Genomic DNA, 115343 nt, shown 5'->3' on the forward strand with positions numbered 1-115343 from the left:
TATTCACTTTGAGTAGACCCCTGTCTATTGCTACCTGTAAATTGTTTTGTATAGTATCTTTGGATAAAAAAGTTTGCCTTTCAAATAGATCAAAGCTGAAACCATCTCGTAAGCGAAGGGTGTTGAGCATAAACTCATAGACTAAATCATCCTGACTGACAACATTTGAATCTTTTATAAAGTTATCTGCCTGTGAATATATTTTGGGATGTTTGTGTTTCCAAGTTCTTTTGATCTCCTTGGTTTGAAGATTTGTAATCTTGCTATGAGCTCCAGCGCCAATACCAATGTAGTCACCAAAGTTCCAATAGTTTGAGTTATGAATAGATCTTAAATTATCTTTTGCATAAGCTGAGATCTCATATTGATAGTATCCAGCTTGTTGGAGTAATTTTTTACCAGTGATTTCAATTTGCTCTAAAGTTTCCTCATCTGGTAACTTTGGAGGTTTTGCTGCAAAAAGGGTGTTTGGTTCTATGGTTAGCTGATACCAAGATATATGTGTCGGTTGCATTGCTATGGCTTGAGAAATGTCAAAAATACCATCCTCAAAGCTTTGATTTGGAAGCCCGTGCATTATATCAATATTGAAATTTGAGATTCTTGAATTCTTAATCTCTTCGATGGTTGTGTAAACATTGTCACAATTATGAATTCTGCCTAGTAACTGTAGCTTTTTATTTTGAAAGCTTTGTACACCAACTGAGATACGGCTTATACCAATATTTGCATAGTCTGAAATAGATCCACGTTCGACAGTACCAGGATTCATTTCAAGAGTTATTTCGCAATTGGGATTAAGCTTTGAATTATCTTTTATGTGTTGTAAAACTTTACCAAGATAATCCGCTTTGAAAAGTGAAGGTGTCCCGCCCCCTATGAAAATACTTATAACTTCTCTATCTTGTAGATCAGTTAGATGAGTATCAAAGTCGGCAATTAGTTTTTTGTAATAATCCTGTGAGAGATATGTATCATCTTTGATTGCATGGGAGTTAAAATCACAGTAAGGGCATTTACGTACACACCAGGGAAAGTGTATATATATTCCTATTTGCTTGTTTATATTAAACATCTTATGCCTTAAAGATGAGAAATTTACTAACGACAAAAGTATATACTGCGACTAATCCCATCGTTATAAATAGTGCAAGTAAATATTGTATATGTAGAAGATGAAGCAACACATAATATATGCCTTCATTGAGAGCTAAACCTATCATGACATTAATGAAAAATTGTGTGGCAGCCTTTTTATGTGATTGAGTTGTTGTGGAGAATGTCAAAAATCTATGTCCAAAATAGCTGACATTAAAAGCAATAAGGAATGCAAAAAAATTTGCGACCATAGGCTTAAAAATATCAAGTTCAACAAGCAACCATACAATAACAAAGTTAGTTATTGATGCTAATATACCTATAATTATGAAATAAGATAGTTGTTTTTTTAACATTAGTTTGTGGAGTTTTATAGTAGTTGTTTATATTATAACTATTAAAGAGAATTTTATAAGGGAAAGTTAGATGGAAATAATTAAATATCAATTGGGAATTGTTGAAGGCTTACCATCATCTGCTTTATATATGATGTTTAGTATCAATAAAGATAATGATGTTAAGTTTGGATTAAAGGTATTACAAAAGTTTGTCGATGGTAAGAGTGTAGTTGCTGGATTTGGTAAAGATCTTTTGCAAATGTTTGATCTTCCTAGTGATGATAATTTCAAAAGAGCTAAATTTAATAATGAAAGAATGTCAGATAATGATGGTTATGACTTAGTACTTTGGCTAAGAGGAGATGATCGAGGAGAGCTATTTCATAATGCATTAAATATTAGAAAAGCATTACAGGATTTCTTTACTGTAGAAAAAATAGTGTCTAGCTATACCTATCATGGCAAGTATGATTTATCAGGATTTGAAGATGGTATTGAGAATCCTAAGGGTGAAGAGGTTGTTCCAGCATCAGTAATACCAGAAGGTAAGTTAGAGGGGTCGAGTTTTTGGGTTCTTCAACAATGGTTGCATGACTTTGATTGGTTAAATAATGCAAGTCAATCAGCTAAAGAAGAGTGTATAGGTAGGTCTTTGGATGATTCTCATCAATTTAAGGATTTGAAAGACTTCGCTCATGTTAAGAGATCTGCCAAAGAAAACTTTGATCCAGAAGCAGAGTTGCTAAGAAGATCAATGCCTTGGTCAGATGATAATCTAAATGGAGGGTTTATGTTCTCTGCGTTTGCATTATCATTTAGATCATTTAATTTACAGATGGGTAATATGCTCGGTGGTAGTGATGGTATTGTTGACGGAGTCTTTAAATTTTCTAAGATTATTGAGACAAGCTATTTGTGGTGTCCACCTTTCAAAAAAGCTAGGCTTGATATTTCATTATTAAAGTGATGCAAAATAGCTGAAAGATTATATTTTATATACAAATACTCATTAACAGGTTAAAATATACGCGTGTTATGCAAAAATTAATTAGTATCTACGGAGGTTAAAGCATGTCTGATATTAAAAATATCACTAAGCTACAGATAGAGGAAAAAGGAAAGAAATACTCTCTGTATAGCTTAAAGAAACTTTCTCAAGAGCTTGGTAAAGATGTAACTCGTCTTCCTTACTCTATCAGAGTATTACTTGAAAACCAACTAAGAAATATAGATGGATATAAAGTAAAAGAAGATGATATGCATAAGGTTTTAGATTGGGATGCTAAAGCTAGCTCAAGACCTGAAATTCCACATATGCCAGCTAGAGTAGTGATGCAAGACTTCACAGGTGTGCCAGCTGTAGTTGATTTGGCAGCGATGAGAAAAGCTATCAAAGATGCTGGTGGCGATGCTGACAAGATTAATCCTCTTGTAGATACAGCTATGGTAATTGACCACTCTGTACAAGTTGATTACTATGGAACAAAAACAGCTTTAGCACAAAACGTTGCTAAAGAATTTGAAAGAAATGGTGAAAGATATAGTTTACTTAAGTGGGCTCAGAAAGCATTTGATGATTTCATAGTTGTACCACCGGGAATGGGTATTATTCACCAAGTAAACCTTGAGTATCTTGCAAAGGGCGCATTAGTAAAAAATATTGATGGTGAAGATGTTATTTACCCAGATACATTAGTGGGTACAGACTCACATACTACTATGATCAACGGTGTTGGTGTAGTAGGTTGGGGTGTAGGCGGTATTGAAGCTGAAGCTGTTATGCTTGGCCAACCATATTACATGGTTTTACCAGATGTGGTAGGTGTTAAGCTTACTGGTAAACTAAAAACTGGTGTTACAGCAACAGATTTAGTACTTGAGATTACTGAAGTACTTAGAAAGCACGGTGTTGTTGGTAAATTCGTTGAGTACTATGGTGAAGGCTTAGAGAGTTTATCTCTACCAGATAGAGCGACTATCGCAAACATGGCTCCAGAGTATGGTGCTACTATTGGTTTCTTCCCTGTTGATGAAGTTACATTAGACTTCTTTAACAATACAAACCGTAGCGAACTTGTTGATGCTGCGCGTGATATGTATAAAGAGCAATTGTTATTTAGAGAAAATCCAGCAGAAGAGCCTGAATACTCTAGTATTGTAGAAATTAATTTATCAGAAGTTGAATCTAACCTTGCTGGTCCTAAGCGTCCGCAAGATAGAGTTGCTTTCCATGATATGAAAAAATCATTTGAAGAAGCCTTAGTTCACGAGCAAGGTTTGCATGGCTATGGTTTGACTGAAGAAGAGCTTCATAAGTCAGCAGAAGTTAAAGGCATCGGTGAAAGAATTACTCATGGTTCGCTAGCTATTGCTGCAATTACATCGTGTACTAACACTTCTAACCCTTCATTATTAATCGGTGCAGGGTTGTTGGCTAAGAAAGCAAATGAAAAAGGTCTTAAAGTAAAGCCATTTGTTAAGACATCTTTAGCACCTGGCTCTCAGGTTGTTACTCAATACCTTGAAAAAGCTAATTTATTGCCAGAGCTTGAGAACTTGGGCTTCAACCTTGTTGGTTACGGTTGTACTACTTGTATTGGTAACTCAGGTCCTCTGGATGAGCCTGTAGTAGATGCGATTAATGAAGCGGATTTGGTTGTAGCTTCTGTAAGTTCTGGTAACCGTAACTTTGAAGGTCGTATTAACCCACATGTTAAAGCTAACTATCTGGCTTCTCCTATTCATGTTGTTGCTTACGCTTTAGCCGGCACAGTTGACTTTGATCCAGTTGAAGATGCTATTGGAACAGATACTGAAGGTAATAATGTTTACTTAGCAGATATTTGGCCAAGTACAGAAGAGATCGCTGCGATTCAATCTGATGTAATCAACTCTGCAATGTTTGAAAAAGCTTATGCTACAGTACTTGATGGAACAGCTGATTGGCAAAAACTTGATGCTCCTGAAGGTAAGCTTTATGAGTTTGATAGTTCTTCGACTTATATCCAATGTCCAAACTTCTTTGAGAAGTTTGCAGAGGGTAATGATGACTTAGATATCAAAGGTGCAAGAACTCTACTTATGTTAGGTGATTCTGTAACTACAGACCATATTTCGCCTGCTGGTGCAATTCCAGAAGAGTATCCTGCTGGACAATATCTAAAATCTCATGGTGTTGAGAAAAAAGACTTTAACTCTTATGGTTCACGTCGTGGAAACCATGAAGTTATGATGAGAGGTACTTTTGCAAATATTCGTATTCGTAATTTACTTCTTGATGGCGTAGAAGGTGGATATACTAAGTATCATCTTGATGGCTCTCAACAGTATGTATTTGACGCAGCTATGAAATATAAGGAAAAAGATATTCCTTTAGTAATTTTGGCTGGTAAAGAGTATGGTACTGGCTCATCACGTGACTGGGCTGCTAAAGGTACATTCTTGTTAGGTGTTAAGGCTGTTATAGCTGAGAGCTACGAAAGAATTCATAGATCTAACCTTGTGGGTATGGGTGTACTACCTCTTGAGTACGTCGATGGTCAAAATGCTAAAACTCTTGGTTTGGATGGTTCAGAAATGTTTAATATCAAGAATTTAAACAATATCAAGCCTCGCCAAAGAGTAGTTGTAGAAGCAGTACATCCAAAAACAGCGCATACTACAACATTTGAAGCATTGGCTCGTCTAGATGCAGATGTTGATGTTGATTACTTGAAGAATGGCGGTATTTTACAAACAGTTCTTAAAGATATCATGAAACAAAAAAAAAAATCTAGTTCAGTAAATACTGATACTAATACTTGTTCTGGAGATTCTTCAGAGTTTTCTTGCCCATTTTCAAAGATGGCTAATTTCTTTAAAAAACTATTCAAATAATTTATCTCTGAAAATTATTTAGTTCTCTATTTTTTTTATTCTTTAATAGTGATAAAGTTTCATTATCACTATTAATTTTATTTTTATTATATGATAAGAAAACTACTAACTCTTTGTGTGCAAAAGAAAGCATCAGATTTGCACCTATCATCTGGGTGTAAAGCCAAGTATAGAATCGATGGCGACTTGATTGATATCGAAACATCTCCAGTATTAAATGATAAGATGATTTCACAAATGCTCTTGGAGATTATGACAGATGATCAAAAAGATGAGCTTATAGAAACTTATGAGTGTGATTTTTCGATCGATGATAAAGATAATGATGCAAGATTCAGGGTTAATGCTTTTTTTCATAATCGTGGCTATGGTGCGGTATTTCGTCGTTTAGAAAATACGATCCCTACTCTAGATCAGTTTGGGGCACCGCGTATACTTAAAGACGTACAAGCTAAGCAAGGAGGATTAATTCTTGTTACAGGACCTACAGGTTCGGGTAAAAGTAGTACCTTGGCTGCATTGGTTAATGAGATAAATCAAAAAGAAGACTCTCATATTTTGACTATTGAAGATCCTGTTGAATTTGTGCATACAAGTCAAAGAGCTCTAGTTAATCAACGTGAAGTCAAAAGAGATACTAGAAGCTTTAATGCCGCTTTGAAATCAGCACTAAGGGAAGATCCCGATTGTATCCTTGTTGGGGAAATGCGTGATTTAGAAACTATACGTTTGGCTCTTGAGGCAGCTGAAACTGGTCACTTGGTACTAGGAACATTACATACAATGTCAGCAATCAAAACAGTGGATAGGGTAATATCGGTATTTCCACCAGCTGAGCAGGAATTAGTCCGTAATATGTTAGCAGAATCATTGCAAATAGTTATATCTCAGCGTCTACTTAAGCGAAAAGGTGGAGGTCGTGTTGCTGCATATGAAGTTCTTATATCTAATACAGGTATCAGAAATATGATAAAAGAAAATAAGCTTTCTCAAATCTACACAGCACTACAAACTGGAACAGCAAAAGGTATGGCTACTATGGAGCAAAGTATTGAGAATCTTCTTAAAGCCGGAACAATAACTCCTGAAGAAGCAGCTAAATATATAATAGTAAGATAAAATATTCTTTTGGATAGGATTTATACCAATCCCAACACAAACTCATACATTCTCGCTTTGTATTCCACATCTATTTTATAGCTTTCAATATTTGCTAATAGCCTAGATTATCTACACATTGGAAACTTAAATTAGGCATAAACTACCTTGCGATATTAATATAAATTTATATTGGAATTAGTACTAGAGATTTGTTTAATTTGATTTGCCAGCATATAGGCACTAGTAAATGCTGATTCAACACGCCCCTTTATACACCAGTCACCACATATGGATATATTTTGGTTTGTATCAATAAAGTAACCAGCTGTATTTTGTTTACCTATATTTGCATAACGCCAAGCATGCAGTGTTCTATAGTCTGGCTTATTTAGATCTACAGCTAATACTTCTTTGGCTCTATCAAAAATTGTTTCTAGGATTTGTTCTCGATCGTAATCAATATATTGATTAGCCCATTTATTTGCAGAGTGTATAACTAAGCAGTTATGAGTATTGCGATCAGGTTTCGAGTTGTTGAGAGATATCCAACTAATTATCTCGTCATGTACTAGAGCAGCATCAAAATTCAGATTAATCTCTTTATCATAGCCAAGCATTAGTGAAAAGCAGCTATCCATTTTTATTGAGCTAATTTGGTTATAGAAAGAAGTATTTTGAGGTAGTAAATCTTTAAGTTGGTCTGATGGGATGGCAAAGATAATCCAGTCAAAGCATCCTAGAAATTGGTTGTTATCATCTTTAACAATCCATAGCCTATCTTCTTTAGTGATTGAGCCAACCCTTGTGTTTAGAGAGATATCTAGACCTTGAGCTAAGTATTGCGCTACAGAATTCATTCTAGGAGAGCCAACATAATGTTTATATTCATTATCCCAAGATTTTTGATTTATTATTTCAGAGTTTTTGATTTCAACAAAATTAGCTTGCCAATTTTTTATTATACCTTGATCTATCATTGGCTTAAGGAACTCTTTAAATTCAAAGGATTTAGCAGTAAAATATTGAGCTCCATGATCAAAATAGTAAGGGTCAGCATATCTTGTTGACATTCTGCCACTAACTCCACGAGATTTCTCAAAAATAGTTATTTCTACCGAATCTTTTAGAATATTTGCAGCGGTCAATCCAGCAAGACCTGCACCGATTATTGCTATCTTCATATAAGAATCCAAGAAATTGTTAGTGAAACAACAACACATAGTGTTATTGGTAGTCTTATATATTTGAAATATTTTGTACTAATAAGATTTAATTTTAAGAAGTAGTAATCGACTTTAAGTAATACTAGAAATTCTGCTATAAGTAATAATATAAAATTTTTGGGATCTAAGTTTAGATATCCAAACCAAATAATTATTGCATTTAAATTACTAGTAAGCTGTATAAATATTTTTGTAGAGCTGGGTTCTAAATTAATTTGTCTTCCCCAATGGGTTCCAGCTATAAATGATGCAATAACCACTCCATATAGTGAGATAGCTTTAATTATATTGCCAAATATTAAAAAGTCGTTATAACCAAGTATTAGACAGAGTGAGAAGAAAACAAAAGGTATTAAGCCAAAATATGCGAGATAAATATCTAGATTTTTATAGCTTTTCAAATTAGTTCTCCTAGTAACTTAGTTTTTCTTTGGTCTTTCCTCTGAAGATATAATAAGCATAGCTGGTGTATAGCAACAGTAATGGGATCATAATTACAGCTGGAATTAGCGTAAATAGTAATGTGGTATCACTAGCTTGTGCTTGAGTGTATGTAATGTGATAAGGGATAATATATGGAAATATTAGTGCCAACATACTTGTATATGTAAAGACAAATATTGCTACAGCTGACCAATATGGTAAAGCATGATTTTTAGCATCTATCACTTTGATAAGAACTAAGAAACTTATAATGGTAAGTACAAAAAGTGCACCAAGAACAGTCATTTTATAGAAGCTATCTAAAGGTAGTTTGGTATATATAGGAGTAATTGCTCCAATAATTAACATTAATATCGCAAGTACTATACTACATGATTTAGCTAGTCTTTTAGCCTTATCAAAAAGCTCTCCTTCAGTCTTAAGTATAAGACGAGTTGCGCCAAGTAAACTATAACCAAATACCAAAGCAATACCAGTAAGTATAGAAAAGCCAGCACCATAAAAAGTACTATGCGGGAAACCTACTATCAATTCTCCAACTATGTAGCCTTGCAGAAAAGTTGCCGTCAATGAAGATATAAAGAAAAGTTTATCCCAGTTTTTGATACCTTTATGAGATTTTAGTCTAAACTCAAAGCAAATACCTCTGAAGAGTATCATAACTACTAAAAGTATCGCAGATAAGTAAATCTTAGGGAATATGTAAGCAAATGCGATAGGAAACATCCCATAAAAGCATGCTAAAGCAAAAACTAGCCATGTTTGGTTACCATCCCAAGTCGGTAGTAATATACTCACTGCGATATCTTTTTGATGATCATCAAAAAATGGAAATAGTGACCCCATGCCTAGAGCAAATCCATCTAATACAATATACAGTAGTAGAGCAAAAGCAATTATAAATAACCAAATTAATCCTAAGTCCATAATTATTCCTCCTCGCCTGTAGTCTTCTCAACTGATTGGAAGTATGAGTAAGGCATTCTTTCTTCACCACCAGTACTTGGACCACCATTTATAATTCTAAATAAGTATCTAAAATAGAAGAATCCAAATATAACGAAGTAAACAATGATTATTGCTGCTAATGAGCTAAACACTTGCCAGAAGTTAATGTCACTGACAGAATATTCAGTCCTTAGTATGTTATATACAGTCCAAGGTTGTCTTCCGAATTCTGCAGTGAACCATCCTGTGATGATAGCAACAAAACCTAGTGGTGTAGTTAATGTACAAAGTCTTAGGAACCATTTTGAAGTTTGCAGTTTTTTTCTAGCTAAGAGTATAGTTCCTACCACACCCATAAGTATCATCAGTGTACCAATACCTACCATGATTCTAAAGCTGTAGAATACCACAGCAACTACTGGTCTATCTTTCTCCGGAACAGATTTTAGACCTATTAATTCTCCATCTAATTCATGAGTATTTATCAAAGAAGCAAGCTTAGGAATCTCTATAGAGAATAAGTTCTTTTCTTGTGATTCGCTTGGATATGCAAAGACTACAAAAGGAGCACCTTTTTGTGTATCCCAAACCCCTTCTATAGCTGCTGTTTTGAGTGGTTGATGTTCATGTACTTCTCTACCTACATCATCGCCTACTGCAAGCTGGCCTACACTCAGGATTAAAATCGAAACTATTGAAAATTTGATGCATGTCTTAGCAAAGCTATGATGTTTATCCTTGATAATGTAATAAGCACTAACACCTAATATGACCATTAGAGTACTTAGGTATGCCGCCATAAGCATATGGATATATCTTGGAATCACAGAAGGATTAAAAATGACATGATACCAACTATAAACTTCAAACTTACCATTGATATAGTTAACGCCATCAGGAGTTTGCATCCAAGAATTAGCTGATAATATCCAAAAAGCTGATAACGTCACACCAGCAAATATCGTGAAATTAGCTAGAAAATGAACATATTTGTTAATTCTACCCCAACCAAAAATCATAATACCTAGTGCTCCAGCCTCTATGAAGAAAGCTGTAAGGACTTCGTAGGTGAAGAGTGATCCAAGTACAGGACCTACTTTTTCGGCGAATCCAGCCCAGTTGGCACCGAACTGGAATTCCATGACAATTCCTGATACAACGCCCATACCAAATGTGAGGGCAAATACTTTGGTCCAAAATTTAACAATAGATAAGTATTTATCATTTTTGGTAATTAGCCATAGCGCTTCAAAGATCATCAGGAATGTCGATAATCCTATACTGAAGGCTGGAAACAAAATATGAAAGCTCACTGTAAAGGCGAACTGTATTCTTGATAGTATTTCGACCCAGTACATAGAAGAACCTCTGTGTTTTTATTGTTGTCAAAACTAGCTAGATTATATCTTGCTAGTAGCTTTTATTATGATTTTTAGCTGTAAGGCTAATATACTTAGAATCTCACAATAGCTTGATATTCTCAAGTAACGATAATCTAGATTAAGAAATTGTAATGTTACTTAGCCATATTTTGTAAATATAATAATAGATATAATCTAAGATTTGAGGATATCTTATGAAAATATTAATAGCAGGTGGATCTGGGTTTGTAGGTAGAGAGCTATCAAAGCAATTGAGCTCTAAACATAGATTGACTCTACTTACTAGATCGCAAAAGTCTAAAATTGGATATTATGATGACTTATTAACTTGGTCTGAGCTTGATGAGATTGAGATATCTGAGTTTGATATTGTTATAAACTTGTGTGGGTATAATATTGGTCAGAAGCGTTGGAGTAACCCAGTCAAAAACAAAATTATATCCAGTCGTATTGAACCGACTACTAGATTAGTTGAGTTAATAGGTAATAAGAATATTTGGCTAATTAATGCTAGTGCAATTGGATATTATAATTTCTCTGATATACCTCAAGATGAAGATAAGCATGATAGAAAGTTTGATAATTTAACTTTTGGCCAACAGGTTGTTGATAGTTGGGAGAAGTGTTTGATAGAGTCTCAACTAACTAGATATACAATTATGCGCTTTGGAGTGGTTATTGGTAATGGCGGTGTCCTCGAAAAAATGATTCTGCCTGCCAAATTTGGCTTTTTGACAATGTTTGGTAAAGGACATAATTATATGACTTGGATAAGTGTCCATGATTTATCGAGAGCCGTTGAGTTTATTATAGACAATAAGTTAGATAAAAAAGAAGTCTATAATCTGACATCGCCTGAAGCTTGCCAGCATAGACAGTTGATAGAGCTTCTAGGTAAGTATCTAGCTAAAAAACGTATAATTAAGATTCCAAGCGTAATGGTTAAGCTAATGTTTGGTCAGATGGGTGACGAGCTTTTATTATCTAGCCAAAATATAAAACCAACAAAGTTACAAAGCAAAGGTTTTGAGTTTGATGACCCTGAGATCTCAAAGGCTCTAGAAAGATATATTTAATCCTCTTGTTTATGCTCAATAGGGATTTTCACTGTAACAGTTATACCTTTACCATCAGTATTATTCTGTGCAAATATCTTACCATCATGGAGTCTTACGATTTCAGAAACTATTGCTAATCCAAGTCCACTTCCTTCTTCACCTGTACCTGTTTCTCGATAGAATCTATCAAAAATACGTTCGATATTTTCAGGAGGTACACCTATACCATTATCTTTAATTTCAACAACGATATTATCATCCTTTTGGAAAGAGTGTATCTCAACGAGTCCACCATCGGGAGTATATTTAATAGCATTAGATATCAAGTTTTTGAACATTATTCCTAATAGATATTCATTACTATAACAATATAACTGCTCTTGTGAAGGGTAGAAGGCAATCTCTATATTTTTTTCGATGGCTTTAATGGCATTGTCAGCAATAAATGTCTCAAGAACAGTATTTATCATAAGTTTTTTACCAAATGTAATTTGTTCATTTGGCTGGATTCTACTTAATGTTAATAATTGATCAATAATATGAGAGTATCTATTTGTTGAGCTTTTGATTCTCTCTAGCTTTTGTTTGATTTCATTTATATCATCAGAAGCAAGTGCTATTTCTACCAAGGTTTTGACTCCAGCAATTGGAGTCTTAAGTTCATGCGCAGCATCCCCTGAGAATCGTTTTTCTCTTTCTAAAGTTGCATGGAATTTTTCTATTAAGGAGTTGATTTGTTCAACGATAGATTTTATCTCAAAAGGTATGATATCTTCATTAAGTTTTTCATTTTTGCGAGGATTAATCTTTGCTACACGTTTGTTTATCCTTTCTAATGGATCGAGAGCTGTTTTTAATATATAGTAAATAAATCCAATAAGAATTATATAAATCGATGCTAGAAGTATTGCAAATTTAAAGATAATTTGACGAGAGAGTTTATCTTTATCTGCATTATTTACAAATACGGTTATTACATCGCCATTGTCAGTTCTTAGCGTATAAGTATACCAATGTTTTTGAGCACCATCATTATCAGTATAAATCCACTCAAAGCCTGTTGTAGAAGTAATCCCATCATAGTTTTTATGGAATGATGGTAGATTTGATGTTTTTAAAAGTAACTTCTTATGCTTTCTGTCATAAACAATAAAGCCAACGCTTTCATTATAGTTTTTAATATTTAAAAATGACGATGATATTTTATTAACGATCATATCTGTAGTATTTTCATCATCTTCTAAAGGATATATCTTTAGGACAGTTTCAATAACTTGAGCAGCTGTCTTAAGTTGATAGTTAAAAAGAGAGTTATTCTGATGCTTAACTTGATAGAAACTAAAAATAGATATAACAAGCATAAAAATAGCAAAGAAACTTGCGAAAGAAACTACAAGAAAACTTAAAATAGAGCTTTCTTTTTTATTCTTAAAAAACATGCTAAACAGAAATTTAAACATTCAGTAAAATAATTATAATCAATTTTGAATTTTATTATTAGTTTTATAATTGTTATAATCGAATATTATTTATAGATAATAGCGATATGGTTTTATTGGATAGCATAAATAAAGTAGTTGAGCCTTTTTATACTAAGTATTATGAGGCAGCTACTCTATATTTCTACACTAAGGAAGATTTGAAGTTTGACTTAGTCATTACATGTCCTCATGCAGAGTTAGGTAAAGACTTTATTGAGTTAGACTTTCCTGCTATTGGACAGCTTATTAAACTCAATAAAGAAGAGTTGGACGACTTTTTAGCAATAGAATGTGATTTTGGTACACATGAGCTTGCTCAAGCAATAGCACAAAGACTGTATTCTGAGTATGGGCTATATACCCTTATCGCTGAGCCTTCTTTTCCTCGCTCTATACTTGATGCAGGAAGACTATATCCAAACTGTATAAGAAATATTATTGACTATGAACAGCATATTGAGCTAAAACAAGAGTTAATGAAGCTATTTGATAAATACATGCAGAAATTATGTCATATAGTAGCTGTTGCCAAGACCTACAATGCAGTTGCAATAGATTTACATACGATGTCTAGCTATTCGCCAAATGTAGTACAAGAAAGGTATTCAGAGGCTGTTATAGAAACCCCAGAGACATTAAAAAGATATATAGAGCTATATAAAAATGCTCACAAAGAGGGTGAAAAAAGAGTTACAGAACTCTTTACGGGAGATGCTCGCAATGGGATATTTGCCTCCAAAGACTTGATTGAATCTCTATCTCATGAATTAAAGCAAATTGGTATTGATGTAGAGTATGACAAGCCGTATATATTAGCGGAGCATTTGGTGGCACATTATCTTGTGTGTGAGCTTGAGGCAGTTTGTATCGATATACCAAAAGATCTGCTGTCTAAAACAACAACTGCTGATGGGCATTATGATATAGCTAATTTGGAAGTAGATCGACATAAATTAGCATCGATGGCGGACGCATTTGCTAAAGCTGTAGCGTATAAGCGGCAGAAACAACTAATAGGAGCTTAAAATATGGCAATAAAAAAGACAAATGCTGTCTCTGAGAGAATATGGGGTAAAAAAGCTATTCATATACCTAATACAACAGATATATATGGCGCAGATTTAGTAAGTTCATTTGTAAATAAATATGTTACACGTACATTATGTTTGCTTGCAAAAGATCACAAAATTATCCTACCTAAAAAGACACAGAGTGAAGTTGAGAAAATTGTTAGTTATTTTAATAATATTGGTCTTACGTATATAACTATGGATAACTTTATATTCTTAGATAAGTTGATGGAGCATTATAGATTATCTACTATAGTTATGAACTATGCTGATCAGATTCCTGAGTTTAGTGATTCTGAATATACACATATTGTGCCATTTACAGCAGCTACTGCAATCGAATTGATCGGAATCAAGCACAATAAAAACTATGGATTATCAGAAGCATTATCACAGTTTTTGAATGATAAATCATTCCTTAGACAAATGTTACACGATAAGGGAATATTGGTTCCTAGTGTTAATATTGTATCTACTATTAGTGATGATGATTATGTGAAAAGAGCGTTAGAAATATATCGTGATTATGAGAACAAAGGTATCTATGAATGTGCTGTAATTATGCCTCGAGCTTGTTCTGGGTATGGTATCCATAGATTTGAAAGCGAGAAAGAATTAAGAGATATCCTAAAGCTTATGCATAGAGTCGAAGTGTTTATGATTGACCCGTGGCTTGATAATTTAGGTTCTCCAGCATTCCAAGTGAGTATTGCAGACAAAAAAGAGGATGATGTTTGCTTGGGGCTAAGTGATCAAATGCTTGATGGTCAGACACATCTAGGTAATAAATATAAGTCAAAGTTTAGTGAGGAACCAGCTGTTATAGAACTTTGTGATCAAATGACAGAAATTCTTCGTGATATGGGTGCTAGAGGGGTGGTAGGTGTTGATCTTCTTATTCGTGAAATTAATGGTCAAATAGTTCCTTATGTACTAGAAGTTAATGCTAGACAAACAGGCGCAATATATGCTGGCTTCTTGGCTTATGAATTACGCAGTGGTGAGCATAAGCCTTGGGTTGGACATAATAATGTACTTGTCCCTAAAGGTTCTACTATAGATGATTATTATCAGTATCTTAAAGATAATGGTATTGACTATACTTATGGTGATAGTGAAGGTGTAATTATAACTTGTATTGGCAATCTTGATTTAAATAACAAAGTTATGATTTTGGTGCTTGCTGATACTGATGAACGTCTTAATGAGATTCTTAACATAGCAACATCTTTTGAATAAATATCTTTATTATCTCTATATCTTATTTATAATCTTAACTATCTTTTACAAAATTTGGTGAGAGCTTTGAATAAAATACCAATAGGGGTTAGCAGCTGTTTAGTAGGCAATAATGTTCGATATAATGGCGGTAATTGTCATAAATCATATATTACTGGCATATATGCTGAGTATTTTGATTATAAGATAGTATGTCCTGAGGTTGCTGCAGGTTTAGGTGTTCCAAGACCTACTTTGTTTTTAGTTGAAGATATTCAGAAAAGTATTTTATCCGTAAAAACTAATAAGACTAATAATGATGTTACAGATAAAATACAGAAAGCTGTCGATATGCTTATATCAAAGCTTGATAATGTTTATGGCTTTATCTTGAAGGCAAAATCCCCAAGTTGTGGAGTTGAGACAGCACGAGTTTTTGACGAAAATCATGGTTATACAGGCATAAAAGCAGATGGTCTTTTTGTTAGGGCATTGAGAGAGTATGATCCTCTTTTGCCGATTGAAGATGATGGTAAATTAACAGATAGAACATTACGAGATCACTTCCTGCGTAAGGTATTTTGTTACCATAGTCTTAAAACTGAGTTTATGGCTTGTTCTAATATTACTCAAATGATGGAATACCATTCAAAGCATAAAGTGTTATTGCGTATGCACAATAACAAAGTCAAGAAAGAACTTGGTAATATGCTCTCAGAAGCAGGCAATAAAGTTAATATTGAGACTATTAAATACAGGTATATAGAACTTTTTATGCAAGCAATAGCTAAGCCAGCTAAAAGAGGGGCCCACTATATGGCACTTCAGAATGTTCTTAGAGAAATAAATAAAAAAATTTCCAAGGCGCAAAGACAGTATTTACAGGAATTACTCAATAAATATCGTGATTGTAAGATTTCTTGGGAAGTACCTGTTAGTGTAATAAGAATGTATCTAATAGAGTTAGATATACCCTATCTAGAGAAGCAGAGCTACTTAAACCCGTATCCAGAAAATTTAAATTATATAGAAGATTAAAGAGCTATTATATTAGTGATTAAGATCAGCATCTATTTCTTTAGGAATAATCATAGCGATTGGAAGACAAGCTAATAAAAATACTATTACCATATCAAGAGCATTTTGATAACTTGTAATTGTGTATATTGAAGTTGAGTCTCCAATAAGTGTCCCAAAATGAGTAAGTATATATCCTACTAATGGTAGTAATATGATAGGTATAAAATTATTTATCATATTTACACCAGCTGTTGCAGAACCAGCGGTCCCTTTTGGAGATATTATTTTAGCTATACCAAATGTAACCGCTTGAGGTCCAGCTGCAGCACCAAGTAAGAAGTATAACAGAGTGAATACTGATAAATTCATAGGGATATACAGAATGATAGCTAAAATAACAGCAAGAGATACTATGCTCAGAATCAGCATACGACGATATCTATTTGTTAGCGAAGCTACAATCGCTGCTATTGTGAAGCCTACCGCAGCACCAATAAATAATACACCATTGATATGAGACGCAGTTTCTTGGTCAAGACCAAATTTAGCTTGGATTAGACCAACACCCCACAAAGAGCCTAGAACATTAATTGGTATAAATAATACAGCACCAATTATGCTTGCTGACCAAAATTTTGTATTGCAGAAGATTTTAAAAACTTTAGCGATAGTTTCTTTAAAGTTAGCTTCACTTAAGTGAGTAAATTTCTGAACATGTTTTGGATTATCACGAATAAATAGAACTATTAGAAGTAATATTCCAACACCAATATATGTAAACACAGAATTACCTTCTTTCCATCCTAATTCGGAAACTAAGCTAGATAACATGGTATCAGTGACTAAACCACCTAAGATTCCAACAACAGTAGCAAAACCTATAAATGTTGAAAAAAGTCTTTCTGGTAGCCACATTGCAGCCATTTTAGCGGCACCAATAAATCCAAAAGCAGAGCCTATACCCATAAATATTCTACCAATATAAGCAATTTCATAATCATTTGTCGCAGAAAATAAGTAGTTACCAAGAACACAGAATGCTGTAGCAATACTAATTACTACTTTACGATTATACTTGTCTAAAAGCACACCTGCGGGAATTTGCATTATCGTATAAGATATAAAGTATGCTGAGGATAACATTCCAAGTTGTGTGTGGCTGATACCAAAATCACGAATTAAGTCATCTCCCATTACACCGGGAGCTGCTCTAATAAAAAAGTCATAACTATAATTAAGAGTCGCGATTAAACATATTACCCATGCTAAAGTAGCCAGTAGTTTGGTTTGAGGAAGGTGACTTTTGCTCATTTTGGAAATTTTATAAATTTGAACATAATTTTTAGTCTATCAAAAAAAATATAAATTTACTAATAACAAAAGATGTTATTAAGTAATTATTCTGAAAGATTGTCGATGATTTTTTGTTGTTCAGATTCAGTTTTCACAGCAATAGATTTATCACTAGCGATATACATATATACCACAGGAAGTACAAATAGAGAGAAAATTGCTCCTATTACCAGTCCACTAGAAATAACTACACCTATACAGTTTCTACTGATAGCACCGGCACCTGAGGATGTTACTAATGGGATGACACCCACAACCATTGCTGATACTGTCATCAAAATAGGTCTTAGACGCTGTGATGATGATGTTACAATAGCATCATATTTATTCATTCGTTCATGTTTTTGTAAATGATTGGCAAACTCAACAACCATGATACCTTGTTTTGATATTAGACCAATCAATGTTACAAGCCCTAGTTGGGTATATATATTAAGTGATGCCCATCCAGCACCCATATACTGACCAACATATAAAGGTATTAGTGCACCAGATATAGCCATTGGTATAGTAACTAAGATTACTAGAGAATCTCTAAAGCTCTCAAATTGAGCAGATAATGCTAAGAAAATAAGTACAATTGCAAACGCAAAAGCTACCATCATAGTATTGCCATTCTCAATATATTGACGAGCAGAGCCTGAGAAGTTAAACGAGAATCCTTCCGGCAACTCACTTCTAACTACATTTTTAACATAGTCAATAGCTTGACCTTGAGTTACTCCTGGAGCCATAACTGCTGAAATTGTTGATGCATTGAGCTGTTGGAATGTATTTAAAGTGAGAGGTTGGCCCTCAGTTTTGAAAGATACTAGTGCAGATAAAGGAAGTTCTGAATTAAACAAATCACTAGCTTCATCTGAACGGATGTATATATTACCTAACTGCTCTTGAGTTAACATTTCATTACGAGCTAATTGAGGGATTACTTGGAAGCTATATCCCTTTAGGAAGAAATAGTTAATATATCCTCCAGCATAAGAGTAACCTAATGTTTTGGCAATATCTGACATGGTAATACCCAATATCCCAGCTTTTTCACGATCAATACTAATATCAACAACAGGGTTATCAAATTTAAGATCGCTTTGAGCGAATACAAATAATCCGCTTTTCATCATCTTATCTATTACTTTGTTGGTAATTTCATTAATAGCTTCATAGTCATTAACACTTTGAATAACTAAGGATAATGGAGCTCCTCTAGGTATCCCTGGTAGAGCTGGAGTCTGATATGTGTAGGTTTGAATACCTGGTAGTTCTGTAACTTTAGCTTGAGCTATCTGAGCAGCTTTTTGTTGAGATATTTCTCTTTTATCCCATGGTTGCATAATAAAGCCACCGAAGATTACATTTGAGCCCATTACACCATTAAGAATAAAAGTATCTTGCTTACCAGGTACTTCATCTAATGTGCTAGCTAATTTTGTACCAAAAGTTTCTAGATAGTTGATATTTGCAGAAGATGGCGCTTGTCCCATAATTCCTAAGAAGCCCATGTCCTCATTGGGAGCTAGTTCTGATTTAATTCCTTTGCCCATTATAAAACAGCTAGCTAGTACAATAAGCCCTACAATAGCTATTGCTGGCTTGATATCCAAGACAAACTCTAAAGTTGCTTTATACTTTGCAGTTAAAGCTGTAAAAAGTTTATCAATGAATTTAACTAGTTTTGTGCTCATCATTTCTCTATTTAGGATTTTAGAGCATAGCATCGGTGAGAGTGTATAGGCAACTATACCAGATATTACAACTGCACCAGCAAGTGAATATGCAAACTCGGTAAATAGTTGCCCTGTGAAGCCACCCATCATACCGATAGGAGCATATACTACGACTAGGGTTAGAGTCATCAATATAACAGGGTTGGCTATCTCTCTAGCTCCCTTGATAGCAGCTGCAAAAGGCTCCATTCCTTCTTCAATATGTCTATAGATATTTTCTAGTACAACGATAGCGTCATCAACTACAAGACCGATAGCAAGAATCATGGATAGAAGGGTTAGAAGATTGATTGAAAAGCCCATAAGCGACATTAAAAAGAATGATCCAATAATTGAAAGAGGAATTGCAACAACTGGAACTATAATCGCTCTAAATGATCCTAAAAATAAAAACATTACTACAGATACAATTATCACAGCTTCGAATAATGTGTGTAGAACTTCTTCAATAGAAACTTCAATATATGTAGTACTGTTGTATGCAATATTTACATCTAGACCATTTGGTAAAGCAGCTTTAATATTTGGTAGCTCTTCAACTAGTCTATCAACTACATCTAGAGGGTTTTCCTCAGGGGAGACTACAGCACCTGCTAGGACAGCATTTTTGCCATCAAAATATACTGAAGAATCGTAGTCTTGAGCACCAAGCTCAACTTTCGCAACATCCTTGAGTCGTACTACCTGTTTATCACTTTTTTTGATAATTAAGTTTCTATACTCTTGAGCTGTAGACATACTTGTTTCAGGATTAAGTGTATAGTTTAAGTATGGTCCTTGTATTTGACCACCTGCTGAAACTAAACTGTTTGAACCTATCGCTGTTGCTAATTCTGTAGGGGTAATTCCATATTCTGCCATGCGAGTTTTATTTGGATAAATACGCATTGCATAAGGCTTATTACCCCAAACATCAACAGATGAAAGTCCTCCTTGAGCAAGAAGTTTAGGTGTCAGCTCAGAGTTAATATATGCAGATATCTCAGAAGTATTCATGGTCTTACTTGTGAAAGCTAGAATCAATGAAGGGAAGTTATCTGCAGGATTTAATTTAATAGCAGGAGAATAAGCATCTTGAGGAAGTTGGTTAAGTACAGAGTTTACATTCTGGACTACTTCTGAAAGTACATCATTAGTATTTTGGCCAAGCTTTACATATACCGTAATTGTACTTGTACCTAGTGCTGATGATGATGTCATATAATCAATACCTTTAGAGGAGCCTACAGCCGCCTCTATCGGTCTAGTTACAAAAGCTTGGATTGTAGCAGGGTTTGCACCTGGATAGGCTGTTGTAACTGTAATAGTAGCACTATCTATGTATGGATATTGTCTAACTTGTAATTGAAAGAATGAACCAACTCCTACAACAATAATCATAAAGCTTATTGAAAGAGATAGAACAGGTCTTCTAATAAAGAGATCAATTAAACGCATTACTGGATTCCCTGATTATATATGTTATTGTCAATCTTTACACTATTGTTCAGTATTGCATCCATTCCTTTACGCACCTTGTTTTGTCCTGACGTAATAATTGTAGTACCAGGCTCCAAGCCTTTAACAAGAGCTAAGTTGTTTCTAGTTTCTAAGACTTCAACATTAGCTTGACCTACTTTGTATAATGTTTTGTCAGTATTAACAGTTTTCATACCACCATCAGCAGTTGACGTATACGATGCCATAACAGGTTTACCATCTTTCATAACAGGTTCAAGTGTAAATACTGACTGACCATACAGGCTATATGAAACAGCATTTCTAGGAATTACAATAGAGTCTTTCTTAACAGGTAGACTAACATGAACGGTTAAAAACATTCCTGGGACGATTTTGTGGTGTGAGTTTTGGTATGTTGCCTGAACAGTTATGGATCTATTTGAATCATTAATAAAAGAGTTTATAGCTGTTATCTTCGCAGTAAATGTTTCTCCTGGGTATGAGTCAGAATAGAAGTTAATTTCTTGTCCAACGCTAATCATACTAACTTTGTTTTGTGGTACAGGGAATGTGACAAATATAGGATCAATTTTGGTAAGTGTAGCAGCATTATCACCGTTGTTGAAATATTGACCTAAGCTTATGTTTCTAATACCTATCTTGCCGTCGAATGGTGCTCTAATCTCTTTGAAGCCAATTTGAGATTCTATATTTTGAACTTGTGCTAATGCTGATAAGTAATCAGCGTTAGCCTTGTCAGCAGATTCTTTTGAAGTTGCTCTTTGTTCTACAAGTTTGTTATAACGATCTTTTGTGATTTTAGCAAGTTTAAGATTTGATAATGCTTCCTCTAAGCTTGCTTTTAATTGGCTAGTATCTAGTTTAAATAGAAGATCTCCTTTTTTAACTTCTTGACCACTTTTGAAGTTAATTTCACTCACGATTCCACCAGATTGAGAAGATATCTCTGTAGATTGAATAGCTTGCGCTTCACCAATAGTGTTTATAACTTGTTTCCAATCAGTTTTTTCCACAACTGAAGATGTTACCGCGACAGGTTGAGGCACATATGAAGCCATACCTTTTTTTATCATACTTTGGATAAATTCAGCAAAACCAAAAATAGCTCCAAAAAGTACCAGTGTTGCTACCACAACTGCTATTGATGCAGTACGTTTGTTTTTAAGTAAAGAAAGCTTCGTCTTAATGTAGTTGATTTGGAAAATAAAGTAGACAATTGCTAGTGATATTCCGAGCTTACCTAGTATAAGCCAAGCTACAACAATAGTCGCCAGTACAAAAATCGAGTAGTTTTTCTTACTAGAGTTAATTTTCTCTTTAAGGTCTAAAAAAGTTTTTTTAAAATCCACTGTTATATCCCATTATTTTTTAAATATTCTTACAAATAAACTGACACAATTCATGACTAATAAGCAAATGAAAAATATTAAACTATATACAGCCAAACTAATACCAGAGATTTCTTCAGCAATACTAGTACAACTACTGACGGTTCCTGTTAATGATTTTGTAGCATCAATTAGGAAAGGGTTGCTAATAGCGCCACAGCCTGTAGGGTCATCAGATATTGTTGAGGAGAAGTACTGTAAATAAGCTTGATCAGCAGCTATATAGCAGCCTACAGCAATAATCAAGATAATTACTGTTTGCACTATTGTACTGAATCCTTTTGAACTATTTTTGATCAGCCCTAGAATGCTGAATATCATTATACAAAGTACACATAGCTGCTGTATCAAGCACATAGGACATGGTTTCCATCCTAAGCCAATTATTGTAAATACGACCGTGATTAAGGCAAAAAAACAAACAATAATGTTAAGTAAAAAAATATGTCTAAATATAAATCTCATTATTAAATTTTCTAAATTCAAAGAAATTTTTGTAATTGTATCATAGATTTAATTGCTTTTTTATAATATCCATATAAAGGGTCTCAATGGCGTTTGCTAAATTTTCTTTTGGTACTGTTGTTATTAATGTCTCGATATTTGTTGTATTTATAATATTTAGAGCACTTTTAAATTGTTTGATGATCGTATGAGAGAATCTTGAATTATCTATTTCTGAATATTTTTCAAAAATGTCTATAGCGTTTTGTTGTAGCTTTTTATCTCTTAAGAGATTTGCTCTTTTTATTATTTTAAGAGCAGTTTCTGCATTGATGCTCTTAAATTCAATAATTTTTCTTATAGCTGAAGTGGCAATTAGAAGTTTGAGTTGCTTATTAGTTAGTAATAACTCTAGTTTTAAGTTGTTTATTGTATCATCTTCTAGGTTTAACAAGCATAGGCATATTTTCTCTTCATTTGATGAATTTAGGTATGTTTTTTTTCTGAAGAAATTCTTATTTGGGATTGCATTTAAAGATTTTTTAATACTTGGGAATATTATTCTTAATGAGTCAAACTCATCTAATGTCTCAAAAAAAATTTTTGGATTTCTAAGAGCTTTGATAAATTCTATATGCAAGCGCTCCTTGGTTAGGTAGTTTAGTTCTCCTGATTTAATAATTGATTTGATTATGTTTATTGTTTCATCAGCAATTGAAAAATTAAAAGCACTAAGTTGGACTTTGAAGCGAGCTAATCTAACTACACGTAAAGGATCTTCAATAAATGCTTCTGATGTGTGTCGAAGTATTCTATTTTTAATATCATTTTGACCATTAAAAGGGTCGATTATATTATTGTTTTTATCTATTGCCATAGAGTTGATGGTCAAGTCTCTGCGTTTTAAGTCTTCTTCTAAAGTGATGTTGCTTGAAAAATTAACTTCAAAACCATGATAGCCTTTAGCTATTTTTTTTTCTGATCTAGCTAAGGCATACTCTTCTTTAGTTTCTGGGTGTAAAAAGACTGGAAAACTAGATAGTATTTTTGTGAAGCCAGCTTTGATCATTTGAGTTTCTGTAGCACCAACCACCACCCAGTCTCTGTCTTTTGGTGCTATACCAAGCAATATATCTCTAACAGCACCACCAACTAAATAAAATTCCATAGCCAAATAAACATCTTTCTGTTTGCTTTATGTTAACAGAAAAAAGTGTATAATTATTTGTTATTCGCGTTGGTTTTTTAACGGCTTCTTATATTTTATGGCAAATTTAATTGACAAAATTGATCTTAAATCCCAAAGTTCCGGCAATCTAAGTGGAGAAATGGTGAATAAAGAAAAAGTGGGGACTCTTTATAAAAGATTACTGCTTCAGGTTAAGCACTTATGGTATTTTCTAGTTATCGCAGCAATAGGTAGTATATTTTTTTCAGCTGCAGATGCTTCGATGATATATCTGATCAATCCGATATTGAATTATGGTTTTGGCCCTGGTGGCGATATTACTAAGCAAAGTGCTAGTATACTTATGCTTATGGGTGTTGGTATGGTTGGCTTACTAGCTTTGAGGTCTGTCGGGTCATTTTTGTCTCAATACTTTATAGGGTCTTTGGGGCAAAAAGTTGTTTATAAGTTTAGAAAAGATATCTATAAGAGATTTATGAATCTGCCTGCTAGTTTCTTTGATAAGCATTCTTCAGGTCAGATTATCTCAAGGCTTCTATATAATGTTGATCAAGTTACAGAGGCTACTTCAACTGCTATTATTACAGTTGTACAAGATGGTACTTTTGTTATAGGTTTAATAATAGTGATGGTGGTATCAAGTTGGCAGCTGTCATTATTTCTAATAATTATAGGACCATTTTTGGGATTATTTATCTCCATAATAAATAAGAAATTTAGATCTTTAAGTAGAAATACTCAATCATCAATGGGGAATGTGACTCATATTGCTGAAGAAACCATAAGGAATTATAAAGAAATTAGAATCTTTGGAGCGCAACAAAAACAGCAGAATAAGTTTTTCAAAAATCTTGATTATACTTACTCTCAGCAAATTAGAACAATTGCATTGGATGCTCTAACGTCTCCGGTTATACAGATTATTGCTTCACTAGTTCTTGCTTTTTCATTATTTACAATAGCAATTTTTGGGACTAATGAGGGTGGTAGCTCATCTTGGTTAACTGCTGGCTCTTTTGCATCATTCTTCGCTGCTGCTGCTGCCATTCTAAAACCAATTAAGAATCTTACTAAGGTTAACGTGGTTATACAAAAGGCAGTAGCTGCTACAGAGGATATATTCTATATTTTAGATTATCCATCTGAAAAAGAGACGGGCAAGAAAGAGATTGAGAAAGTTAGTGGCAAAGTAACGATAAAAGATGTTAGTTTTGCATTTGCAGATCATAAGGTTCTTAATGGTGTAAGTACAGAGATTGAGGCTGGAGAAACAGTTGCTTTTGTTGGTAAATCAGGGAGTGGTAAAACAACGCTTACGAGTATTATTTCGAGATTTTATACTCAACAGCAAGGTCAAGTATTATTGGATAATATTGATATAAGAGATTTGACTTTAGAAAACTTAAGATCGCACCTGTCTATGGTTTCACAAAATGTTCACTTATTTGATGATACTGTATTTAATAATATAGCATTTGGACTTTCAAGAGATGTTTCTGAAGAAGAGGTCGTAGATGCTCTTAAAAGAGCTAATGCTTATGAGTTTGTTCAAGAGCTTTCTGATGGTATTCATACTAATATTGGTAATAATGGTTCTAAATTGTCAGGCGGTCAACGTCAGAGATTATCAATTGCTAGAGCTCTATTGAAAAATGCTCCAGTGCTAATATTTGATGAGGCAACAAGTGCGCTTGATAATGAGTCCGAAAGAGTGGTTCAACAAGCATTAGAAAGCTTGACTAAATCTTGTACTACTATAGTTATTGCTCATAGATTAAGCACGGTAGAGAATGCTGATAAGATTGTAGTAATGGATGATGGCAAAATAGTTGAAAGTGGTAAGCATGAAGAGCTTCTGGCGAAAGGTGGACTTTATACTAGGCTATATCAATCAGGACTTCAGTAATACTAATGATAGATAACATTTGGTATAAACCTCAGCTAGGGATACTTAGTTATATTTTAAGTCCTATCGCTTTTATTTTCTCAAAAATTGCTCATAATCGTAAAATTAGGCTACAGAATAATCAATATAAGTCAAAAATTCCTGTAATTATAGTAGGTAATATTTCCGTCGGTGGAACAGGTAAAACTCCTGTAGTGAGGATGTTTGCTAATCAATACCTAGAGCAAGGTAAGAAGCCGGTTATAATCAGTCGTGGCTATGGTGCTAAGGCAGAAAAATATCCTTTTGAAGTCGACTCAAAGACACCTGCAAGTGTATGTGGTGATGAACCGGCAATGTTATTTGATGCATTAGGCGGTAAGGTGCCAATAGTAATATCTCCACACAGGGTTGATTCTGTTAAATATGTTGAAAAGAATTATCATGATGCTGATGTTATTATATCTGATGATGGTTTGCAGCATTATAAACTAGCTAGAACTAAAGAGGTGGTAGTAGTTGATGCTAGTAGGATGTTTGGCAATGGATTATGTCTGCCAGCTGGACCTCTCAGAGAACCGGTAGAAAGACTAAAATCGGTCGATCAAATAATCGCTATAGGTAATCTTGATGACCAAAACTATAGTGAGTTATTAAATTATAATTCTAATATTGTCAGAGCTAAAATCAAGGCGATAAAATTTGTAAATCTTGTAACAAAACAAAGCATATCTATAGATAGTTTCTATGGTAAATCAATAGATGCTGTTGCTGGTATTGGTAACCCTGATAAATTTTTTAGCTCGCTGGATGAGCTTGGAGTGAATATCTACCATGAGCATATCTTCAGAGATCATCATAAATATACGCCTAAGGATTTTGAACATTTTGATCCTGAACAGATAGTTATTATGACTTATAAGGATGCCATTAAATGTAAAGATTTTGCCAAGAGTAATTGGTGGTATCTTGATATAGCCTTAGAGTTTTGTTGATTATTCTGTTAAGCTGAAAATTTGCCACTAGAATGGAAGTCTAGAGTATAAATCAGTTTGATATACCAAAGCATATATATTACTATTAACCTGATAAAAAAGTAGCTACAAAATCTATGAAAAAAATTGTTTTAGTTGATGGGTCATCGTATCTTTTTAGGGCATATCATGCCTTACCAAACCTTACTAATAGTCAAGGTGAGCCAACAGGGGCTATTATAGGTGTGATTAATATGCTTAAGAAGTTGCCTGCTATGTATGATACCGAGTATGTTGCAGTAGTCTTTGACCCTAAAGGTAAGAATTTTCGTCATGAGATGTATCCTGAGTATAAAGCAAATCGTAAAGCGATGGATGATGAGCTAAGGGTGCAAATCCAGCCATTACATCAAATTATCGAGAATATGGGCTTTCCATTGATAATAAAAGATGGTGTTGAAGCAGATGATGTAATAGGGACATTGGCAAGAGATCTTGAGCAGCAAGGTTATGATGTCATTATATCTACTGGCGATAAAGATATGGCACAGTTAGTTACGGATAATGTGGTTCTTTATGATTCTATGAAAAACGTAACTACTGATTTCGCAGGGGTATTGGAAAAATATCAAATTAGACCGGATCAAATTATAGATTATTTAGCCTTGATGGGAGATTCTTCAGATAATATCCCTGGTATACCTAAGGTTGGACCTAAGACTGCAATTAAGTGGTTGCAAGAGTATCAAGACATTGAAGGTATAATTGCTAATCAGGATAAAATAACAGGAAAGGTAGGTGAAAACTTACGCAATAATATCGAGCTACTCAAATTATCTTATAAATTAGCGACTATAAAGTGCGATGTGGAGCTTAATCTATCTATAGAAGACTTAAAGTGTAAAAATGCAAATAAAGAGTATCTATATGAGGTATTTACACGTTATGAATTTAAATCTTTACTTAAAGATTTAAGTATTCAATCTTCAGTAAAATTAACAAAACCGCAAGCTGATAATATAGATATTGACTATAAGATAGTTGCGACAAAAGAACAACTTGATGATTTGGTCAAAGAGTTAAAAAATAGCAGTAGTTTTGCTTTTGATACAGAAACAGATTCACTGAATACTTATGAAGCTAATCTTGTTGGTTTATCATTTTGTGCAAAAGAGGGTCGAGCTTATTATATTCCTTTGCAGCATAGATACCTTGGAGTTCCACAGCAATTAGAACTAGAGATTGTTTTAGATAGTTTAAAACCTGTTTTCGTGGATTCTCAAAAGTCTAAAGTTGCCCACAATTTTAAATTTGATGAAAAAATTTTGTCAAAATATGGAGTTAAGATAGTTAATCAAGTTAATGATACTATGATTATGGCATATGTGCTAAAAAGTAGTGGTAAACATGATATGGATAGCTTATCAAAAGAGCACTTAGGTATTGAACCAATTGCATATACGACATTAGCTGGAACTGGTCGTAATCAGTTGACATTAGATCAAATAGATATAGAAAAAGTGGCTAAATATGCTGCTGAAGATGCTGATATTACATTTAGACTTTATAATCATTTCTTGAAAATGCTAAAGGATGATGAAGTCTTATATAGTCTATATTCTAATGTTGAAATGCCATTGACTATTATTCTTAATAATATGGAAAAAGTTGGTGTTAAGATAGATGCTGCTAAACTTATAGAGCAGAGTGCTAATCTTGAAGACTCTATCAAAGAGCTTGAGATTAAGTGTTATGATCTTGCTGGTCAAGAATTCAATTTATCTTCTCCAGTGCAGTTAAGAGAAATTTTGTTTGATAAAATGGGTCTTCCTCCTGTCAAAAAGACAGCTAAAGGTCAGGCTTCAACATCTGAAGAGGTTCTGGTTCAATTAGCCGAAGAGTATGAAATAGCAGCCTTAATAATGAAGTATCGCCACCTATCAAAGCTAAAAAATACTTATACAGATAAATTGCCGAAAATGCTTGATGTGAATGGCCGAGTTCATACTTCGTACAACCAAACAGGAACTGTAACTGGTAGATTGTCTTCATCAGATCCAAATTTACAAAATATTCCTATTAAAAGTCCCGAAGGGCGTAAGATAAGACAAGCATTTATCGCAGAACAAGAATTTTGTGTAGTTGCTGCAGACTATTCCCAAATTGAATTAAGAATTATGGCGCATTTGTCAAAGGATAAAAATCTTTTGAAAGCTTTTAATCAAGGTTTAGATATTCATAGCGCTACTGCGGCTGAGGTTTTAGGTATAAGTCTTGATATGGTTACTAGTGAACAAAGAAGAAGAGCTAAAGCAATAAACTTTGGACTTATTTATGGAATGAGTGCTTTTGGATTAGCTAAACAATTAGAAATACCACGAGGAGAAGCTCAGGAGTATATCGATGTTTATTTTAATCGTTATCCAAGTGTAAAAGAGTACATGACAACAGCTAAAGAATTTGCAAAGCAAAATGGTTATGTTGAAACTATCTTAGGAAGAAGATTATACTTGCCAGATATTAGCTCTAAAAATGTAATCCAAAGAAATGCTGCTGAAAGAGCGGCAATTAATGCTCCAATGCAAGGTACGGCTGCAGATATCATCAAAAAAGCTATGATAGATGTTAACACAATGATTTTGCAAGAGTATAATGATGATATAAAAATGGTTATGCAAGTTCATGATGAGCTGGTGTTTGAAGTTAGAAAAGCCAAGCTTAATGAAATAACTACAAAAATAAAAAGTATAATGGAGACATCTGTAAAACTAGATGTTCCTCTAGAGGTAAATGTCGACTCTGGTGAGAGTTGGGATCAAGCACATTAGGTATATTAATTATAGGGTGTTTTATGTTGCTAGTAATGGATGTGGGAAATTCTCACATACACATTGGTGTTTTTGAGGGTGAGAATATAATTTCTCAGATTAGATATGCAACTTCATCAGTAGATTCGACGTCGGATCAGATTGGTGTATTTCTTAGACAAGCGTTAAGAGAGAACTCGGTTGATTTAAGTAAGATCAAAGGGTGTGCGATATCTTCAGTAGTTCCTCATTTGAATTATTCTTTAGGTTCTGCTGTTATAAAATATTTTGGTATGAAGCCATTTTTTATTAGTATGGAAACAACTGATCTTGATATGACAGCTGTTGAGGCTCATCAAGTCGGGGCTGATAGGATAGCTAGTTGTATCGGCGCTATAGCAGATTATCCGAATAAGGATTTATTAATTATTGACTTAGGTACGGCAACAACATTTGATTTGGTGACTAAAGATAAGAAATATCTGAGTGGCTCAATTATGCCGGGAGTTAAACTTTCTTTGAATGCTTTGTGTCAAGGAGCTTCACAGTTATCGTCAATAACTATTGTCAAACCAGAAGTTGCTATAGGTTATGATACGAAAACTAATATTCGCTCAGGCTTGTATTATGGTCATTTAGGAGCTTTAAGAGAGCTTAAAACTAGAAGTTTAAAAGAATTTGGGGTACCCGTTTACACTATAGCAACAGGTGGATTTGCTGGGTTGTTTAAAGATGAGGGAATCTTTGATGAGATATCCCCAGATTTAATTCTGCGTGGGATTAGAATTGCATTCCTAGAGAATAACAAAAAAGGTGTTTAGTGATATGTTAAAGAATAAAAAAGCGGTCATTTTATTATTTGATTCATTTGGTATAGGGCAAGCACCTGATGCTGCTGATTTTGGCGATGAGGGATCAGATACTTTGGGTCATATTGTTGATTACTTTACTAATAATGGTATGAGTATTAAACTACCAAATTTAGCAAAAAAAGGGTTGTTGAAAGCTGCTGAATACAATAGATGTAAAGAATTTAGTCAACAAGTTGGTCATGTAGATGTTATTGAAAATGCAAAGTATGGCTATTGTGCTGAGGTTAGCAAAGGTAAGGATACACCAAGCGGTCACTGGGAGCTAGCTGGTGTGCCTGTTATGTTTGATTGGTATTATTTTACAAATAAAGGTGATCAGGGTTATTTTGACAAAGAGTTTATTGATGAATGGGTTGAAAGAGCTGGACTTACAGATGGTTTTATAGATGCTGGGCACGCATCAGGAACAGAAGTTCTAAAAGAGCATGGTTGTGAGAGTTGTGTTACTAAGAAGCCTATTGTTTATACGTCTGCAGATAGTGTTTTTCAGGTAGCTGCTCATGAAGATTATTATGGTTTAGATAAATTATTGAATATCTGCAAAATAGCTAGAGAAATTCTTGATGAGATGGGAATGAAAGTTGGTAGGGTTATTGCTCGTCCATTTATTGGGGAGTCTGCCGATGAATATACTCGTACTGGTAATCGTAAAGACTTTTCAATATTGCCACCAGCACCAACATTACTTGATAAGTTAACTAATCAAGGTGGTAAAGTTGTTTCAATAGGTAAAATCGCTGATATTTATGCTAATCAAGGTATATCTAAGAAAGTAAAAGCAACTGGGTTAGAAGAGTTATTCGATAATACGATTAGAGAGTATGAATCAGCAAAAGAAAATACATTAGTGTTTACAAACTTTGTAGACTTAGATTCAAGCTATGGTCATCGTAGAGATCCTAAAGGATATGGTAAAGCATTAGAGTATTTAGATTCAAGGATCCCTGACTTAGATGCTAAGTTAGATGAAGATACTATTGTTATACTGGCAGCAGACCATGGTTGTGATCCAACTGCACCAGGGTCAGATCATACAAGAGAATGTGTGCCGTTTTTATTATGGGGCAAAAATATCGAAGCAGAGTTCATTGGAGCAAGAGATACGTTTGCGGATATTGGTCAAACAATTGCCGATTATATGGGTATAGAGCCTCTAGACTATGGTAAGTCAATATTTGGAGCTAATAATGACAACTAAACAGAAGATAGTATCATTAATGGACTTGACTCAGTTAGGTGAGAGTGACACTGACGCTGATATCGTTAAGCTATGCGCAAAAGCTAAAAATTCTTTAGGTGAAGTTGCTGCAATATGTGTTTATAAACAATTTGTCCCTGTAGTTAAAAAAACTTTAGGTAGTGATTTCAAAGTTGCAACTGTAATTAATTTCCCTAAGGGGAATAGCTCAGTTGAAGAAGTTATCTCAGAAGCTAAAGAAGCGATATCATTAGGAGCAGATGAGATTGATTTAGTAATTGATTATAATGAATATATCCAAAAAGGTCATTCACAACAATCATGTGATATGATCGAGAAAGTCAAAAATGTATGCCAAGATCGCATCTTGAAAGTCATAATTGAATCTGGCGAATTGAATGAAGATAACTTAATCAGTAAAGCAAGCCATGATGCGATAGTAAATGGAGCTAATTTTGTCAAAACATCTACAGGCAAAACTCCAAATGGAGCGAGCCTAGAAGCAGCAAAAGTGATTTTAGAGACTATAGAAAACTCTGGGTATGAGGTTGGTTTTAAAGCTTCTGGTGGTATTAGAGATGAAGCTCAGGCCTTAGGATATATTAAACTAGCGGAAGAGATTATGTCTAAGAATTATGTAGTAGCAGATACTTTTAGATTCGGAGTTAGTGGTTTGCTCGATAATCTTTTAAATGGAGAAATTGGTAGTGGCTACTAGGATATTGTTTTTTATATTGGGTATTATTGTTGTTTTTATATTGGCATATATATGGAGTAGTGATAGAAAAAAAATCAGATACAAAAATCTAGTAGTTATTTTGGTCGTACAAATAGCTCTTGGTTTTTTTATGCTTGAATCTGAAGTAGGTATAAAGGTTGTTGGTTTTATTGCTGATGGTTTTGAGAATTTACTTAATTATGCTCATGAAGGGTCAGCATTTATTTTTGGTGATCTTACTGATATGTCTAAAAATGGTTTCATCTTCTTTTTCAATGTGGGAATGCCTATTGTTCTAGTATCTTCACTGATTGGTATTTTACAATACTTTAAAATACTACCTCTTGTCATTAAGGGCATAGGTTGGATTCTATCAAAAGTTACAGGTATGGGTAAGTTAGAATCATTTAATGCGGTTAGCTCACTAGCAGTTGGACAATCAGAGAATTTTATTAATTACAAAAAAATTATTGGCCACCTTCCTTCAAATGTATTGTATACAATGTCTGCAACGGCGATGTCTACAGTATCTTTAGCAGTTGCAGGTGCTTATATGTCATTATTAGATCCTAAGTATGTATGTGTTGCGCTGGTAATGAATATGTTTGGTACTTTCTTTGTGTTAAACATTATTAATCCCTATGAAGCTTCCGAAGAGTTTAGTTATGATAAATTGCATGAAGAATTTGAAGAAGAGAAGCAAGGCTTCTTTGAGATGCTTGCCGAGTACATATTAGATGGTTTTAAGGTTGCAGTTATTGTTTCAGCAATGCTTATTGGTTTTATTGCTTTAATTGCGATGTTAAATGCGATATTTAGTAGTCTATTTGGTCTAAGTTTTCAGGATTTGTTGGGCTATTTGTTTTATCCTATGGCTTGGATACTTAATATTAATGGTGATGAGTTGCACGCAGCAGGACAGCTTATGGGTACTAAAATGGTAACTAATGAGTTTGTGGCGATGCAGATGATGAGTACACAGTCACAGCAATTTACAGAGCACACTAAAGCGGTTATATCAGTATTTTTGGTTTCCTTTGCAAACTTTAGTTCAATTGGGATAATAATAGGAGCGATTCAAGCACTAAGTAAAGAAGCATCAGTTAAAGTCTCGAAGTTTAGCCTAAAAATTCTTTATGGGGCAGTGTTGGTGAGTTTTTTATCAGCATGTGTAGTTGGATTAATAGTATAAAGGTAACGTTGTGATCTCAAGAATTTTATTCTTCGTTCTTGGAGTGGGAGTTGTTTTTTTATTAGCTTTTATTTGTAGCTCAGATAGAAAAGCTATTAAATATCGCTCTTTATTTATAATAATGACTGTACAACTAGTGATGTGTGTGATTCTGTTAGAAACGCGCTTTGGTATTGTCATTATGAATGGTTTTGCCAATGTTTTTGATTTTTTAATCGATAAATCTCAAGTAGGTGTAAGATTTGTTTTTGGCAATATTGATACTAATGAGAATAATGGTTTTGTTTTATTCTTAAATGTTTTGATGCCAATAGTTTTTATTTCTGCGCTTATTGGGATATTACAGTACCTTAAGATTTTACCTTTAGTCATTAGAGGAGTTGGATTTTTATTATCTAAGGTTAGTGGCATGGGTAAGTTAGAATCATTTAATGCTGTAAGTTCAATATCACTTGGTCAAGCAGAGAATTTCTTAGCATATAAAAATATTATTGGGCATCTATCACCAAATGTTTTGTATACAATGGCAGCTACGGCAATGTCGACAGTATCTTTGTCGATATTAGGATCATATATGACTATGATAGATGCAAAATATGTATGTGTAGCAATTATTATGAATATGCTAAGCACTTTTTTTGTACTGCATATCATAAATCCTTATGATTACAAAAAAGAATCTAGTTATGAAGAATTAGAAGTTGATTATGATACAGACAGTAAAAGAGCTTTTTTTGTAGTATTAGGTGAATACATTCTCGATGGTTTTAAAATAGCTGTTGTAGTTGCGGCAATTTTAATTGGTTTTATGGCTCTAATAGCAACACTAAATTCAGTTTTTGAAAGTATATTAGGTATTTCATTCCAAAACTTACTAGGTTATTTGTTTTATCCATTTGCATGGGTTCTACATATTCCTGCAAGTGAGCTTTTATTCGCTGGAAAGGTGATGGGTACAAAACTAGTGTCAAATGAGTTTGTGGCGATGTTGATGGTTAAAGATAATATGGTTAATTTATCATTACATACTCAAGCGGTTATTTCTGTATTTCTAGTATCTTTTGCAAACTTTAGTTCGATTGGAATAGTTGTTGGTACAATATATTCTTTGAATAAAAAGTCTGGAGAGATAGTTGGGGCTTTTGGTTTAAAAATGTTGTATGGAGCTACTCTAGTCAGCTTTCTATCAGCAGTGATTGTTGGATTGTTTATATAAAAAGATATGTCAAAATTTATAGTTATAGAAGGTCTTGATGGTGCTGGCAAAAGTACGGCTATTGGTTTTATTAAGAAATATTTAGATTCTAAATCTTTAGCAGCAGTATATACACGTGAACCAGGTGGTACTAAAGTGGCTGAAGAATTAAGAAGTATAGTTCTACATAATGATTATGATGAAGAGATTCATCCGGATAGTGAGCTACTGATGATTTATGCTGGAAGAATACAGCATTATAGAAATCTTATAGCCCCAGCTCTAACTAAGGGAGTTAATGTTGTATCAGATAGGTTCTATTGGTCTAGCATTGCTTATCAAGGAGGAGGGCGAGAACTTGGTTTTGATAAGTTAAATGTTCTTAATGAGACATTCTTAAAAGATTGTCAGCCTGATTTAATAATATATTTAGATATTGATCCTGCTATTGGATTGGCTAGAGCAGGTAAAGTAGGCTCTCCTGATAGAATTGAGAAAGCTGGTTTAGCATTCTTTGATAGAACAAGAGCTGTTTTCAAAAGCTTAGTAGCAGTAAATCATAATGCATATGAAATTGATGCTTCTCAGTCTATAGATGTTATCGAAAAAGAAATCTACGCCATCTTAGATAAATATTTTTAGTTTTAAATAAAAATATTTCTAGTAAAATCTCTGTTAGTTTTATTTATGTAAGAAAATATAAGTTATGAATGATATTTTAAAAGAAATTGCAAAAAGAAGAACTTTTGCAATTATTTCTCACCCAGATGCTGGTAAAACAACTATTACTGAAAAAATGCTTTTATTTGGAAATGCTATTAAAACAGCAGGAACAGTAAAAGCTAAAAAAAGTGGCGTTCATGCAACATCTGACTGGATGGAGATGGAAAAAGAAAGAGGGATTTCAATTACGACATCAGTCATGCAGTTTCCCTACAATGGTAAAGTTGTAAATTTACTTGATACACCAGGGCATGAGGATTTTTCGGAGGATACTTATCGTACATTAACGGCAGTAGATTCTGCTTTGATGGTTGTAGATGCTGTTAAAGGTGTAGAGGATCGAACAATCAAGCTTATGAATGTTTGTCGTCTTCGAGATACACCGATAGTAACATTTATGAATAAGTTTGACCGAGATACAAGAGATCCTTTGGAGCTTCTTGATGAGGTTGAAGATATTATGAAAATTAAGTGTGCGCCGATGAATTGGCCAATAGGTATGGGTAAATTTTTTAAAGGTGTATATGACTTATATAATGATGAAGTTACCCTTTTTGAAGGTGGACATGGTCATGAAATTCACCCTTACAAGAAAATTAAAGGTCTAGCTAATGCCAAAGATCAAATTGGTGCAGATCTGTTTGATGATTTAGAAATGGAAATAGATTTGGTTCGTGGTGCTAGTCATGAATTTGATCAAGAAGCTTTTTTAAAGGGAGAGTTAACACCGGTTTATTTTGGTACAGCATTGGCAAATTTTGGTGTGAAAGAGATGATGGATGGTTTTACAACTTATGCACCAGAACCTCAGCCACGTGAGACAAATGAAAGGCTTGTAAATACAGATGAGAATAAGTTAACAGGCTTTGTCTTTAAGATACAAGCGAATATGGATGATAAGCACCGTGATAGAATAGCCTTTTTTAGAATTTGTTCTGGAAAGTATGAGAAAGGCATGAAAATCTATCATGAGCGAACTGGTAAAATGATGCAGGTTTCGAAAGCTTTAACATTTATGGCCGGCGAACGTGAGCAAGTTGAAGAGGGTTATGCTGGAGATATTATTGGTTTGCATAACCATGGTAGTATACAGATAGGTGATAGTTTTACTCAAGGAGAGAAGCTTAAATTTAAAGGTATCCCAAACTTTGCGCCTGAAATTTTTAAGAGGGTTAAATTGAATGATCCTCTTAAGATGAAAGCCTTACAAAAAGGGTTGGTACAACTTTCCGAAGAGGGAGCGACGCAAGTCTTCAAACCAATGATTTCTAATGACTTAGTTCTAGGGGCGGTAGGTGTATTGCAGTTTGACGTGGTTGCACAGCGTCTTGCTTCTGAATATAACGTTAAGTGTTCTTATGAAGGTGTTAATGTTTCTTTAGCTCGCTGGATCTTTTGTGATGATGAGAAAAAGCTTAATGATTTTAAGAAAAAATATGAAGTTAATTTGTCATACGATGGTGCTGGGTATCTTACATATCTTGCTCCAACGGGAGTTAACTTGCATTTAGCTCAAGATAAAAATCCTGATATTATATTTAGTGCTACAAGAGAGCATTAGAATCATATACTTTTTAAGTAGAAAAAATGTGCTATAATTTTCAAGTATTTATTCATTATTTTATTAGGGTGCTAGATGTTTAAGGGTATCAATAGGGTTATTGCTGTTGGATGTGCATTAGCTATGGCAGTGCCAGTTTTTGCTATGGAAATATATACAGTCAAGTCAAATGACTATCTATATAAGATAGCCAAAAGTCATTCAATAAATGGTGTAAGTACTTCGGAATTAACAGATGCAATCAAGGGTATAAATAAATCAGAGATTCCAGGGATTGTCGATAATAGAATTAAAGTTGGTGATAAACTAGCGATTCCTACTACAAAAGGCGAAGTAGAGGACGGTCTAACATTAACAAGAAATCAGATGATTCAAGGCTCGTATAATCAACCTTCTTCTGTGTCAACTACGCCTAAGCTTGGTGATCAAACAATGGTTTCAAGCGATTCTGAGTCTGATAGTTCATCAGCTCCAAATGTATTAAGCGAAGATAAAATTCCGACTTTGATCTCTGGAGAAGAAAATACTCAGCAATCATATAAGAGTAATTTAGATAGCCAAATAAATCCAACAGATATTCAAGAAAATGAATCTTATGAGGAAAGTTCGTTCTCATTTTTAGGGTCTTTATTTAAATTTATAGTTTATGTTATAGTTTTAGCAGTAGTTATTATTGTTGGTAGAAGATTTTGGGAAACAAGAAGTACAAAAAAAGAGCAGGAGCTTGAAATCATATCAAGAAAGAAACGTGATCATCTGATGTCACGTATTTCTCCTGTTGTGTCAGGTAATGAATTTTATAGCTCTCGAAAATCTCATAATAGCCCTCAGGAAGAATTCGACTTTTTCAATAATTCTAACAAGGCTAGTTCTAGCGCTCAAACTGGAGTTAATCTAGAGGATTCTGAGAATAATAATCAAGATAATTTAGACATCAATGAAGGTGATGAGTTCGCTGAAATTGCAAATGATTTATACGCGGATAGGGATAATAATATTGTAGTTAAAACAGAACGGGGAGTTGTGTTTGAAACTAGTACTGATGAATCGCTTTTAAGTAATAGTGGTGATTCAGAAATTCAGGAAATAGACGCTAAACAACAAGCTGAGCAAGAGCTGCAATATGTAAATGAGCTTGTTGAGCAATTTTTGGATAGTGAAAAGTATGTTGAAGCAAGTATAACAATTCAAGATTCTTTAGAGAAGAACCCTAATAATATTGATTTACGTTATAAACTTTTAGAGGTTTATGCTCAAGCAGGCGACGAGATTGCTTTTGAAGGAGAAGTTCACTTTATCAAATCTAAAAATATTGTGAGTATGTTTGATCCTTTACACCAAAAAATAGCAAAGCTTAGAGATAAGTATTTTGAGTAGTCAAATTTTATAATAATTTTTCTAGAGTATAGTGATGTTTTTTAAAAAAAAGAAAGAAACTCAATCATCTTCTGAGATAGAAAGAGTTCAGGAACAAGATAATAAAAAAGGACTATTTTCAAGACTTCAGTCAGGTCTATCAAAGACAGCAAGTAAGTTTGGAAGCGGATTAAGCACCATTCTTATGGGTCAAAAGGTGGTCGATGATGAGCTTTTAGAAGATATCGAAATGCAACTTTTAACCTCTGATGTTGGTGTTGAAGCAACTGATGAAATTATTGAGTATTTACGTGGGAAAGTTGCGAGAAATGAACTTCAAACAGCAGATAAACTTAATGAAATAATACAAGATAAACTGACAGAAATTATTTTGCCGTGTCAGAAACCATTACAGATTAACCATGAAAATACTCCTTATGTAATACTTATTGTCGGTGTAAATGGTGTAGGTAAAACAACAACTATAGGTAAGCTTACCAAAAAACTACAGTCTGAAGGTAAATCAGTGATATTAGCAGCTGGAGATACTTTCCGTGCAGCAGCAGTTGAGCAGCTTCGAGAATGGGGCGATAGAAATAATACGCAAGTTGTCTATCAAAAAGAAGGAGCTGATAGCGCATCAGTTATTTATGATGCTATAAGCTCTGCAAAATCTAGAGGTATCGATGTAGTAATAGCAGATACTGCAGGACGATTGCATAATAAAGATAATCTGATGCAAGAACTAAAAAAAGTTGTTAAAGTAATCAAAAAAGTCGATGATTCTGCACCTCATGAAACAATGCTTGTTGTAGATGCTACAACTGGCGGTAATGCTCTTAGTCAAGCTGAGGCATTTAATGAGATTGTTAACCTAACAGGTATAACAATCACTAAACTTGATGGTACTGCAAAAGGCGGTATAGTTTTCTCAATAGCTAAGAAAATGGGATTACCGCTTAGATTTATCGGTGTTGGTGAGAAGATTGATGATCTCCAAGTATTTAATGCAAAAAATTTCACAAAAGCATTATTTAGCTCTAATTCACAACAGTAATAGGTTTAGTTATTGAAACTTCACATTAGTAGATATTTTTTGTTAAAATATTGTCTATCTAGTTATATAAAATATTGATTCTAATGTCTAATAAAGACTTTCTTTCAGGGTTAAATCCCCAACAAAAAAAAGCGACCTTGCTAGAGGATCGTAATTCTTTGATACTTGCTGGAGCCGGTAGTGGCAAAACAAAAGTTTTAACTTCTCGTATAGCATATCTCTGTCGTGATAAAGGAGTATCTGTAGAAAATATTCTGGCTGTAACATTTACAAACAAAGCCGCTAAAGAAATCCAGCATCGAGTTGAGAAAATGCTTGGTATTTCAACTTTTGGTATGTGGATAGGTACTTTTCACGGTATTGCTCATAGATTATTACGTAAGCATGCTCATGAGTTGGGCTTAGATAAGAACTTTAGGATTCTTGATCAAGATGAGCAAGCTCAATTAATCAAAAAAGTAATTAAGAGTTTGGATCTTGATGACAAAAAATATCCACCAAAATTATTGCAAAACTTTATTAATAAACAAAAAGATAAGGCTGTTCGTAGTAACAAATTAACAAAGCAGTATGATATTAATTATGCTCATATTTATACTGCTTATGAAGAGAGGTTGCTGTTAGATAATGCTTTAGATTTTGCCGACTTACTTTTGTATTTATATGAATTGTTTTCTCTTAATCAACAGCTTAGAGAATACTATCAGAGTTTATTCAAGTATATTTTGATAGACGAGTTTCAGGATACTAACCAAGTCCAATATATGTGGTTGAAGTTACTTGTTACAGATAATAACTACATGATGGCTGTTGGTGATGATGATCAGTCAATATATGGTTGGCGCGGAGCCGTTGTTGATAATATTCACAAATATGTCGCAGATCTAAATGATGTTGAAATCATAAAGTTAGAGCAAAATTATCGTTCAACGAAGAATATTCTTAAAGTAGCCAATTCTGTAATCAAAAATAATGATAATAGAATGTCAAAAGAACTATGGTCTGCTGCTGAAGATGGCGAAAAAGTTGAAGTATATTGTGCAGTTAATGAGCGGGATGAAGCGAAGTATATTATAGATAAAATTCGCCAATTACATGATGAAGGAGTCGATTACTCTGATATAGCAATTTTATATCGCTCAAACTATTTGTCGCGTGTCCTTGAGGAGAGTTGTATTTATGCAAGTATACCTTATAGGATTTATGGAGGTTTTCGTTTCTTTGATCGAGCTGAAGTTAAGGATGCCTTAGCATATTTAAGATTAGCTGTTACAAGTAATGACAACTTAGCATTTGAGAGAATTATTAACACACCAACACGAGGGATTGGCAATAAAACTTTAGATACAATTCGTAATTTCTCACAGATTAATAATGTGTCATATTGGCAAGCCACTATAGATATTATCCAGAAAGAAATTGTAACAAAAAGAACCGCGTCTCTTCTGTTAAAGTTTATAGAAATAATAAATGCTATCTCATCACAAATAAAAGACTTAAGTCTAGATAAGCTTCTTGAAACTGTAATCAATGAAAGTGGTTTGTTGGCATCATATCAAGAAAAAGATACTGAAAAAGATCGTCAAAAAATTGATAACTTAAAAGAGTTAATAAGTGCAGCTAAAGATTTTGAACCGCAGATAGAGTTACTTGATGATAATACTGATATACTACAAGATTTTTTGTCTTTTGCAGTGCTAGAAGCTGGTGAGATGCAGGCTGATGAAAATACAGATAGTGTTCAGCTAATGACAATACATGCGTCAAAAGGTTTAGAATTTCGCTATGTCTTCTTAGTAGCAGCAGAAGAAGGAGTATTTCCTCCTAGCTCGATTATTAATGCTGAAGAGGCATATACTAGTGCAGAATCTAAAAAAATCCAAGAAAAGCTAGCTGAAGAGAGACGTCTATTTTATGTTGCTGTTACAAGAGCTATGAAGGCTCTAACCATTAGCTATGCTCAAGTGCGTAATATCTTTGGTAGAAGCAGTTTCCAAGTCAAATCACGCTTTCTTATGGAGATAGACTCTGAACATATTAATGAGGGTAAACTAACTGTAGGATCTCAAAATAAACCAAAGTTAAAGCAAAAATCAAATTTTGGTGTATCTCCTTTTGACTTTCTTAAGTCAAATGATACAAAAGGTAATAAGTTCAAAAAGGGAGATAAGGTGTTCCATAAAGTCTTTGGTAAGGGGATTTTTGTCAAAGCACAATCTCAAGGTTCAAAAGAGTTTTATACTGTAGACTTTGGTGTAGATGTCGGTCAGAAGATTTTATTGGCGGATATTGCTAATCTTGTTAAGGTCTAAAAAATATACAATCCTAGTATGTATAATTATTGAGTTTTAAAAATTAATAGTTTAGATTGAAATAATTAACATTTTTTATATTAGGTTATGTTCAAGAAGACATTAATACTCTCATCTTTGATTAGTGTGCTTATATTAGCTAGTTGCTCGAATGATTCGGATAAAAATACTGATCCTTACGCTGGACAATTAACAAAGGATAATAATCAACTTGTTGTAAATATAGGCTCTGATATGCCATCAATTGATCCTCAGCAATCTTCTGATAATAGTTCAAGCAGAGTAATTGAGGATATCTTTGAAGGTTTGGTTGATTATAATCAGAAGTCAGAGGTTATTCCAACGGGAGCATCTAGTTGGAAGATATCTAAAGATGGTAAGACTTATATATTTTATCTAAGAAAAAATGCTAAGTGGACTAATGGTGATCCTGTGACAGCTGATGACTATGTCTACTCATACAGAAGATCTGTAACACCAGAGACTTTAACACGTGCTTATGCTTCATATTTTAACCCGATTGTAAATGCTGTAGCTATTCAGGCTGGCAAAAAGTCTCCAGAGACACTCGGAGTAAAAGCTCTAGATAAATATACCCTACAGATCAAACTTACAGAACCTAATCCAACATTTTTAGATTCTCTTACTATATATGCATTTTTCCCTGTCAACAAAAAGGCAATAGAAAAGTATGGTGACTCTTGGGCGGCAAAGCCTGATACAATCATAAGTAATGGTGCATATAAACTAACAAAATGGATACACAATGGTTATGCTTTGGCAGAGAAGTCTTCTAATTACTGGGATGCTAAAAATGTAAGGATTGATTCTGTAAAATATCTTATGATCAATGATGTTGCTAGTGATTTAGAGAATTACAAAGCCGGAGGAGAAAGTCTTACCTATAATACACTACCTGCTAATACAGCAGAGTGGTATAAAGAAAACTTTACAAATAATCAATTTCAGCCAGCACCGATGCTTTCGCAGGCTTACTTCATATTTAATATGAGAGATCCTAAGTTCCAAGATATTAGAGTACGTAAGGCTTTAAGTATGGTTATCGATAGAAAAGGTATCGCCGAAGGTGTTAAAAAAGGTTTGGTTATTCCTTCTTATTTGGTTATACCAGAGGCTATAGCTGGAGGTAGATACAAGGATCTAGCAAAAGATATTCCAGATTATGACTGGATAAATGAACCTATAGAGCAAAGAATAAAACAAGCAAGAGAACTTCTCAAAGAAGCTGGTTATTCAAAAAAACATCCACTTGAGTTTACTGTTAATTTCAATACTTCTGATGTTAACCGTTTAATGGCGCAAATTCTACAAGGCTCGTGGCAACAAGATTTTGGAGATTTGGTTAAAGTTAGTATCTTCAATGAAGATTGGAAAGTATATCTTGATAGCTTAAAAAATGGTAATTTTGATGTTGCTAGAATGGCTTGGATTGCAGATTTTAACCAGCCGAATACTTATACTGAAATGTATACATGTGATAGTGACAATAACCGTGGACACTATTGTGATAAAGAAGCTGATGAAATCTATAACAAGTCACTAACTACTAACTCTATGGATGATTTTTATAAGCTACAGAAAGAGTTGATAATCAAACAAACTGCAGGGTACCCAACTATACCATTGTTTACTCAGCCTGCTATACAGCTTGTACAACCGTATGTAAAAGGCTTTAAACCAAAAGAAAATGTCATGGGTAGATATAGAGCCAAGCAGCTTTCGATTAGGCAGTCAGAAGTATAAGTTTTCTAACAGGGTAGAAATATTATGATGAAATTTATTTTAAAAAGAATACTAGGAGCAATTCCAACAGTATTCTTTGTTATTACAATTACATTTTTGTTGGTGCATCTAACACCAGGAGATCCATTCTCTTCGGATAGGGCAATGAGTCAACAAGTTCTAGATAAACTACATCATCAGTATGGTATGGATTTACCTTTATGGCAACAGTATTTAAATTATCTGAAAAATTTAATATTTCATTTTGACTTTGGCTTATCATATAAAAATATTGGTGCGTCTGTTAATGAGCTGATATTTCCAGCAGATGGAGATAGTGGTTTTTGGTTATCTGTGAAATTTGGAACTATAGTTCTAATTGTGACTACTATATTTGGTTTAACTTTAGGTACTATTGCTGGACTAAAGCAAGATGGTATCTTGGATAGAATTGTAAGTATTTTTTCTGTTACTTTTATTGCTATACCAACAGTGATTACAGCTCCAGTTTTGGTGCTTATATTTGCCGTAGAGCTACATTGGTTGCCACCAGGTCAATGGGGTATGGATTTCAGGCACTTAGTGCTACCCGTTATAGCTTTGAGTTTGCCGTTTATTTGTATACTAGCTCAAATTCAGCGAAATAGTATTGTAGAAACGCTTAACTCTCCATTTATTCGTACAGCTTATGCGAAAGGACTATCAAAAACTAGAATAGTGTTAGTGCATGCTATCAAACCATCTTTGATGCCATCTATCTCATTTTTAGGTCCAGCTGCAGCAGGTATTTTGACGGGTACTATTATTATTGAGAAAGTATTTGCATTACCAGGCATGGGTACGCAGATGGTAAACGCAGCAACAAATAGAGATTATTCTATAGTGTTAGCTTTAACTATTATTTATAGTGTTTTAGTTGTAGTTTTTAATTTGATTGTAGATATTTTATATGGATTTATAGATCCTAAAGCGAGGGTCAAATAATGGCAAATAAAAAACAGAGCCTTTTTCAAGATGCGTTTATAAGATTCAAAAAAGACAAAGTGGCAGTATTTTCACTGTTTGTGATAGTGGCTATTCTAGTTGCATGCTTTGTTGTACCTTGGTTTTATCCAGATAATTATTTTTCTCATATAGATTTATATAGTACAACTCAGGCACCATCTTTTGAGCATTTCTTTGGCACTGATGCTATTGGTAGAGATGTGTTTGTTAGAGTACTTGTTGGAGGACAGATTTCTTTTGAGGTTGCGATAGTTGCTACTATTGTATCAGTCGTAATTGGTACATTATGGGGTGCTTTTGCAGGCTTCATTGGAGGTAAAATAGATGGCTTTATGATGAGAATTGTAGATGCTTTGTATGCGTTACCATTTTTATTTTTTGCAATATTGCTAGTCACATTATTTGGTAGAAACTTCATACTTATATTTGTTGCAATCGGTGTGGTATCTTGGCTTGATGTGGCTAGAGTTGTGCGTGGACAAACTATTGCACTTAGACATAAAGAGTTTGTCGAAGCGGCTAAAGTTAGTGGTCTTACTAACCGTAAGATTGTCACTAAGCATATTATCAGAAATCTCATTGGAATTATTATTGTATATATCACTTTGACAATTCCTACAGTACTTATGCTATCAGCTTTTTTAAGTTTCCTAGGGCTTGGTGTACAACCACCAATGACAGATTGGGGAGAGATGATAAGTGATGGAGCATCATATATAACTATGGGATATTGGTGGTTGTTAGTTTATCCAGCTGCATTTTTGACTATAACACTTCTAGCTCTAAATTTTGTTGGTAATGCAATGAGACAAGCACTAGATCCAAAGAGTAAGAGGTAGATAATGAAAGATTTAGCACTTCAGATTAAAGATTTAAATGTCGGATTTAAGACTGATGATGGCATATTTTCTGCTGTCAGAGATATCAGCTTTGATCTTAAAAAAGGCCATACTCTTGGAATAGTTGGAGAATCTGGTTCTGGTAAGAGTCAAACGGTATTGTCACTTATGGGATTACTGGCAGGTAATGCTGTTGTATCAGGACAAGCTTTGTTTCATGACCAAAATCTTATAAATATGCCAACCAAGAATTTAAATAAAATTCGTGGTGATAAAATATCAATGATCTTTCAGGATCCAATGACTTCTTTAAATCCGTACTTAACTATTCACAAGCAGCTTTTAGAGCCTTTAACAATACATAAAGGTATGTCTCATAAAGATGCGACTAAAAAAGTTTTAGAAATGTTGGATGCGGTGCAAATACCAGATGCGAAGAATAGACTTAAACTATATCCACATGAGTTTTCTGGAGGTATGCGTCAGAGGGTCGTAATTGCCATGGCACTACTTTGCTCACCTGAAATACTAATTGCTGATGAGCCTACTACAGCTCTAGACGTTACAGTTCAAGGTCAGATTTTACAGTTATTATCAGATTTACAAAAAGAGTTTCATATGTCTATGTTATTTATCACTCATGATTTGGGTGTGGTAGCTGAGATTTGTCATGATGTAATGGTTATGTATTGTGGCAATATTATGGAGCAGGGCACAGTAGATAGTATCTTTGCAAATGCACAGCACCCGTATACAAAAGGTCTGTTAAATACAATGCCTAGTATTACAAGGGATGTTGATATATTGCAGACTATTCCTGGTGAAACACCAAATATTTATAATATGCCAAAAGGTTGTCCATTTGTTACAAGGTGTGATGTTGCTATAGATATATGTAGAGATACTAAGCCGGAATTGACTTCATATGTAGATCAGCGTACAGCTTGTCATCTTGTTAAGGAGTATAAATAGATGAATGTTCTAGAAGTCAAAAATCTAACCGTAGAATTTCCTATAAAAAAATCAATCACAGGTAAAGTTACTCAAAAAGTTACCGCTGTAAAGGATGTCAGTTTCAATGTTAAAGAAGGCGAGATTATCGGTATAGTTGGAGAGTCTGGATGTGGTAAGTCATCACTTCTAAGAGCCTTGATTGGGCTTAATGAGATTACTACTGGAGAGGTTGTTTGGAAAGGTGAGCACCCTCTACACAAGTACAAATCACATAAGCAATGGTTAAGTGTGAGAAGAGATATTCAGATGATTTTTCAAGATCCTTTTGCTTGTCTTAATCCAAGAATGGTGGTTAGAAATATTATTGCAGAGCCTTTGATTAATTTTAATAAGAATTTGAGTAAAAAAGAAGTTGATGAAAAAGTTCTTAAAATGATGAAAAAAGTTGGTTTGAATGAATCGCAGATGTATCGTTATCCACACGAGTTTTCTGGAGGACAGTGCCAAAGGATAGGTATTGCGAGAGCATTAATTTGTGAACCAAAGCTACTTGTTTGTGATGAACCAGTTAGCGCATTAGATGTATCAATACAGGCACAAGTTGTAAATCTTTTAAAAGAACTACAAAAAGACTTTAAGCTTACGATATTATTTGTTGCACACGACTTGAGTATAGTCAAACATATTTCTGATAGATTGTTTGTGATGTATCTTGGTAGTTTAGTTGAGGTATCTCCTAAACAAAATATTTACAGAAATCCTGTGCATCCGTATACAAAAATCCTTCTGAATGCTATTCCTATCGCAGATCCAAAATTAGCTAGACAACGAACTGTTGAGATAGAAAAAGCAGAGCTTCCATCTCCTCTTAATCCACCTAAAGGTTGTGCATTTCATACAAGATGTAAGATAGCTACAGATATCTGTAAGAAAGAGCGTCCAAATTTAAGATCAGTTAAGGATGATGTTTATGTGGCTTGTCATAATATCTAAACTCTAAGAGTTGTTTCTGATTTTTTTGACCATATTTATCATGATAATAAATGCTAAAGCTAGCACAATACCAAAAGCAATCGTTATACTTGTATTTGCATTTATGTTAAAGTGATCACCGCTATCAATAGCTAGTCCAGCACTAAGTTGTCCTATCTCTATTACTAACGTTATAAGCATGTTCGTGATAGCAATTCCAACCGCAGCGAAACTTGGCGGACATATTTTATTAAAGTAGTACCATACTAGAACTTGTGATGCTGAAAAAGTTCCAAATAAGAATGCTATACTAATTGCATAATTCTTGAATAATTGTGCGTTAATTAGGATAGATACTAATAAAATCCCAGCTATTGAAATAGTTATAATTTTTTTACCGCTAAATTTATTACATAGATGTGTCATTATGGGAGAGAAGATAATCCATCCAACAAAAATGGCGGTTATCATAGTTGTTGAATATATGCTATCAAAACCATAAGACTGTTTGAAATATAGTACTCCATATTGCGATGTTAAAATCACTGTAGGCGTATATAGTAGTCCTGCCCACATTGCATTTTTCCAGATCAAACTATTTTTTATTAGTTGCTTACCTCTTTTTAGTATTTCACTAAATTTGGGCATAAGAGCAGAAGAATATTTTTCATCCGGAATTATAAGCTGAAAAAATATAGCCAACGGTAAAGCTATTACACCAGAGTAGATAAAAATATTTATCCAAGAAGTGTCATAGTGAGAGATAATTACACTTATGTTTTGAGAAAATGCTGCTGCAAGAGTACCTAAAGATATAACAAGACTTGTGATAATTGGGAAGTACTTTGACTCAAAATTCTCTAAGGTAAGTTTTAGAACACCTATAAATGCAAATGAAGACCCCAGCCCAACTAGCAGTCTACCGAATAATGCTAACTCATATCCTCCTGAGACAAAAATAATATTACCAATCCCACAAAGAATCGTAGCACCAATTAGTACTTTTTTACTACCATACCTATCAAGTAATATTCCTGCGGGTATTTGCATCAGTAGATATGTAATATTATAGCTAGACACTAAGAAAGAAAATCCAATATGAGTTGAGATATTGAAGTGCTCAACTATTTGTTCTTGATACGCACCTGTAAGTATTCTCAAGAAAAATTCATAGCAATAAAAACTTATTCCGACTATTAGTACCAATGATAATTTGAGTTTTTGCATTGAAATTAGATTTAAAAAATTATAATTTCAATTTATCTTTTTGCTATATAAATGTCTAATTAACTTTTTTTAACATACTCTAATTTGATCGCTGTTATGATAATATTAAATTTTTAAGAAGGAGGTTGTTATCTATGAAAGTTAGGATAGTTTTCACTCTATTGTTCTTAAGTTTTTTTATGGGTTATTCTGATAACATGCTTAATCCAAAAACAGGTAAGTATTACATAACAGCAAATGATGCTTTTTATCGACCAAGTACTGAGCGCGGTAATGAGGTGATAGATAGAGATAATGCTTCAGAGTTTCTTTCGAGTGTCTCAGATAATGCTATCGAACTTACTGATAGTCTTGTTTTTGATGCATATACTAGCTCTACTAATTTGGTAGCTCAGGGATCTATGGGAGATCTTAAAGATACTAAGTTCTATACACAAGAAACCAAGCTTGTTAAAAAAATGTGGGATGATAAGTTTGAGCTTTATGGTGGTACAGTGTTAGGAGCTAATCCTTATCAATTAAATAATGTTAACTCAGCTTATGATACAGGATCTAGAATAGCTGCTTTTGCAAGTAGCCGGACCGGAGCTAAATATAATGTATCAGATAATTTTGGATTACTTTTAGAGGGTCAATATAATCTAACAGGTGAAATGGCTAGTAATACGGATATGTTTACAGGGTTTGATGGTGCTCAGTATAGAGGCTCAAAAATGTTAAAGACCGGTTTTGAGTGGAATTTTTAAGTTAGTTTTTTTAGTGGATTCAAGTAGAGTATTTAGTTTGGTTTAAGTAGATATTATTTTATTTACATATAAGGGCTTTTGGAGCATAATTTTGATACATTAGTTCTATATGTTTCAAATTATGCAAAAAATTACGAGAGCCGGTTTTACAATATGGTTTATATGCGCGTTTTTCTATGCGCTTGAATTTATAATTCGAGCTTCAGGGAATTCACTTTACAATGATTTTTCCACAGATCCATATAATCTAACAGCCGAGCAAATTAGCGTACTAAGTTCGGCATTTTACTGGGCGTATGTTGCTTCACAACTTCCAGCTGGTATTTTGCTTGATAAATTTGGTGTCAAAAAGATTATGGCAATAAGTACTTTGATATTCTCTATAGGAGTTCTTATTGCAACTATGGCTACATCTCCAGAGTATCTTATTTTATATAGAGTATTAGCTGGTATTGGCGGTGGTTTTGCTTTTTTATCTGCACTAAAAGCGATAGCTATATGGCTTCCTAAAAGAACTTTTCCTTTATTCACGGGAGCAACTCAGATGCTTATGTATGGTGCAGGTACTCTTACGGGTTTACCATTAGTAATTCTAGCAAACCATTTTAGTATTCAAGTGATAATGTCTGGGATTCTTGTTGTTTCAATAATTATGTTCTTAAGTGTATTATTTTTCATACCATTTAAAGAACCTCATAATCAGACAGATACTGATGAATTAGCTGACACTCATACTAAGATTGAAGATATTCCGATAGTTTTTAAGATAAAGCAAATTTTACTAAATGGATTTTTCTGTTTCACAATTTATGGTACGACAGCTATTTTTGCAGATTTATGGAGTTATAGATTCTTAAGTTTGGATGGATATCCTGAGCACTATGCTGGTTTAGCATCATCTATGATATTTATTGGGATTGCAATTTTTAGCCCTTTATGGGGAGTGATAGCAACATTGTTAAACAAACAAAAAGCCTTACTTACTTGGGCTTCAATTTTTGGTTTATTTATCGTTATAGCGGTTGTATATTTGCATGTTAATCCAATAATTATGTGTATACTGTGTGTGTTATGGGGTGGTATGCAGGCAGCTCACGTTCTTAATTTTACAATTTTGCGCCAACACATCAGTCCAATGTATATAGCTACTGGTATTGCTGCAGTTAATCTATTTATACCTTTAAGTGGTGCTGTACTTCAGCCATTTGTTGGATATATGGTTTCATTTTTTGAAAACTATGGTTTTGGACAGTTAGAAGCTTTTAAATATTCGTTATTCATTTTGCCTATATTAATGTTTTTATCTGTATTATTGTCTCTTTTTATTAAAGAGAAAAAAGCTTAGAATATCTTTTAAGAAGTTTATCATTTTTTATAAGGGAAATTTCATGTCCAAGCAATTTATATTAGCAATAGATCAAGGTACTACTAGTTCACGAGCAATAATTTTTGATAAAAAAGGCAATATCAAAAAAATAGCACAAAAAGAATTTACACAGATTTATCCAAAAAGTGGTTGGGTAGAGCATGATCCAATGGAAATATGGGCATCACAAAGTAGTATTGTTAGAGAAGCTCTTGAGTATGCTAGAGTTTCTCCTAGGGATATAGCAGCGATTGGTATCACTAACCAAAGAGAAACCACCGTGGTTTGGGATAAAAATACAGGTCAACCAGTATATAATGCTATAGTATGGCAGTGTCGTAGAACATCGCATATTTGTGATGAAATTAACAAGAACGAAGATCTTAAAAAATATATCCGTAAAAACACGGGTCTTATTGTTGATGCGTATTTCTCTGCTACAAAAATCAAATGGATTTTAGACAATGTTGACGGAGCTAGAGAAAAAGCAGAAAAAGGAGATTTACTTTTTGGAACAATTGATACTTGGTTAATCTGGAATTTAACTAAGGGTGAAGTTCACGCTACTGACTTTTCAAATGCTTCAAGAACAATGTTGTTCAATATAAATACACTTGAATGGGACAAAAAAATTCTAGAGTATTTAGATATTCCAGTATCAATGTTGCCAGAGGTTAGATCTTCGAGTGGAGATTTTGGACATACACATCCTAGCACTCTAGGGGGAGCTCGAATTCCAATAGCTGGTGTAGCAGGAGATCAACAGTCAGCATTGTTTGGACACTGCTGTTTTGAAGAAGGAATGGCAAAAAATACTTATGGTACGGGATGCTTTGCTCTAATGAATGTGGGTGACAAGCCTGTATTTTCTGATGCTGGTTTACTGACTACAATCGCTTGGGCTGAGGATGGTAAACCAACCTATGCTTTAGAGGGGAGTGTCTTTATTGCCGGAGCAGTTATCCAATGGATTAGAGATGGTCTAGGTCTTGTACGTTCTGCAGAGGATAGTGAGTACTATGCAACAAAAATTGACTCAACTGATGGTGTGTACTTGGTGCCGGCATTTGTTGGACTTGGTACGCCATATTGGGATATGTATGCTCGTGGAACTATTGTTGGTATCACTCGAGATACTAGACGTGAGCATATTATTAGAGCAGCTCTTGAGGCTATAGCTTATCAAGCAAAGGATGTTTTAGATTGTATGAAAGAAGATACCGGTCTTGATTTGGCAGGTCTTCGTGTCGATGGTGGTGCAGTGCAAAATAATTTCTTGATGCAATTCCAATCAGATATCTTACAATCAGAAATTTCTAAGCCTAAAATTAATGAGATTACAGGTTTAGGTGCGGTATTCTTGGCAGGTCTAGCTGTAGGGTTCTGGAAAGATAAAGAAGAACTTAAGACTATTCTTACAACAGAAAAAACTTTTGAGCCGAAAAAAGATCCTGAAACTGTAGCGCATGATTACAAAGGCTGGAAAAAAGCAGTTCAAAGAAGTATGGCTTGGGCTGAATAATATTTTATTGGCTAGATTTAAGGTAGCTCGACAAGAGAGCAAATAGTTTTTAAATACAAAGATTTTAAATATAAATGAAAAAAGAATACGACATAATAATAATAGGTGGTGGTGCGACTGGTTTTGGTTGTGCTATTGAAGCGGTTTCAAGAGGCTATAAAACTCTGCTTTTAGAGGCTTATGATTTTGGTAAAGGTACATCTTCAAAATCGACTAAGTTGATACATGGTGGTTTAAGGTACCTAGAGAATTTTGATTTTGCTCTAGTAAAGGAGGGTTTGGAAGAGAGATTTTCATTCTTACATAATGCCCCACATTTAACTCATAAACAATCTTATCTGATCCCAACCCGTAGCTATTTTGAGACAGTTAAATATACAATTGGTGTTAAGTTGTATGAGTTTTTATCAGGTAAATATAAAATTGGCAAAAGCTATAATCTTAGTAAACAACAAACATTAGCAGTGTTGCCAAATATCGATGATTCAAAACTTAAAAAGAGCTTAGTGTATTACGATGGTCAATTTGATGATACTAGGCTTTTGATTTCTTTGATGAAAACTTTTGAAGCTAAAGGTGGTGTCGCTCTTAACTATCATAAAGTAGAAAAAATATTTAGCTCAACAGATTCAAAATTGGATACTGTAAAAGTTGTAGATACTTTATCGGGGGAACAAAAAGAATTTACAGCTAAACACATTGTTAATGCTACTGGTACTTTTACTGATAAAACTATAGATATAGCGAATCAGCAAGATTCTCATAAATATGTATCGGTTGCTCAAGGAACGCATATTGTTTTTGATAGAGAAAAGTTTCCTACAGAGCATGCAATCTTAATTCCAGAAACTGAAGATGGTCGAGTTTTGTTTATCTTACCTTGGCATAATCATCTAATAGTAGGTACAACAGATATAAAGAAAGAGGCTCCAAGTATTGAACCACGAGCAGAAAAATCTGAGATTGACTTTATCCTAGAGACATTTAATCGGTATGCAAAAACAAAAGCTACTATCGAGGATATTAAGTCTGTATATTGTGGTCAAAGGCCTCTAGTATCACCAAAGAATGCTAAAAATACAGCAAAAATCTCACGTAAACATGAAATTGTAGAGTCAAAGGATGGCTTAATAAGTGTTGTTGGTGGTAAATGGACAATCTTTAGAAGAATGGGGCAAGATGTTTTAGATTTCATTGAAACCAAAAAAATTGCCCAAAAAATATCCAAAACTTCTGATGAGTTACTTGTTGATGCTATTGAGCCAAAAGATGTATATCCTTTAAAAGTTTACGGCAAAAATGCTGAAGATATCAAAATCATTCAAAAAGAGTTAGATAGTCATAAGTTGCTACATAGTGATTTGCCATACTATCAGGCAGAGGTGATTTATCATGTGAGAGCTGAAAAGGCTAGAAGTGTCGAAGATGTATTAGCACGTCGTACTAGGGCGGCGTTTTTAGACATCAAAGCTAGTATTGCTACAGCTCCAGTAGTAGCAGAGCTTATGGCAAAAGAGCTTGGTAAAGATCAATCATGGCAAGATCAGCAAGTTGCTAGCTTTAAAGAGTTTGCTAAGAATTTTGATGTGGATGAGTTGTATAAATAAGGGTTTTTGATGTGGCACTATTTAAAATTGATAAATCTTTAGAATATATAAAAGAGAAGCCTTTTCGATTAGAAAAAGAGATCCAGCTATTAACAGAAGATAACATTCAAATTGTTTTTGGCTTAGAGCTTGTTAAGTCAGAGTTTGCCCTTAATAACTTTAGGATAGATTCTCTCGCATTTGATAGAGACACAAAGTCTTTTGTGATTATCGAATACAAGAGAGACAAGAATTTTAGTGTCATTGATCAGGGTTATGCTTATTTATCTTTAATGTTGAATAATAAAGCAGACTTTATTTTAGAGTATAACGAGGGTTCAGAGCAGTCATTAAATAGGAAAGATGTTGATTGGTCTCAGTCAAGAGTTATATTTATATCTCAAGCTTTTACAAATTATCAGAGAGAAGCAATAAACTTTAAAGACTTACCTATAGAGCTATGGGAAGTTAAAAGATATGAAAATAAAACTATTTCATATGAGCAGATCCGTAAAACAGATTCACAAGAGAGTATAAAAACAATATCTAAAAAAGATAATGCTATAGATAGTGTTAGTAAAGAAATTAAAGTTTACTCTGAAGAAGATCTTGTGTCTAAAGCTTCTGATGAAATAAAAGAGCTTTATATGCAACTTAAGGTTGCTGTTTTAAATTTTGGAGATATCGATATTAAACCAAATAAGCATTATATTGCTTTTATTGGTGTTAAAAATATTATTGATGTGCAAGTTCAGAAAAAAGCATTAAAAATATGGATAAACCTACCAATAGGGAGTTTGGATGATCCTAAGAAAATTGCTAGAGATATGTCAAATATAGGACACTTAGGTAATGGGGATTATGAGATTCAAATAGGTTTTGATAATGATTTCGAGTATGTTTTGAGTTTGATTAAACAATCGGTAAGAAAAAACGGTAAATAGCTGGGGTAATTATGTTAGAAGCATGTATAGCAGAAGTAATAGGTACAATGTTGCTTATTCTTCTAGGTAATGGTGTTGTAGCAGGAGTGGTTTTAAACAAAACTAAATCTCATAATGGGGGTTGGATTGTTATAACATTGGCTTGGGGATTAGCAGTGTTTATAGGAGTGTTGGTTGCAGGCCCAATTAGTGGTGCTCACATGAATCCGGCAGTTACGATAGCTCTTGCTCTAGCTGGTAAATTTTCATGGGTTTGGGTGGCTCCATATATCGTTAGTCAAATTATTGGAGCTATGCTTGGGCAGTTACTTGTTTGGATTATGTACTACCCTCATTATTCAGCCACTGATAATACAGACTTGAAGCTGGCGACACATTGTACTTCTCCGGCTATCAAACATTTACCATCCAATTTTGCTAGTGAAGTTATTGGTACTTTTGTTTTAGTTTTAGCAATATTGGCGATGCATGGAGTAGTTGTCCAGGTTGGCGATCCTGCAATTGCAACAGCATATCCGATAGATATGGGTGCTTTAGGCGGTATACCAGTTGCATTTGTGGTGGTTGTGATTGGTTTGTCATTAGGTGGAACAACTGGTTATGCTATAAATCCTGCTAGAGATTTTGGTCCAAGATTATTTCATGCTATTATGCCGATACAAGGAAAAGGTTCTTCTCAATGGAACTATGCGTGGGTGCCGATACTTGGTCCTATTTTAGGCAGTGCTATTGCTACAGGTTTGTATTTATTTCTAAAGACAAAGGGAGTTTTCTAACAAAATGTGTGAGATGATTTATCTACCACTGCTGGCTGATGATCTTTTGAGGCTGTTTATTTCAATTATGCTATTCTTGTGTTGCGTGATTTTAAGCTATATCTTTGCAAAAAGAAAACCTTGGGATGTGGCATTTTGGATATGTTTTTCAATATCATTATTTGGTATGGGTAGCTATGGTTATGTTGTTCATCACATTTATCTAGAAAATACTTTCTCTTACGATGGTTTTATTTCTGGTGCTGCGTTTATTACAGTGTGTGGACTTTTGTTTTCAAGAAAGAGATACTTCGATTTTAATGATAATATTTTTAGCAGAGATGGTCTAATATTGTTTGCAACATTTTTTGTTTTTGCTTTTATCTATATATTTACAATAAAATATAATCCTGACTGTGTTATAGCGTTTGAGCATTTTTTTATAGATGCTTTACAGATTGTTATCTATCCACTATTGCTATTATTTGCAATATCGGCATTTTTATATAGATTTTCTATATGTCTATCAGCTTTTGCTATAAGTATGGCATTATTTATTGTGGAGAATGCTGTCTTTATCCTAAACGTTATGACAGGGGTTGTGAAACATGAAGTAGCTATCGAAGAGATTTCGTTTGCTACAATATCGATAGTCCTTAGTTGTATAGCAGTTTTTATGCTTACTAGAGCAAAAAGAATATATATGGAGAGTAAAAAAAATGTTTGAACAAGTTAGTATTGGAAGTTCTTTTTGGATCAATTTACTTATTTCAATTTTAATTTTAGTCATAGGTTTTTGGATATCTAAATATATCAAAAAACTAGTTTATCGTCTGCTTGAAGACTACGATAAAACAGTATCGCAATTTTTATCTAGTGTTGTTTATACTATCTTTTTAGTTTTAGTTGTAGTAATCGCATTGGCAAAACTTGGAGTGCCTATATCGCCTGTGACAGGAGTTTTGACAGGGATTGTTTTTGGTATTTCTATGTCTCTTAAAACTTCCTATAATATTATCGCATCTGGTATTATGCTTGCATTTAGTAAGCCTTTTGAGATAGGTGAAAAGGTCGATCTAGGAGGGATTGCTGGGATTGTTAAGTCAATTGGATTTTTGTATACAAAACTTGATGATGAAAACGATAATGAAATTGTTGTACCAAATAATTTAATTCTTTCTAGAGTTATTACAAGATTCTCTGAATCAGAAAATAAGTAATGCAAAAAAGTTTTCTTAATTCCGAAAATTATTTATATACACCAAATGGTCAAAAAATAATTCTCAATAATCAGCAAATAAAAGCGATTAGTCATATAAAAAAATTCCTTAAGAGTAAAGATACTTATTTTCTACTCTCAGGATATGCAGGTACAGGTAAGACTACTGTTGTTAAGAAGATCTTGGATGAGTATCCTAAGAGAGCAATAGTTTCAGCACCAACCCGTAAGGCAAATGCTGTTATTTCACAATCAACTTCTGCACCTGGGTATACGATCCACTCTTTGCTTGGATTGCAACCTGATATAAATCTTGCTGATTTTAACCCTAATGAACCTGTTTTTGGGCAAATTAATAAAGCTACTATCAAAAACTATGATTTAATAATAATAGATGAAGCAAGCATGATAAATAAATCATTATTTGCACTTATTGATGCTGAAATTACTAAGTCATTATCATCTAAGGTTATATTCTTGGGAGATAAAGCACAAATACCTCCTGTAGGAGATCAAGAAAGTCCAATTTTTCAGTTAGAGAATAACTATGAACTTACGCAACTTATGCGTCAATCTGATGATAATCCTATAGCAGAGCTAAGTCAGCAACTTAGAAATGTCGGGGAAGAGTTACCAATCTTTTTGGATAAAAAAGAAAGTATGCTGAACAAAGATGGCGAAGGTGTGTTATTCGTTAATTCAAGTGATCAATTTAGAGATGAGATTAAAAAAGTTTTTGGTTCTTCTTATGCAAAAGCTGATTTAAATTATGCAAAATTAATAGCTTGGCGTAATAGAACGGTTATGCAGTCAAACAGGATAATTAGGAATTTGGTTTTTGGAGAAAATGCTAACTTAATCGAGAAAGGAGATGTCTTGATAGGGTATCGGGCTATAAAAGCTAGTACTAAAGAATCTTTTTTGATAAATAATTGTGTAGATTATAAGGTGGTGGAGGTTTCAGATAGGCAAAAAAATATAAATGGACTGTTTGGATATACGGTAAGAGTACATGAGAAAGCAAAGATTTATAGAGGCTTTGATGAGAAAAGTATTTTTATAATAGATTCAGATAGTAGTGAAAACCTCAACGAGTATGCTGAGATTCACGATAATTTATTAAAAATTGCTAGAGGTGATAGATTGTGGTCAACTTACTATGAGTTTCGCAAAAATAACTTATTAATGATTGATATCGAAAGGTATTCTGATGGAGGCTTAAGAGCAAAAAGCAATGTAATAAAGAAGGATTTAGATTATGGGTTTGCTGTTACAGCTCATAAAGCACAAGGATCAACTTATAAAAAAGTATTCATACTTTTAAAAGATATTGTACTAAACAAGAACTATACGGAGAGAAACCAAATATTATATGTAGCTATGACAAGAGCACAAAAAACATGTATAGTTTTATAAAAAAGGTTATAATGGCTTTACATTTATATTTACACATAGTAATATAAACTTAGTTTTTTGTTAGATAAGTTGTTTCTGCAAAGCAAAGTGCAAATTATCATAAAAAAGCTTGATTTTTAGTCAAATAAACTTTATAGTTATCTAAAAGTTTTAGGGGAGGGATTCCCGAGCGGCCAAAGGGATCAGACTGTAAATCTGACGGCTCAGCCTTCGCAGGTTCGAATCCTGCTCCCTCCACCATGCGGGTGTAGTTCAATGGTAGAACTTCGGCCTTCCAAGCCGATAGCGTGGGTTCGATTCCCATCACCCGCTCCACCTAAACTAAATTGTATAAAATAAACACTATTAATAAGCTCGCATGGCTCAGTTGGTAGAGCACTTCCTTGGTAAGGGAGAGGTCACCAGTTCAAGTCTGGTTGTGAGCACCATATTTGATTTATTGTTTTTTGTTGAAAAAAAATGGAGCATAGAAATGGCTAAAGAAAAATTTGAACGTTCGAAGCCGCACGTAAACGTAGGTACAATTGGTCACGTTGATCATGGTAAGACTACTCTTACTGCTGCTATCACTAAAGTTATGGCTGAAAAGAACGGTGGTTCAGCTCGTAAGTTTGATGAGATCGATAATGCGCCTGAAGAAAAGGCACGTGGTATTACTATTAATACTTCTCACGTAGAGTATGAGTCTCCAAATAGACACTATGCTCACGTTGACTGTCCAGGACACGCGGACTACGTTAAAAACATGATTACTGGTGCTGCTCAAATGGATGGCGCTATCCTAGTATGTTCTGCTGCGGATGGTCCTATGCCACAAACTCGTGAGCACATCTTACTTTCTCGTCAAGTTGGCGTACCTTATATAGTTGTTTTCTTGAACAAGTGTGACATGGTGGATGACGAAGAGTTACTAGAGTTGGTAGAGATGGAAGTTCGTGAGCTTCTTGATCAGTATGATTTCCCTGGTGATGATACTCCAGTTATCATGGGTTCTGCTCTTAAAGCTATCGAAGGTGAAGAGCAGTATGTTGAGAAGATTGTTGAGCTAGTTGCTGCTATGGATGATTATATTCCAGCTCCTGAGCGTGACACTGCTAAACCATTCATTCTTCCAATTGAAGATGTGTTCTCAATCTCTGGTCGTGGTACAGTAGTAACTGGTCGTATTGAGCGTGGTGTGATCAATGTTGGTGATGAAGTTGAGGTTGTTGGTATTCGTCCAACTCAAAAAACTACAGTAACTGGTGTTGAAATGTTCCGTAAGCTTCTTGACAAAGGGGAAGCTGGTGATAACGTAGGTATCCTAGTTCGTGGTCTTAAGAGAGATGATGTTGAGCGTGGTCAAGTACTATGTAAGCCAGGTTCAATTAAGCCACATACTAAGTTTGAAGCTGAAGTATATGTTCTTTCTAAAGAAGAAGGTGGTAGACATACTCCATTCTTCAAAGGATATAGACCGCAGTTCTACTTCCGTACTACAGATATTACTGGTGCTGTTGAGTTACCAGAAGGTGTTGAAATGGTAATGCCTGGTGATAACATTAAGATGACTATCACTTTAATCAACCCAATCGCTATGGACGAAGGTCTACGTTTTGCTATCCGTGAAGGTGGTAGAACGGTTGGTGCTGGTGTTGTTGCTAAAATTATCGAATAATAGATAGTTTAACAAAAAATATAGGTCAGTAGTTCAATTGGTAGAGCAGCGGTCTCCAAAACCGCAAGTTGGGGGTTCGAGTCCCTCCTGGCCTGCCACATAATTAAGGCGGTGTTGTGATTTTTGCAACATCGCCTTTTTTATTTCTTGATATTATTTATTTGGTGTGATATTTTATTGGCTACGTTTGTAATTTCTCTATGTAAATACTTTTTTAAGAAAGGGATATCTTGTGAAAAAAAATCAAGGTTTAAATAAAGTGTGGGTCAGTGGTGCTACAAAGACTAGCGAAATCAAGAAGATTTCTAAGTCAAGTAGCTTGTTGTTGTGGGTAGTTTCAGCAGCAATTATAGTCTTTGGTGTTGCGATCACTATGTACTCTGATGTGCTTGGTGGGAGTTATAGCTCCTATAATACATCTTTAGCTGTTATTGTGGTCTTGGTGGCTTTAGTTGTTGCAAGATTTACGAATCAAGGGCGTCGCTTCTGGGCATTTTTTCAGGCGTCTAAACTTGAGTTGGCAAAGGTTGTATGGCCTACACGCAAGGAGACGATGACAATATCGGCCATGGTCATAGTGGTTGTTATAATTTTTGCACTAATAATATCTTTATTTGGTGTTATATTTGAGAGTTTTATTCAGTATTTTCTGGGTTAATAAAGGGATATAAATATGCTTTGGTATGTTGTGCAAGTGCACTCAGGTTATGAGAAAAGAGTGAAAACTCAGCTAGAAGAAAATATAGAAATAGCAGGCTTAAAAGAAAACTTTGGTAGAATACTTGTTCCAACTGAGAATGTTGTTGAAATGAAGGGTGGTCAAAAACGTAAGAGTGAAAGAAAGTACTTTCCAGGATATGTTTTGATTGAGGCTAATTTAACTACGGAAGCGTGGGATATCATAAAGGCTGTACCTAGAGTGCTAACTGTTGTTGGTTCACGAGGTAAGCCAATTCCATTAAGTAAGGCTGAGGTGGAGAGGATATTAGGATTTGTAGAGGGAAGTACTTCTACGGTTGAACCTAGGTTGAGAAAAACTTATCATGTTGGAGAAGTTGTTAGAGTTCTTGAGGGACCTTTCAACGATTTTACTGGTGTTATTGAAGAAGTTAACTATGAAAAATCAAGATTAAGAGTGGCGGTATCTATATTTGGTAGATCTACTCCTGTTGAGCTTGAGTTTTCACAGGTTGAAAAAGAATCTTAGTAATGATTTGCTAAGATGTGGGGAGCTTATATCTTTATATAAGTGCTATTAACCTAAATTTGGAGAAAAATAAATGGCTAAGAAAAAAATAGAAGCTATTATCAAGTTGCAAGTAGCAGCAGGGAAGGCGAATCCTAGCCCACCAATTGGTCCTGCATTGGGTCAGCACGGTGTTAATATTATGGGATTCTGTAAGGAGTTTAACGCTAAGACACAAGGTATGGAGCCTGGTATGCCAATACCTGTTGAAATATCAGTGTATAGTGATCGTAGTTTTACTTTTGAAATGAAGACTCCTCCAGCTTCTTATTTAATTAAGAAGGCTATCAAGGTTAAGTCTGGTTCATCAAATCCTTCAAAAGATCTTATTGGTACTATTACTCGTGAGCAATTAGAAGAGATTGCTAAGGTTAAAGATCCTGATTTAACAGCTGCAGATATTGATGCTGCTGTAAGAATTATTGCGGGTTCTGCACGTAGTATGGGTGTAAAAGTAGAAGGGGTTGAGTAATGGCTAAAATTTCAAAAAGAATGAAAGAAATCTCAGCTAAGATTGATGCTGAGAAAAAATATCCTGTATCAGAAGCTTTTGATATTTTAAGAGATGTTTCATCTGTTAAATTTGTTGAATCAGTAGATGTATCTGTAGCTTTAGGAGTTGATCCGCGTAAATCTGATCAGGTTGTAAGAGGAGCATCTGTTCTTCCTAATGGTACTGGTAAAACTGTTAGAGTAGCAGTTTTTGCTAAAGGTCCTGCTGCTGATGCTGCTAAAGAAGCTGGTGCTGATGTGGTTGGTATGGAAGATTTAGCTGATGAAGTTAAAAAAGGTAATATGGACTTTGATGTTGTTATCGCTTCGCCAGATTCAATGAGAGTTGTTGGACAGCTTGGTCAAATCCTTGGTCCTAAAGGTCTTATGCCGAACCCTAAGGTTGGTACTGTGACTATGGATGTTGCTAAAGCAGTTAGAGATGCTAAAGCAGGTCAAGTTAGATATAGAGTTGATAAAGCAGGTATAATTCATACTACTATTGGTAAGGTAAACTTTACTAGTGATGCTTTAAAGCAGAATTTAGAGCAGCTATTGGCTGATCTTAAAAAAGCAAAGCCATCAGTATCAAAAGGTATATATTTGAAGAAAGTTTCTGTATCTAGTACAATGGGTCCAGGAATAAGTGTTGACTTTTCAGATTTAAATATATAATATACTGCTTTGCAATTTCTTTGGGTTGTATGAAAATGCAACGATCAAAGACCGTAGGAGTCGAGCTTGCTTGGCTTAATATTTATCCTACGCAGACGATGTTGACAACCTTTTTTGGTCTAAATATCGTGTTAATTAAATAAAGTGTGGACAATAAATAAGGAGTCGATATGGCACTTAGAATAGAGGATAAAAAAGCAATTGTTGCTGAAGTTGCTGAACAAGTGTCCTCAGCATTGTCTGCAGCAGTAGCAGACTACCGTGGTTTGACTGTTAATGAAATGACTTCATTAAGAAAGCAAGCTCGTGAGTCTGGAGTTTATTTAAGAGTTGTGCGTAACAACTTAGCACGTTTAGCAATTAAAGGAACTGATTTTGAGTGTCTTGGTGATGCTCTTAAAGGTCCTCTTGTTCTTGCTCTTTCTAAGGATGAGCCAGGTGCAGCAGCTAAGCTATTTAAAAGCTTCCAAAAAGATCATAATGCTTTTGAAGTGAAAAATTTAGCTATGTCTGGTGAACTGTTTGGTCCTGAAAAGTTAGATGACTTTGCTAAGCTTCCTACTAGGGAAGAGGCACTTGCTACATTACTTAATGTTATGCAAGCACCAGTTACTAAGTTTGTTCGTACTCTTAATGAGATTCCGTCTCAGGCGGTACGAGTATTTGCTGCTGTTGGAGATAGTAAATAATTGCACTGGCTTATAGAAAAGCTAAAAAAGAATTAATTGTTAAATAAATAGGAGTTATAAAAATGTCTATAACAAAAGAAGATATCCTAAATGCTGTTGCTGAAATGAGTGTAATGGATGTATGTGATTTAGTTAAAATGATGGAAGAAAAATTTGGTGTATCTGCTGCTGCTGCTGTTGCTGTTGCTGCTGCTCCAGCTGCTGCTGCTGAAGCTGCTGAAGAGAAAACTGAATTTGACGTTGTTTTAGTTGATGCTGGTTCAAACAAAATTGCTGCTATTAAAGCGGTAAGAGGCGCTACTGGTCTTGGTCTTAAAGAAGCTAAAGATGCTGTTGAAGGTACTCCTTTCACAGTTAAAGAAGCTGCATCTAAAGATGAAGCGGAAGCTCTTAAAAAGCAACTTGAAGAAGCTGGCGCTAAAGTTGAGCTTAAATAATAAAATTCTAAATTATAATTTTTAGAAATTTATGACTAGTGGTCAATTTTGGCCCCTAGTCTTTCTAGTATTGAAAGATACATAGATATTGGTGCAAATATAGTCATATTTGCTTTTTATTTTGTGTAAACAAAATCTTAGGGATGTTTTTGATGTCTTACTCATACGCTGAGAAAAAAAGAATTCGCAAAGAGTTTGGGGTTCTTCCTCATATCTTAGATGTGCCATATTTACTTTCCATTCAAACAGAGTCTTATAGAAAATTTTTAAATGCAGATGATGCAAAAGGTAGACTTCACTCTGGTCTTGAATTAGTGCTTAAGCAATCTTTTCCTGTAGAAAGTAAAAATGGGCAATATGAACTTCATTATGTCGATTATCAAATTGGTGAACCTACTTTTGATGAAACAGAGTGTCAGGTACGTGGTGCTACATATGATGCTCCATTAAATGTGAAGTTAAGATTGGTTGTATATAACAAAGAAGCCCTTCCTAGCGAAAAAGTGGTAGAGGATATTAGAGAAGAATATGTCTATATGGGCGATATTCCTCTTATGACAACTAATGGTACTTTTATAATTAATGGTACAGAAAGAGTAGTTGTATCACAATTGCATAGATCTCCTGGTGTGTTCTTTAGTAAGGATGATTCAGAGGAAGGTGCGTTTTCGGCACGTATTATTCCTTACAGAGGTTCATGGCTTGATTTTGAGTTTGACTCAAAAGGTATTATATGGGCTAGAATCGACAGAAAAAGAAAATTTTGCGCTACAGTAATTTTAAAAGCTCTTGGATATACGCAAGAGGAAATATTAAATAGATTCTCTGATAGTAAGACAATTAGTTTTAATAATAAAGGTTTTGCACTTAAGCTTGATGATCTTTCTAGTATGAAAGGTGAAGTGCTTAAGTTTGATATTATTGATGAAAAAGATAATACAATTGTTAAGAAAAATAAAAAATTAACATCTAGGGATATTAAGAAAATCAAAGATGCAGGAGTTGATTCTGTAGCGATTGATTTTGATTTGGTTGGTACTCTTAGAGTGGCAAAAGATATCGTTAATGAAGCTACAGGTGAAGTGATAGCTTATGCTAATGACGATGTTACAGAAAATTTATTAGAAGCATGTGTAGAAGCGGGCATGCTTGAATTGGAAGTTATTGATTTTATAACTACCGAAAGAGGTAGATATATATCAGATACCCTGAAATATGACCTTACTAAAAATACAGATGAAGCACTTGTAGAAATATATAAGGTTCTTAGACCTGGTGATCCTCCAGCAGCAGCTTCTGTAAAAGCGCTATTTGAGGGACTATTCTTTATTGAAAGTAGATATAGCTTGTCTGATATAGGTAGAATGAAACTAAATGCAAGATTAGGCTCTGATAATGTATCTAAAGATATTTATACTTTAGAAAATAGTGATATTGTAGGTGTTATCGAAGAGCTTATTAATATCCGTGATGGTAAAGGCAAGGTTGATGATATCGATCATCTAGGTAATAGACGTGTTCGTTCTGTTGGTGAGATGGTTGAGAACCAGTTTAGAATTGGTCTTTATAGAGTAGAAAAAGGTATCCGTGAGAGTATGTCTTTGGTACATAAAGATAAGCTTATGCCTAAAGATATTGTTAACTCTAAACCAATTACAGCAGCAATCAAAGAATTCTTTACATCGGGTGCTTTATCTCAGTTTATGGATCAAGATAATCCACTATCTGAAGTAACTCATAAAAGAAGAATTTCAGCACTGGGTCCTGGTGGTTTGTCGCGTGATAGAGCAGGATTTGAAGTTCGTGATGTTCACGCAACTCACTATGGTAGACTATGTCCTATTGAGACTCCAGAGGGTCCAAACATTGGTCTGATTAACTCATTGGCAAGTTATGCGCGAGTTAATGATTATGGCTTTTTAGAAGCACCATATAGAAAAGTAGTTAATGGTAAAGTAACTAATGAAATTGAGTATTTATCAGCTATTGATGAAGATCATTACGTGATTGCTCAAGCATCAACTAAACTTGATAAAAATAACCATTTTGTAGAAGATCTTATTCAGTGTCGTTCTGGCGGTGAGGCAATATTTACTGAGTCAAGTAGAGTTCAGTATATGGATGTTTCTGCTAAACAGATGGTTTCAGCAGCTGCAGCATTAATACCATTCTTAGAGCATGATGATGCTAACAGGGTATTGATGGGTGCAAACATGCAACGTCAAGCTGTACCAACGCTTAAATCTGAAAAGCCTCTAGTCGGTACCGGTATGGAGAAGATTGTTGCAAGAGATTCTGGTAACTGTATTATCGCAAGAAATGCTGGTGAGATAGCAGAAGTTGATTCTAATAGAATAGTTGTTAAAGTTGATACTGAAAAATCTAAAACAAGCAAGTTAGTTGATATTTACAGCCTGACTAAGTTTAAGCGTTCAAACAAGAATACTTGTATCAATCAACGTCCAATAGTTAATGTTGGTGATAAGATTGAAGCGGGTGATATTTTGGCTGACGGTTTTGCAACTGATTTTGGTGAGTTATCACTTGGCCATAATCTTATGGTTGCTTTCATGCCGTGGAATGGTTATAACTTTGAGGATTCAATTTTACTTTCTGAGAGAATAGTAAAAGATGATAAGTACACTAGTATCCATATTGAAGAGTTTACATGTGTGGCTCGTGATACTAAATTAGGCCCTGAAGAAGTAACAGCAGATATTCCAAATGTAAGTGAGTCAAGTCTTGCTAAGCTTGATGAGTCAGGTATTGTCCATATCGGTGCTAATGTTGAGGCTGGCGATATTCTTGTCGCTAAGATTACGCCAAAAGCTGAGCAGCAGTTAACTCCTGAAGAAAGACTTCTTAGAGCAATCTTTAATGAAAAAGCATCAAATGTTGCTGATAGTTCATTAAGAATGCCTAGCGGTACTTCAGGTACTGTAATTAATGTTCAGGTTTTTGAAAATGATAAAGGTGGCAAGAGTAAAAGAGCTCTTAAAATTGAGAAAGAACTAATTGATAAAGCGCGTAAAGATTTCGATGAAGAATTTGCTGTGATTGAATCTGTAGTTAAATCATCTATCGAGACAGATGTGATTGGAGCTAAGATACAAAAAGCAAAAGGACTTAAGAAAGGTGCTGTTCTTACAAAAGAATTTTTAGCAACTTTACCTTTTTCTAAATGGCTGGAAATTTCTTTTGAAGATGAAAAACTTGAGCAAAAAGTACAGAATGCTAGAGAGTATTACGAAGAAGCAAAAATAGCTGTAGATGCTAGATTTGAAGCTAAGAAAAAATCTATCATGCAAAGTAATGAGTTATCTCCTGGTGTACTTAAGACAGTTAAAGTTTTTGTCGCTATTAAAAAGCGTATTCAGCCAGGTGATAAGATGGCTGGACGTCATGGTAACAAAGGTGTGGTTTCACGAGTGTTACCAGTAGAGGATATGCCATATATGGAAGATGGTACTCCTGTAGATGTCTGTTTGAATCCACTAGGTATTCCTTCGCGTATGAATATCGGTCAGATTCTAGAGGCTCATTTAGGATTAGCTTCTTATGGCTTAGGCAAGAAAATAGAGCAAACTCTAGAAAAAACAAGAAAAGCAGCAGAGTTAAGAAAAACTTTAGAAGAAGTCTATAATAGTGTAGGTGATAAAAAAGTTGATCTTAAAGCTTTAAATGATGAAGAGATATTGAACCTTTGTGAAAATCTAAAAGGAGGAGTGCCAATTGCTACCCCTGTATTTGATGGTGCAAAAGAAGAAGATATCAAATCATTGCTAAAAATAGGTGGCTTTGCAACTAATGGTCAGATGAAACTATTTGATGGTCGTACCGGTAAACCATTTGATAGGCATGTAACGGTTGGTTATATGTATATGCTTAAGTTAGACCATTTAGTAGATGATAAAATGCATGCTAGATCAACTGGATCTTATAGCTTAGTTACGCAGCAACCGTTAGGTGGTAAAGCGCAATTTGGTGGTCAAAGATTCGGTGAGATGGAAGTTTGGGCATTACAAGCATATGGTGCTGCTTATACTCTAAGAGAGATGTTAACGGTTAAGTCAGATGACATAACTGGTAGATCTAAGATGTATAAGAATATAGTTGATGGTAAGTTAACTATGAATGTAGATGTTCCAGAATCATTCAATGTTTTAAGAAATGAAGTTAGAGCATTGGGTATAGATATGGATTTTGACTATTCATCTGAGGAAGAATAAGCATCTTAATTTGAAGCTACTTATTTTTTGTTATTTAAAATAAAAGTATAGGAGAATTACCTGTGAATAACGGTATCCTACATCAAAACTACAATAGTAAAAAGTTTGATATTATTAAAATATCTTTAGCATCTCCAGAGGTCATTCGTTCATGGTCTCATGGTGAAGTTAAAAAACCAGAAACTATAAATTATAGAACATTCAAACCAGAGAGAGATGGATTATTCTGTGCTAAAATCTTTGGTCCAATAAAAGACTACGAATGTTTGTGTGGTAAGTATAAAAGACTTAAGCATCGTGGCGTAGTATGTGAGCGTTGTGGTGTTGAGGTAGAGCAGGCCAAAGTACGTAGAGAAAGAATGGGTCATATAGATTTAGTATGTCCAGTAGTACATATATGGTATCTAAAATCTTTGCCTTCTAGAATAGGTCTGTTTCTTGATATGCCATTAAAGAATGTTGAGAAGGTTCTATACTTTGAATCTTACATAGTTACAGATCCAGGCATGACTCCACTAGAGAAAAAACAACTTCTTACTGATGATGAGTATGCTGAAGCTCTAGAGAACTATGGTTATGAGTTTGAAGCATCTATGGGTGCAGAAGCTATAAGAGACTTATTAGCAGATACCGATCTTGAAACTGAAATAGAGTCTTTACAAGCCGAATATGAAGAGAGTAAATCTACAGCTAAAAAAGAAAAAGCTATTAAGAGATTAAGACTTCTTGAAACTTTCCAAGCATCTGGAAATAAACCTGAGTGGATGGTGATGACTGTATTACCAGTTTTACCGCCAGATTTAAGACCACTAGTTCCAATTGAAGGAGGTAGATTTGCAACTTCTGATCTTAACGATTTATATCGTAGAGTAATTAATAGAAACAATAGACTTAAAAAACTATTGGATCTAAATGCTCCAGATATTATTGTTAGAAATGAAAAGAGAATGTTGCAAGAAGCTGTAGATGCGTTACTAGATAACGGTAGACGTGGTAGGGCTGTAACAGGTTCAAATAAGCGTCCACTTAAGTCTCTTGCTGATATGATAAAAGGTAAGCAAGGACGTTTCCGTCAGAACTTACTTGGTAAACGTGTAGACTATTCTGGTCGTTCTGTAATTACGGTTGGTCCATCTCTAAGATTGCATGAGTGTGGTTTACCTAAAAAGATGGCATTAGAGCTATTTAAGCCTTTTGTATACTCTAAGTTAAGATTAGGTGGTTATGCAACAACTATCAAACAAGCTAAGAGAATGGTTGAGCTTGAAGAAGCTGTTGTATGGGATATTCTAGAAGTTGTTATTAATGAGCATCCTGTATTACTAAACCGTGCTCCAACACTTCATAGACTTGGTATTCAGGCATTCGAACCTAAGCTAATCGAAGGTAAAGCGATACAGCTACATCCTTTGGTTTGTGCGGCATTTAACGCCGATTTCGATGGTGACCAAATGGCTGTACACGTACCATTAACTGTAGAGTCTCAATTAGAAGCTAGAGTATTAATGATGTCTACAAACAACATCTTATCTCCAGCATCTGGTCAGCCGATCATCACTCCTACTCAAGATATTGTACTAGGTTTGTACTACATTACTAGAGAGAAAGAGGGCGCTCGTGGTGAAGGTAAACTATTCTCAAGCTATGATGACGTTAGTAGAGCATATAACTCTGGCACTATAGATATCCATGCTAAAATTAAGCTTAGAATAGATAGACAAGTTTTTGATACTAAAGGCAATACTTATAATGAGAAGGGGGTTGTAAATACTACTGTTGGTAGAGCACTACTTCTTAATATATTGCCAGAAGGTTTGTCATTCTCATTATTAAATAAAGTACTTGTTAAGAAAGAAATTTCTAAGATTATTAATCAAGCATTTAGAGTGCTAGGTGGTAAGGCGACTGTAGTTTTAGCAGATAAACTGATGTATGCAGGTTTTAAATATTCGACATTATCAGGCGTTTCTGTGGGTGTTGATGATATGACAATACCTGAAAATAAAGAAGCTAAAGTAGAAGAGGCAGAAAAAGAAATTAAGCATATTACGGAGCAGTATCAGTCTTCATTAATTACAGAGAATGAAAGATATAATAATATCATCAATATTTGGAGCAAAACTTCGGATGAGGTTGGTGCTTCGATGATGGATGCGATTTCAAAAGATACTGTAATGGTAAATGGTGAGAATAAAGAAATCGAATCATTTAACTCTGTATATATGATGGCAAAATCAGGGGCAAGGGGTTCTTATAACCAGATGAGACAGCTTGCAGGTATGCGTGGTCTAATGGCTAAGCCAGATGGAACGATGATTGAAACTGCTATTACTGCAAACTTTAGAGAAGGCTTGTCAGTATTGCAGTACTTTACATCCACTCACGGAGCTCGTAAAGGTCTAGCAGATACAGCATTGAAGACAGCTAACGCTGGTTACCTAACTCGTAGACTTGTGGATGTTGCCCAAGATTTAGTTGTTATCGAAGAAGATTGTGGTACTGATGATGGTTTAATGTTCTCAGCTATTGTTGAAGATGGCGAAGTTAAAGTTCCTCTAGTAGAGAGAGCTTTAGGTAGAACATTAGCTGCTGATGTTGTGACTGAAAAGGGAGTTGTTCTATTAGAAGCTGGTACTCTACTTGATGAAAATCTTGTTGAGATACTTGACGATAATGGTATTGACATGATCAAGGTTAGATCTCCAATTACATGTAAGACTCGTAGAGGCTTATGTGCTAAATGTTATGGTCGTGACCTTGCTCGTGAGAGAAAGGTTAATGTCGGTGAGTCTGTTGGTGTAATTGCTGCTCAGTCAATTGGTGAGCCAGGTACACAGCTTACGATGAGAACGTTCCATACTGGTGGTGCGGCATCATTAGGTATTACAGTATCTGATATTAAAGTTAAGACTGCTGGTAAGATTAAGTTCAAAAACATCAGAACAGTTACAAATAAAGATGGTCAAAATATAGTTATATCAAGAGCTGGTGAAATTATAGTTTCTGATACTATGGGCCGTGTTAGAGAGCAACATAAAATCCCTATGGGTGCAGTTGTTCCTTTAGCAAGTGGCAAGGGTGTTGAGATTGGCGATGTTATTGCTACTTGGGATCCGCATGCTCAGCCGTTAATTACAGATATTGCTGGTAAAGTTGTTTTAGAAGACGTTATTGATGGTATTACATCAAAGCATACATATGATGATTTAACTGGTCAGCAAACTATTGAGATAACTTCAATATCTCAAAGAACAACCTCTAAGAACTTAAAGCCAGTTGTTAAAGTTGTTGATGAAAAAGGCAATGAGCTTAAATCAATTTCATTAGCTGTAGGTGCTGTATTGAACGTTACTGATGATTCAGTATTAGAGGTTGGTGATGTTGTTGCTAAGATTCCTTTAGAAGGATCTAAGAATAAGGATATTACAGGTGGTCTTCCACGAGTTGCTGAACTTTTTGAGGCTAGACGACCTAAAGATGCTGCAATATTATCGCCTTGCGATGGTATGGTTAGATTGGGTAATAGAGATACTAAAGAAAAGCAAAGGATTGAAATCTTGGATAAGAGCGGTCATATTGCTGAAGAGATACTATTGCCTAAATCTAGACATCTAGTAGTTTTTGATGGCGAGCAGGTATCTAAAGGCGACGTATTAGCCGATGGTCCTACTGATCCACATGATCTTCTTAAGTATAAAGGTTTAGAAGCGTTTGCTGACTATATCTTGATTGAAGCTCAGTCTGTATATCGTATGCAAGGTGTTGTAATTAACGATAAGCATATTGAAACAATCGTTAGACAGATGTTAAGAAAAGCAACAATTCTTGATGAAGGTGATAGTAAGTTTGTCAAAGATGAAAGTATTGAATTAGTAAGAATACTTGAAGAAAATGATAGACTAGCTAAAGAAGGTAAGAGATTGGTTGAGTATGAGCTTACTCTAATGGGTATCACTAGATCATCTTTATCTACGGAGTCATTCTTGTCTGCAGCATCCTTCCAAGAAACGACTAGAGTATTAACTGAGGCTTCGATACATTCTCAAGTTGATCAATTAAGAGGACTTAAAGAAAACGTTCTTATTGGTAGACTAATACCTACAGGTACAGGTTTAGCGGTTAGAAAAGAGTCTAATAAAATTGAGAAGATGAGAGAAGAGCTAGGTGTAGAAGATAATATGATATTCACAGAAGCATCATCATTTAACTCTGAAGACACTCTCTTTGAGAATCAAATTGAAAAAGAAGATAAAGATCTTAATGATGATATTGAAGAGTCATTAAGAAATGCTTTGGAATCTTTAGATTTCTAATTATTATTTGTATCAAAGTATTGCATATTTATAAATGCAATATCAAAGAGTTTTCTAAAATATCTCTCAAATTAAGTTTTATAATTTCAAAAAAATTAACTATAATATTGTCAATATATCTTATATAAGAATGTGGCTAGTGTTTAGTACAATTAAAAAACTGTTTTGGCAAATACTATTTGGTTTAGCAATTATTGTAATTGTTTTTTTATCTATATTGAATACTGATAATGTCAGTTTTGATTACATATTTGGTAGTACAACATTGCCTCTTATGGTGCTTTTATCTATTGCTTTTGTGATTGGTTTGGTTGTGGGCTCATTTATAACTAAATTTATTCAGATCACAAAGACTAATGGTGGTGCTGGGGCTGCTAAGAAATAATGCTTGTTTTAGGTATAGAAAGCTCCTGTGATGAAACTGGTTTGGCGATTTATGATTATTCATCTAAAACTCTTGTTGCAGATGTATTATATAGTCAGATAGATTTGCATAAAAAATATGGTGGTGTAGTTCCAGAACTTGCATCACGTGAACATATTGCAAAATTAAATATTTTGACTAAAGAGCTACTCAGTAATGCTAACATCAATTTTAATGACTTAAGCTGCATTGCCTATACAGCTATGCCAGGACTGATTGGTGCACTGATGGTGGGGGCAACTTTTGCTAAAACATTAGGATTGATACATAATATTGATACAGTAGCTGTACATCATCTTGAAGGACATTTATTATCGCCTCTTTTAGATCAAAGTAGTGATATAAAATATCCATTCGTTGCATTACTGGTATCTGGTGGGCATACTCAATTATTCGAAGTTAGAGAGTTTGGAGAATACTCTTTACTCGGAGAGTCTATTGATGATGCTGCTGGAGAAGCATTTGATAAAACAGCTAAACTTCTAGGGATGTCATACCCTGGTGGAGTCGAGGTGGCTAATCTTGCTGAAAAAGCTACAGATAAAAAAAAGTATGATCTGCCTAGACCAATGAAAAATAAGCCTAATTTGGATTTTAGTTTTAGCGGTCTAAAGACTGCTGTATTGAATACTTGGTATAGTGAAATAGATCAGTCATATGAAAATAAAGCAAATTTATGTTATGCATTTCAAGAAGCGGCTGTAGATGTTTTAGTAACAAAGTGTGAAAAAGCCTTACAGAAGACAGGAAACAAAAGGTTGGTTATATCTGGTGGGGTTAGTGCAAATAAATTGCTACGCTCTAAGTTGGATGTACTGTCCAAGAATAAGGGTTATGAGATATTTTTCCCTCCAATGAAATATTGTACAGATAATGGTGCAATGATTGCTCTTGCTGGTGCTTATAGATATGCCAATAGTTTTAAGGATTCTAATTTAGAAATCAATGTTAAAGCTAGAGCCCAAATTTAAACCCGCTTAAATAGCTATCAAAAAAATCAGATACGTGTTATCATAGTATTGTAGTTAATTTTCCCGTATCCACATCAGGTGGATTAAATTCAAAAAAAGGTTAAAGGTTCTAAATGAATAATAATAATGAAATGATACATCAAACCATAGAAAAACAAGGAAGTATAGTTTGGAAGAGTGTCTTCGGGCTATTGCTTCTTCCATTGGTTACAGTTATCGCAGTGCCGTGGTATGCTATGACTTATGGATTCTCAACTTCAGATTATGTCTGTCTAATAGTTTTCTATGCACTTACAGGTGTTGGTATTACAATGGGTTACCATAGATTGTGGTCGCACAAAACATACAAGGCTAACAAGATAGTAACATACGCACTTCTTCTTTTTGGTACTGCAGCATTACAGAATAGTGTAATTCAATGGTCATCAGATCATAGAAAACACCATAAAGATGTTGATGATCCTGTAAAAGATCCGTATGCAGCTACAAGAGGTTTTTGGTTCTCTCACTTTGGTTGGTTATTAAGACATAGTAGTCCTGATGTCCAAGAAATAAGAGGAGTTAATGATTTGTTAAAGGATAAAGCTTTAGTGTTTCAACATAATCATTATACTGTGTTGGCTATTCTGGCGTGTTTTGGGTTGCCAGCGTTCTTAGGTTTTATATTTGGATTTGCAACAGGTGGAACACTTACAGCTGCTTGGCAAAGTGCCTTGGGGTTTTTAATTTTAGGTGGTCTGCTTAGAGTTGTTTTAGTTCATCATGCAACTTTTTGTATTAACTCCTTAGCGCATACTATTGGTAAAAGACCATATTCTACAAAAAATACAGCTAGAGATAGTTGGATAACTGCTATAGTGACTGGTGGAGAAGGCTATCATAACTATCATCATGCGTTTGCTGGCGATTATAGAAATGGTATCAGATGGTTTGATCTAGATCCATCTAAGTGGTTTATTGCAGGTTTAGCAAAAATAGGCTGGTGTTATGATCTTAAAACCACGCCTAAGCATTTAATTGAAATTGCGAAAGCTAAGGTTAAGTTAGATGAGGCGCTAACTAAGAAGAATAAATCGTTCGATTTGGGTATTGAGGAATTGTACTCTAAGTTAGTTACAAATGTTAAAAACATGTATAGTGCTAAGCAAGAATATCTAAAAGCTAAGAAAGAAAATGTATTATCTAAAGCTGATATAAAAGAGATAAAATCTAAATATAAAGATTTAAAAATTGAATTTATTCAAGCGAAGAAAAAATATAATAAAGCTAGTACTATAGCATAATCTAATAAATATTTCTTAGGTATTCCCTTTCAAAAACTTTCCCTCTAATATTTTATAAATATAAGTTTAAAATTTATGTATCAAAGGTTGTAGGTTATTTAGTAAATTTGTTCTTATGCACATAATAATTTAAGTGATAATTGACTAAATGGCTCATATCTAAGCTATTTACCAGATTCTGTAGTCAAGCCCTGACACAATGTAATGTAATATTGCCTTGATACTGTCCAAAAAAAGAGTGTCTATATTCTATTATCGAACTTTGTAACCAAAATATGCTTAACTTTACAGAAACTGGTAAGGGATATTTAGATTTGTTGCTTTCAACTACTCTTTAGATATAAATGTTTAGTGATTAACGAACTATTAAATTATCTAATTTAGTTAGAGTCGTCTAACTCAGAAGTTTCATGAGCACCTCTAAAAGTTTATCTTAAAAGTCTCTAATGGAGCCAATTATATTTCCCAATATAAGTCTTTTTATTATTATCTTGTATTTTCGATTAGATTGAAAAATAGATACTAGAAATGCCGGAGTATAGTGGCATATGAGTTTATATTATTATTCTCAATATTGTATAAATAATATATATGGTTAGCTATAAACTCTTAATAAAAAGACAACCACTTTCACTTTCACAAAGTATTGTCATATTATTGTAATAGATTCTAATAATATAGGTGGTTGATTTTATTGAAATATAGAGAATATAAATAAGAAATTAGATTTTAGCAGCAGATTTAAGGTTATCAGCCTTATCTATTTTTTCCCAAGTAAACTCTGGTAACTCGCGACCAAAATGACCATAGTTAGAAGTTTTGCGATAAATAGGTCTAAGTAGATCAAGATTTTCGATAATCTTACCAACTCTAAGATCAAAAGTTTCTGAGACTAGTTTTTCAATTTTGCTATCAGAAATTTTACCTGTACCAAAAGTGTTGACCATCAAAGAAACAGGCTTTGCTACACCAATAGCATAAGCAACTTGAACTTCACATTTATCAGCTAGCCCAGCAGCAACAATATTCTTAGCGATATATCTACCCATATATGCACCAGAGCGATCAACTTTTGAAGGATCTTTTCCAGAGAATGCACCTCCACCATGATGAGCAGCTCCACCATAAGTATCAACAATAATTTTTCTACCTGTAAGACCACAATCTCCTTGAGGACCGCCTATTAAGAAGACACCTGTTGGATTAATATGATACTTCGTGTCTTTTGTTATTAGTTCAGCAGGGATTACTTCTTTTACAATCTCTTCAATAACAGCATCGTATAAATCTTTTTGAGATATTGATTCGTTATGCTGAGTAGATAAGACAATTGTATCAATAAACTTAGGTTTATCATTTTCATATGCTAAAGTTACTTGAGCTTTTGCATCTGGTCTTAACCATCCAAGTTTGCCTGATTTTCTATGTTCTGCTTGTTTTATCATTAGTAAATGAGAATAGTAAATCGCAGAAGGCATCAAAGTTGGTGTTTCATTGGTAGCGAAACCAAACATTAGTCCTTGATCACCTGCGCCAAGATCTTCTAGTGAGCCGCGATCAACACCTTGGGCAATGTCACTAGATTGTTTACCAATAGCATTGATTACAGAGCAAGTTCTGCCATCAATACCTTTGTTTGCATTATCGTATCCAGTTTCAACGATTACTTTTCTGACTAGCTCTTCAATATCAATCCAAGCAGAAGTTGTAATTTCGCCAGCAACTAGAGCCATGCCAGTTTTTACTAAAGTTTCACATGCAACACGAGCGTTTTTATCTTGTTTTAAAATTTCATCTAAGATTGCATCTGATATTTGATCAGCTAGTTTATCTGGATGTCCTTCTGAAACCGACTCAGATGTGAATAAATAATTTTTTGACATTTTGTTCTCCCTTTTAGTGTTGCTAAAAGGTCTCTAGAAAATTTTGAATAAAAATTTAGTAGAAACGCTTTAGCTTATTATTTAATGTCGCAAGCAAGTTGTTTGTTAAATTCAGCGACTTCGGGTATTATATATTATGTTTATGTGAAGTCAACTATTGACATTTTAGTCAAGAGACTTTAAAGTATTGCTATTAAATTTTTGCATAATTTTTGCTAGGTTTATGGCTGCTAAACTTAGCTAATAAATTTTAATAATTAAAAAATTAAAATATAAAACCGGAGAATAAATAAATGGTAGTAATTCGTATGGCACGTGGTGGTGCTAAAAAGCGTCCTTTCTATAGAATCGTAGTTGCTGATAAAAGAAGTCCAAGAGATGGTAGATTTATCGAGAAACTAGGTTTCTTTAATCCTTTAGCTAAAGGTGGTGAAGAAAGATTAAAGCTCGATGTGGCTAAAGCTGAAGCTTGGCTTGCTAAAGGTGCTCAACCTTCTGATAGAGTAGCTAGCTTAATCAAAGAAGCTAAAAAAGTTGCTTAATTCGTATTTATAGAATCAAATTATTTTTCTTTTATGTCACAAGATTTTGTGGAAATAGCTAAAATTGGTGCTACATATAAGCTTGATGGCGAGCTTAACTTGTATCCTTTAGCAAGTTCAATAGAAACACTTTTGAGTTATGGCAACTGGTATATCCAGTTACCGGCTAATAGTGCTTGGCAACCACTTAAAGATGAGAGTGTCTTAAGACGAGCTGATAAGCTGTATATTAAGCTTGCTAGTGTTAATGATGTAGAAACTGCAAAGAAATATGTTAACTCTCTAATTGGAGTGCCAAAAGAAGCATTGCCAAAGGTTGGTAATGACGAAGCTTATTTTACAGATTTAATTGGATGTACGATTGTAAATACAGCTAATGATTCATTTGGTAAAGTAATTGGGATTATTGAAACTGGTGCTAATGAAGTTTTAGTTTGTAAGAAAGACTCTGATGAATATCTTATTCCTTATGTTAAGCAATATATTGTTAGTGAAGATCTTGATTTAAAAAAAATAGTTGTTGATTGGGAATACGATTATTAGTCAATTGCTTTGTGATTCAATATTTGTGTTTGTTTGTCTTAAGTACTAAAATTAGAGCTGTTTTAATTCTAGATTTAGAAAAATGAAATTTGGCATAATATCTATATTCCCTGAAATGTTTAAGGCGATAAATGATTTTGGGATTACTGCTAGGGCGATAAAAGACTCTAAGGCATCTATAAAATGCTTTAATCCTCGAGATTATACAACTGATAAGCATGCAACGGTAGATGATACCAGCTTTGGTGGTGGGGCCGGTATGGTTATGAAATATGAACCATTATCACAGGCAATCAAAGATGCAAAAAGTACTTTAGGTTATAATACAAAAGTAGTATACTTGTCACCTCAGGGTAGTGTGTTTAATCATAATAAGGCTCTTGAGCTTTTAGAGAATGATTCATTGATACTGCTTTGTGGTAGATATGAAGGGGTTGATGAGCGCTTGATTCAAGATTATGTTGATGAAGAGATTTCAGTCGGTGATTTTGTATTAAGTGGTGGTGAGCTCCCTGCTATGTTAGTTATGGATAGTCTGATAAGGCTATTGCCAGAGGTGTTGGGTAACAAGGATTCCATGATTGAGGATTCTTTTTATGATGGTCTTTTGGACTACCCGCATTATACAAAGCCAGCTGTTTTGCCTGATGGTAATGCGGTCCCAAGTGTTTTGTTATCTGGTAATCATAAGGAAATAGCAAAATGGAGGCGTAAACAGAAGTTGATAAGAACTTATGAGCGTCGTAAAGATTTAATTGAGTGCCTATGCCTATCTGAAGAAGATAAGCAAATTATAAATGATTATAAAATAGATATGGTAAGCACAAAAGGAGAGAAAAATGAAAAATAAATTTGTTGAATTAGTAGAAAAGTCACAAATCAGAACAGATCTTCCAGAATTTAATCCAGGTGATTCGATCACTGTTAACCTATGGATTAAAGAAGGCGATAAGCAAAGAATTCAGGCTTTTAAAGGTTTCGTTCTTAGAAAAAGAAACAGAGGTCTTCACTCTGCTTTCACAGTAAGAAAAATGTCTTCAGGTATGGGTGTAGAAAGAACTTTCCAAACTCACTCACCTCTAATTGACAGTATCACTGTTGAGAAGAGAGCAGATGTACGTAGAGCTAAGCTATACTACATGAGAGGTCTTACTGGTAAGGCTGCTAGAATTAAAGAAAAAGTATAATTCTAGGAAAATCAAAAAGTGTCTACAGCTGTTGATGCTTTTCTTGATAATCTTTGGCTTGAGCACGGTTTAAGCCAGAACACTATTTCATCTTATCGCACAGATCTAAAGTTCTTACAAAGTTATTTCTCACAAGTAGAATTGATTAATCTTGATTTTGAGCAACTATATGCTTTTATATCTTATCGTTCTAAGAATGGCTACAGTAGCCGATCTAATGCACGTATGATATCTACTTTACGTAAGTTCTATAATTGGCTTATATCGACAGGTCAAGCTACTACTAATCCGACTACAAAATTAACTTTACCGAAGTTAGCTAAAAGGTTGCCTAAAGATATGACAGAAGTTGATGTCGAAAGGCTACTTCAAGCGCCTGATTTAACAGATGATATTGGTATTCGTGATAAGGCAATGCTAGAGCTTATGTATGCTACCGGTTTGAGAGTTAGTGAGTTGGTTGGGCTAAATACTAATGATATTGATTTGAATGTCGGGGTAATACAAGTCATGGGTAAAGGCTCGAAAGAGCGAATTGTGCCAATAGGAGAGTATGCTCTTGAATATTTACATAAATATTTTGAAGAGTCGCGTGAGTCGTTAGCTAAAAATTTTAAAGAGAAAGCTGTTTTTATTAGCAAACATTCAAAGAGAATAACTCGTCAATCTTTTTGGCATCGTATTAAGAGCTATGCGCTTATTGCGGGCATAAACACAGATATATCGCCACATACTCTAAGACATGCTTTTGCAACACATTTACTCAATCATGGTGCAGATCTTAGATCGGTTCAGTTATTGTTAGGTCATAGTAATGTATCAACAACAACTATTTATACACATATATCTCAAAATCGCTTACAAGAAATATACCAAAAACATCATCCAAGAGGTTAAAATTATTAGAGCTAGAGTTATTTGCTTAACTTAGAAGGTATGTTTAAAAGTGATATTAAAACTTAAAAGTATAGTAAAAGCTAAACCAGGAAAAAGGTTTTATTTATTGCACAGATATTATCGTAAAAAATTATCTAATCCTCTAGTTTTATTAATGTTTTTAATAATTTCAATTGTGGCTTTGATACTTGGTCTAATTATGCTATTTACTCCTGGACCAGGATTATTTTTTATAGGATTAGCTTTATTACCATTTATTGCAATAAGTAAAAAACTTGCAAGATCACTTGATAAGTTAGAGATATATTTGCGAAGAAAAATAAAGAAGAAGCTATAGAAGTTTATTTAATTAAGTTTTACTATCTAAGATATCATCAAGTTAATGAAACATAAAAGTATTATTGATATAATTAAAGGCAGTCCTTGAATTGTTTCCCTCTAAAAATATGGAGTAAAAATGAATATTCGTAGCGTTGATTACTATGCAGATAATGCAGCTGAAGAGTTTACAAAGTCTTTGAAAGAAACTGGTTTTGCGGTTTTAAAGACTCATCCTATTGATTGGAATCTTATCCAAACTGTTTATAATGAGTGGCAAGATTTTTTAAAGTCAGGTGATGCTGATAAATATTTATTTGATGTTGAAAACCAAGATGGATATTTTCCAAAAGATGTCTCTGAAGTTGCTAAGGGTGAAACAGTAAAAGACATTAAGCACTTCTATCATTTATATTTTCCTAATGGTCGATATCCTGAGGAAGTAAGTAGTGCAGCTAGAGAAATGTTTGAAAAAATGATGAAGCTTGGCGAGACACTTCTTGAATGGATAGATGAGCATATGGATCCAGCTGTTGCTAGTAAGCTACCACAACGATTAAGAGATACTGTTTCTTATGAAAGTACGTTGTTAAGAATATTACATTATCCTGCTATGAAAGGTGATGAAGAGCCAGGTGCAGTAAGAGCAGCAGCCCATGAAGATATCAACTTAATTACATTGTTGCCAATAGCTTCTTCACCAGGTTTACAAGTTTTATCGCCAGTAACTAATCAATGGTATGATGTGCCATGTGATAGTGAGTCTCTAGTTATAAATATCGGTGACATGCTTCAAGAAATGACTAATGGTGAGTATATTGCAACTAAGCATAGAGTTGTAAAGCCAGAAGGTGAAATAGAGAATCTTGATCGAGTTTCAACACCGTGCTTTATACATCCTAAGCCAGAAGTATATCTATCTGAAAAATATCCTCAAGCTGGAATATTTCTAGAAGAAAGATTGAAAGAGTTAGGTCTAAAATAAACGTATATATGACAGAAGAACAAGTTATTTCTTATTATGAGAGTCAAGCTCATGAAGATGACGTAAGAAATATTCTTGAAAAAGCTAAGCAAATAATAGATGCTCAATCCTCATTAAAAAATCAGGCTATAGTTCTTGATATTGATGAAACTTCATTGAATCATTATTATCCTTTTAAAGAAGTAGGCTTTCCTCAACAGGAGAATCATCAAATTTGGGATGAACTACTTGCAAAAACTAGTGCTTATCCAATCAAGGCTACTTTAGACTTCTATCTTTACTGTCTTGCTAAAGGACTTAAAATATTTTTCATAAGTGCGCGTTTTGCTAAGCATCTAGAAGCGACAAAACAGGCATTGTCTAATGCTGGTTATGTAGGTTTTGAAGATGTATTTGTTTTTCCAAATAACTTGACAGAATATGATTCTAAGGTCTTTAAAAATTTTAAGGCAGAGAGAAGGGCTTATATTGAATCTCTGGGGTATAAGATACTTATCTCAATAGGAGATCAATCATCTGATCTAGTAGGAGGTTATGCTCTTAATACCTTTCAGCTACCTAATTATTTATACGGGGAAAATTCAGTTTTTTAGTAAACTGATTTGGATTTGAATATTAGATAATTGCCTATAAATATTAAAATTGCACAAGCTATGAGAAGTATAATACTTATACTTTGATCAAATAGCATAAAGGCAAATAAAGGCCCCCAAATAATATAAGTAATATTTAGTGACATTGCTAAAGTTACATTTGAGTACTTAAATGCTTGCATATATGCTAGATCTGCAATATAGCCAATAACACCAATTGCAGCTATAAGTAATAGCACATAAATACTAACTGTATCGATTATAATCCAAGTGAATGGTAAGAATATTATAATTGTAGAGATCTTACGTAGAAAAAGTAATGTATTTGCCGAGACATCAGCATTCAAAACCATTTTATAGATAACGCCTTCTAGTCCCCAAAAAATAGCTGCTAAAATTGCAAAGCAAAGACCTATAATGCTATTTGCCTGATCAAATAATTCACTATAGGCTGTTAAGGTAATACCAATTAAAACAATTATAAATCCTAGTATTTTCAGAGGGGTTAAGCTTTCCTTGAGAAAGATTCGCGCGCCTATCATTCCTACAGCAGGATAGCATGATGATATTATGATTGCTGTCCCAGTAGAGATATCTCTTGTCGAAAGCATGTACATAGTCATCGCAAGTCCACCTAGAAGCGGGATACAGCATATACTTATAATTTGCCAAAGCTTTAGATCTTTAACTTTTTTTACAGATGATTTTGATACGACACTAACAGTTGCTGCAACTCCTAAATCATGTATTGAAGTAAGCCACATTGAAACTAAAAAAGTCATTGTAAGAAGTGTGTGAACTTGTCCCGCTAATGTATAGTCAAGACCCCAAAATATTCCAGATAGCGAGCCAAATAGAAAAGCTCGTTTTTTAAAATTCAAACCAAAAAATCCTGAGAATAAGAATAATTTATCTATACATTAGCTAATTGAATGAAATATTACAAGTATAGATGTTTATATAGTTTGAAGTTATCCGCTGATAGGCTCTTTTTGAGGCTCTATTAGTATTTCGTTTATGGCAACATTTTTTGGTTGATTCATCGCAAAAATTATTGTCTCAGCTATTTGTTGTGGCTGTATGAAATTATCTGAATCATCACTGGCATATTTTTTGACAGCCTCACTATCTGTAGACATGTTTTGCAATGGAGTAGCAACATTACCTGGTTGGATGTTGATAATTCTGACATCTTTATCAATTAACTCCAAACGAATGGCTCTAAGTGTATATTCCATAAAAGCCTTTGAACCTGAATAAATTGCTAGACCTGGAAAGGCTTGCCTAGCAGCATCAGATGTTATGTTAATCAGCATGCCTTTATTTTTGATTAGTGATGGTAGTACAGAGTATAAAAGATTAGTAAATCCTATGACATTAGTATTTATGGTAGTCATCCATTCTTGGTAATTTCTATTTTCTATACATTGATAATACATAACACCTGCACAGTTAATGACATAATCGAATTCACCAAAGTTATCTATACTTTGGTTTATAAAACTCTCTACTTGAGCTAAATTCTGGATATCTATTGATTGAAAAAATATATTATCACCTTGAATATCAATTTCACGACGCGAGCATAAAGATATTTTCATTTGCTTTTCTCGGCATGCATTAGCAATAGCTTTACCCATACCACTAGAGGCACCGACTATTAATACATGTTTATTTGTAAGTAAGCTCATCTTTACCTCCTAGAAAAATATTATTTATATATTCAGCAGTTATTTCTGGATAATTGATATTGATTTCTTTCATGATTCTTTGGTAATTAGTTCTATCATAGTTACATATTGATGAGTCGATGTTTAGCTTATCATTTGCTAAGAACTTTGTTGAATCATCTATAATAGTATCAAGCCAATTATTATATTCGATAGTTTCATAATTGAAACATTTAGCTAATATGTTTGCGTTAAGAAAAATTTTGTTAGTAATATTAAGGATATTGTAGTCTGGTTTAGTCAATATAAGATGTTCTACAATCTTAGCTATATGATCTACTGGAGTCATTTCTAAGTTTATATTTTGAGGTATTTTCTTCTGGGTAATTATTTCTTTTAGTAGTAACCAGTTCGTATCGGATTTGTTTATATAGCTAGGTGTTTGAGGTGAGAGATTTCCTAGTCTTAAAACACTTGCATTAAGACCTTTTTCAATCATTTTATGAACGAGTTTTTCTGCTGCCCACTTTGTTTGTGAGTAGCCAGACTCTAGTGATTTAATCCAATCAATGGAGTTAGATTCATCAAAAACTTTATTCAGATATAATGGGAATATTCCATTAGTGGATATGTATATTAAATGTTTACTTTTATTCGTAAGACAAAAGTCAATACAATGTGCTGTTCCATCAAGATTGCTTGGTTTCAAAGCATTATAAGGTAATAATAGGTTAACAGATGCTGCTGTATGAATAACAGTATTTATCTCTTTAGATAGTTCTAACCATTTTTTACTATCTAAACCAAAGTTTGTTTTAGTAATATCTCCATTTAAATATACTATTTTTGAGTTTGTTTTAACATCGAGTTTTTTAAGAGTTTTTTCGACTCTTTGTCTTGCTTGGTTTTTATCTGTAGCTCTTACCAAACAGTAAATTGTTTGTATTTTCTCATTTGATATTAATTGAGCTACAAGGTGAGAGCCTAAAAATCCTGTTGCGCCTGTCAATAAGATATTTCCAGTATTTGTTGAGAGTAAATCTTGGCAAATATTCGGTTTTATTACGGTTGTAAATTTATTAATATCATCCAAGATCTCTTGAGTGATTTTTTGTTTTGTTGAGGATTGATTATTTGTTATTAGATTATAACTATCTTGCAAAGAACTTTTTTCAACAAAATTGCTGATAGTAATATCAAAGCCAAGCTTTTTTAGATTACTTATAAGTAACATTGCAGATAAGGATGATCCGCCAAGCTCAAAAAAACAGCTTGTTAGAAATATATCATCTTCAGATATATTTAAGATATTTGACCATAGTCTTTTATAGTCTTGCAAATTATTGATTGCTTGAACTTCTTGAGTTTCAATGATTAAATCATCATGTTTAATGCTATTCCTATCAAGTTTGTTTGAGTATCTGTTAAGAGGTATTTCATCGAGTAGAACAATATATTTAGGGAGCATATAGTGAGCTAGATAAGGAGCAATTTTATCTAGTAGTTTTTTAGATGGTTTATTGTTATCTTTTAGATTCCATCGTTGGCGAAAAGTATCTTGATTCTCTTTAGGAATTTCTAAATATGCAATTAGTGATTCTGACATTCTTGTGGCACCAATTTTATCGACTATACAGTGCATTATGTCAAGTTTATCCTTAATAACAGATTCAATAAATGGTAGTGAAAGGGTATAACCTCTTAGTTTGATAATATAATCACATCGACCATATATTGTTATTAACTGTCCATCATCTGATAGCTTGCCAAAATCTCCAGTTTTATAAAGTCGCTTCTTGATTGGACTATTTGCTGCAGTGATAAATCTTTCTGCATTTAGATCTGGTCTATTGATATATTCATTAGCTAATCCTATAGAGTGGATATAGACTTCTCCTTTTTGGCCATTCTTAACTATTTCTTTATTTTCATCAAGCACAACTGCATCAACTTTGGGTAGTACATGACCAACAGGGACAACGCCATCTTCTTCTAAATATTTATCATTTGGGTGTAATTTATATACTGCAACATCGTGACATTCAGATATGGAATACAGATTATATATATTTGTGGAGCTCATAAATTTTTCTAGTTTGTATTGTAACCAGCTAGAAACTACTTCACCATTTAACCAGCATGTATCAATATTATGAAATATTTCTATAGCAGTATCTTCAGAGGTTGATAATAAAGTTTCAAGATACGAAGGTGTAAAAAGAATTTCATTGATTTTCTTATTTTTGATATATTTTGCAAGAGCTTTAAAATCATAAAGTATTGTATCTGGAATTATATTAGTTCTTCCGCCTTTTAATAAGGGTCTAAATGCTTCCCAGAGATAATAAATATTACAACCAATCGAACTACCACTATCATATGGTTTGATAGTTTCTCTAATCTTATATGATTCTAGGATTGCTCTATGAGATATTGAAATTCCTTTATTTTTGCCTGTAGTACCTGATGAATATACTAGCCAAAAATCTTTTTCTGGATCTGTGTTTATATCAGTAGGTACTTGAATCTTAGAGTTGTCACATTTTGAGATGATATTTATATAATCTATACATTTAACTGATTTAATATCTGGTATTTCATCACATAGGATTAGGTCCGAGTTTGTATCATTTATGATGTCCTTAAGCAAAGGTAAAGGAAATGATTTATCTAACTGTACGCAACTTGCTCCTATACTTGATACTGCCAAAAAGGCAATGATAATCTCATATCGTTTTGAACTGTATATAGAGATTATACTATTCTGATTATATCCATTTTCTAATAAATATTTTGCTAAATTTATGATTTGATTAGCTGTTTGCTGATAAGTAAGTTCAATATTTTCATCAGTGATAGCTATATTGTTAGGAGTTTGTTTAGCTTGTATAAAAAAGCAATTACTAAGAGTGTTCGGAATCACTATTTTAAGAGTGTTTATATGAGTATTAATAACTATGTTAAATGATTTGGCTGATGAAGATAAGTAAAGAATCAAAAAATGCTTATTTTGTTAATATTTATAGATCATATTGTTATGAACTAAATCTAATTATAAGTTATCAAACTTAGAAAAATTAGTTTACAATAAGATTAGGTAGAAGAAAGTTTTCTTTGAATAATGATAGATAAAAGTGGGTATCGAGCAAATGTAGCGATAGTTTTACTAAATAGACAAGATAGAGTATTTTGGGGTCAAAGAAAGAGTAGAACCTCTTGGCAGTTTCCTCAAGGAGGAGTGGCAATAGGCGAGACACCATTGCAGGCTATGTATAGAGAGTTATACGAAGAAGTTGGTTTACGTCCTCATGATGTTGAAGTAATTGCATCTACTAGAGATTGGTTTAAATATGATATTCCAGATTCACTTGTGAGAAGTCGAGAGCCTGTATGTATAGGACAGAAACAAAAATGGTTTTTATTAAGATTAAAAACTTCAGAAAGTAATATTAACTTAGAAGCTAATGACTCTCCTGAATTTGATAATTGGCGATGGGTAAGTTATTGGTATCCAATAAATCATGTGGTTTATTTCAAGCAAGATGTTTATCGAAAAGCACTGACTTATTTCAAAGAATATATAAATTGATTTTTAGTTCGATCTTTTATTTTCAACAAATGCTTTTGACCATAAGTAGGTAAAAATACCTATGTATGCAGCTACTATTACATCTGAGATAAAATGATCTAAGATAATAATTCTACTAACAGCAACGAAGCAACATACAGCTACGGCTATAATCGTGATAAATTTTTTGTCAAAAAAGTTAGCTATAGCAAGTAAGCCAGCAAAAGTTAATGCTGTATGACCAGATGGCATAGAATTATAAGCTTTTTTAAAAGAGAAAAAGTGAAAACCATATCTGTTGTCAAAGAGTAACATTTCTGGTCTATACCTTGCTAATATGACTTTGACTATAGTGGTGATTAAAATAGTCATTATCAAGGTTAATGACATAATGTAGAGTTTTTCTGATGGCTTTTTAGTTATGTGTTTATAAATACATATTAGTGTAACAATAGCAGTGATGATGGCCCAAATTTTAGGTGAAAAAATTTGAGAGGTTAGCGCTGCTAGAGTACTAATTGCTGTACCGAAAAAATCACTAGTATGTATAAAATTTGCTACTTTTACATCTAAGAAATTATAGCTAAATACTACGATTATTAATGTTATTATACCGTATAAAAAAGTTCTTTTTGCAAGCTTACAATCAAGACATTTCATAGTTAAAATTATTCAAAATTACCAAATTAGTTGATAAAGTATAATACTATTACAAATAATTTTAAATACTAAGATGTTCGAGCAAGGTTGGTATAAAAAAGCTAAGCATATAAAAAGTCCTAACTTTAATCAAAGACCTAATGATAATGATATCAGTCTAGTAGTTATACATTGTATAAGTTTACCAGAAGGTGAGTATGATAATACTAATGTTGAGAAGCTTTTTACCAACAAGCTTGATTGTCAGCAACATGAGAGCTTTCAAAGTTTAAATGGTGTAGAAGTATCAGCACACTTTTACATAAAAAGAGATGGTGAGATAATACAATTTGTATCTATAGATGATAGAGCGTGGCATGCTGGAGTAAGTGAATTTAATGGTCGACAAGGCTGTAATGATTTTTCGATAGGAATAGAATTGCAAGGAACAGCTCAAGACTCTTATAAGAGCGAACAGTATCAAGTATTAAATATTTTACTAAAAGATTTAAAAAGAGCATATCCATCTGTGAAAGATATAACTGGACACCAAGATATTGCCCCAAATAGAAAAACAGATCCTGGCACCTTTTTTAGTTGGGATATGGTTGAGTTTTAATCTTAGTCTAAGAAAGATGTTAGCAGAGGTGAAATTGCTAAAATGACCCCAACGATTATTACAAAATTTAGTGATAGTCCTTTTAAGTGATGTAATGAAGGTGTCCTATACACAATAAAAGCAGGTATAAAACATCCTATTATAGCAAATATTGGACCGCATAGCGGTAACAAAACATATACAGGATATTCAAATACAATTGCACTCCATGTTATAAGGAATATGCAAATTATAGCGATAAGGTTTAGAATTTTTTCACTACGTCTTCTATTAATTTTCTTTGTAATTATAAATAGAATACCTAGTAAAGAATTTTTCATTCCATAAAGAATGCTGAGAAACGAAGTCAGGATTGCAAAAATGTTTATAGCTCCACCAAAAATGTCTAACCATGAATTTGATACACCATTTTTTTTCAACAATACAAGACCTGAGTAGTTATTTTCAATTGCTGATACTGCCATATCATGAGAGATGGTCATTGAGAATGATAGGATAAAAGATATAACGATCAATGTTAATATTATGAATGCAACTTTCATTCCGTGTACAGCTCTTTTCTTAGCGATATCTGCTGCATAATGTTTTTTATATGCTATGGTCATTGGAGATAATGTCTGTATAAAAAGTATTGAAGTTAACGTAAATGGAATTAAGATTATTAGTTTTTGGATAGAAACGCTTAGCCCTGGCGTATAAGTAGTATTTGCAAAGTCCCAGTAAGGAGCTAGCGAAACAGTGATTCCCAGTATTGCTATTACTAGTATTATAGCGAAAACTGTTATTGACTTGACAAGAAATTTCTGGCTTTTAAACCCTATAAGCATTAGTACTATTACAAATATGAAGCTTACTAAAAGATTTGATTTTATATTTGGATTATTTGTTAGGTTGAAGTTATAAGCATAATCAGAGAATGTCTGTGCAATAACCTCAGCATATATAGTAGTCCAAATAAGCATCATTAGAAGGTAAGTTATCGATAATAATATCTCGGCTTTATCCCCAAGAATTTCTTTTATAACCTCACTATAAACCTTAGGCTCTTTAGAAGCGAAAAGAGTTCTTATATATAGTCTTTGTAATAGGTAAATACCAGGATATGTTATTAGCACAGCCACTATAAATAATGGTAGACCAACAACACCTATGCTTACTGGAACCATTAATATCCCAGCACCAATAGCCATGCCAAAATTAATACTTAGCCATTCAAAATCAAATTTAGTCATATTGAATAGTTTCATTATTTATATCTCCTAAATAAAGTACGTGAATAATGTTATGATGAAATAAAAGCAATTATAATATAAAATGTTTGTGGTAGTTGATTGAGTTAACAAATTCTTCAAAAAATATTTAGATTAGTTAAAGTAGATTTTAAATCTAAAGGAGATTAGAGAGATGAGTAGAGAACAGCAATTGATAGACTTGTTGTATAAAGAGGTTGTACCAGCTGAAGGGTGTACAGAGCCTGTGGCTTTGGCGTATTGTGCTGCAAAAACACGAGATGTGCTAGGACATATACCTGATAGGATAGATGTTTTTGCTTCTGGTAATATGATAAAGAATGTAAAAAGCGTAACTGTGCCAAATAGTGGTGGAATGATTGGTATAGAAGCCTCTGTCGCGATGGGTACAATTGCTGGTAATGCAGCTAAAGAACTTATGGTTATTTCTGGGGTAACTAAAGCAGATCTTCCGAAAGTACAAGAGTATTTACAAAAAGATTGTATAAAAGTATTTAATGCATCCAAGCCTATAAAGCTATATATTCGTATAGAAGCGTATTACAAACAAGACAAGGTTATAGTAGAGTTCAAATATACGCATACAAATATTACTTTAATCAAAAAGAATGATGAAATTATTTATGAAGTTGATGATGCAGATAATAAGAGCAATCTTGTTGATGAAATAATTTCTAAATTCTCAATTAAAGAGATTTACAAAATTGCATCTCATTTAGATATATCTAAAATTAGTGATATGTTAGATAAAATTGTTAAAGATAATTCTAATATATCAAATGAGGGTTTGGTGCATCAATATGGTATCCAGACTGGTAGAAATATTCGTTCAGGTATCGATAATGGCTTTTATGGAGATGATATCCGTAATCGTGCTGCGGCAGCAGCATCAGCTGGTAGTGATGCAAGAATGGGAGGCTCGGCATTACCTGTGATGACAGCCGCTGGTAGTGGTAATATAGGGCTGACTTTATCATTACCACTTATTGAGTTTGCAAAGTCAAAAGGCAAGTCTCAAGAAGAGCTATATCGCGCTTTATTCTTTGCTATTGTTTCAACAGTTTATATCAAATCAAGTATTGGTAGGCTATCAGCTCTATGTGGACCAACATGCGCATCTGCTGGTATTGCTGGTGGTTTAGCAATGATGCTAGACTTATCTGAGGATAAAGTTGAGAAATCTATCATTAATGCTTTAGCAGGAATTATTGGTATTATGTGTGATGGTGCTAATTCATCATGCTCGATTAAGATAGCAAACTCAGTATATGCAGCATTTGATGCTGTGAATGCTGCAATGCTTGGTAATACGGTAACTCCACATGACGGTATTGTTGGTGATGATGTTGAAGATACAATCAAAAATATTGCAATCTTAGCTACTGGTAAAGGAATGAATGAAACAGATGATGCTATTTTGGGAGTAATGACAGGAAGATTGGCAGATATCTGTAAATAAAAGCAGATTTTAATGACCCTAGGTTGCCGTATCTTTTATCAAAAAATATCTTTTATTTTATAAATTTTTCTAAATGAGAAACTAAATTATCTTTTTACTTTAAAGATATGCAGATAATAGTGGCGATATACACAAAATGATTCCAACTAAAACTATATAGTAAACAGAAATAGTTTTATATTTTGCAAATCTATCTACCTTAAAAACAATATAGGCAGGTATTAAACAACCTATGATACCAAATATAGGGCCGCACCATGGAACTAAATAAAAAATAGGTATTTTGAATATAATAGATAACCATGTTAATAGTATTATCAAAATAATAATAGTTGCTTCTATTTGATTTGAAGAGAATTTGTTCTTATCAAAGAATTTTTTTGTGATATTTAATAGTACACCTCGTAATGACTCTCTCATTCCTGTTAAAATGCTCAAGAAAGCTGCTAAAATAGCACAAATATTTATAATTACTCCGAGTATTTGCAAAAATGTATTATGACTATAGATTTTTAAGAGTATTGAAAATACAGATTGGTTGTGATTCTTGGCTAAAATTGCTTGATCTTGAGGAATAATTAAAGCCAAAGAAAGAACATAAAAAGAAACAATTATCAATAATGTAAAAAAAGCTATTTTCATAGTTCTTTGAGCTTTGTATTTTGCTAACTCATTATTCTTAGAGTATTGTTCTCTATATCCCATCACCATGGGACTTAATGATTGTATAAATAATATGGTTGTTAAAGAAAATGGAATCATAATTATTGTTTTAGGTACAGCCTCCCAGCCTTTTGGATAAATATTCAGCTGAGAGAAGTTCCACTCAGGGATAACATATATAGCTGCAATAATAACAGAACATAGAAGTATAAGGGTTAGTAAAGTAGATGCTTTAAATAGTAGATTTTTACTTTTTGTTCCAATAGCTACTAAAATGATCATTAATATTAAGCTATAAACAGTGCTATTATCGAGTCTAATATTTATTATATTAAAGTGATATAGATAATCACTAAGAGCATTTGCTACTGTCTCAGCATAAACTATAGTCCATATGGACATCATTATGAAATACAAAAAACCAAGAACAATGCTCCATTTTTCACCTAATAGGTCTTTTATGGTTTCACTGTAGCATTTTGACTCCTTGGTATCAAATAGAGTGTTCATATACAGTTTTTGAAATAAAAAAATAGCAGGGTAGGCAAATAATGCAGATATTAAATATATAAATATGCCAGATACTCCAACTGTAACTGGTACCAAAACTATACCAGCACCTAGAGCCATACCAAAGCTTATTACAAGCCAGCCCCAATCAAAAGAGTCAAAATTTTTTGAGTATAAAACAGACACTTAATCTTCCTTTAAGTTAAGTATTATTTTTAATTATACTCCTTATTTGTAAAGAGAGAAAAATATTATTCAATTTCAGCTTTATCACCATGATTTTCAAGCCAATCACGACGGTCTTTGGCTCTTTTTTTCGCCAAAAGCATATCTAAAATTTCAGCATCATCATACGTATTAGAGATTGTAAGCTGTAAAAGTCTTCTAGATGATACATCCATAGCTGATTCACGTAATTGGATAGGATTCATCTCGCCAAGACCCTTGAAACGCATAATATTTATCTTACCTGTTAGTTTGGTATTCTCAGCTAAAATCTTTTCTTTTTCGTTTTCATCAAGAGCGTAAAAAGTATTCTTACCGATGTCAATTCTAAATAGTGGCGGTTGAGCAATATAAATGTGCCCATACTCGATAAGTTTTCTGAAATGTTTAAGAAACATGGCGCATAAAAGAGTTGCAATATGTAGACCATCTGAGTCAGCATCAGCAAGGATACAAATCTTGTTGTATCTTAAGCCAGAAATATCATCACTATCTGGATCAACGCCAATTGCTGTAGCTATGTTATGAACTTCTTGGGAGTTCATAATAGTATCTGCATCAAGCTCCCAACTATTTAGGATTTTACCTTTAAGAGGTAAGACAGCTTGAAAGTTTTTATCACGTGCTTGTTTAGCGGAGCCCCCAGCAGAGTCACCTTCTACTATAAAAAGTTCAGTCGAGTTTACATCAGAACTAATACAATCTGTAAGCTTACCAGGCAAGCGAATCGAAGTATTCATAATACGCTTACGAGTAGTTTTTTTATCAGCGTTAATTCTTTTTTGGGCAATGCTATTAATATTTTCGATGATTTGACGGGCTTCATCAGGATTTTGATTTAGCCATATTGTTAGCAAATCTTTGACAGCTGTGGTTACAAATGAAGTCACATCTTTATTGGAGAGTTTTTCTTTTGTCTGGCCTGCAAATTGAGGATTTGTTATCTTTACGGATATTACGTAATTTAACTTAGCAAATGAGTCGTTTGCTGTAATTTTGACATTCTTTATCCCAAGAGAATTTTTTTCAATATAAGTTTTAATAGCTTCATAAACACCATTTTTAAGACCTGTAACATGTGTGCCATCTTGTGGTGTTGGAATTAGGTTAACATAACTGTTTTTGATACTTTCTAAAGGATCCTCACACCAGCAAAATACAGCATCTAAATAAGAATCACCATTTGAAAAATTATCTATCATAAAAGGCTCAAGAGGAAGAGTCTCAGCTTCTAATTTATGGTCAAGGTAACCTTTTAATCCTGTTTCAAAATGCCAAGAGATTCTTTCTTTTTTTATTTCATTTGAGTATTTAATTGTAAGTGCTTTGCAGAGTATTGCTTTAGCTTCTAAGAGATTTTTAAGAGCTTTAACGTTAACTTTGATATCATCAAAATATTTTTTATTAGGCCAAAATCTAATTTTAGTACCAGTATTTTTTTTACCAACGCTATCAATGATCTCTAAATCTTTAGTTTTTAGACCATCTTCAAAAGTTATTTGATAAACATTACCATCACGTTTGATTTCTGCTTCAAGTTTGCTTGATAAGGCATTGACAACAGAAACCCCAACTCCGTGAAGACCACCAGAGTGTGTATAGTTTTTGTTGCTGAATTTACCACCTGAATGTAGTTTGGTCATAATAAGCTCGATACCCGACATTTTGTGCTCTGGATGGATATCTACAGGCATACCGCGACCATCATCAGCTACTTCGATACTATTATCATCATATAAGGTGATATTTATTTTACTAGCATATCCAGCTAAAACTTCGTCAACACTATTATCAACAATTTCTTGTATAAGATGGTTTGGGTTTTCGGTATTAGTGTACATACCAGGTCTTTTCTTTACAGGATCTAAACCAGTAAGAACTTCGATAGATTTAGCATTATAGTTTTGCATTTATAAATTTTTAGATATTTGAAATATATTATTTAAAGTAGATTCTATCATATAATCATTTTAATTCGTAAACCTAAGGCATAAAGGTCCTTGATATTTACTTTTTGAGGAAATAGCAGCTGTAAGGAAAAAATATTATTAGTCCAATAAGTGGTAGCAATACAAAAGCAAAAGCTAAAGTAAATTCACTACCAAAATCAATTTGACTAATTACAGCAGTAGTTATTGAAGCAATTCCCATCTGCATAAAACCCATAACTGAAGATGCTGCTCCAGCAGTAGTAGTAAAGTTCTCTAATGCTATTGGTGTTAATAAGGGCACACTAAATGATACACCTATAAATGTCAGAGAAAGAACACCTGTTAAAGCTACAGATAGAGTTAATCCTGTTAATTTATGGAATGCATAAATAAAGAGTAATCCTGATATTAAAGTACAAAACATACCAAAATTAACTAGATGCTTATAAGCTATTACACGACTTAGCTTTGAGCATATAATTGATCCTAATACTACAGCAGTAACCATAATTGTAAGTAGATATAAGAAATTAGCTTTTTCAAGCTTTAAAATATTTATAAAAATATCCGGAGCTGTAACTAAACAGGCGTATATCACACTAATATTTATTCCTAATACAAAGGTTGCAAAGAAGAATTGATGATCCTTGAAAAGGGAAAAGTAATTCTTAAAGAAGGATCTCAGGGTTAGTGCATCTATATTTTTTTCTTTTACTGTTTCTGGAAAAAAAACAGTTACTTGAATAAATAAAAATGTAGCTGCGACTAATAATATCCAGAATATCAGGTTAGGACTAAGGAAAACTCCTAGAATAGCACCAAATGCAGGAGCTAAAGCAAAAGCAATATTCATAATAGCAAATATAGCGCCTTGCTCACTAACTTTAAAAGCATCTTTGACGGCAACTGTTGCTATTACACCGCCAGCAGCAGCACCAAATCCCTGAAGTAGTCTTGCATAAATTAGAGTGTCAATATTTGTGCTGAGTAGACATATTATTGAACTAATGATAAAAAAGCCTGACCCCACTAACATTACAGGCTTACGTCCAAACCTATCTGAAAAAGGACCGTATAAAAGCTGGCTAACTGAATAACCAAGTAGGTAAGATGTTATAGTTAGTTGTACATGAGGATAGTCTGTGCCTAAAATAGTTTTGATTTCTGGTAAAGCAGGAGCATAAATAGTGTCACCAAAAGGTCCCAAAGAGACCATTAGAATCAAAATGAAAATCGATGGACGTATACCTTTATACATTAGTCAGAACCACTCTTACTAAAGTCACCAACTATTATGGTGGCAGTTTTACCTTTTGGTATAGGGGTTGTGTTATTTGATGTCACAACACCCTCAGCTATCGAAGAGTCAGAGTTTTGTGCTTCTGAATTTGTACTGTTGCTCGAACTTGGTAAATTTTGATTAGTTGAGTTCGATATATCTGTATTATTAGCTTCTGCTACAACAGCTGCAGTTGTCGCTGCTGAGCCAGTACTGTTTTTAGACTTGTCAGAGTCAACTTCTTTGCTAGATAGATCTTTTGGTGTATTTTCCATAGGAGCCGATTTTGGTTGTTCTAGAGGATAAATAACCTTAACGTTTTGACCTCGGTCGACTTTATAGTCACCTAGTATATTTTCATAAATAACTCTATCACTATGAGCATCAACTAAATATGTAGTACCACTATCAGCTTCTACAAGTATACCTTTTTCAGTTGGAACTAATTGTCCTGAAATTCCATAGTCAAAAAAGTCGCTTTTAGGAGTAAGTTTATATCTACCTAAGTAATCTCCATTCAGCGAGTTGAAAAAGTGTAAATAACCTTGATAATCAGCGACTACAATCAATCCTTTATAATATATAGGAGCAGTTATTTTGCGCCACTCTAGTATATTTTGTGTCCAAACCGTATCTCCAGTTTGGATATCGTATGCTTTAAGCTCACTATTAGCTTGTACTGTGAAAATCACACCATTATTAATAGCCATATTATTAATTATAGAAGCTTTTTTTGCCCAAAGCATTTTTCCGGTATCTCTATCTAGAGCAACAATAGCACCTTGATAGGCACCAAATATAAGATAGTTACCATATAACATTGGATTTGATGTGATATCTACCATCTTATCAGCAGGTGAAGAACCATGGGCAATAGCAATTGGTAAGTTGATAGTTCTATCACCATTGTCTAGAGTAAAGCCTAGTACTGTACCAAAAGCAGACCCTACCATCACAGTGTCATTAAGTATAATAGGAGATGAGTCACTTGGTAGTGTTATCTCAGGAATATTGTTTGTTACATTCCATATTTTTGCACCGTTGGTGGCATCAAAAGAAGTCACAGAACCATCGTGAGTATGGGTATATAAATGGTTGCTATATATTGTTGGTTGAGAAAAGATACTACTTGGAGCATCTGTCCGCCATAGTATTTGACCATCTTTTTGATCAACAGCTGTTAAAGTTCCTTTTATAGAACCAAATATTACCGCGTTAGCTATAGTACTTGGTTGAGATGATAGAATGGTACCAGTATCATGTTTCCAAATTATTTTACCATTTGCAATTGCTAAACCATAAGCCATACCATTTTGATTAGGAACAAATACCATATCATTGGCATAAGCAGGGGAAACATTATAGATTGGTAAACCGCCATTACCATTACCCGTAGATCTGCTCCATTTAACTTTCACCTTAGCCTCCTTAGGAGGTTTTTCAGCTAATGGTGTGGGTGGTGGGACATTACTCTCAGAACAACTAGCGACTAATAATGATAGTAGCAAAGGAGTTGTTAATAAAAATAATTTTTTCATGATTATTTAGCGTTATTTATAAGTTGGGTAATTATTTGTTTGAATTCAGCTGAGCTGTTAGGATCTTGTAGAGCTTTCTTCCAAGCATCTAATGCTTTATCCTTATCTTTTTTCTCGCTATAAGCTTCGCCTAATAGCGTTAGTGGATATGCATTGCTATTTAGAGAGCTAATACTTTGAAGAATAGAGATAGCTTTATCAGGGTTGTTACTTGATATATAAAGCTTAGCAAGCCTAACTTTTGTAATGTCTGTTAAGCTATCATTAGGGTTGCTTTGGACACTCTGTTGCAATACATCAATAGCTTTAGGTAGGTTGGATAAATTAACATTAAAACTCTTGGTATCTAAATCAGTAGGAGCCATATATAAATCAGCTAATTGCCAACTAGCAAATATGCCAAAGCTAGTATCAGGGTAGTTTTTTGTAACTTCTTCAAATTTAGCTATTTTTACACTTGTAGGTGATTTAGGGTTTTCATTTGCAATTAGTGCTCTTTGGTAAATATCTGATGCTTCAAACATGCGTTTTTCATTATCAGAGTTATAAAACTGTAAAATTATAGTACAAATGATAGCTACAACTATTATACCTACTATCGTATATAGGGCTTGACTTTGTTTTTTAGATAAATTTTTCATGGTTATTGACGTCTACAAATTAAATTTGTTTATAGTAAACTTACAACATCTTAACATAAAAGTTGCCAACGTTCTAAGTTTATTAGTTAGATTTAGAATGTAATGTTTCGGTCTTTTATGCTAAAATATGATTTTGTTTTCCTGAGTTTAATCAGTAATTATTACGTTTAAAAATTATTTGAATATGGCATTAATATCTTTAGCAATTGATTATAAAAAATCCCCAATAGAAGTTCGTAGTGAGTTTGCACTTTCAGGGCTTGATGTGTCGATGTTATATAAGTCAATACTAGCTATAGATAATGTTGTTCATGCTGTGATTTTGTCAACATGTAATCGGACTGAAGTATATCTTGAAATAACAGATTTAAGAGTTGTCGATGATATTTTGGCTTGGTGGCAAAGTTATGTTAGAAATCCAGAATTTAAAATAAGAGATTACTTTAAATTACGTCAAGGTACCGAAGTAATCATGCATTTGATGAAACTAGCATGTGGTTTGGAATCTATGGTTTTAGGAGAACCTCAGATATTAGGTCAGGTTAAAGATTCATATACTCTTAGTAAAAAAAATCATGCTATAGGTAAGGAATTAGATAGAGTCTTCCAGAAGGTTTTTGCTACAGCTAAAAAAGTTCGTAGTGAAACAAGAATCGGTCACTGTCCTGTATCAGTAGCATTTTCAGCAATTACTTTAGCTAAGAAACAGTTAGACAATATTTCTACTAAAAATGTGCTTATAATAGGTGCTGGTCAAACAGGAGAGCTTTTATTTCGCCATGTGACGGCTCTTAATCCTAAACATATTATGTTAGCTAATAGAACAATAGAAAAAGCCGAAAAAATTACATCTACCTTTAATAATGCTAGTGCATATTACTTGGCAGATTTGCCTAAATTAATTAAAAAAGCGGATATTATAATTGCTGCAGTTAATGTTACTGAGTACATAGTCAAATGTGAAGATGTAGGAGAAAAGCCAAGAGTTTTCATTGATATTTCTATACCACAGGCATTAGATCCTAAATTAGGAGATCTAGAACAGAATGCTTATTATTGTGTTGATGACATTAATACAGTAATAGAAGGTAATAAGGATAAAAGGAAACATGAGAGCTCAAGAGCTCAAAAAATTATTGTAAAATCACTAGAAGATTATCTAGAAAAAGAAAAAGCAATTATTTCAAATAGTGCTATTAAGGAACTATTTCAAAAGGCGGATGGTTTAGTGGATTTATCATTAGAAAAAAGCTTAGCGAAAATAAGAAATGGTAAAGATCCTGAAGAAGTGCTTAAAAGATTTGCTTATGAAATTAAAAAGAAAGTATTACACTATCCTGTGGTCGGTATGAAAGAGGCTTCAAAGCAGGGTAGAAGTGATTGTTTGGTATGTATGAAACGAATGTTTGGTTTAAATGTGGAAAAATAAATGAAAGATTCTATTAAAGCAAAACTGCAAAGTTTGATAGAAAGACATGAAGAAGTTAGTGCATTGTTAGGTGAAGCTAATGTTATTTCTGATCAGAATAAGTTTAGAGACTTATCAAAAGAATATTCTCATCTTGAGCCTATTGTTAAGGCATTTAAAGAATACACTCAAGCTCTTGAAGATAAAGAAGCCGCCTATGAAATGCTTAATGAGAAAGATGCAGAGCTAGTTGAAATGGCAAAAGAAGAATTAAAGTCAGCTAATGAGTCAATTGAGAGACTTGAAGATGAATTACAGATACTTCTTTTACCACGTGATCCAAATGATGATGCTAATATTTTCTTAGAGATTCGTGCTGGAACTGGTGGTGATGAAGCATCAATATTCTCCGGTGATTTGTTTAAGATGTATTCAAAATACGCTGAGCAAAGAGGCTGGAAAATTGAAGTCGTTTCAGCTAGTGAAGGTGAGCATGGTGGTTACAAAGAGATTATCTCAAGGATATACGGCGATGGCGTATATTCACAATTAAAATTTGAATCTGGTGCTCATAGAGTACAAAGAGTACCTGCTACAGAGTCACAAGGTAGAATTCATACTTCAGCATGTACTGTTGCGGTTATGCCTGAAGCTGATGAGGTTGAGGGAATTGATATTAATCCTGCTGATATTAAAGTGGATACTTTTAGAGCATCAGGTGCTGGAGGGCAGCACGTCAATAAAACTGACTCAGCGATTAGAATTACACATATCCCAACAGGTGTGGTTGTTGAATGCCAAGATCAAAGATCACAGCATAAAAATCGTGCAGCTGCAATGTCAATGCTTAAGTCAAAACTTCTACAAGCAGAGATTGATAAACAACAAAAAGAGCAATCTGATACACGTAAGAATCTAGTAGGTAGTGGTGATAGATCTGAGAGAATTAGAACGTATAACTATCCTCAAGGTAGAGTTACTGACCATCGTATTAACTTAACTCTTTATAAACTTGATGAGGTTATGGAAGGAAGTTTAGATAGTATTATCCAGCCACTAATTTTAGAGCATCAAGCTGATCTTCTAGCAACTATGTCAGATGAGTAATATCTCAATATCTCAATTGTTAGCTTCAGCTGTAGCTAAATTTCCTCAAAGTGACTCATCAATAAAACATGATCTACAAATGATTATTTGCGATGTTTTGAGTGTTGATAAGACTTATCTTTATCTAAATTCTGATAAGCAGTTAGATAATGCCATACTTACAAAAATAAATGGGAAAATTTTACGTCTTTTAGCGGGTGAGCCATTAGCTTATATTCTTGGTTATAAATATTTTTGGAATCAAAAGCTATATGTAACTAAAGATACTCTTATACCCCGAGCAGATACTGAGGTTATAGTTGCTGCAGTGTTAGATGATATACAAGATAAAAATGCTCAACTAAAAATATTAGATCTTGGTGCAGGCTCTGGCGCGATTGCTTTAGCTTTGGCTGATGAGCTACCTAGGAGTCAAGTTGTAGCTGTTGATTTATACTCTAAGACTCTAGATGTTGCTAAAAAAAATGCTCTAGCCAATAAGATTGTTAATGTTGAATTTATGCAAAGTAGTTGGTATGAAAATTTAGATGGGACTAAGTTTGACATCATTGTATCAAATCCACCATATATAGATGTTGACGATGCCAATATTGATGATAGTGTTAGAGAGCATGAACCATCAAGAGCTTTATTTGCGGCAGATAATGGCTTAGCAGATATTAGAATAATCATATCCCAAGCAGGTGGTTTTCTAAAGCAGGGAGGATATTTGTATATAGAACATGGCTTCACCCAAGCGAATGATATAGCAAATATATTTTCTCAGTATAGTTTCGGTGACATTCAGACTATTAAAGATTTAAATTATAAAGATAGGTGTACAAAAGCTAGGTTTTGTGGTTATTTATGATAAGGGTGGCCTTCTAATATCGTATAAGCTCTATACAACTGTTCAGCAATAATGATACGTACTAGAGGATGAGGGAAAGTCATCTTTGATATGGATATTTTTTCTTTAGCAATATTTTTGATACTTTGATCTATACCATCTGGACCACCAATTAAAATCACAACATTTGGATGGTTAAACTTCCAATTTTGTATTTTTTCAGCTAGTTCTTCCGTTGAAATTATTTTAGAGTTAACATCAAGAATTACTAAGTGATCAGAGTCACTAAGTTTAGTAAGGATAGTTTTAGCTTCTTGTTCCATCCAAAGTTTGGGATTACCAGTTTTAGTTCGTTTAGCTATTGGTAATTCGATCAGTTCAAGTGGGATTGATTTACTTAGGCGCTTTTTGTACTCATCATAACCTTCGCTAACCCATTTAGGTGGTTTTTCTCCTAAAGAGAGTATTCTAATTTTCATAAACTATCTCGTAAAGCACATAAGATTTTCATTTGAAAGTTCTAGGTTAAATTTGTAGTCAGCTACATTGAACTTTTTAATATCACTAATATTTTCTATCCTATTTTCAAGAATGTACCTTGTCATTAATCCACGTGCTTTTTTAGCATGAATCCCTATAGTCTTATATGTACCGTTTTTATTTTCCTTAAAATCAATGTCTAGCCATTTTGCATCTAAAGATTTTTTATCTATTGCTTGGGAATATTCATTAGACGCAAGATTTATCAAAACTTTATTTTGTTGCTGGTTGAAGTATTCATTTAATTGAGCTGTGATCTTATCTTGCCAGTACTTATGTAGAATTTTGCCATCAATTTTAATTTTTGTACCCATTTCTAATCTATAAGCTTGCATTAAATCAAGAGGGCGTATCAGTCCATATAGTCCAGATAACATCAAAAGATGATTTTGAGCATATTCGATAGTTTCTTTGTCTAGCGTATCTGCCTCAAGACCTTTATAAACGTCTCCACTAAATGTAAAAATAGCAGCTTTTGAATTTGACTCGTTATAACTCTTAGGGTCAAAGTTATTATGTTTAGCAAATACTTCTTCAGCCAGTTTAGGACTGATTTTCATTAGCTTTTCAATCTCATCAACCTCATAATGTTTAAGGGTATTTATAAGCTTGGTTATTTGATCTTTGAATATTGGTTGTGTAAATTGATACTTTGCTATTGCGGTTTCAAAATTTTGACTTTTAGCAGGCGATATAACTATTATCATGATATTTGTCGAATCTAACTATTTTTGATAATAATACCAATTTATCTTAGATAATGGAATTTGCTTTGTTAGCTTGTAATTTTAGGATATATCTAGTAATATACGTAACGCTGACTTGGTTTCCACGCAATGATAGATTGTGAACCCCGCCAGGTCCGGAAGGAAGCAACGGTAACTTTTGATTCATGTGCCGTGTCAAGGCTAAGTCAGCACTTTTTAGAAAAAGTCAGTATTTTTGATCATAAATTATATATAATGTTTTTACTGTATGAATGGTTTAAACTTTATAAATGCTTAGTACAAAATCAAATATAAAATATCAGGTATTTGTTTACCTTTTGATATTCGCTTATTTTTTAATTATAAATCTGTGTCAACCTTTGATGATGGATGATCTTTGGCGATCAAATGTAAATGCTCTTCATGATGGAACTATATGGTTTCACATTAGAAGTGACTATTTCTATTGGACTGGTAGAGTTTCGGCACAATTACCAGTTTATATTCTTTTTAACAAAAGTTACCCTTCTTTGATTTATGTTGTAGATATGCTAAATGCACTTGCATTAACAGTGTTGGTTGTTTACCTGTATAAATTAATATTTAGAGATCAAGTTAGTATTCTATCTAGAAAATTCATTATATATGCTTGTCTATTTATGGGTTACTTTATAGAAAATACTTTTTTAGGTAATGCAATGTGGAAGACCATAGACATTCAGTATCTTTGGGGTATTAGCTTGCTTGTATGGGGTTTTTATTTTCTTTTCGTAGAGAACAAGCACTCAAAAGTATTAAGTATTATTTTGGGTATTTTTCTTGGTTTATATAACGAAGCATTTTTCATGGTAATTTTTACCATTTGCTTTTACTATATAATTCATCAAATTGTCAAAAAAGATAAACTAAATAAAAATACTTTATATTTTGTCATACCATTTATAATTGCGGGTATCGTGATGATGGTAGCGCCTGGAAACTTTGCTAGAACTAGTGATATGCTTGCGGGACAATCTCTTTTAGGATATATATTTCATAATTTATTTGATACAACTATGAAGTTTTTTTCAAAATTTGAACTTTCACTACCATTTATTCTTTCTATATTTATGGTTTTTGCTTTTGAAAAGGATATAAAAACTAAGGTTCTTACAATTTTATGCTTAGTATCGATTTCTCTGACAACATTTCTTATTATGTTTGGTTTAGAAATACGAGTTGAAATGCTATATATGCTTATATATTTTTATATTATATGTAAATACTTATTTCGTTCAGGTTTCTCATATTTATTTGATAAGTTATACTTATTTTTTGTTATTGCTTTATTATTTTTTGCAGTTAAGTTTTTTTATGCTTATCTTCAATTAGGATATTATAACCATCTTAGAATGAACGAAGTGAGACACTATCAACAAGCTGGTAATAAAGATATTTTATTAACAAAACTACCATTAAGAACGAATACTAAAATTATTTATATTGATTTAATTCCTAAATCAGATGATCCTGAATATATTAGAAAGTGGGGATGGAACAATGAGCAGTTTGCACAATATTATGGTTTTGATAGTGTTTTTGCAAAGTAGAGTGGTATCAAGAACCATTAATTTAGATTTGTTATATTAATAGTATAGTTGTAGTGATAGTTGCAAATAGTTATTTTATTATTATCACTGTATTTTATTGTCAGAATTTTTTTGCCATCTTTAGAAGTTAAAATCCTTTCATTTGCTTTTTCTGATACGCTAATGCTTGTATTAGCAAACATCTCTTTGACAACATTGACAGGGGCTTGGCTTATAATAAACTCTGTGAGGCTTTGTTTAACACCAATATTCTGGTTTGGCATAGGCAGGCTACTACTTTGGATATTTTTGCCATTATAATCAAGCTTAAATAAAGAACCTCCCCAAGCTGATAACGCTACCATTATGATATGTTTTGAGTTGGCTTCAATAATCATATTTGTTGTTAGATTTTTTTGTTTGCCATCTTTATCATAATAAGTAGCAGAGACTATTTGCGATATTGTTTTATCAATACCTAGTTGTTGTGGCTGGGGTAGTGTTACAGTTGTATCTGGTGTTATAGCTACCTTTACGTCGATTTGCTGTTTTGTTTGCAACAATGAGCAACTGCTTAAAAAGATGAATATAAAAATAGTTGAAAGAATTTTACTTTTCATAACCTTGTACCTTAATTGCTATAGGAGCTAATAAAAATGCTACCGAAATACCTACTAGTACAGTTAGACCAAAATATTCAATAGCTGGAGTATTACTTAACGCCAAAAGCCCAAATGATAGTATAGTAGTAATAGCTGATAGTGCCAATGCTAGCATAGTACTACTGAATCTATTATGACTCTCAGCTAAGAATAAAACATAATCCATACTTATTCCTAAAACAAGTATTATCGCAAGGATGCTAAATAATGTCAGAGGAATATTGAGTAATCCAAGAAATGCTATAGATATGAAACATGATAATAATGGAACTACAATATAAACTATAGATTTTCTAAAAGAATATCTAACAGTTAGTCCCAACCATAATAAGACAAATGCAATCGCCATTATGTAAGAAATCATATTACGATAATGACTAAAAATATCACTTATCTGACTTACCTTATCAACAATATAAACATTATCGATAGAGCTAAGCAAATTTTGTAGTTTAGCAATATTAATATCTTTTGAAAGTGTTATTGCCACAGCTTTATAATCATTTGGCTGGTCTCCTAACCACAAAAATCTCATCTGTGCTGAAACAGGTTTATCTAACCATGCAGATAGTTCCAGAGGCTTAAATTTTGTATTTTTAATTTCATCTATCACTTTTACTTGTTGAGCCTTTGAAAAACCTATTTGTTTAAGATACTCTTGTGGATATTTGGTATTAATAAAGTTTTGTATAAGATTATAGTTTTGTTGTTGCTGCTCTAAGCTTGGTACATAGTCACTTATGCTAATTAGTGGATTTTTAATATTAGCAAAGTTGCTACGAATAATGCTTGTTACATGATTAGCTTTTGACAGAAGGGTATTATCATTTTTAGCTAATACGATAATATAGCTGAGACCTATATCACTGCGAATTATGTTTTTAAGCTGTTGTTCTTCATCCTTGAGCTCTTTAGGAGTTGATTGTAATATGTGAATATCATCATTAGGTTTTATTTTGTATATTCCTGCAATAATTATTATTACTAGAGCTAGTAAGATCAGAATAATTTTTTTTGTACTAATATTTTTCCACAGATTTAGATATTTATCCGTAAGCCTTAATAGAGGAATACTCTTATGGCTTTTTGATTTGATATTAATAATATATGGGAAAAAGCATATCACGGTTAGATATGATACAGCTAAGCCAATAATACCAAAAACTGCCAGTTGATGTAGTCCAGGAAAAGGTGCGATTGCTATAACTAAAAAAGCTATAACAACATTTAAAAGTCCTAATGTTATGCCTTTGAAAATACGATTTAGTCCTGTTTTTGGAGTCCAATTAGCATCAGCTAAAAGCTTCTCAGAATAGTAAAAGAAAGCATAGTCAACAGATATACCAATCAAACTTGCACCGAAAACTAGCGTAAATAAGAAGACACTACCAAATATATAGTGTGTAACAACAAACGCAGCAATAAATCCACAAAGTATTGAAAATAGTGTAAAAAAAAGTGGAATAATTGATCTAAATGTTAGAATTATCAAAATCAAGACGCCTATCATAGAGCCAATACCAATAGTATTTATCTCATGATGAGCATCTTCGGCTCCAGCATTTGCATAAAAGAGCATTCCAGTTTTTAGAACACTAATATGATTTGATTTAATCTGTTTGATAGCATTATTAATGCTTTTGATAATTTCAGTTTGAGTCGTTAATGAAAAGCTTTGTCCTTTAATTTCGGCTTTAATAAGAACATAATAAGTATTGTTTTTTTCAGCTACTAGAAAGCCATTTCTAAGCTTAAGGTTGGAGCTTGGTTTAGGTAAGTTTAAAAGATAGTTTTGATATGTAAAGAAAGGGTCATTATTAAGTAAGTTACGATTAACCACTCCTGTTGGGTTATATATATTTGCTAGAGCATTTTGGTATAGTCTTTCGTAGTTTTTATCAACTAATAGTTGTTGGTCTTTATCACTAAGTAATTGTAGTCTGTATGGGAAATAAAATTTTGCCCAAGATAATTGCTGGTCTTGGTTTACTCCAGTATTTACCGTTGTGAAGTTATTACTTTGTTCTAGTAAGTGGCTAAATTTTGCTGCAGCATTTGTAGCTTTAGTCGGATCTTTAGAACTTATTAAAAATACAACATCATTACTTATACGGTCAGAAAACTTATTTGATGCCGAGGTAAGTTCAGGTGAGGTCTCTTGGTTTGGTAATAAAGCTAGAATGTTTGTATTTAAGTTTAGTCCTTTTGTAATAATGGCTATAAATAGGATTATGTTGCTTAGAACAATTACACCCCAAATAATAAGACGGATAAGAGATTTATTAATCATAATATTTAGTTTGTTGTAATATCAAAAAGTTGTATTTTGATTATATTATCTTGGGTATCAGCGACGTCAATATTTGTAATATATCTATTACCTTTTAGAGTTATCTCTTTTATAGCCTTATTAAGAGGGCTAGATTTCGGTGTGAGTGTGATAGTCCAGTTTTGAGTATTACCATCAAAATTGATATTAAAAAATTCTGATATAGTTTTTGTATCGCCTTTAAATACAGACATAAAAACACTAGTGAATGTGAAAACTATTGGCTGGTCATCACGTGTTAGAACCGTAGGAGGATTATCCATAATAGTTTGTGTAAGCTTATTTTTAGACATTTGCATTGTGGTTTTGATCGGTTGTTGCTGTTGCCATAACAGAGATCCATCATTAGTTAGTTTAAATGTTCCTGAAGATTTTAAACTTGAGTTTAAACCTTCAATTTGTCGGATTTGTATAAATTTACCCGAGATATTAGTATCTTTGGTTAATTGCTTTTCAACCGCTTGGAAGTCTGAATTACTAGTAAGGTCTGAAGCATATAAGGGAGCCACAATAGTTAAAAAAATGCTAATAAAAGTAAATAGTCTCTTCATCTTCTAATAATCTCTTTTATTTTTTGTTGCCATTGCTGAGGTGTTACGAAACAAGTTTCTTTTTTGTTAATATCAACAGCAAGCTGAGTAGTATAACCTTGACATAACTTTATTTTAGTTAAGCTATCTAAAATAGTATAGTTTATTTTTAATCGGTTCTCGAACTCTATTAGATCACAATAAATATCAATATCTTGTCCAAATCTTGCAGATTTAATAAATTTGGCTTTTATATCAACTATAGGCCAAGCGAAGCCATCTTTCTTCATAGCTATATAATCGTAACCAATTTCTTTGAGCATACTACATCTAGCCATTTCAAAGTACTTGATATAATTACCATGCCAAACAATTTCAAGCATATCAACATCAAAAAATGGGATAGTCATTTTGTAAACATGTGTGAATAAACTATCTTTAAGCATTTACTTATTCTCCTTGATGCCAAAAATCAAAAAAATTAAACCATTGTTTTGGATATTTTTTACAATATGATTCAAGCATTTGTGCGTATTTTTGTGCATACTTTTCTAAATCTTGTTGTTTTGTTTTTCTATTTAAAATAATGCTATTTTGATCAAACTCTTTGAAAATAAAATCAAAGTTATTACGATCTTTTTTTGGGCATAGCATAAAGTATGTAGGGCATTTTAGAATACTTGCTAATATAAATGCACCTTGCGGGAAAAATGCCATATCATCTAAAAATGATAATCTAAGATTTCTCTCTGGTTTAGTTACAGAAGTTCTATCTGCAGGTATAACGATAAATTCACCATTAGCAACACGCTCATATAACTCAATTGCTAGATCTGGAGTAACATCTTGTATACATATCATATTGATTGAGTATTTAGGATTAATCTTTGTCAAAAGTTTGTTAAATGTAGGAGCTTGCTTGCTAAATACTAGAGCATTTATTTTCATACTACTATCAAAGTCTGCTAGAGATCTTGCAACATCAAGATTACCAAGATGAGCCGTAAAAATAACACCACCTTTTTGTGATTTGATAGCTTGGTTCATGATTTTGCGATCTTGTAATGAGAAGTCTACATTATCTATAGTGATCTTATTACTCCAAACAGCTATTTTATCTATAACCATTTCACCAAATGCTAAAAAATGTTTAAAACTATAAAACCATAATTTTGAAGTTTTAATATTTTTATCGAGGTGTTTAATATATTTAAAAGAATAGTTACGTGCATTTTTGTACAATAAAAAATAATAGATCATAACTACTGACATGATTGAGTAGGTAAGTCTACGACCTAATAAACGAAATAAAATAAAAGTAGTTCTAAGCCCAAATAGACCACCGGCTTCTTTTATCTTAGTCCAATGTTTCACCTGATTTTTCTCCATAATAGTAATGGTAATCTAATAATCATACCAGTAACTAATTTTGTATGAGTCCAAGATATCCTGACATTATCTCGAAACATTCTAAAATTGGAGTAACCATCTTGAGGGTAAATTACTTTGGTATTTATATAGACTATAGGAAGACCTAACCAGTACATTCTCACGATTACATCTATATCGAAATCCATCTTCACTGAGAAAGTTCTTTTCTGCATAAGCTTTGTATAAGCCTCTAGTGGATAGATACGAAAACCACACATTGATTCTTTGAGATCAAACGACAGAGTTTCTATTGCTACCCAAAAATTTGTAATTTTTCTACCATGAAGTCTACTTTTGGGAATACTATCATCATAGATAGGCATACCAGATATTAGTGCTTGAGGGTTTTGCTGCATTGCTTGTATAAATTTAGGTATATCATTCGAATCATGCTGACCATCAGCATCTATTTGAAGCATATGTGTATAACCCATTTTAAAAGCTAAATTGGCACCATAACTTACAGCAACACCTTTACCTTGATTTTTATCAAGTGATTCTATCAAAACAATATTATTAAATTCATCAGCAACTTCTCTCATGATTTGTTTAGTGTTATCTTGGCTACCATCATTTATAAGTATGATAGGTAAGTCATATCTAGCGATATTTTTGATGGTGTTACGTAGTTGCTTTCCATGGTTATAGATTGGTACTACAATACATAAATTACAATCACTACTACTCATATTTTATTTTACCCTGAGATGCTACTTGATTATTGACAGAAATTTCAAAAGTAATTGTATTATTATTATTTGTGATTTTTATTTCTATATCATCATTAGGTAATATAACTTTTTTGAATTTTACTTGTGGAATATTACCAAAAGAGAGTTTATTAATACCGAATATCTGGCTTGCCAAATTTATGACAAAATCAACTTGAGCAATACCCGGTAAAATTGCCTGCTCTTGAAAGTGACCTTTAAAAAAATCACACTCGTGGAGTACTTGCGCCGATACTAAAACACAGCAATCATCAATATTTTGTATATTATTTATCTTAAGATGTTTGTTCATAGTTTATTTCGCCATAAATTTTAAATAAAGTCTCCTTAATAAGCTTAAATCTTATCAAACTTATAAGCTCTAACCTATTTAATTATCATCTAATAATTCAACTAATAGTTCTAGAGTTCTTTTTCCTTGAGAGTTGGTTGGTATTTCAGTTACAAAGCGCCATTGTTTAGGTATAACTACATTTGAGTAATAGTTTAATAGATAGCTCTTTATTTGTTTAATTAAATTTTGTTTACCAAAATTTTGTAATAAGTCTTGTCCAGCTTGATTTAGACATATTATTACTGCTATATATTCACGATAGCTTTGACGCTTGATACATACACAATCTTGTATTAAGTCATAATCAATTAATATATTTTGCATTTGTGATATTGATAAACGATTACCAGCAATTTTGACAATCTTATCGACTCTACCTTTTAGTTCAAATTTATCGTTGTATAATGCAACGATATCTGCCATTAGTTGTTTTTCTTGCTTAAAAAAAGGAGATCTAACAACTAGTTGATCAGACTTTGTAGTAATACAAACATTATCAAAAGGCTTCCATAGTTTATCAATTAACTGTTGTCTATACGCAATAACTCCAGTTTCACTACTGCCATAAGCTTCAAGAATAGGGATGTTGTAACTATTTTGAAATTTAATCGCAATATCGGTATTTAATGCACTAGCTGATGAAATGAGCAAAGAGTTAGTGATAGGACTACTGATACTACCATCAAGGTGAGAAATAATTACAGGAGTCGTTATCAAAATATTGTTATCTTGAAGTAGCTTTTTGTGGATAAGTTCGGGTACAAATAGCCTTTCTGTGTGGATGATTTTTGGGTATAGCAGTGGCCATATTATAGCCCAGCTAAAGCCATACAGGTGCTGATGTGATACTGTTGTGAGCACATTGATATTCTTAAGATTAAAGCTTTGTATGACACTATTGATCGCGAAAGACTCTTGTTCAAGATTGTCTATGGTTTTGCTATAGCTTTTATATTCACCAGTAGATCCAGATGTGAAAAATATAGTTTCACAATCTTTTAATGTATATTCATTGATGATTTTTGTTGATAAATTAAGATCATTATCAGTTATTAAAGAGTCGTAATATTTTGCAAGCTTGGCAATTGTGCCAGATTTGTCATTTGGTATCATTATAGTAGTTTTACCTAAAAACTGACATGCTATCCATGTGCAACAAAATAAGTACATATCATCAACTGATAATGCAACTTTGCAACTATTACTTAGAATGATATCAAGGTGATTAGCTAAAGCTTTTATATCATTTAAAAACTCTTTTGCGATAATATTATTTGAATCTTTGATAAATATGATTTCAGAAGGATTTTGTGCATAAAATTCTAGTATTGATTTAAGTGTGCTTTTCAAAATATCTCCTAACAACAATTCTAATTATAATTTCACTAAGCATCATTAATCCTATAAGGACATAACTGATAAAACCGTTATAAAGTGTCCAAAATTGTATCGAACCTAATATAATAGTATATGTTGAAATACTGGCATTTATAGCAAAAAACACACACCAAGCTAATGTTGCATACCATGTGTATTTTATTGCATAGTCTGGTAGAGTCTCTTTGCTCATGCGAATTGCAAGTTTGGTAATCAGGCTTTTGTCTTGGAATAATGAATAACAAAAAACACAGAAGAGGCTAATACTTACAAAGACAGGGTATAGTAGCATAACGGTGATATTATCTACAATGATGGCTATCCCTGCAAGAAGTATCCCTACAATAGTAATAAGTTTCCAAGTGATGCTAGAATCTTTTTTTAAAATTAGTAATCTTAGTATAAATATTAAGACGACAATTAAGCCAAGATACTTTATCGAGAGTGAATTTAAGCCAATATAGACTATAAATGGATATAGTATAATAATTATCAATATAAAGAATTTAAACAGAGATTTCATTAAGTGTGTATTTAGTCTTGTGCTAGAGCTGCAATTATAGTATCAACAACATCCCCAACAGTACGAACAGATTTAAATTCCTCAGGTTTAAACTTGCGACCTGTGAAGTTTTGCAGTTGTACTACTAAATCAACAGCATCAATACTATCTAAATCAAGATCTTCGTATAGTGTTGAATCGAGAGTGACATCATCCTTATCTATTTCAAAAAGATTATTAAGAATATCCTGTAATTGTACGAAAATTTGTTCTTTAGAAAAGCTCATCAGTATATCCTTAAGATTTATTTTCTTCTACAAATTTAGCCAAAGATGCCACAGATTCAAAGTGTTTTTTGACATCTTCATCAGCAACTTCAAGACTTATATTATAGCGTTTTTTTAACGCAACCCCTATCTCTAAAGCGTCTATTGAATCTAGTCCTAAACCCTCTCCAAAAAGTGCTTCATTAGCATCTATTTCATCAGCTGTAATATCTTCAAGATTTAAGACCTCGATGATCATTTCTTTTATTTCTTGTTGCATGTTTTAAAGTACCTATTTTATAAAAAATCTAATTTAGTAGAGAGATTATACTGTAAAAATTTAGTTAGCCTACGAGCAGCTAGAGATGGTATCCCATCTGCCTCATCAATAAAATCTTGAGGATTAACCTTATCTCCAACAACTACTCTAAACAACGGCGTTGTTTCGGCAATGTTATACCATTTGGTATTTTTTGTCAAAGTAACAGGAGAGCATGAGATATGTATCATTCTTATAGGAGCATTTGTTCTAATTGCTAGTTGCGCGGCACCTCGTTTTAGCTTTGGTAACTGGTTGGGACTAGTTCTGGTACCTTCTGGGAACATTAACAAATTTCTACCTTCTACAAATATTTCATTTAAGCGTGAGAATGTTTGGTCAGGATTGATATTCGGGATATATCCAGCTGTTTCTATTACATGCTTATAATATGGGTTTTCCCATAAGCTTTGTTTGACAATATTATCGCAAAGCTTGAGTCTAGACACTATTGCAACATAGTCGATTAAAGTAGGATGATTAGCTATGAAAATACAACCTTGATCTTGATATAGTTTTTCAATACCTTCAAATTCAAATCGAATGATTCTAAAATGGTGAATAATTCCAATAAAAATTTTAAAACCAATGTTTATAGTGTGTTGAGCATGTATTGTGCGAGCACTTTTATCTTTTATAAATATTCTGACTAGAGGGAAGTATATATAACCTAATATTGCTCCAAAAAAGCTGAATAAAAAGAAACATATTCCTGTAGCAATTCTGCGATAAAATCTATTTAAGTATTTATACATAATTACATCTTCTCTATAGATATACGCTTTAAAAATAATGGATTAAGTTCATTACAAGCATACCAGTTTGCAAAAATAATTGCAGATGGGAGTCGATTAAATTTTTGTAATAATGTTTTGTTGTTATTAATCTCTAATTTTAAGCCTATACTTGACTGTGATAGTGGTTCTCTTGATATGACAAAACTAATTCCATAAGCAAGATTATCTGAGATATTAAGTTCATCAAAGATTTCTGGCACATTATCATCATAACAAGTAAACAAAACATTATCATAGTCTTGTAACTGTGTGATAGCGTCAATTAAACCCATTTCAAAAGTCTCGGTACCAGCAGCTATTGAGTTAAAAGGTATTTTTAGTTTCTGTTGGATTGATAGAAGTCCAGAAGGTGTATTATGCACAGATTGAGAAAATGCGTTTGGTGAAAGGATTTCTTGATTAGAAATATCTTTAAATATAGATAATGTATTTGCTAGTTCACCATGTTGAGATGCAAATACTATGGCATCTATTTTATATTTATGGAGTTGAGGTATGGATACTGAAAGAGCGATTTTGCTGGATTTACTACATCTTCTTCTCATAGCTGCAGCTATGAAGCTAGTATCGATGTTGATGTCCTGTTTTATCATTTCAAGGTATGATATATCTTTAAAATTTGATATGTCGTTTTTTCCTTGAGCTGTGGCTAAAACCGAATCTATATAAAATCTCATCCAATATGCTATTTTATTGTCTTTACTAGAATCTATCATATTGAAGTAAAAAAATGTATATCTATAACCTTTTTAAGTATTAAATACAGTTAACATACACTTAATTGTATTTAAACTAATCGTAATTGAATTTATACTTACAGGAAGTTATTCAAAATTATACAGAATATGAGTGGCAATGAAATCTATCTGAATTCGCTGGGTATAATCAATTGTTTAGGTGATTCTAAACAAGCTGTTTTGCAATCATTGCTTAGTAATCAAACTGGTTTGGTAACTGATAAGAATCTATTGTCGGGTCGCAAGACAATTGTAGGGCAAATAAATGATAATATACTTCCAAAAATTCCTCACCGATTAAAAGAATTTGATTGTCGTAATAACCAAATGGCTCTTCATGCCTGTATGCAAATAAATCATGATATAAGTCGAGTTATAGATAAATATGGAGCTGATAGGGTGGCTGTGGTTTGCGGTACTAGTACATCAGGTATAGATAATGGTGAACGAGCTTTAACTAAAAAGTTTATATCAGGTCAATTCCCCAAAGAATTTAGCTACAAGCAAGAAGAAACCGCAGGTCTTAGTGAATTTTTGAGGGAGTATTATAATCTTGAAAATATTGCTTATACTATATCAACAGCTTGTTCATCAAGTGGTAAAGCATTTGCCTCAGCTGCTAGATTATTAAAACAGAATTTGTGTGATGCAGTTATTGTTGTCGGTTGCGATACTCTTTGTGAATTAACATTAAATGGCTTTGATTGCTTAGATGCGATATCTCAGAACTTGTGTTTACCTTTTCATAATCAAAGAGATGGTATAAATATAGGTGAAGGCGCTGCAGCCTTTATTATGTCTAGAGATTGCTCAGAAATAGTACTTTTAGGTGTTGGGGAATCATCAGATGGTTATCATATTACAGCACCAGATCCTAGTGGTGAAGGTGCTAAATTAGCTATGATACAGGCATTGAGCTCTGCAAATCTAGTTCCTGATGATATCGGTTATTTAAATTTGCATGGTACAGCAACCATACTAAATGATAATATGGAAAGTAATGCAGTAAGGGATATATTCAAAGCACCTGTTGCGTGTAGCTCTACTAAATCTTTGACAGGTCATACACTAGGTGCAGCGGCAGCTACAGAGGTTGCGATATGTTGGTTATTATTATCAGATAATTACAATCCTAACAAAAAACTACCAAAGCAATACGATTCAGATAAGGATATTATTTCTGATATTGGTATAATAACTAGTAATATTCGATATCACAAGCCAAATTTCATGAGTAATTCGTTTGCTTTTGGCGGTAATAACGTAAGTGTAATTATAGGAAAGAAATAGATGCATAATATTGCCGATTTGATACCCCATGAACCACCTATGAGACTCGTTGATGAGTTTATAGCTTTTGAAGACAATACAGTACACTGTAGAACTATTGTGACTGATGGCAATATATTCTTCGATAAGCAATTAGATGGTATACCACACTGGGTAGCGGTTGAAATCATGGCTCAAACGGCTGCTTCCTATGGTAGAGCTAGTAAGCTTGCTGCATCTGACGCTAGTACCAATGAACCTCCAGTAGCATTTTTACTGAGTGTGAGAGGTTACAAGACAGATGTTAAAAGATATAAAACTGGTAGTGTTTTAGATATATTTGCTGAATGTATTATTCTTGATAAAGGGACAGGGGTATTTAGTTGCAAAGTATTGTTAGGTCAACAAGAAGTTGCATCACTTACGATCAATGCCTATCAGCCACAAAGTTTTGAAGATGTAAAAAAAGTTATTAGTAGAGAAATATAAAATATGAAAAAAATATTAGTCACAGGTGCGAGTAAAGGAATCGGTAAGGCTATAGCACTGAAACTTGCGGCTGAAAATAGGCATATAACTATACA

103 protein-coding genes, 4 tRNA genes and 1 other RNA gene (2 of these 108 cut by a window edge) are annotated in these 115343 nt (G+C 33.4%); 69 read left to right on the forward strand and 39 right to left on the reverse strand.

Translation table 11 applies throughout. The features are described from left to right. A protein-coding gene (gene hemW, locus FTPG_RS03280) for a radical SAM family heme chaperone HemW (RefSeq protein WP_004287005.1) crosses the window boundary here: on the reverse strand, nt 1-1075 show its 5' portion. The gene continues 68 nt to the left of window position 1, outside the view; only the first 1075 of its 1143 coding nucleotides appear in the window; its start codon is at nt 1073-1075; its stop codon lies off the left edge, out of view. Between the two features lies 1 nt (nt 1076). Next, nucleotides 1077-1454, reverse strand: a complete 378-nt coding sequence (locus FTPG_RS03285) for a GtrA family protein (RefSeq protein WP_004287006.1) — start codon at nt 1452-1454, stop codon at nt 1077-1079. A 70-nt stretch (nt 1455-1524) separates the two neighbouring features. Between FTPG_RS03285 and FTPG_RS03290 the strand changes: the two genes are divergently transcribed. The 3 genes from FTPG_RS03290 to FTPG_RS03300 all read left to right on the forward strand — a co-directional run bounded on the left by FTPG_RS03290 (nt 1525) and on the right by FTPG_RS03300 (nt 6431). Further along, nucleotides 1525-2403 carry a Dyp-type peroxidase gene (locus FTPG_RS03290; protein ID WP_004287007.1) on the forward strand — a complete coding sequence of 293 codons (879 nt, stop codon included), beginning with the start codon at nt 1525-1527 and terminating at the stop codon, nt 2401-2403. A gap of 104 nt (nt 2404-2507) precedes the next feature. Next, complete coding sequence (gene acnA / locus FTPG_RS03295; protein ID WP_004287008.1) at nt 2508-5312, forward strand: aconitate hydratase AcnA; 2805 nt, start codon at nt 2508-2510, stop codon at nt 5310-5312. Between the two features lie 90 nt (nt 5313-5402). Then, nucleotides 5403-6431 (forward strand): type IV pilus twitching motility protein PilT, encoded by a 1029-nt coding sequence (locus FTPG_RS03300; protein WP_004287009.1) that lies wholly within the window; start codon nt 5403-5405, stop codon nt 6429-6431. Between the two features lie 155 nt (nt 6432-6586). On the opposite strand, the gene FTPG_RS03305 is transcribed toward FTPG_RS03300, so the two are convergent. From FTPG_RS03305 to FTPG_RS03320, 4 genes are read right to left on the reverse strand one after another with little or no spacing between them, the layout of a single operon-like run. After that, the gene (locus FTPG_RS03305; RefSeq protein WP_004287011.1) at nt 6587-7594 is read right to left on the reverse strand and encodes an NAD(P)/FAD-dependent oxidoreductase; all 1008 of its coding nucleotides are present in this window, start codon (nt 7592-7594) and stop codon (nt 6587-6589) included. Then, nucleotides 7591-8037, reverse strand: a complete 447-nt coding sequence (locus FTPG_RS03310) for a DUF3429 domain-containing protein (protein ID WP_004287012.1) — start codon at nt 8035-8037, stop codon at nt 7591-7593. Before FTPG_RS03310 ends, FTPG_RS03305 begins: the two co-directional genes overlap by 4 nt. Before the next feature lie 10 nt (nt 8038-8047). Then, entirely contained in the window at nt 8048-9007 is a 960-nt protein-coding gene (locus FTPG_RS03315; RefSeq protein WP_004287013.1) for a cytochrome d ubiquinol oxidase subunit II, read from the reverse strand. Between the two features lie 2 nt (nt 9008-9009). Next, nucleotides 9010-10386: a cytochrome ubiquinol oxidase subunit I gene (locus tag FTPG_RS03320; RefSeq protein ID WP_012280397.1), complete on the reverse strand. Its 1377-nt coding sequence runs from the start codon at nt 10384-10386 to the stop codon at nt 9010-9012. A 218-nt stretch (nt 10387-10604) separates the two neighbouring features. Between FTPG_RS03320 and FTPG_RS03325 the strand changes: the two genes are divergently transcribed. Next, the gene (locus FTPG_RS03325; RefSeq protein WP_004287015.1) at nt 10605-11486 is read left to right on the forward strand and encodes a TIGR01777 family oxidoreductase; all 882 of its coding nucleotides are present in this window, start codon (nt 10605-10607) and stop codon (nt 11484-11486) included. Here FTPG_RS03325 and FTPG_RS03330 read toward each other — a convergent pair. Then, entirely contained in the window at nt 11483-12907 is a 1425-nt protein-coding gene (locus FTPG_RS03330; RefSeq protein ID WP_004287016.1) for a sensor histidine kinase, read from the reverse strand. The two genes, FTPG_RS03325 and FTPG_RS03330, sit on opposite strands and share 4 nt — an antisense overlap. Nucleotides 12908-13014: 107 nt before the next feature. Between FTPG_RS03330 and FTPG_RS03335 the strand changes: the two genes are divergently transcribed. The 3 genes from FTPG_RS03335 to FTPG_RS03345 are packed head-to-tail and all read left to right on the forward strand — an operon-like array spanning nt 13015 to nt 16275. Further along, nucleotides 13015-13974 carry a hypothetical protein gene (locus tag FTPG_RS03335; RefSeq protein WP_004287017.1) on the forward strand — a complete coding sequence of 320 codons (960 nt, stop codon included), beginning with the start codon at nt 13015-13017 and terminating at the stop codon, nt 13972-13974. A 3-nt stretch (nt 13975-13977) separates the two neighbouring features. Continuing rightward, nucleotides 13978-15258 carry an ATP-grasp domain-containing protein gene (locus FTPG_RS03340; protein WP_004287018.1) on the forward strand — a complete coding sequence of 427 codons (1281 nt, stop codon included), beginning with the start codon at nt 13978-13980 and terminating at the stop codon, nt 15256-15258. A 57-nt stretch (nt 15259-15315) separates the two neighbouring features. Further along, entirely contained in the window at nt 15316-16275 is a 960-nt protein-coding gene (locus tag FTPG_RS03345) for a YbgA family protein (protein WP_230581570.1), read from the forward strand. A 12-nt stretch (nt 16276-16287) separates the two neighbouring features. Here the strand turns inward: FTPG_RS03345 and FTPG_RS03350 are convergent, their stop codons facing one another. From FTPG_RS03350 to FTPG_RS03370, 5 genes are all read right to left on the reverse strand, one after another. Continuing rightward, complete coding sequence (locus FTPG_RS03350) at nt 16288-17568, reverse strand: MFS transporter (RefSeq protein ID WP_004287020.1); 1281 nt, start codon at nt 17566-17568, stop codon at nt 16288-16290. Between the two features lie 86 nt (nt 17569-17654). Continuing rightward, complete coding sequence (locus tag FTPG_RS03355; RefSeq protein ID WP_004287021.1) at nt 17655-20771, reverse strand: efflux RND transporter permease subunit; 3117 nt, start codon at nt 20769-20771, stop codon at nt 17655-17657. Beyond that, a complete protein-coding gene (locus FTPG_RS03360; RefSeq protein ID WP_004287022.1) occupies nt 20771-22144 on the reverse strand; it encodes an efflux RND transporter periplasmic adaptor subunit in 1374 nt (457 codons plus the stop codon). Before FTPG_RS03360 ends, FTPG_RS03355 begins: the two co-directional genes overlap by 1 nt. A 12-nt stretch (nt 22145-22156) precedes the next feature. Beyond that, entirely contained in the window at nt 22157-22648 is a 492-nt protein-coding gene (locus tag FTPG_RS03365; protein ID WP_004287023.1) for a disulfide bond formation protein B, read from the reverse strand. Between the two features lie 40 nt (nt 22649-22688). Further along, nucleotides 22689-23795 carry a CCA tRNA nucleotidyltransferase gene (locus FTPG_RS03370; protein ID WP_004287024.1) on the reverse strand — a complete coding sequence of 369 codons (1107 nt, stop codon included), beginning with the start codon at nt 23793-23795 and terminating at the stop codon, nt 22689-22691. A 97-nt stretch (nt 23796-23892) separates the two neighbouring features. Between FTPG_RS03370 and msbA the strand changes: the two genes are divergently transcribed. The 18 genes from msbA to FTPG_RS03460 all read left to right on the forward strand — a co-directional run bounded on the left by msbA (nt 23893) and on the right by FTPG_RS03460 (nt 47200). Then, a complete protein-coding gene (gene msbA, locus FTPG_RS03375) occupies nt 23893-25722 on the forward strand; it encodes a lipid A export permease/ATP-binding protein MsbA (RefSeq protein WP_004287025.1) in 1830 nt (609 codons plus the stop codon). Between the two features lie 5 nt (nt 25723-25727). After that, on the forward strand, nt 25728-26696 hold the full coding sequence (gene lpxK, locus FTPG_RS03380) for a tetraacyldisaccharide 4'-kinase (RefSeq protein WP_004287026.1): 969 nt from the start codon (nt 25728-25730) through the stop codon (nt 26694-26696). Nucleotides 26697-26812: 116 nt separating this feature from the next. Then, nucleotides 26813-29503: a DNA polymerase I gene (polA, locus tag FTPG_RS03385; protein WP_004287027.1), complete on the forward strand. Its 2691-nt coding sequence runs from the start codon at nt 26813-26815 to the stop codon at nt 29501-29503. Nucleotides 29504-29526: 23 nt separating this feature from the next. After that, on the forward strand, nt 29527-30303 hold the full coding sequence (locus FTPG_RS03390) for a type III pantothenate kinase (RefSeq protein WP_004287028.1): 777 nt from the start codon (nt 29527-29529) through the stop codon (nt 30301-30303). A gap of 4 nt (nt 30304-30307) precedes the next feature. Beyond that, nucleotides 30308-31552, forward strand: coding sequence for a phosphopentomutase (locus FTPG_RS03395; RefSeq protein WP_004287029.1), 1245 nt, complete (start codon nt 30308-30310; stop codon nt 31550-31552). After that, nucleotides 31515-32270: a deoxyribose-phosphate aldolase gene (deoC, locus tag FTPG_RS03400; protein ID WP_004287030.1), complete on the forward strand. Its 756-nt coding sequence runs from the start codon at nt 31515-31517 to the stop codon at nt 32268-32270. The genes FTPG_RS03395 and deoC overlap by 38 nt, the downstream gene beginning before the upstream one ends. Continuing rightward, on the forward strand, nt 32260-33462 hold the full coding sequence (locus FTPG_RS03405; RefSeq protein ID WP_004287031.1) for a NupC/NupG family nucleoside CNT transporter: 1203 nt from the start codon (nt 32260-32262) through the stop codon (nt 33460-33462). The genes deoC and FTPG_RS03405 overlap by 11 nt, the downstream gene beginning before the upstream one ends. Before the next feature lie 10 nt (nt 33463-33472). Continuing rightward, nucleotides 33473-34678: a NupC/NupG family nucleoside CNT transporter gene (locus tag FTPG_RS03410; protein ID WP_004287032.1), complete on the forward strand. Its 1206-nt coding sequence runs from the start codon at nt 33473-33475 to the stop codon at nt 34676-34678. A 6-nt stretch (nt 34679-34684) separates the two neighbouring features. Beyond that, a complete protein-coding gene (tmk, locus tag FTPG_RS03415) occupies nt 34685-35299 on the forward strand; it encodes a dTMP kinase (RefSeq protein ID WP_004287033.1) in 615 nt (204 codons plus the stop codon). A gap of 64 nt (nt 35300-35363) precedes the next feature. Then, nucleotides 35364-36941, forward strand: a complete 1578-nt coding sequence (locus FTPG_RS03420) for a peptide chain release factor 3 (RefSeq protein WP_004287034.1) — start codon at nt 35364-35366, stop codon at nt 36939-36941. A 75-nt stretch (nt 36942-37016) separates the two neighbouring features. Beyond that, nucleotides 37017-38318, forward strand: coding sequence for a LysM peptidoglycan-binding domain-containing protein (locus FTPG_RS03425; RefSeq protein ID WP_004287035.1), 1302 nt, complete (start codon nt 37017-37019; stop codon nt 38316-38318). A gap of 34 nt (nt 38319-38352) precedes the next feature. After that, complete coding sequence (gene ftsY, locus FTPG_RS03430; protein WP_035722257.1) at nt 38353-39354, forward strand: signal recognition particle-docking protein FtsY; 1002 nt, start codon at nt 38353-38355, stop codon at nt 39352-39354. 83 nt (nt 39355-39437) lie between these two features. Continuing rightward, a complete protein-coding gene (locus FTPG_RS03435) occupies nt 39438-41666 on the forward strand; it encodes a UvrD-helicase domain-containing protein (RefSeq protein ID WP_004287037.1) in 2229 nt (742 codons plus the stop codon). An 87-nt stretch (nt 41667-41753) separates the two neighbouring features. Beyond that, entirely contained in the window at nt 41754-43430 is a 1677-nt protein-coding gene (locus FTPG_RS03440) for a peptide ABC transporter substrate-binding protein (RefSeq protein ID WP_004287038.1), read from the forward strand. Nucleotides 43431-43454: 24 nt separating this feature from the next. Beyond that, nucleotides 43455-44393 carry an ABC transporter permease gene (locus tag FTPG_RS03445; RefSeq protein ID WP_004287039.1) on the forward strand — a complete coding sequence of 313 codons (939 nt, stop codon included), beginning with the start codon at nt 43455-43457 and terminating at the stop codon, nt 44391-44393. After that, on the forward strand, nt 44393-45253 hold the full coding sequence (locus FTPG_RS03450; protein ID WP_004287040.1) for an ABC transporter permease: 861 nt from the start codon (nt 44393-44395) through the stop codon (nt 45251-45253). Before FTPG_RS03445 ends, FTPG_RS03450 begins: the two co-directional genes overlap by 1 nt. 3 nt (nt 45254-45256) lie before the next feature. After that, on the forward strand, nt 45257-46225 hold the full coding sequence (locus FTPG_RS03455; protein ID WP_004287041.1) for an ABC transporter ATP-binding protein: 969 nt from the start codon (nt 45257-45259) through the stop codon (nt 46223-46225). After that, on the forward strand, nt 46226-47200 hold the full coding sequence (locus FTPG_RS03460; RefSeq protein ID WP_004287042.1) for an ABC transporter ATP-binding protein: 975 nt from the start codon (nt 46226-46228) through the stop codon (nt 47198-47200). A gap of 3 nt (nt 47201-47203) precedes the next feature. Here FTPG_RS03460 and FTPG_RS03465 read toward each other — a convergent pair whose 3' ends face one another. Further along, a complete protein-coding gene (locus FTPG_RS03465) occupies nt 47204-48406 on the reverse strand; it encodes an MFS transporter (RefSeq protein ID WP_004287043.1) in 1203 nt (400 codons plus the stop codon). A 134-nt stretch (nt 48407-48540) separates the two neighbouring features. Between FTPG_RS03465 and FTPG_RS03470 the strand changes: the two genes are divergently transcribed. From FTPG_RS03470 to FTPG_RS03590, 25 genes are all read left to right on the forward strand, one after another. Then, nucleotides 48541-49152, forward strand: a complete 612-nt coding sequence (locus tag FTPG_RS03470; protein ID WP_004287044.1) for a hypothetical protein — start codon at nt 48541-48543, stop codon at nt 49150-49152. Between the two features lie 121 nt (nt 49153-49273). Beyond that, entirely contained in the window at nt 49274-50497 is a 1224-nt protein-coding gene (locus tag FTPG_RS03475) for an MFS transporter (RefSeq protein WP_035722363.1), read from the forward strand. A gap of 43 nt (nt 50498-50540) precedes the next feature. After that, nucleotides 50541-52040: a glycerol kinase GlpK gene (gene glpK / locus FTPG_RS03480; RefSeq protein ID WP_004287046.1), complete on the forward strand. Its 1500-nt coding sequence runs from the start codon at nt 50541-50543 to the stop codon at nt 52038-52040. Between the two features lie 74 nt (nt 52041-52114). Next, nucleotides 52115-53647: a glycerol-3-phosphate dehydrogenase/oxidase gene (locus tag FTPG_RS03485; RefSeq protein ID WP_004287047.1), complete on the forward strand. Its 1533-nt coding sequence runs from the start codon at nt 52115-52117 to the stop codon at nt 53645-53647. An 11-nt stretch (nt 53648-53658) separates the two neighbouring features. Continuing rightward, complete coding sequence (locus tag FTPG_RS03490) at nt 53659-54570, forward strand: DUF5655 domain-containing protein (protein WP_004287048.1); 912 nt, start codon at nt 53659-53661, stop codon at nt 54568-54570. Nucleotides 54571-54581: 11 nt separating this feature from the next. Next, the gene (locus FTPG_RS03495) at nt 54582-55346 is read left to right on the forward strand and encodes an MIP/aquaporin family protein (RefSeq protein WP_004287049.1); all 765 of its coding nucleotides are present in this window, start codon (nt 54582-54584) and stop codon (nt 55344-55346) included. Nucleotides 55347-55350: 4 nt separating this feature from the next. Further along, nucleotides 55351-56052: a hypothetical protein gene (locus tag FTPG_RS03500; RefSeq protein ID WP_004287050.1), complete on the forward strand. Its 702-nt coding sequence runs from the start codon at nt 55351-55353 to the stop codon at nt 56050-56052. After that, a complete protein-coding gene (locus FTPG_RS03505; protein WP_004287051.1) occupies nt 56045-56545 on the forward strand; it encodes a mechanosensitive ion channel family protein in 501 nt (166 codons plus the stop codon). Before FTPG_RS03500 ends, FTPG_RS03505 begins: the two co-directional genes overlap by 8 nt. Then, on the forward strand, nt 56545-57960 hold the full coding sequence (locus FTPG_RS03510; RefSeq protein WP_004287052.1) for an ATP-dependent DNA helicase: 1416 nt from the start codon (nt 56545-56547) through the stop codon (nt 57958-57960). The genes FTPG_RS03505 and FTPG_RS03510 overlap by 1 nt, the downstream gene beginning before the upstream one ends. A 155-nt stretch (nt 57961-58115) precedes the next feature. Beyond that, nucleotides 58116-58200, forward strand: a tRNA-Tyr gene (locus FTPG_RS03515). Between the two features lies 1 nt (nt 58201). Continuing rightward, nucleotides 58202-58275 (forward strand) — tRNA-Gly (locus tag FTPG_RS03520). Between the two features lie 37 nt (nt 58276-58312). Continuing rightward, nucleotides 58313-58388 (forward strand) — tRNA-Thr (locus FTPG_RS03525). A 44-nt stretch (nt 58389-58432) separates the two neighbouring features. Further along, nucleotides 58433-59617: an elongation factor Tu gene (gene tuf, locus FTPG_RS03530; RefSeq protein ID WP_004287053.1), complete on the forward strand. Its 1185-nt coding sequence runs from the start codon at nt 58433-58435 to the stop codon at nt 59615-59617. Nucleotides 59618-59639: 22 nt separating this feature from the next. Beyond that, nucleotides 59640-59715, forward strand: a tRNA-Trp gene (locus FTPG_RS03535). A 134-nt stretch (nt 59716-59849) separates the two neighbouring features. Then, the gene (secE, locus tag FTPG_RS03540; protein ID WP_004287054.1) at nt 59850-60275 is read left to right on the forward strand and encodes a preprotein translocase subunit SecE; all 426 of its coding nucleotides are present in this window, start codon (nt 59850-59852) and stop codon (nt 60273-60275) included. A gap of 15 nt (nt 60276-60290) precedes the next feature. Then, the gene (gene nusG / locus FTPG_RS03545) at nt 60291-60824 is read left to right on the forward strand and encodes a transcription termination/antitermination protein NusG (RefSeq protein WP_004287055.1); all 534 of its coding nucleotides are present in this window, start codon (nt 60291-60293) and stop codon (nt 60822-60824) included. Between the two features lie 73 nt (nt 60825-60897). After that, nucleotides 60898-61335 (forward strand): 50S ribosomal protein L11, encoded by a 438-nt coding sequence (gene rplK / locus FTPG_RS03550; RefSeq protein WP_004287056.1) that lies wholly within the window; start codon nt 60898-60900, stop codon nt 61333-61335. After that, on the forward strand, nt 61335-62030 hold the full coding sequence (rplA, locus tag FTPG_RS03555; RefSeq protein ID WP_004287057.1) for a 50S ribosomal protein L1: 696 nt from the start codon (nt 61335-61337) through the stop codon (nt 62028-62030). Before rplK ends, rplA begins: the two co-directional genes overlap by 1 nt. A 170-nt stretch (nt 62031-62200) precedes the next feature. Continuing rightward, nucleotides 62201-62719: a 50S ribosomal protein L10 gene (rplJ, locus tag FTPG_RS03560; RefSeq protein ID WP_004287058.1), complete on the forward strand. Its 519-nt coding sequence runs from the start codon at nt 62201-62203 to the stop codon at nt 62717-62719. A gap of 62 nt (nt 62720-62781) precedes the next feature. Further along, nucleotides 62782-63156, forward strand: coding sequence for a 50S ribosomal protein L7/L12 (gene rplL / locus FTPG_RS03565; RefSeq protein ID WP_004287059.1), 375 nt, complete (start codon nt 62782-62784; stop codon nt 63154-63156). A 152-nt stretch (nt 63157-63308) separates the two neighbouring features. Then, on the forward strand, nt 63309-67385 hold the full coding sequence (rpoB, locus tag FTPG_RS03570; protein WP_004287060.1) for a DNA-directed RNA polymerase subunit beta: 4077 nt from the start codon (nt 63309-63311) through the stop codon (nt 67383-67385). Between the two features lie 62 nt (nt 67386-67447). After that, complete coding sequence (gene rpoC / locus FTPG_RS03575) at nt 67448-71698, forward strand: DNA-directed RNA polymerase subunit beta' (RefSeq protein WP_004287061.1); 4251 nt, start codon at nt 67448-67450, stop codon at nt 71696-71698. Between the two features lie 130 nt (nt 71699-71828). Then, on the forward strand, nt 71829-72083 hold the full coding sequence (locus FTPG_RS03580) for a lipopolysaccharide assembly protein LapA domain-containing protein (protein ID WP_012280435.1): 255 nt from the start codon (nt 71829-71831) through the stop codon (nt 72081-72083). Next, nucleotides 72083-73093 (forward strand): tRNA (adenosine(37)-N6)-threonylcarbamoyltransferase complex transferase subunit TsaD, encoded by a 1011-nt coding sequence (gene tsaD, locus FTPG_RS03585; protein WP_004287063.1) that lies wholly within the window; start codon nt 72083-72085, stop codon nt 73091-73093. Before FTPG_RS03580 ends, tsaD begins: the two co-directional genes overlap by 1 nt. Nucleotides 73094-73206: 113 nt before the next feature. After that, nucleotides 73207-74376 carry an acyl-CoA desaturase gene (locus FTPG_RS03590; protein WP_004287064.1) on the forward strand — a complete coding sequence of 390 codons (1170 nt, stop codon included), beginning with the start codon at nt 73207-73209 and terminating at the stop codon, nt 74374-74376. 722 nt (nt 74377-75098) lie between these two features. Here the strand turns inward: FTPG_RS03590 and metK are convergent. Beyond that, nucleotides 75099-76259: a methionine adenosyltransferase gene (gene metK, locus FTPG_RS03595; RefSeq protein ID WP_004287065.1), complete on the reverse strand. Its 1161-nt coding sequence runs from the start codon at nt 76257-76259 to the stop codon at nt 75099-75101. A 293-nt stretch (nt 76260-76552) separates the two neighbouring features. Here metK and rpsP point away from each other — a divergent pair, with 293 nt between their 5' ends. The 8 genes from rpsP to FTPG_RS03635 all read left to right on the forward strand — a co-directional run bounded on the left by rpsP (nt 76553) and on the right by FTPG_RS03635 (nt 81324). Beyond that, a complete protein-coding gene (gene rpsP, locus FTPG_RS03600; RefSeq protein WP_004287066.1) occupies nt 76553-76801 on the forward strand; it encodes a 30S ribosomal protein S16 in 249 nt (82 codons plus the stop codon). A gap of 33 nt (nt 76802-76834) precedes the next feature. Beyond that, entirely contained in the window at nt 76835-77344 is a 510-nt protein-coding gene (rimM, locus tag FTPG_RS03605) for a ribosome maturation factor RimM (protein ID WP_004287067.1), read from the forward strand. A gap of 82 nt (nt 77345-77426) precedes the next feature. Continuing rightward, the gene (trmD, locus tag FTPG_RS03610) at nt 77427-78194 is read left to right on the forward strand and encodes a tRNA (guanosine(37)-N1)-methyltransferase TrmD (protein WP_004287068.1); all 768 of its coding nucleotides are present in this window, start codon (nt 77427-77429) and stop codon (nt 78192-78194) included. Continuing rightward, nucleotides 78184-78531 (forward strand): 50S ribosomal protein L19, encoded by a 348-nt coding sequence (gene rplS / locus FTPG_RS03615; protein WP_004287069.1) that lies wholly within the window; start codon nt 78184-78186, stop codon nt 78529-78531. The genes trmD and rplS overlap by 11 nt, the downstream gene beginning before the upstream one ends. Before the next feature lie 18 nt (nt 78532-78549). Then, nucleotides 78550-79428, forward strand: coding sequence for a site-specific tyrosine recombinase XerD (gene xerD / locus FTPG_RS03620; protein ID WP_004287070.1), 879 nt, complete (start codon nt 78550-78552; stop codon nt 79426-79428). Between the two features lie 154 nt (nt 79429-79582). Then, the gene (locus tag FTPG_RS09855; protein WP_224728109.1) at nt 79583-79765 is read left to right on the forward strand and encodes a PGPGW domain-containing protein; all 183 of its coding nucleotides are present in this window, start codon (nt 79583-79585) and stop codon (nt 79763-79765) included. 120 nt (nt 79766-79885) lie between these two features. Continuing rightward, a complete protein-coding gene (locus FTPG_RS03630) occupies nt 79886-80731 on the forward strand; it encodes a 2OG-Fe(II) oxygenase family protein (protein WP_004287072.1) in 846 nt (281 codons plus the stop codon). Nucleotides 80732-80739: 8 nt separating this feature from the next. Continuing rightward, on the forward strand, nt 80740-81324 hold the full coding sequence (locus FTPG_RS03635; RefSeq protein ID WP_004287073.1) for an HAD family acid phosphatase: 585 nt from the start codon (nt 80740-80742) through the stop codon (nt 81322-81324). Here the strand turns inward: FTPG_RS03635 and FTPG_RS03640 are convergent. The 3 genes from FTPG_RS03640 to FTPG_RS03650 form a co-directional block, all read right to left on the reverse strand. Continuing rightward, complete coding sequence (locus tag FTPG_RS03640) at nt 81321-82205, reverse strand: DMT family transporter (protein WP_004287074.1); 885 nt, start codon at nt 82203-82205, stop codon at nt 81321-81323. The two genes, FTPG_RS03635 and FTPG_RS03640, sit on opposite strands and share 4 nt — an antisense overlap. A 90-nt stretch (nt 82206-82295) precedes the next feature. Beyond that, on the reverse strand, nt 82296-83015 hold the full coding sequence (locus FTPG_RS03645) for an SDR family oxidoreductase (protein ID WP_035722265.1): 720 nt from the start codon (nt 83013-83015) through the stop codon (nt 82296-82298). Then, nucleotides 82996-85917, reverse strand: a complete 2922-nt coding sequence (locus FTPG_RS03650; RefSeq protein ID WP_235264338.1) for a thioester reductase domain-containing protein — start codon at nt 85915-85917, stop codon at nt 82996-82998. The genes FTPG_RS03645 and FTPG_RS03650 overlap by 20 nt, the downstream gene beginning before the upstream one ends. A gap of 198 nt (nt 85918-86115) precedes the next feature. Here FTPG_RS03650 and FTPG_RS03655 point away from each other — a divergent pair, with 198 nt between their 5' ends. Further along, entirely contained in the window at nt 86116-86583 is a 468-nt protein-coding gene (locus FTPG_RS03655) for an RNA pyrophosphohydrolase (protein ID WP_004287076.1), read from the forward strand. A gap of 3 nt (nt 86584-86586) precedes the next feature. Here the strand turns inward: FTPG_RS03655 and FTPG_RS03660 are convergent, their stop codons facing one another. Continuing rightward, nucleotides 86587-87222, reverse strand: coding sequence for a phosphatase PAP2 family protein (locus tag FTPG_RS03660; protein WP_004287077.1), 636 nt, complete (start codon nt 87220-87222; stop codon nt 86587-86589). A 73-nt stretch (nt 87223-87295) separates the two neighbouring features. Here FTPG_RS03660 and ampD point away from each other — a divergent pair, with 73 nt between their 5' ends. Next, nucleotides 87296-87820, forward strand: a complete 525-nt coding sequence (gene ampD / locus FTPG_RS03665; RefSeq protein WP_004287078.1) for a 1,6-anhydro-N-acetylmuramyl-L-alanine amidase AmpD — start codon at nt 87296-87298, stop codon at nt 87818-87820. 2 nt (nt 87821-87822) lie between these two features. On the opposite strand, the gene FTPG_RS03670 is transcribed toward ampD, so the two are convergent. Beyond that, the gene (locus FTPG_RS03670) at nt 87823-89067 is read right to left on the reverse strand and encodes an aromatic amino acid transport family protein (RefSeq protein ID WP_004287079.1); all 1245 of its coding nucleotides are present in this window, start codon (nt 89065-89067) and stop codon (nt 87823-87825) included. Between the two features lie 157 nt (nt 89068-89224). Between FTPG_RS03670 and FTPG_RS03675 the strand changes: the two genes are divergently transcribed. After that, complete coding sequence (locus tag FTPG_RS03675) at nt 89225-90529, forward strand: L-cysteine desulfidase family protein (protein WP_004287080.1); 1305 nt, start codon at nt 89225-89227, stop codon at nt 90527-90529. A 99-nt stretch (nt 90530-90628) separates the two neighbouring features. On the opposite strand, the gene FTPG_RS03680 is transcribed toward FTPG_RS03675, so the two are convergent. From FTPG_RS03680 to FTPG_RS03700, 5 genes are all read right to left on the reverse strand, one after another. Further along, a complete protein-coding gene (locus tag FTPG_RS03680) occupies nt 90629-91888 on the reverse strand; it encodes an aromatic amino acid transport family protein (protein ID WP_004287081.1) in 1260 nt (419 codons plus the stop codon). 65 nt (nt 91889-91953) lie between these two features. Further along, complete coding sequence (gene parE, locus FTPG_RS03685; RefSeq protein ID WP_004287082.1) at nt 91954-93837, reverse strand: DNA topoisomerase IV subunit B; 1884 nt, start codon at nt 93835-93837, stop codon at nt 91954-91956. A gap of 97 nt (nt 93838-93934) precedes the next feature. Then, a complete protein-coding gene (locus FTPG_RS03690; RefSeq protein WP_004287083.1) occupies nt 93935-95116 on the reverse strand; it encodes a multidrug effflux MFS transporter in 1182 nt (393 codons plus the stop codon). Continuing rightward, a complete protein-coding gene (gene bamB, locus FTPG_RS03695; RefSeq protein ID WP_004287084.1) occupies nt 95116-96675 on the reverse strand; it encodes an outer membrane protein assembly factor BamB in 1560 nt (519 codons plus the stop codon). Before bamB ends, FTPG_RS03690 begins: the two co-directional genes overlap by 1 nt. A gap of 2 nt (nt 96676-96677) precedes the next feature. Then, entirely contained in the window at nt 96678-97316 is a 639-nt protein-coding gene (locus FTPG_RS03700; RefSeq protein ID WP_004287085.1) for a YfgM family protein, read from the reverse strand. 184 nt (nt 97317-97500) lie between these two features. On the opposite strand from FTPG_RS03700, the gene FTPG_RS03705 reads away from it, so the two are divergent. The 3 genes from FTPG_RS03705 to prmC are packed head-to-tail and all read left to right on the forward strand — an operon-like array spanning nt 97501 to nt 100681. Next, nucleotides 97501-98745, forward strand: coding sequence for a glutamyl-tRNA reductase (locus tag FTPG_RS03705; RefSeq protein WP_035722270.1), 1245 nt, complete (start codon nt 97501-97503; stop codon nt 98743-98745). Further along, on the forward strand, nt 98746-99831 hold the full coding sequence (gene prfA, locus FTPG_RS03710; protein ID WP_004287087.1) for a peptide chain release factor 1: 1086 nt from the start codon (nt 98746-98748) through the stop codon (nt 99829-99831). Continuing rightward, nucleotides 99824-100681 (forward strand): peptide chain release factor N(5)-glutamine methyltransferase, encoded by an 858-nt coding sequence (gene prmC, locus FTPG_RS03715; RefSeq protein ID WP_004287088.1) that lies wholly within the window; start codon nt 99824-99826, stop codon nt 100679-100681. Before prfA ends, prmC begins: the two co-directional genes overlap by 8 nt. Here the strand turns inward: prmC and rlmH are convergent. Both rlmH and yaaA read right to left on the reverse strand, forming a co-directional pair. Continuing rightward, nucleotides 100672-101139 carry a 23S rRNA (pseudouridine(1915)-N(3))-methyltransferase RlmH gene (gene rlmH, locus FTPG_RS03720; RefSeq protein WP_004287089.1) on the reverse strand — a complete coding sequence of 156 codons (468 nt, stop codon included), beginning with the start codon at nt 101137-101139 and terminating at the stop codon, nt 100672-100674. The genes prmC and rlmH overlap by 10 nt on opposite strands. Before the next feature lie 3 nt (nt 101140-101142). Beyond that, complete coding sequence (yaaA, locus tag FTPG_RS03725) at nt 101143-101907, reverse strand: peroxide stress protein YaaA (protein ID WP_004287090.1); 765 nt, start codon at nt 101905-101907, stop codon at nt 101143-101145. A gap of 113 nt (nt 101908-102020) precedes the next feature. On the opposite strand from yaaA, the gene ffs reads away from it, so the two are divergent. Then, an RNA gene (ffs, locus tag FTPG_RS09645) (signal recognition particle sRNA small type) lies at nt 102021-102117 on the forward strand. A gap of 80 nt (nt 102118-102197) precedes the next feature. Further along, nucleotides 102198-103496 (forward strand): DUF6056 family protein, encoded by a 1299-nt coding sequence (locus FTPG_RS03730; protein ID WP_004287091.1) that lies wholly within the window; start codon nt 102198-102200, stop codon nt 103494-103496. 17 nt (nt 103497-103513) lie between these two features. Here FTPG_RS03730 and FTPG_RS03735 read toward each other — a convergent pair whose 3' ends face one another. The 13 genes from FTPG_RS03735 to FTPG_RS03795 form a co-directional block, all read right to left on the reverse strand. Next, nucleotides 103514-104095 (reverse strand): DUF3261 domain-containing protein, encoded by a 582-nt coding sequence (locus FTPG_RS03735; protein ID WP_004287092.1) that lies wholly within the window; start codon nt 104093-104095, stop codon nt 103514-103516. Next, nucleotides 104085-106427, reverse strand: coding sequence for an MMPL family transporter (locus tag FTPG_RS03740; RefSeq protein ID WP_004287093.1), 2343 nt, complete (start codon nt 106425-106427; stop codon nt 104085-104087). Before FTPG_RS03740 ends, FTPG_RS03735 begins: the two co-directional genes overlap by 11 nt. A 5-nt stretch (nt 106428-106432) precedes the next feature. Beyond that, nucleotides 106433-107017: a LolA family protein gene (locus FTPG_RS03745; protein WP_004287094.1), complete on the reverse strand. Its 585-nt coding sequence runs from the start codon at nt 107015-107017 to the stop codon at nt 106433-106435. Further along, nucleotides 107014-107442 carry an acyl-CoA thioesterase gene (locus FTPG_RS03750; protein WP_004287095.1) on the reverse strand — a complete coding sequence of 143 codons (429 nt, stop codon included), beginning with the start codon at nt 107440-107442 and terminating at the stop codon, nt 107014-107016. The genes FTPG_RS03745 and FTPG_RS03750 overlap by 4 nt, the downstream gene beginning before the upstream one ends. A 4-nt stretch (nt 107443-107446) precedes the next feature. Then, complete coding sequence (locus FTPG_RS03755; protein ID WP_244855704.1) at nt 107447-108370, reverse strand: LpxL/LpxP family acyltransferase; 924 nt, start codon at nt 108368-108370, stop codon at nt 107447-107449. Continuing rightward, entirely contained in the window at nt 108367-109116 is a 750-nt protein-coding gene (locus FTPG_RS03760) for a glycosyltransferase family 2 protein (protein WP_004287096.1), read from the reverse strand. Before FTPG_RS03760 ends, FTPG_RS03755 begins: the two co-directional genes overlap by 4 nt. Then, nucleotides 109109-109450, reverse strand: coding sequence for an ApeI family dehydratase (locus FTPG_RS03765; RefSeq protein ID WP_004287097.1), 342 nt, complete (start codon nt 109448-109450; stop codon nt 109109-109111). The genes FTPG_RS03760 and FTPG_RS03765 overlap by 8 nt, the downstream gene beginning before the upstream one ends. 78 nt (nt 109451-109528) lie before the next feature. Then, the gene (locus tag FTPG_RS03770; protein WP_035722273.1) at nt 109529-110842 is read right to left on the reverse strand and encodes an AMP-binding protein; all 1314 of its coding nucleotides are present in this window, start codon (nt 110840-110842) and stop codon (nt 109529-109531) included. Further along, complete coding sequence (locus FTPG_RS03775; protein ID WP_035722275.1) at nt 110826-111392, reverse strand: COG4648 family protein; 567 nt, start codon at nt 111390-111392, stop codon at nt 110826-110828. The genes FTPG_RS03770 and FTPG_RS03775 overlap by 17 nt, the downstream gene beginning before the upstream one ends. Before the next feature lie 11 nt (nt 111393-111403). Further along, nucleotides 111404-111658, reverse strand: coding sequence for an acyl carrier protein (locus FTPG_RS03780; protein WP_004287100.1), 255 nt, complete (start codon nt 111656-111658; stop codon nt 111404-111406). 10 nt (nt 111659-111668) lie between these two features. Further along, nucleotides 111669-111917: a phosphopantetheine-binding protein gene (locus tag FTPG_RS03785; protein ID WP_004287101.1), complete on the reverse strand. Its 249-nt coding sequence runs from the start codon at nt 111915-111917 to the stop codon at nt 111669-111671. Nucleotides 111918-111934: 17 nt separating this feature from the next. Then, nucleotides 111935-112711 carry a lysophospholipid acyltransferase family protein gene (locus FTPG_RS03790; protein ID WP_004287102.1) on the reverse strand — a complete coding sequence of 259 codons (777 nt, stop codon included), beginning with the start codon at nt 112709-112711 and terminating at the stop codon, nt 111935-111937. 2 nt (nt 112712-112713) lie between these two features. Then, nucleotides 112714-113430, reverse strand: a complete 717-nt coding sequence (locus FTPG_RS03795) for a beta-ketoacyl synthase chain length factor (protein ID WP_035722370.1) — start codon at nt 113428-113430, stop codon at nt 112714-112716. 168 nt (nt 113431-113598) lie between these two features. Between FTPG_RS03795 and FTPG_RS03800 the strand changes: the two genes are divergently transcribed. The 3 genes in view from FTPG_RS03800 to fabG are tightly spaced (at most 3 nt apart) and all read left to right on the forward strand, a layout consistent with a single transcriptional unit that may run on beyond the window. Beyond that, complete coding sequence (locus FTPG_RS03800) at nt 113599-114780, forward strand: beta-ketoacyl-ACP synthase (protein WP_004287104.1); 1182 nt, start codon at nt 113599-113601, stop codon at nt 114778-114780. Beyond that, on the forward strand, nt 114781-115248 hold the full coding sequence (locus FTPG_RS03805; RefSeq protein WP_004287105.1) for a hotdog family protein: 468 nt from the start codon (nt 114781-114783) through the stop codon (nt 115246-115248). A 3-nt stretch (nt 115249-115251) separates the two neighbouring features. After that, nucleotides 115252-115343: the 5' portion of a 3-oxoacyl-ACP reductase FabG gene (gene fabG, locus FTPG_RS03810; protein ID WP_004287106.1), read on the forward strand. 634 nt of this gene lie beyond the right edge of the window; 92 of the gene's 726 nt are visible here — the first part of the coding sequence; the start codon lies at nt 115252-115254; the stop codon falls past the right edge of the window.

Source organism: Francisella philomiragia subsp. philomiragia ATCC 25015 (assembly GCF_000156715.1).
Taxonomy (GTDB): Bacteria; Pseudomonadota; Gammaproteobacteria; order Francisellales; family Francisellaceae; genus Francisella; species Francisella philomiragia.

Bases quoted from the DNA above. Each gene is read 5' to 3' on its own strand.
- FTPG_RS03285 (WP_004287006.1), bottom strand. From the start codon at position 1,454: ATGTTAAAAAAACAACTATCTTATTTCATAATTATAGGTATATTAGCA.
- FTPG_RS03290 (WP_004287007.1), top strand. From the start codon at position 1,525: ATGGAAATAATTAAATATCAATTGGGAATTGTTGAAGGCTTACCATCA.
- acnA (WP_004287008.1), top strand. From the start codon at position 2,508: ATGTCTGATATTAAAAATATCACTAAGCTACAGATAGAGGAAAAAGGA.
- FTPG_RS03300 (WP_004287009.1), top strand. From the start codon at position 5,403: ATGATAAGAAAACTACTAACTCTTTGTGTGCAAAAGAAAGCATCAGAT.
- FTPG_RS03305 (WP_004287011.1), bottom strand. From the start codon at position 7,594: ATGAAGATAGCAATAATCGGTGCAGGTCTTGCTGGATTGACCGCTGCA.
- FTPG_RS03315 (WP_004287013.1), bottom strand. From the start codon at position 9,007: ATGGACTTAGGATTAATTTGGTTATTTATAATTGCTTTTGCTCTACTA.
- FTPG_RS03320 (WP_012280397.1), bottom strand. From the start codon at position 10,386: ATGTACTGGGTCGAAATACTATCAAGAATACAGTTCGCCTTTACAGTG.
- FTPG_RS03325 (WP_004287015.1), top strand. From the start codon at position 10,605: ATGAAAATATTAATAGCAGGTGGATCTGGGTTTGTAGGTAGAGAGCTA.
- FTPG_RS03330 (WP_004287016.1), bottom strand. From the start codon at position 12,907: ATGTTTTTTAAGAATAAAAAAGAAAGCTCTATTTTAAGTTTTCTTGTA.
- FTPG_RS03335 (WP_004287017.1), top strand. From the start codon at position 13,015: ATGGTTTTATTGGATAGCATAAATAAAGTAGTTGAGCCTTTTTATACT.
- FTPG_RS03340 (WP_004287018.1), top strand. From the start codon at position 13,978: ATGGCAATAAAAAAGACAAATGCTGTCTCTGAGAGAATATGGGGTAAA.
- FTPG_RS03350 (WP_004287020.1), bottom strand. From the start codon at position 17,568: ATGAGCAAAAGTCACCTTCCTCAAACCAAACTACTGGCTACTTTAGCA.
- FTPG_RS03355 (WP_004287021.1), bottom strand. From the start codon at position 20,771: ATGCGTTTAATTGATCTCTTTATTAGAAGACCTGTTCTATCTCTTTCA.
- FTPG_RS03365 (WP_004287023.1), bottom strand. From the start codon at position 22,648: ATGAGATTTATATTTAGACATATTTTTTTACTTAACATTATTGTTTGT.
- FTPG_RS03370 (WP_004287024.1), bottom strand. From the start codon at position 23,795: ATGGAATTTTATTTAGTTGGTGGTGCTGTTAGAGATATATTGCTTGGT.
- msbA (WP_004287025.1), top strand. From the start codon at position 23,893: ATGGCAAATTTAATTGACAAAATTGATCTTAAATCCCAAAGTTCCGGC.
- lpxK (WP_004287026.1), top strand. From the start codon at position 25,728: ATGATAGATAACATTTGGTATAAACCTCAGCTAGGGATACTTAGTTAT.
- polA (WP_004287027.1), top strand. From the start codon at position 26,813: ATGAAAAAAATTGTTTTAGTTGATGGGTCATCGTATCTTTTTAGGGCA.
- FTPG_RS03390 (WP_004287028.1), top strand. From the start codon at position 29,527: ATGTTGCTAGTAATGGATGTGGGAAATTCTCACATACACATTGGTGTT.
- FTPG_RS03395 (WP_004287029.1), top strand. From the start codon at position 30,308: ATGTTAAAGAATAAAAAAGCGGTCATTTTATTATTTGATTCATTTGGT.
- deoC (WP_004287030.1), top strand. From the start codon at position 31,515: ATGGTAAGTCAATATTTGGAGCTAATAATGACAACTAAACAGAAGATA.
- tmk (WP_004287033.1), top strand. From the start codon at position 34,685: ATGTCAAAATTTATAGTTATAGAAGGTCTTGATGGTGCTGGCAAAAGT.
- FTPG_RS03420 (WP_004287034.1), top strand. From the start codon at position 35,364: ATGAATGATATTTTAAAAGAAATTGCAAAAAGAAGAACTTTTGCAATT.
- FTPG_RS03425 (WP_004287035.1), top strand. From the start codon at position 37,017: ATGTTTAAGGGTATCAATAGGGTTATTGCTGTTGGATGTGCATTAGCT.
- ftsY (WP_035722257.1), top strand. From the start codon at position 38,353: ATGTTTTTTAAAAAAAAGAAAGAAACTCAATCATCTTCTGAGATAGAA.
- FTPG_RS03435 (WP_004287037.1), top strand. From the start codon at position 39,438: ATGTCTAATAAAGACTTTCTTTCAGGGTTAAATCCCCAACAAAAAAAA.
- FTPG_RS03440 (WP_004287038.1), top strand. From the start codon at position 41,754: ATGTTCAAGAAGACATTAATACTCTCATCTTTGATTAGTGTGCTTATA.
- FTPG_RS03445 (WP_004287039.1), top strand. From the start codon at position 43,455: ATGATGAAATTTATTTTAAAAAGAATACTAGGAGCAATTCCAACAGTA.
- FTPG_RS03450 (WP_004287040.1), top strand. From the start codon at position 44,393: ATGGCAAATAAAAAACAGAGCCTTTTTCAAGATGCGTTTATAAGATTC.
- FTPG_RS03455 (WP_004287041.1), top strand. From the start codon at position 45,257: ATGAAAGATTTAGCACTTCAGATTAAAGATTTAAATGTCGGATTTAAG.
- FTPG_RS03460 (WP_004287042.1), top strand. From the start codon at position 46,226: ATGAATGTTCTAGAAGTCAAAAATCTAACCGTAGAATTTCCTATAAAA.
- FTPG_RS03465 (WP_004287043.1), bottom strand. From the start codon at position 48,406: ATGCAAAAACTCAAATTATCATTGGTACTAATAGTCGGAATAAGTTTT.
- FTPG_RS03470 (WP_004287044.1), top strand. From the start codon at position 48,541: ATGAAAGTTAGGATAGTTTTCACTCTATTGTTCTTAAGTTTTTTTATG.
- FTPG_RS03475 (WP_035722363.1), top strand. From the start codon at position 49,274: ATGCAAAAAATTACGAGAGCCGGTTTTACAATATGGTTTATATGCGCG.
- glpK (WP_004287046.1), top strand. From the start codon at position 50,541: ATGTCCAAGCAATTTATATTAGCAATAGATCAAGGTACTACTAGTTCA.
- FTPG_RS03485 (WP_004287047.1), top strand. From the start codon at position 52,115: ATGAAAAAAGAATACGACATAATAATAATAGGTGGTGGTGCGACTGGT.
- FTPG_RS03495 (WP_004287049.1), top strand. From the start codon at position 54,582: ATGTTAGAAGCATGTATAGCAGAAGTAATAGGTACAATGTTGCTTATT.
- FTPG_RS03500 (WP_004287050.1), top strand. From the start codon at position 55,351: ATGTGTGAGATGATTTATCTACCACTGCTGGCTGATGATCTTTTGAGG.
- FTPG_RS03505 (WP_004287051.1), top strand. From the start codon at position 56,045: ATGTTTGAACAAGTTAGTATTGGAAGTTCTTTTTGGATCAATTTACTT.
- FTPG_RS03510 (WP_004287052.1), top strand. From the start codon at position 56,545: ATGCAAAAAAGTTTTCTTAATTCCGAAAATTATTTATATACACCAAAT.
- tuf (WP_004287053.1), top strand. From the start codon at position 58,433: ATGGCTAAAGAAAAATTTGAACGTTCGAAGCCGCACGTAAACGTAGGT.
- nusG (WP_004287055.1), top strand. From the start codon at position 60,291: ATGCTTTGGTATGTTGTGCAAGTGCACTCAGGTTATGAGAAAAGAGTG.
- rplK (WP_004287056.1), top strand. From the start codon at position 60,898: ATGGCTAAGAAAAAAATAGAAGCTATTATCAAGTTGCAAGTAGCAGCA.
- rplA (WP_004287057.1), top strand. From the start codon at position 61,335: ATGGCTAAAATTTCAAAAAGAATGAAAGAAATCTCAGCTAAGATTGAT.
- rplJ (WP_004287058.1), top strand. From the start codon at position 62,201: ATGGCACTTAGAATAGAGGATAAAAAAGCAATTGTTGCTGAAGTTGCT.
- rplL (WP_004287059.1), top strand. From the start codon at position 62,782: ATGTCTATAACAAAAGAAGATATCCTAAATGCTGTTGCTGAAATGAGT.
- rpoB (WP_004287060.1), top strand. From the start codon at position 63,309: ATGTCTTACTCATACGCTGAGAAAAAAAGAATTCGCAAAGAGTTTGGG.
- FTPG_RS03580 (WP_012280435.1), top strand. From the start codon at position 71,829: ATGTGGCTAGTGTTTAGTACAATTAAAAAACTGTTTTGGCAAATACTA.
- tsaD (WP_004287063.1), top strand. From the start codon at position 72,083: ATGCTTGTTTTAGGTATAGAAAGCTCCTGTGATGAAACTGGTTTGGCG.
- FTPG_RS03590 (WP_004287064.1), top strand. From the start codon at position 73,207: ATGAATAATAATAATGAAATGATACATCAAACCATAGAAAAACAAGGA.
- metK (WP_004287065.1), bottom strand. From the start codon at position 76,259: ATGTCAAAAAATTATTTATTCACATCTGAGTCGGTTTCAGAAGGACAT.
- rpsP (WP_004287066.1), top strand. From the start codon at position 76,553: ATGGTAGTAATTCGTATGGCACGTGGTGGTGCTAAAAAGCGTCCTTTC.
- rimM (WP_004287067.1), top strand. From the start codon at position 76,835: ATGTCACAAGATTTTGTGGAAATAGCTAAAATTGGTGCTACATATAAG.
- trmD (WP_004287068.1), top strand. From the start codon at position 77,427: ATGAAATTTGGCATAATATCTATATTCCCTGAAATGTTTAAGGCGATA.
- rplS (WP_004287069.1), top strand. From the start codon at position 78,184: ATGAAAAATAAATTTGTTGAATTAGTAGAAAAGTCACAAATCAGAACA.
- FTPG_RS09855 (WP_224728109.1), top strand. From the start codon at position 79,583: ATGTTTTTAATAATTTCAATTGTGGCTTTGATACTTGGTCTAATTATG.
- FTPG_RS03630 (WP_004287072.1), top strand. From the start codon at position 79,886: ATGAATATTCGTAGCGTTGATTACTATGCAGATAATGCAGCTGAAGAG.
- FTPG_RS03635 (WP_004287073.1), top strand. From the start codon at position 80,740: ATGACAGAAGAACAAGTTATTTCTTATTATGAGAGTCAAGCTCATGAA.
- FTPG_RS03645 (WP_035722265.1), bottom strand. From the start codon at position 83,015: ATGAGCTTACTTACAAATAAACATGTATTAATAGTCGGTGCCTCTAGT.
- FTPG_RS03655 (WP_004287076.1), top strand. From the start codon at position 86,116: ATGATAGATAAAAGTGGGTATCGAGCAAATGTAGCGATAGTTTTACTA.
- FTPG_RS03660 (WP_004287077.1), bottom strand. From the start codon at position 87,222: ATGAAATGTCTTGATTGTAAGCTTGCAAAAAGAACTTTTTTATACGGT.
- ampD (WP_004287078.1), top strand. From the start codon at position 87,296: ATGTTCGAGCAAGGTTGGTATAAAAAAGCTAAGCATATAAAAAGTCCT.
- FTPG_RS03670 (WP_004287079.1), bottom strand. From the start codon at position 89,067: ATGAAACTATTCAATATGACTAAATTTGATTTTGAATGGCTAAGTATT.
- FTPG_RS03675 (WP_004287080.1), top strand. From the start codon at position 89,225: ATGAGTAGAGAACAGCAATTGATAGACTTGTTGTATAAAGAGGTTGTA.
- parE (WP_004287082.1), bottom strand. From the start codon at position 93,837: ATGCAAAACTATAATGCTAAATCTATCGAAGTTCTTACTGGTTTAGAT.
- FTPG_RS03690 (WP_004287083.1), bottom strand. From the start codon at position 95,116: ATGTATAAAGGTATACGTCCATCGATTTTCATTTTGATTCTAATGGTC.
- bamB (WP_004287084.1), bottom strand. From the start codon at position 96,675: ATGAAAAAATTATTTTTATTAACAACTCCTTTGCTACTATCATTATTA.
- FTPG_RS03700 (WP_004287085.1), bottom strand. From the start codon at position 97,316: ATGAAAAATTTATCTAAAAAACAAAGTCAAGCCCTATATACGATAGTA.
- FTPG_RS03705 (WP_035722270.1), top strand. From the start codon at position 97,501: ATGGCATTAATATCTTTAGCAATTGATTATAAAAAATCCCCAATAGAA.
- prfA (WP_004287087.1), top strand. From the start codon at position 98,746: ATGAAAGATTCTATTAAAGCAAAACTGCAAAGTTTGATAGAAAGACAT.
- prmC (WP_004287088.1), top strand. From the start codon at position 99,824: ATGAGTAATATCTCAATATCTCAATTGTTAGCTTCAGCTGTAGCTAAA.
- rlmH (WP_004287089.1), bottom strand. From the start codon at position 101,139: ATGAAAATTAGAATACTCTCTTTAGGAGAAAAACCACCTAAATGGGTT.
- yaaA (WP_004287090.1), bottom strand. From the start codon at position 101,907: ATGATAATAGTTATATCGCCTGCTAAAAGTCAAAATTTTGAAACCGCA.
- FTPG_RS03730 (WP_004287091.1), top strand. From the start codon at position 102,198: ATGCTTAGTACAAAATCAAATATAAAATATCAGGTATTTGTTTACCTT.
- FTPG_RS03735 (WP_004287092.1), bottom strand. From the start codon at position 104,095: ATGAAAAGTAAAATTCTTTCAACTATTTTTATATTCATCTTTTTAAGC.
- FTPG_RS03740 (WP_004287093.1), bottom strand. From the start codon at position 106,427: ATGATTAATAAATCTCTTATCCGTCTTATTATTTGGGGTGTAATTGTT.
- FTPG_RS03745 (WP_004287094.1), bottom strand. From the start codon at position 107,017: ATGAAGAGACTATTTACTTTTATTAGCATTTTTTTAACTATTGTGGCT.
- FTPG_RS03750 (WP_004287095.1), bottom strand. From the start codon at position 107,442: ATGCTTAAAGATAGTTTATTCACACATGTTTACAAAATGACTATCCCA.
- FTPG_RS03760 (WP_004287096.1), bottom strand. From the start codon at position 109,116: ATGAGTAGTAGTGATTGTAATTTATGTATTGTAGTACCAATCTATAAC.
- FTPG_RS03765 (WP_004287097.1), bottom strand. From the start codon at position 109,450: ATGAACAAACATCTTAAGATAAATAATATACAAAATATTGATGATTGC.
- FTPG_RS03775 (WP_035722275.1), bottom strand. From the start codon at position 111,392: ATGAAATCTCTGTTTAAATTCTTTATATTGATAATTATTATACTATAT.
- FTPG_RS03780 (WP_004287100.1), bottom strand. From the start codon at position 111,658: ATGAGCTTTTCTAAAGAACAAATTTTCGTACAATTACAGGATATTCTT.
- FTPG_RS03785 (WP_004287101.1), bottom strand. From the start codon at position 111,917: ATGCAACAAGAAATAAAAGAAATGATCATCGAGGTCTTAAATCTTGAA.
- FTPG_RS03790 (WP_004287102.1), bottom strand. From the start codon at position 112,711: ATGTATAAATACTTAAATAGATTTTATCGCAGAATTGCTACAGGAATA.
- FTPG_RS03795 (WP_035722370.1), bottom strand. From the start codon at position 113,430: ATGAGATTTTATATAGATTCGGTTTTAGCCACAGCTCAAGGAAAAAAC.
- FTPG_RS03800 (WP_004287104.1), top strand. From the start codon at position 113,599: ATGAGTGGCAATGAAATCTATCTGAATTCGCTGGGTATAATCAATTGT.
- FTPG_RS03805 (WP_004287105.1), top strand. From the start codon at position 114,781: ATGCATAATATTGCCGATTTGATACCCCATGAACCACCTATGAGACTC.